The following is a 93,665-nucleotide window of genomic DNA, read 5'->3' on the forward strand; positions in this document are numbered from 1 at the left end:
GCCCACAAGAGAATAGTCATCATGATCAAAAGACTGACCCGCGGTTCCGCCCTGCTTGCCGTCCTGCTCGTGCTGGCCGGCTGCGCGGTGGGCCCGACCTATGAACGGCCCTCGGCCGCGGTGCCCGCGGCCTTCAAGGAAGCCGCCCTGCCCGCCTCCGAAGCCGGCACCTGGAAGACCGCCGAGCCGTCGGAAGACGCGCTGCGCGGCGCCTGGTGGAAGGTATTCGACGACGAAGGCCTGAACCAGTTGCAGGAAGAAGCCCAACAGGCCAACCAGAACCTGCAGGCCGCCGCCGCCCGCCTGACCCAGTCGCGCGCGCTGCAACGCGAAGCCCGCGCCGGCTTCTTCCCCAACCTGGACGCCGCCTTCGGCCCCAACCGCCAGCGCCCCTCGGCCGTGTCGCAAGGCTTGCCGGACGGCACCTCGACCAGCCCGGTCACCACTTGGCGCGCACAAGGCGCCGTGTCCTACGAAGCCGACCTGTTCGGCCGCGTCGCCTCCACCTACGACGCCGCCAGCGCCGACGCCCAGCAAAGCGAAGCGCTCTACCGCTCCGTGCTGCTGGCTCTGCAGGCCGACGTCGCCACCACCTACTTCCTGGTGCGCGAACAGGACGCCGAATCGCAGCTCTACCGCCAGACGGTCAAGCTGCGCACCGACACCCTGCAACTGATCCAGCGCCGCTACGACGCCGGCGACATCAGCGAACTCGACCTGGCCCGCGCCAAGGCCGAACTCGCCAGCGCACAATCCGAAGCCCTGGGCATCGACCGCCGCCGCGCCGCCTCCGAACACGCCCTGGCCGTGCTGCTGGGCCGCGCCCCCGCGGACTTCGCCATGCCCCCGCAGCCGATCCAGAAGGTCGCGCTATCGATCCCGGCCGGCCTGCCGTCCACCCTGCTGGAACGCCGCCCCGACATCGCCGCCGCCGAACGCGCCATGGCCGCCGCCAACGCCCGCGTGGGCGCGGCCAAGTCCGCCTTCTTCCCGCGCCTGGACATCACCGGCGCCTTCGGCTACGAGTCCTCGGACCTGGGCAACCTGTTCCAGTGGTCCAGCCGCACCTTCCTGCTGGGCCCGCTGGTCGGCGCCGCGCTGTCCATGCCCATCTTCGACGGCGGCCGCCGCCAGGCCGGCCTGGACCGCGCCCGCGCCGTCTACGAAGAGGACGTCGCCGTCTACCGCCAGACCGTACTGAACGCATTCCGCGAAGTGGAAGACAACCTGGCCAACCTGCGCATCCTGGCCGACCAGACCAAAGCGCAAGACGCCGCCGTCGACGCCGCCGCCCGCGCCGCGAAGCTCTCGCACACGCAGTACCGCGAAGGCTCCATCAGCTTCCTCGACGTGATCGAAGCCGACCGCAGCGTGTTGCTGCAGCAACGCGTCTCAGTACAACTGAACGGCGAGCAAGCCCGCTCCGCCGTAGGCCTGATCCGCGCCATCGGCGGCGGCTGGGAGAACCCGGTGCCGCCGGAGACGGTGGCATCGAAGTAGAAGGCAGGCACGCCGCGGGCAACACATGTTGGCCCGTGGCATCAAGCTCACAACTCCCGCGACTGCAACCGCGGTTGCAGTCGCAAGACCAAGCGCATGACCCACGCCCCGCTGGCCTCCGATGCGATTGACATCTTGGGAACCAACGGAAGCCGCGGAAGCCGCAGAAAACCTACGGCCGTCCTCGCAGCCACTCTTCAAGATCATCAGCCGGCAACGGCGGAGAAAACAGGAACCCCTGTCCCGCCGCACACCCCTGCTCGATCAGGAACCGCCGCTGCTCTTCGTTCTCGACGCCCTCGGCCACCACAGGCAGGCTCAGGCTCTCGCCGATGCGAATCACCGCGCTGGTCAACGCCCGCGCCGCGTCGTCGCTCTCCAGGCCCTGCACGAAACTGCGGTCCAGCTTCAGTTCGTCCACGATCAGACGGCGTAGATGCCCCAGGCTGGAGTAACCCGTGCCGAAATCGTCCATCGACAGGCGCACGCCCAGGCGATGCAGCTCCGCGATGGTCCGCAAGGTGCCGGCGGTTGCATCCAGCACCACGCCTTCGGTGATCTCCAACATCAGGTCCGCCGCCGCCAAGCCGAATTCAGTCAGCGTCGCCTCGATCATCCGCGGCAGGTTCAGGTTGTGGAAATTCGTCGCCGACAGGTTCACCGACACCGACGGCACCTGCAGGCCCTTGGTGCGCCAGACCGCCAGCTGCGAACACGCTTCGCGCACGGCCCAGTCGCCCAGGTCGCCGATCAGGCCGCACTCCTCGGCCAGCGGCACGAAGCGCGCCGGCGAAATATCGCCCAGGGTCGGATGGCGCCAGCGGGCCAACGCCTCGACGCCGTACAGGTGGCCGTTCTCCAGGCCCACCTGCGGCTGATAGTGCAGCCGCAGCGCCTTGGCCTCCAGTGCGTCGCGCAAGGCGGCTTCCAGCGCCAGGCGCTCTTGCGCCTGGCGGTTCATTTCGGCGCTGAAGAAGGAAATGCGATTACGCCCTGCCGTCTTGGCCTGGTACATCGCCATGTCGGCATGGCGCAGCAGCGTGTCCATGTCGCGCCCGTTTTCCGGGAACACGCTGATACCAATGCTGACTGAAGGGTTCAGGGTGATGCCGCCCACCGAAAAGGGCTGGGCCAGGGCCACCAGCACATGCTCGGCCGCGGCCGTCAGGCGGCCGTGTTCGAAGTCCGGCATCAGCATCACGAACTCGTCGCCGGACAAGCGGCCCACGATGTCAGCCGCGCGCGCCAGGCGGCGCAGGCGCTGCGCCACGTCGCGCAGCAGCGCGTCGCCGATGGGATGGCCCAGCGTGTCGTTGACCTGCTTGAAGCGGTCCAGGTCCAGGAACAGGACGGCGACACGCTTGCGCTCGGGTTCGGCGCGGGCGATGGCCTGTTCGGCCTGCGCCAGCAGCAGGTTGCGGTTGGGCAGGCCCGTCAGCTCGTCGTAGAACGCCAGTTGGCGAATGCGGGCGCGGGCCTCTTCGCGTTCCAGCGCCAGCGCGCACAGGTAGACGCACACGTCCACCAGTCGGTGATGGAAATCGTCGGGCAGGCGCCGTTCGCGGAAATAGAAGCCGAAGGTGCCTATCACCCGGCCATCGCTGGATTTGATGGGCGAGGACCAGCAGGCCTTTATGTCCTCGGGCAGCGGCAGGTGGCGGTAATCGTCCCACAGCGGATCGGTGGAGATGTCCGGCACGATCACGGGCCGGCCCAGGAAGGCCGAGGTGCCGCAGGCGCCTGCCTGTGGACCGATGGCCACGCCGTCCAGGGCGTCGGCAAAGGCCTGCGGCAGGCTGGGCGCCGCCAGCGGCCGCAGCAGGCCGGCGTCGTCCACGCGCAGCACGCTGGCCGCCACCTCGGGCGCCAGGTGCTCGACCTCGCGGCACACCATGTTCATGACCTCGACCACCGAGGCCTCGTTGACCATGGCCTGCAGCACCCGGCGCTGCAGCACTTCATGCACCTTGGTGGGCGTGATGTCCGTCAGCACGTCCACGATATTGACCAGCGCGCCGCGTTCATCGAACACGGAGTTCGCCATTACCGAGACCCACAGCGGCCGGCCGGCGCGGTCGTAGACCAGCACATCCTTGTGGTAGCCCTCGCGGCAGGCGATGCGGCGGTCCAGCTCTTCGCGCGTCCCGCCGTCCTGCCGGCCGCCGGCCAGCAGTTCGCCCAGCTCCTGGTTCACGGCGTCGCCGCGGGCGAAGCCGAGCATGCGGTGGAAACCGTCGTTCACATAGACGATGCGGCCGTCCTTGCCCGATACCGCGACGGCGTTGCCGGTTTCGTTGATGCCCAGCAGCAGCAGGCGGACCTCTTCCTGGCGGTCGGCGTCCGCGATGGACTTGCGGGATATGACGGAAATGCGGACCACTTCGCCGGCTTCGTCGGCGATGGGCATGTAGGTGGCTTCAATCCAGACGAAACCGCCGTCGCTCTTGCGATAGCGGCAGGTGCCGGTGAAGTGTTTGCCGCCCAGCAACCGGGCCCACACCTGTTCGCCGCCGACGATGCCCTTGCCCTCGTCCATGCTGTCGCACAGCATGTCGTGGCGCAGCGCCAGGGCCTCTTCGCGGACATGGCCCACCAAGGCGAGGAAGTTCGCGTTAGCGTTCAACAAGGAGCCCGCAGGGTTGAAATCGAACAGCAGCAGCGCCCGATCCATGGACGCCAGGTAAGTGCCCGGGTGCCACGCGCCGCCTTGAGGACGCTCGTCGGTGACGCCTGGATAGGAATCAAGCATATGGGGCTCCATGCCGGATAACAGCGGGTCCGGTTTCATTCAGCGCTTCGGAAACCCGAGTTCGACGCGATCGCGTCCGTCCTGCTTGGCCAGGTACAAGGCCTGGTCCGCGCGGCTGAGCGTTTCAGAGAAGGTTTCTCCCAATTGGTGGTATGCCATGCCTATGCTGACCGTCAATCCCAAGACGCCATCCCCCACCGTGATTGCCAGGGCTCGCACCGCGCCCACCAGCCTGTCCATGACGCGCTGGGCGGCTTCGGGCTGCGTGCTGGGCAGCAGCACCAGGAATTCCTCGCCGCCCCAGCGGCCGCACAGATCGTATTCGCGCAGGTTGTTGCACAGCGCGCCGGCCAGTTCGACCAGCGCGCGGTCGCCTGTTTCATGGCCATAGCGGTCGTTGACCGACTTGAAATGATCCACGTCCAACATCGCCACGACAAAGGTCGAGCCGCCGCGGGAGACGCGCAGGACCTCCTGCTTGATCATCTCCATCAAGGCGCGCCGGTTCAACAGTCCGGTCAAGGCATCGCGGTTGGAGGTTTCCAGCAGCGCTGAATTCAGATCCCGCATCATGCTTTGATAGTGGTCCGAGATGCGCGCGATACGGGTCAGGCGGCGCAGTTGCCGGTCGAAACGGTCGCACAGGCCCAGCTCGCGTTCGTGCGCCATGCTCTGGTAGGCGTCCGACAGCTGGGTCACGCGCTCGATGCGCGCCATCTGCTCCGCCGTGTGCCGCCAGAGCGCGTCCAGCGCTTCATGCAACGGATGGTCTTGATAGGCCGGGTCCGCCAGCAATTCGGCGATGCGCTTGTCCAGCTGGGCGGCGTCGGATTTCATTGGCGGCCGATGACTGAAAAGGGAAAGGTGCAGTCTTCCTTGAATTCCTCGGCCAGCTCGCCGACGCGCTCGTTGCGCATGTCGTAGAACCAGGTCACGCTGACCTCGCGGCCCTTGCCATGAGCAGCCTCCAGCAGATCGAAGATGTCCATGACGGACTTGATGCTGCTGGTATTCAGGTACAGCAGCTCGAGCTCCAGCTTCAGGGGCGCGGCGCTGCTCAGCAAGTAGGCTTCGACCCATTCGATGACGGGGCCGAACAGCTCGAAGGAATTCTCGGGATAGGAGTCGCCACGCATCGCCAGCACGCCGGCAGCAGTGTCGGCGGTGATGGCGGGCGTGGACTGGGTCCCGGGAATATTCAAATCATTCATCAATTGCTCCAAATATATTTCTTGGCCGGGCGGGCGTTCAGATCACCACGCTCAGGCTGAAGAAGGCCTGCCCGGGGGCCGTGGCGGGTGTCAGGCTGGCCTCCAGCGGCGCGCCGGCCCGGCGAGCGATATCGATCAGCCCCAGGCCCGCGCCCGAAGCGACGCCCTGGGCGCGCGGCTTGTGCAGCTGCGTCTTGTACTCGGCCTTCAGGGCCGCCTTGTCCAGCGCCGCCAGTTCCTGGATGCGGGCGACCAGCGACTGGCCGTCCTCGGACTTGACCAGGTTGCCGGCGGACACCACATAGCGGCTTTCATCGCGGCGGCCGATCACCACCGTGGCCGAGGCGTCCACGTCGCCATGCTGCGCCGCGTACTGGCGGATGTTCTGGATCATCTCGATGTAGACCGAGAAGACGTCCATGGCCTCGGCCGGACGCGCGTGCTCCGCATTCAGGTAGTTCTTGAGCGCGTTGCCGATTTCCTCGATCAGGCTACGGGAAATCGGTCCGTTGAAGCACAACAGGGTGCGATTCTGGTTGAACCGTTCGCCCAATGCGTAAAGATCGGAGGCATTCATGGGGGTAACCGCCCTGATAACGTTTATTCGAAACGGAACGACAGCAAGGTGATGTCATCACGCTGCGGCTGGCCGCCTTGGTACTCGGCCAGCGCCTGGGTGAAGGCGGTCGCCTGTTCGGTTAACGGCCGGCGCGCGTGTGTCTTGAGCATTTCCGCGAACCGGGTATTGCCAAAGCCAAAACCGTGCTCGCCTCCCGCCTGGTCCAGGAACCCGTCCGTGACCAGATAGAAGGTCCAGCCGGGCTCCATCTGCAGTTCGATGTTTTCGTAGATCTCGGTACGCTTGTCCCCCAGCGCCCGCTTGCCGCCGGGCACCTCGCGCAGCTCTTCGCCGTTGCTTGCGTACAGGCTGATCTTGGCGCCGGCATAGCGCAGCGTGCCGGCTTGGCGGTCAATATATACCAGGGCCGCATCCGTGTTGGTGGCCAGCGCGCGGGGCAATTGCGCGTCCGCAAGCATGGCGCGGATGGCGTTGTCGGTGCGGGTCAGGATGGCGGCCGGATCGGCCGGCCCCGCCTCGGTGATCGCCAGGTCTATGGCCGCGCGGGCCAGCATGGTCATCAGCGCGCCGGGCACGCCGTGGCCGGCGCAATCCATGATGCCCAGCAGGCAGTTGGCGCCGTCGGAGCGGAACACGTAAAAGTCGCCGCCCACCACGTCGCGCGGCTTCCACAGCACGAAATGGTGCGCGCCCAGGGATTGGGTCAACTGGCGGTCCGGGAGGATGGCGCGCTGGATCAGGCTGGCGTAGTCGATGGAGTCGTCGATCTTCTTGTGCGCGGCGGCCATGGCGCGGTTGGCGTCCTCGAGCTCGGAGGTGCGCTCGCGCACCTTGGTTTCGAGTTCGGCCGTGTGCTGGCGCACCTTGTCCGCCATCACGCCGAAGGCGCGGCTGAGGTCGCCGATCTCGTCCTGGCCGCCCGGCGGCAGGCGCACGTCGTAGCTGCCGTCGGCAATGGCCCGGGCCGACTGCTGCAGGCGGCGCAAGGGTCGCAGCATCAGGCGTTCGATGGCGTATCCGAAACACAGCAGCATGGCCGCGAACAGCACCACCAGGCCGATGGCGGCGGGCCAGAGCCAATCCGTGTCCAGCACCCGGGCCGCGCCCAGGTCCACCACGGTCAGCACGTGCCAGTGCAGTTCCGGCATGTAGGCCACCGAAACCAGCTGCCGGATGCCATCCATCTTGATCCAGGCGGATTGCACCGACTGCGGGTCGGTCCGCGCCGCCTTCATGGCAGCGGCCAGCTCGGCGCGGCCCTCGCCGCCGTCCAGCAGGTTGAACACCGTGCCGCGGCCGGCGCCCGCGCCGCCGGCGCCCGAGTTGTAGGCGATGAGCGAGGCGTCCATGTGCGCCTGGATCGCGCCTTCCTCGTCGACGATGATGGGCGTGACTCCCGGCTGCCCGCTATTGACGAATTCGCGCAGGAACCCGCCCACGTCCAGGCCAGAGCCGGTCAGGCCGATGACCCGGTCGCCGTCGCGCACCTGGACGTTGATCCAGACCTTGGTGGTCTGCAGCTTCAGGTCCGGATTGACGTTGATGTTGTACTTGGCCGCGGACGCCAGCGTCAGGTAGAACCAGGCGTCATCGGCGGCGCTCTTGCTCAAGGTGTAGCGCGGCGTCTCGGACAGCGGCTGGTCGTCGTTGAAGTAATAGTTGCCCGAGGCGGCGCTGGCGATGAAATAGGCGCGGCCTAGCAGATCGCGGCGGTAGCCGTCGGCTTCGCGGAAGAACAGCTCGCGCGCGGCCGGATCGCCTTCGTGGCGCAGCCAGCGGCGCGTGACCTCGCTATCCGCCAGCCGCAGCGACAGGGCCAGTTCGCGGGACACCGGCGCCAGGATGCGCTGGCGGTTCAATTGCGTGAAGTTGTCGGAGAAAGCGCGTCCGAAGTGCTCCCGGACGCCGTCCAGCACCTGCCAGCCGATCAAGGCGGCCGGCGCCAGCGCCACCACGCACGCCAGCAACAGCGCCATCAACGATTTTCTGCGCAAACCCCATTTCGCCATGCAAAGTCTTCCTGACAACTAGATAAGACGTAACGTGCGTGAAAAGGGGACGCGTGCATAGGCGTTGGCCGTGTAAGCCGCCCCTTGCCGCGCGATTGCCCCGCCTGTTCAGCCGTGAGCCCGATGCGGGCGTACCCACGCGGCACGTCCAGCGCGACAAGTTTAGAGAACAGTGGATCCAATTGAAACAGGAGCAAACGCTTGTAAGACGTTCCCGCGCCCTAAGTTGCATTGCTGCAATATAAATGTCGATTTATTGCTTTTTATGTCACGACTGACGGCATTTGCCTGTTTACATTGCAGCTTTCTTGCTACACGCCCAGGTAGCGTTCCCATAGGCCGCGGTCGGCGTCCAGGGCCTGGGAGTCGCCGGTCCACACCACTTTGCCGCGTTCCAGGATCACGTGGCGGTCGGCCAGGCTCAACAGCCGCTCGACGTATTTGTCGATGACCAGGATGGTCTGGCCGGCCTGGCGCAGGCGGGCCAGGCAATTCCAGATTTCCTCGCGGATCTTGGGCGCCAGGCCTTCGGTGGCCTCGTCCAGGATCAGCAGCCGGGGATTGGTGACCAGCGCCCGGCCGATGGCCAGCATCTGCTGTTCGCCGCCCGAGAGCTGGTTGCCCATGTTGCGGGCGCGCTCGTGCAGGCGCGGAAAGAGTTCGAAGACCCGTTCCGGCGTCCAGGGTTCGCCGATGTCCGGATTGCGGCCGGCGACGAAGGCCGTCAGGTGCTCACGCACCGTCAGGTTGGGGAAGCACTGCCGCCCTTCCGGCACGATGGCCACGCCGACCCGCGCGATGCGGTCCGGGCTCCAGCCGCTGATGTCCTGGCCGGCGAACTGGATCTTGCCGCCGCGCAGGGGCAATTGGCCGAACAGGGTGCGCAGCAGCGTGGTCTTGCCCATGCCGTTGCGGCCCAGCAGGGTCACGACCTGGCCCGCGCCGATCTGCAGGTCCACGCCGAACAGCACCTGGCTGGCGCCGTAGCCGCTCTTGGCGGATTCGATGGTCAGCATCACGCGGTCTCCTCGTCGCCCAGGTAGGCTTGCCGCACTTCCGGGTTGGCACGGATTTCATCAGGGGTGCCGGTCGCGATCACGCGGCCGTACACCAGCACCGACAGGCGGTCGGCCAGGCGGAACACCGCCTGCATATCGTGTTCGACCAGCAGCATGGCGGCGCGGCCGCGCATGGATTCGATCAATTCGGTCAGGCGCACGGTTTCGTCCGGCCCCATGCCCGCCATGGGCTCGTCCAGCAACAGCACGTCGGGCCGCGCGGCCAGGGCCAGCGCGAATTCGACCTTGCGCTGTTCGCCGTGCGGCAAGGTGCCGGCCGGGCGCTCCAGCAGGCTGGCGTCGATGGCGCATTCACGTGCCAATTCGCGCGCCTGTTCGTACAGGGCCGATTCGGCGGCGCGCGGCTTCCAGAAGCGGAAGCTGCTGCCTGCGTGCGCCTGCACCGCCAGCACCAGGTTGTCCAGCACCGTGGACTGCTTGAAGATATTGGTGATTTGGTAGGACCGCGACAGCCCGGCGGACACGCGCTGATGGGCGTTCATGCCAGTGACGTCGCGGCCGCCCACTTTCAGCGTGCCCGAATCCGCCGTCAGCGTACCGGACAGCAGGTGGATCAGCGTGGACTTGCCCGCGCCGTTGGGGCCGATCAGGGCGTGGATTTCACCCGGGTTCAGGGACAGCGACACATTGTCGGTGGCGACCAGCGCGCCAAAGCGGCGCACCAATCCCGTAGCCTGCAAGGCCGGCGTTACGGCAGCGTTCATGATCCCACCTTGCCGGATTGGGGAGCAGCGGCGCGGCCGCTGAACAGCGGGCCGAACAGCCCGACCAGGCCCCGCGGCGCGCCGAACACCACGCACAGCAGCAGCACGCCCAGGGGCAGGTGCCAGTATTCGGTCCACAGGCGCAGCACTTCTTCCAGGGTCAGCATGACCACGGCGCCGGCCACCCCGCCATAGCGCAAGCCGATGCCGCCCACCAGCACCATGATCAGCAGGTTGGCCGACTGGGTCCAGTGCATCAGGCTGGGCGAGATGAAGAGGTTGTGGTTGGCCAGCAGCGCGCCGGCCAGGCCGGCCACCGCGCCGCTCAGCGTGAAGGCCATCAGCTTGATGCGATAGACCGGATAGCCCATGGATTCCATGCGCGATTCGTTTTCGCGTATGCCTTGCAGGGCGGTGCCAAAGCGCGAGGCCACCACACGGCTGAATACCCACATGATCAGCGCGAACAGCGCCAGTACCAGGTAGTAGAAGCTGACGTCATGCGCCAGGTCGATGCCAGGCAGGGTGGAATAGCCCGGCAGATTCAGCCCGTCCTCGCCGCCATACTGGCGCAGCGAGATAAAGATATAGAACAGCATCTGCGCGAAGGCCAGCGTGATCATGATGAAGTACACGCCGCGGGTGCGCAGCGAAATCGCCCCGGTGATGCAGGCCAGCACCGCCGCCAGCAGCATGGCCGCCGGCCAGACGATCAACGCGGAAGTGACGCCCGACATGGCCAGGATGCCGACCGCGTAGGCGCCCGCGCCGAAGAAAGCCGCATGCCCCAGCGCCACCATGCCGCCATAGCCCAGGATCAGGTTCAAGCTGGTCGCAGCCAGCGCGTAGATCAGCACGCGCCGCACGAAGGAAATATAGAAGTCCAGGCCCAGCGCCGGCGCCACCAGGGGGAAGACGGCCAGCGCGGCCAGCAGGACCACGGTCCAGATGATGGATTTCATGCTCAACCCCGCGCCGGAAACAAGCCGGAGGGCCGGAACACCAGCACTGCCGCCATCAATACGTAAATGGCGATGGCGGCCAGCGTCGGTCCGACACTGGAAGCCACGGCCGGGGAAAAGACCTGGCGCAGCAGCATGGGCAGGAAGGCCCGCCCCGCCGTGTCCACCATGCCCACCAGCAGTGCGCCGACAAAGGCGCCGCGGATCGAGCCGATGCCGCCGATGACGATGCACACCAGCACCAGGATCAGGATTTCCTCGCCCATGCCCACCTGCACCGAGGTGATCGGACCGAGCAGGGCGCCGGCCACGGCGGCCAGCATGGCGCCCAGCACGAACACGCCCAGGAACAGCAGCGGCACGCGCACGCCCATCAGGGTCGCCATCTGGCGGTTGGACGCGCCCGCCCGCACCAGCACGCCGGCGCGGGTGCGCGTCACGAACCAATACAGGCCCGCGGCGGCGGCCACGCCGAACACGATGATCATGAGGCGATAGGCGGGATACAGCAGATCCGGCAGCAGCCGGACCGGGCCGGACAGCGCGGCCGGCATGTTCAGCATGACGGGCGCCGGACCCCAAATCATCTTGACCAGATCGTTGGCGATGAGAATGACGGCGTAGGTGCCCAGCACCTGGGCCAGGTGATCCCGCAGCGCAAGGCGGCGGATCAGCGTGAGTTCCAGCACCACGCCGACGATGCCGGTGGCGACGGCCGCCACCAGGACGGCGGCGGTGAATGAACCTGTGCGCTGCATGGTCTCGGCGGCGACATAGGCGCCGGCCATGTAGAGCGAGCCGTGAGCCAGATTCATGATGTCCATGATGCCGAACACCAGGGTCAGCCCGGCCGCGATCAAAAACAACATCAACCCAAACTGCAGACCGTTCAGCAATTGCTCGACGATCAGCGTAAACGTCATGAAAACTTCCCCCTGCCGCGAAGTGCCGATGGCCTGGTTCGCGGCCTAATCAATAGAGCCATCTGATTGCGCATCGCGTCCGCGCACCAGGCACGACGCATGCTGCGGTGCCACCCGATCCAGATGCCGCGGATCCGGCTCCGCCGGTCCGCAGGCATGCCCCCTTGAGGGGGAAGCGCGCAGCGCTTCGGGGGTGGGTCTTTCCCTCTACAGCTTGCACTCGCCGACGTAGACGTCCTGGTACTTGTCGAACACCTTGCCCACCAGCTTGTTGGTGATGCGGCCGCTGCCGTCCTTGTCGACGACGCGCAGGTAGTAGGACTGGATGGGATAGTGGTTCTTGCCGTAGGTGAAGCTGCCGCGCACCGAGGGGTAGTCGGCCTTTTCCAGTGCGCGCACGATGGCTTCGCGGTCGGAGACCTTGCCGCCGGCCTGCTTGACGGCGGCGTCCATGGCCATGATCACGTCATAAGCCTGGGCGGCGTACACCGAGGGATAGCGGCCGTTGTATTCCTTGCGGAAGGCTTCGACGAAGGTCTTGTTCTGCGGCACGTCCAGGTCATGCGCCCACTGCGCCGTGTTGTACATGCCCAGCATGGGTTCGCCCACGGCCTGGATCACGTCCTCGTCGGCCGAGAAGCCCGGGCCGATCAGCTTGACGCTCTGCGCCAGGCCGGTCGAGACGAACTGCTTGACGAAGTTGATGCCCATGCCGCCCGGCAGGAAGATATAGACGGCATCCGGCTTGGCGGCGCGGATCTGCGCCAGCTCGGCGGCGTAGTCGATCTGGCCGAGCTTGGTGTAGACCTCGTCGCCCGGGGCGGTCTTGTAGCCGCGCTTGAAGCCGTTCAAGGCGTCCTTGCCGGCCGGATAGTCCGGGGCCATGATGAACATCTTCTTGAAGCCGCGATCCGCCGCGACCTTGCCGGCCGCTTCGTGGAAGGCGTCGTTCTGGTAGGACGTGCCGAACCAGTACGCATTGCACTGCGCGCCGGCGAACTGGCTGGGGCCGGGGTTGTTCGACAGGTACGGCACCTTGGCCGCGAACAGCGCGGGGCCGACGGCCAGCGCCACGTTCGAGCCGATGGGGCCGGTGAAGAAATCGACCTTGTCGCGCTGGATGTAGCGCGTCACTAGTTGGCGGGCCTGGTCGGGGTTGCCGCCCATGTCGGTCTGCACGAATTCGGCGGGCTGTCCGCCCAGCTTGCTGCCCAGTTGCTTGATGGCCAGGTTGAAGCCGTCGCGGGCTTCGGCGCCCAGCGCCGAGAACGGGCCGGAGATGTCGTTGGCGATGCCGACCTTGATGGTGTCGGCGCTGGCCAGTGCCGGCACCAGGGCGGCGGCGGCCAGAAGGGAAGTGATCAAACGCATGGTGGTGTGCTCCGTGCGCGAGCCCGCGCAGAGGGTGTTCTTTTTTGGAATCGCGATTCGAAAGACTTCTTGCTGCACAGCCAAGGCTGGCGTGCTTCATAGTTTAGGTTTAAAGTATTCGGCAAAACAAGTCTAGGGTTTTTACCAAAGGGTTTTTACTAATAAGCTACCGCCATGGCTACCCTCCACCAAAACTATCAAAGCGCAGCGCCAGCTACCCGGCACGACGTTCGCGCGACAGTACCCGACATCCCGCCGATACTCAAGAAGCGCGCCGCCGGCAAGGCCACGGCCTGCCCGACGATCCTCGTTCAACAGCATCTGGCGCCCGCCCCTCATTCCCGGTAATTTCCATAGCCATGACCGATACCCCCGACCTGGAATCGCGCGCCGCGCCCGACGACCACCATGCGTTGCGCCTGTGGCTGCGCATGCTGACCTGCGCCAATCTCGTCGAAAGCGAGATCCGCAGCCGCCTGCGCACTGAATTCGACACCACGCTGCCGCGCTTCGACCTGATGGCGCAATTGCAGCGCGCGCCCAAGGGCATGAAGATGGGCGAACTGTCGCGTCACATGATGGTCACCAACGGCAATATCACCGGCATCACCGACCAACTCGAAAAGGAAGGCCTGGTGGTGCGCACCAAGGTCGAGTCCGACCGCCGCAGTTCGCTCATCAAGCTCACGCCGCTGGGCAAGAAAAGCTTCGCCCGCATGGCCCGCGCCCACGAATCCTGGGTCAAGTCCATGTTCGGCGACCTGCCCGAAGGCACGCGCAACGCGCTGTTCCAGGCCTTGGGCGAACTCAAGCTGCAAGTGGTGGCGACCCGCTCGGAATCGGCCAAGAACTGAAGGCCCGTGCGCGCCGATGTCCGCTTGCGGATTGGCGCATAATTGCCGCCATGATTCCGGTTTCTCTTCCTGGCGGTAATTTCTACGTGCTGATGGCAGCGTCGCTGGCCTGCCTCGCCACGCTGCTGACCTGGCTGGCCGTACTGGCCACCACTTCCAGCGCCCGGGCATGGCTGGGCGGCCACCGGCGCGGCGGCGCCATCGTGATGGCCTTACTCGCCATCATCGGCGCCATTTTTCCCTATCAGCAGTTCAGCCTGTGGTTCTCGGCCAGGCAAAGCGCCCAGTCCGACGCCGAACGCAAGACCGTGCTGGCGCAGCCGACCCAGTTGGCTGGACTGGAGATGCCGGCCGGCACCGTGCTCAGCTTGGCCAAGCCGGGCGATCTGACTTCGTTCGACCTCGCCGTCTTCCCGGAAGCCCACCCAGCCTCCATCCAGGGCGTCGCGGCTACGCGCCTGTTCCGCTATCCAGCCAGCAGCAAGCAGGCCGAGACCCTGTCGGTGGAGATCGCGCGCGACCAGGCGCAGGACGGCTGGCTGTGCGCGCACGGACACCGCCTCGAATTCGTGTTGCGCGAAGGCCGCCCGAGCTTCGCCAGCTGCCATCTGGCCATCGGCAACACCCTGAACCAGCAGCCCGTGCCGCCCGGCGCCTGGCTAAAGGTCGTCAACGGCGCCCCCGCCGCCGACGCGCCGCGCTGGCTGCTGCGCACCGAAGGCAGCGACGCGCTGGAGGTGGCCCGCATGCCCTTGCTGAAGGTGGACATGCAGCTGGACAGCCAGCGCCGCATGCTGGATTTCGAAGGCCTGTTGGCCCGCGAAACCGTGCTGGGCGACATGACCTACCAGCCCGGCACCCGAGTGCTCGCCGCCAACCTCCGCCTGCCGGGCGCCCAGCCGGGCGATCTGCTGTTTTCGCCGTCGCGCGGGCGTTCGGCGCGCCGCGCCGGCGGCGAGGACGTGCCGGCGGGCAAGTCGGTGCTGCAGGCCCCGGACGGCGCCGTGCGCAGCGTGCTGAGCAACCGCGAGGCCGGCGTGCTGGACGTAGCCGCCATGCGGATCGGCCCCTGACCGGACGCTGTCCCATTCCGGTGGGATAATACGAAGCTTTCCCCCGCGCGCCGCCTCGCCTGGCGGCGATTCCGTCCTGCTCATACATGAGACGAAGTCATGGCCGTTAATCTGCAGATCCCCTCCGAGTCCGAAATTTTTCCTGTTGCCGGCGTTGAAATCGGCGTTACCGAGGCCGGCATCCGCAAAGCCAACCGACGCGACCTGACCGTATTCCGCTTCGCGCCGGGCACCAGCGTGGCCGGCGTGTTCACGCGCAACCGTTTCTGCGCCGCGCCGGTACAAGTCTGCCAGGCGCATCTTGCCGCCGGCGGCCCGATCAGCGCCCTGGTCATCAACACCGGCAACGCCAACGCCGGCACCGGCGAGGAAGGCCTGCAGAAGGCCAAGGACACCTGCGCCGCGCTGGGCAAGCTGCTGGGCGTGCCCGCCGCCGAAATCCTGCCCTTCTCCACCGGCGTCATCCTCGAACCGCTGCCGCTGGACCGCCTGGTGGCAGGCCTGCCCGCCGCCATCGCCGACCTGGGCGCCGACCACTGGTTCAGCGCCGCCCACGGCATCATGACGACCGACACCCTGCCGAAGATCGCTTCGGCCAAGGTGCAGATCGGCGGCAAGACCGTCACCTTCACCGGCATCAGCAAGGGCGCCGGCATGATCCGGCCCAACATGGCCACCATGCTGAGCTTCCTGGCGACCGACGCCGGCATCGCCCAGCCGCTGCTGGCCAAGCTGGCCGGCGAAATCGCCGACGCCTCGTTCAACCGCATCACGGTCGACGGCGACACCTCCACCAACGACTCCTTCATCATTGCCGCCACCGGCAAGTCGGGCGTCGAAGTGAATGCCGAATCCGATCCGGCCTACGCCGCCGTGCGCGAAGCCCTGACGGCCGCGGCGCTGGAACTGGCCACCAAGATCGTGCGCGACGCCGAAGGCGCGACCAAGTTCATGACCATCCGCGTGGAAGAAGCCGGCAATACCGAGGAAGCGCTGAAGGTGGCGTACGCCGTGGCCCACTCGCCGCTGGTCAAGACCGCCTTCTTCGCTTCGGACCCCAACCTGGGCCGCATCCTGGCCGCGGTGGGCTACGCCGGCATCGACGACCTGGACGTCTCCAATATCCGCCTGTGGCTGGACGAGGTGCTGGTGGCCAAGGACGGCGGCCGCAACCCCGCCTACCAGGAAGCCGATGGCCAGCGCGTGATGAAGCAGGCCGAGATCCAGGTGCGCATCGCACTGGGCCGCGGCCAGGTCAGCGACACGGTCTACACCTGCGACTTCTCGCACGAGTACGTGTCCATCAACGCCGACTACCGCTCCTGATCCGCAACTTCCTGGACTGCAGACGTGACCGCAACCGAGTTCTCTACCCTTATCCAGCGCGCCGAGCGCGTGCTGGCGCAGCTGGAAGCCTGGCTTCCGCCCGCAACGCCCGAGATCGACTGGACCGCCCACGCCTACCGCTGGCGCAAGCGCGGCGCCCGCGGCTGGCTGGACGCCGTGCGCCACGTAGCGCGCATCGACATGGCGGACCTGCAGCATATCGAGCGCCAGAAGGGCATCATCGACCGCAACACGCTGCAGTTCCTCGAGAAGAAGCCCGCCAACAACGTGCTCATGACCGGCGCCCGCGGCACCGGCAAGAGCTCGCTGGTCAAGGCCATGCTGGCCGCCTACGGCGATCGCGGGCTGCGCCTGATCGAAGTGGACAAGTCGGATCTGGGCGATCTGGCCGACATCGTCGAACTGGTCGCCGCCCGCCCCGAACGCTTCATCGTGTTCTGCGACGACCTGTCGTTCGAGGAAGGCGAAGCCGGCTACAAGGCGCTGAAGTCGGTGCTGGACGGTTCGGTGTCGGCCTCGGGCGACAACGTGCTGATCTACGCCACCTCCAACCGGCGCCACCTGATGCCGGAATACATGAGCGAGAACCTGGCGGCCAAGCACCAGCCCGACGGCGAGATCCACCCCGGCGAAACGGTCGAGGAAAAGATCTCGCTGTCCGAGCGCTTCGGCCTGTGGCTGTCGTTCTACCCCTTCAAGCAGGACGACTACCTGGACATCGTCTACCACTGGCTGCGCGAGCTGGGCTGCCCGGAAGCGCAGATCGAACCCTCGCGCACCGAGGCGCTGCAATGGACCATCGAGCGCGGCTCGCGTTCGGGCCGTGTGGCGTATCAATTTGCGCGCGACTGGGCGGCCCGTCATGTCTGAAAAGATCGTCGACGTCGCTGCCGGCCTGATCCTGCGTCCGGACGGCATGTTGCTGCTGGGGCAGCGCCCCGAAGGCAAGCCCTGGGCCGGCTGGTGGGAGCTGCCCGGCGGCAAGCTGGAACCGGGCGAAACCGTGCTGGAAGCGCTGGCGCGCGAACTGCAGGAAGAGATCGGCATCCGCGTCACGCAGTCGCGGCCCTGGGTCACCTATGTGCACGCCTATCCCCACACCACGGTGCGCCTGGCGTTCTGCCACGTCACCGGCTGGGAAGGCGAACCGCGCAGCCTGGAAAACCAGCGCCTGGAATGGGTCAACCCTGCGCAAGCGGCATCGGTGGGCGATTTGTTGCCTGCCACCCTGCCCCCGCTGCGTTGGTTGCAGCTGCCCACTTCCTACGGCATCAGTTCCGTGGGTTCGCGGGCCGGCGTGGCCGCTTTCCTGGGCCGGCTGGAAGCAGCGCTGGCGCGCGGCGTGAAGCTGGTGCAGTTGCGCGAACCGCAATGGCCGGACGGCGTGGCCTCTCCTTCGCTGCATGAAGTGCTGCAACAGGTGCAAAAGCGCTGCCGCGCCGCAGGCGCCCGGGTGTTGGTCAACAGCGTCCATCCCGCGGCCTGGTGGCGCGAAGCCGACGGCGTGCATCTGCGCGCGGCCGATGCCGCCAAGCTCACGGCGCGCCCTGAACTCCCCGCAGGTGCGCTGGTCGGCGTATCCGCGCACGACAACGACCAGGTCGTCCACGCACGCGAACTTGGCGCCGACTTCGCGGTGCTGGGTCCGGTGCTGGACACGCCCAGCCACCCCGGCGCGCCGACGCTGGGATGGGAAGGTTTCGTGGCAGGCAACCGGGACGCCGGCATCCCGGTATTCGCGCTGGGCGGCCAGTCCACCCAGACCGTGTCGCAGGCGCTGCGCCATGGCGCGCACGGCATTGCCGGGATACGCGGACTGATCTGAGCCGCGCGGCGGCTTTGCCGAAAGCCGCCGCCTGCCTGCTCGACGGGCGCATCCAACGGCTCATGGCTGGGGCTGCCTCCAGCCCCGCCCTCACCGATTGACGCTAATCCACGATTCCTTGCGGTGCGCTGGCATGCGCCCTGCGCCGCGACAGGCTTTCCCAGGCCGCCACCAGAATCATGATCAAGGTGGTCAAACCGCCCACCATGAGGTTGTCGGTCACAAAGGCCACGGGCGCCAGCACCGCCAGCAACACCAACCCCACGACATGCGACAGCGGGAAACGGCCGTAGACCACCGTCTTGTAGATGCCGTTGCCCGCCAGGTATAGCGCCGGGCCGCCGATCAGCGCGGCAGCCGCCGGCATGGCAATGCGTCCGTCCGGATGCAATATGACCAACTCGTTGGCCACGGCGGACACGATCACGCCGGCGATCAGGATGACATGCACATAATGGAACCAGGCGCCGATGCGGCCTGGATCGTCGCTATGCACGATGGCCTCGCTGCCGTCGCGGCTGCTGGTGTCGAAATACACCCACCACATGGCGGCCGTACCCAGGAAGGCCGCCAGCAGCGCGATCAGCGCGGGCGCGTTCCAGCGCTCCAGGTCGGCCAGCGTGGCGCCGCTGATGAGCAGGGTTTCGCCCAGCGCGACGATGACGAACAGTTGGCAGCGCTCCGCCAGGTGGCCTCCCTCGATCGTCCATTCGCTGGTCGCGGAACGCCCCAGGCCGGGAAAGCGAAAGCCGATCATGGGCGACAGATACTCGCAGGCCACCGCCAGCGCCCACAACGCCAGCCGGGTGCCGTCCTGAGACAGTCCGCCGGCGATCCACAAGACCGCCGATACGCACAGCCAGGCCAGCATGCGGCGGAAGTTGGGCGCCAGCGGATGCGCGGGTCCCAGGTGCAGCACGATGAACAGCGTGCGGCCCACCTGGATCAGCACGTAGCTGACCGCGAACACCAGTCCGGTGGCCCCGAAAGCGCCCGGCAAGGCCGCGCCAGAGACCAGCCCGGCCAGCATCACGGCGAACAGCATGACGCGCATCGGCACCGCGTCGGGGTCGAACCAGTTGGTGACCCAGCAGGTGTACTGCCAGCCCAGCCAGACGGCGAACCACAGCACCAAGGCATGGAGCGCGCCCATCAAGGTCAGATCGTGCAGCAGGCTGTGGGATATTTGGGTGACCGCGAAAACGTACACCAGGTCGAAGAACAGCTCGACGTAGGTGACGCGAGCTTCGTGCCCGTCGCGGCGACGCAGCAGGTTGGCGCTTGCGAAGAAGGTCATGGCATAGGCTGGCTGGTGATGGTGGCGCAGCCAGATTAGCGCAAGGCAGGCCGTGCCGAACCGTCAAATAATGCAAAGCCGAGCGGGCGTGGCGGCGACGCCACGCGCCTGGTTCTGCCGGGCCTGGAGACCGACCTCACGGGCAGGGACCCAAGCGCATGCCGCGCACGGCGGGTTGCGCCCTGCGGTAAGCCGTCATAGGCAGACTTCACATGGCGCGCTATAAAAGATCCGCCACGCAAGTACCAAGGAGCGTTCCATGAAACCAGCATTTGCCTACAAAACACGCCATAGCCGCGCCGCCAGCCTAGGAAGCAGCACTGCCCGGCCAGCCAGCCGGGCTCCGGGGTATGGCCTCACCATCGACGAACGACAAGTCCCGACGCCAGCCGACAAATCGTGGGACGCCTGGTTCGCCGCCGAGCCAGCTACGGCCGACTTTCTCAACGACCGCGGACAGCCCGTGGAATCGGTCCGATACCGCACCGAACCTCGCCGTCAGTCAATCTTGTAATCCATCCACGACGCAACCATCTCCCGCAGGCCCCCGCCGTCATCGAAGGCTTCGCGTCCGCCCTCGGCCTTGTTGCGGCCCAGTTCCAGGATGTACATATAGTCGGACACCTCCGCGCAGCGGCGCACGTTCTGGTCCACCAGCACCACCGTCATGCCTTCATCGGCAAAGCCGCGGATCAGGGTGTAGATCTCCTTGGAGATCTTGGGCGCGAGCATGGCGGTGGGCTCGTCCAGCAGGATGACGGAGGGCTCGATCAGCAAGGCCCGGCCGAACTCCACGAAGCGCTGCTGTCCGCCGCTCATACTGGAGACAGGATCGTCGCGCTTCTGCGCCAGGATCGGAAAGCGGTCATAGACCGAGTCAATGCGCTGGCGCACGCGCGCCTTGTCCTTGCGGAACGGCCAGCAGCCCAGCAGCAGGTTGTCGTGCACCGACAGTTCACCGAACAGGCTGCGGTGCTGCGGCACGAAGGCCACGCCGTGGCCCGCGCGTTCGTGCGAGGGCTGCGCGCTGATGTCCGCGCCGCGCAGGGTGATGCGGCCGGTGCGCGGCGGCAGGAAACCGAACATGGTCTTCAGCACCGTGGACTTGCCGGCGCCGTTGGGACCGATGACGCCGGTCACCTTGCCCGCGCGCGCCTGGATGTTGACGTGGTTAAGGATGGTGATGTCGCCGTGGTAGGCCACGGTCACGTCTTCCAGCGCGAGTATCGACGTGCTCATGTCAGGCTCCCAGATAGGCTTCGACCACGCGGGGGTCGGCGCGCACTTGCTCGGCGTTGCCCTGGCTCAGGATGGCGCCTTCGTTCATGACGATGATGTGGTGGGACAGCTGGTAGATCGAGGTCAGGTCGTGCGACACCAGCACCACCGAGCAATCGTGCTCGCCAGGCAGTTCGCGGATGACCGAGATCAGCAGTTGCGCCAGCGCCGGATTGACGCCGGCGAAAGGTTCGTCCAGCAGCACCACCTTGGGGCGCGCCACCATGATGCGCGCCAGCTCCACCAGCTTCTGCTGTCCGCCGGACAGCTCTTCTGCATAGTTGTGGCGCAGCCGGTGCAACTCGACCTTGTGCAGCCAGTATTCGGATTGCGCATAGCGTTCGTCGGCGCTGCGGCCGGTCTGCTGCTGCGCCACTTCCAGGTTGTCCAGCAGGGTCAGCTGGCGGAAGATGCGCGGCACCTGGAAAGTACGTCCCACACCAAGGCGGGCGACCTCGTGGATCTGCTTGCCGGCGATGTTCTGGCCGTCGAGCTCGATACGACCTTCGTCCGGGGTGTAGATGCCGTTGATGCAATTGAGCATGGTGGTCTTGCCCGACCCGTTCATGCCGATGATGCCCAGGATGGAACCCCGCGGCACGTCCACGTCCACGCCCTGCAAGGCCACCAGCCCGCCGAAGCGCTTCTTGAGATTGCTGACTTTCAACATGTGTCAGGCTCCTGTTAGCGCAACGCCTGGCGGCCGAAGAGTCCGCTGGGCCGGATGAAGATGGTGGCGACCATGAGCGCAAATCCGCAGATCGTGGCAATGGAAGGATTGAAGAACACCACCGACACCTGTTCCGTGACGCCGAACAGCAGCGCCCCGACCAGCGCCCCCACCGGATGGCCCAGGCCGCCCAGTACGATGACGATGAAGCCGATCAAGGTGTAGTCGTTGCCCATGAACGGCGAGAAAGCGGGAAACACCATCGCCACCAGTACGCCGCTGGCGGCGGCCAGGCCTATGCCCAGCCCGAAGGCCACGGCCGACAGGCGTTCGGCGTTGATGCCAACGATGCGCACGGCGTCGCGGTTCATGATGATGGCGCGCAGCGCCTTGCCCAGCTGGCTGCGGTACAGGAACACCGTCAGCGCGCCGATGATGGCCAGGGCGATGACCAGCGCCAGCAAACGCACGGTGGGGATCAGCACCGGCCCGAACTTCAGGAACACGGGTTCGATCTCATAGGGCAGCGAGCGCGCATCCGCGTCGAACACCAGCAGCATGATGGCGCCCAGCATGATGGACACGCCGAACATCAGCAGCAGCGAGCTGATCTCGGGATCGTCCGCCTTGGACAGGCGCGGGATCAGCACGAAGTACAGCAGGTAGCCCGCCAGGAAGAACGCGGCGAAGGCCAACGGCAGCGCCACCAGCGGGTTGATGCCGGCGTACTCCATCAGATAGAAGGCGAAGTAGGCGCCCAGCACCAGAAATTCGCCGTGCGCGAAGTTGACCACGCGCAGCACGCCGAAGATCACGTTCAGCCCCACGCCGATCAGGCCGTAGATGGCGCCCAGGATCAGGCCGTTGATCAGCCCTTGGATAATCAGTCCGGTCATGGCGGTTCCTCAGGCGATGTAGCGGCGCAGTTGCGGCTTGCGTTTGATCAGGCTGCCGACGATGCCGCGCGGCAGGAACAGCATCAGCAGCACGATGATCAGGCCCAGCAGCAGCAGGTTCACCACCGGGAATTTCTGCCAGATCACGTGGTCGATGCCCAAGAGCGCCAGGGTGCCGACGACCGGCCCGAGGATGGTGCCGAAACCGCCCGCCATGGCGTAGATGATGCTCTTGGCGGTGATCAGCACATGGAAGGCGTATTCCGGATCCACCACGTTGGTGTACCAGGCCTCGATACCGCCAGCCAGCGCCGGGAACAGCGCGGCCAGCAGCCAGGCCTTGAGCCGGGTATTGGGCACGTGGATGCCGACGCAGGCGGCGGCGCCGTCGTCGTCGCGGATGGCCTTGAGCGCGCGGCCCAGGCTGGACACCGACAGCCAGGTGACGGTGGCCAGGGTGGCGCCCATCACCGCCAGCATGGCGTAGTAGCTGTGCGTGGGGTTGTTGGCGTTGGACAGGATGATGCCCATGCTGCCGCCGGTGAAGGACTGCGGCAGGTTGGAGATGATGAGCTTGACGATGGTGGCCAGCGCCAGGCTCACAATGCCGAAGTACACCCCGCGCAGGCGCAGCGTGGGTGCCAGCAGCAGCGCGATCGCCACGCCCACGCCGCCCGCCGCCAGCAGCGACGGCAGGATGGGCCAGCCCAGGATCTTGTAGCAGATGCCGGTGGCGTAGGAGCCCACGCCGTAGAACACCACGTAGCCGAACGGCAGATAGCCGGTGAAGCCGACGCAGATGTTCATGGCGCTGGCCATGGTGATCCACAGCATCAGATAGAACGCGAACGAGATGTTCGACGTCGCCATCGGGATCAGGGCCAGGCCCGCGGCCAGGCCGGCAAAGACGATGATGGCGATGCGGGTGCGCAACCGCACTGCGCGCTGATCCTGCGCGCGATGCGAGGCGGCGCCCGCCGCCAGGACGGGACTGCTGCTCATATGTCTTCCTCCGGGCCGTTTCCGGGTTGGACGGCCGCTTTATTTGGAGGCGATTATGACCAGTTCAAACCATAACTGCAAGTTAAGGACTAACCCTTATTTTCGGCTGGAAAGGCCTCGGCAAGCACGCCGCGCAGCTCTTTGATGAACTCCAGCGCTATGGCAGAGGGCTCGCGGTTGCTGGCATAGACAGCCGAGATATTCAGCGGAATACGCTCGGCCAGCGGCACGATGACCACATCCGGCATGGTGTTCTGCATGACCGTGAATTCGTCGACGATGGCAATGCCGACCCCGGCATTCACCAAGGCACAGGCCAGTTGGCTCCAGGGCACGTCGGCGCACATGCGGCACGGCAGGCCCGCCTGCTCGAAGGCGCCCAGCACCAGCATGCCAAATGGCATACGGGTGCCCACCACGATGTGCGGATGGGGCGACAGGTCGGCCAGGCTTACCTCGGCGCGGCCCGCCAGCGGATGCGCCTTGGGGATGGCGGCCACCATGCGTCCCACATGCAGAGGCTGGGACGTGAGGAAGGGATGATCGGCTTGCATCACCACCAGCCCCAGCTCGGCCTCGCCCTGCAGCACATCGGTGATCAGCGTGGGCAGCGCCGTCGTATTCAGCCGCAGCAGCAATTCGGGATGGCGCTGCTGGAAGCGTGCCACGGCGCGCGGCACCAGGAACTGGGCCAGGCTGGGGATGGACGCCAGCCGGAGCACCCCCGTGCCATGCTCCGCCAGCGCATCGGCCAAGTCGTTGACGCGCTGCATCATGCGCTGCGTTTTCTCGATTTCCTCAAACAGGCTCTGCACTTGCGAGGTCGGCCGGAGCTTGCCGCGGACCCGCTCAAAGAGCGTCACCCCCATGGCCTTCTCGGTATGCGCCAGCATCCGGCTGACCGCCGGCTGCGAAATATTCAGCAGCCGGGCGGCGCCGCTGATGGATCCGGCCATGACGATGGCCCACAACATTTCGGTCTGTCGGTAATTCAATTTATTCAAGGCGTGCGCTCCATGCCTATTTGTTATACGCTATCTCGCGTGTTGAGCAAACATTGCCCAGCACCAGGCCTCTGTCCGATGGTCCGCCACGGAATGCGGGGCCGTATACCAAAAACGATAGGAGACCTCCCATGCACGCTAAACCCTGGCTGTCCCGCTTACCGGCGCTGGCTCTCGCCGTCGCCGCCCTGACCCCTGCCCTGGGCGCCGCCCAGACCTCGGACAAGATCCGCGTCGGCATGACGGTGTCGTCCACCGGCAGTTTCGCGCTGGCCTCGCAATCGGGCGTGCGCGGCGTCGAACTGTGGGTCGACGACGTCAACCGCCGCGGCGGCATCGAAGTCAAAGGCAAGAAGTACCCGGTCGAACTGGTCAAACTGGACGACCGCAGCGACAAGCAGATGGTGACGCGCGTTTACGAACGCCTGATTGTCGATGAAAAAGTGGATCTGGTGTTCGCGCCCTTCGGCTCCACGCTGACCGCCGCGGCCGCCACCGTCACCGAGCGCCTGGGCAACTACATGATGGTCTGGTCCGCCGCCAGCGACGATCTGTACAAGCAGGGTTTCAAGAACATGGTGTCGGGCACGCAAATGCCGGTGTCGGCCATGCTGCGCGCCAACATGGAACTGGCCGCCAACCAGGGCGTGAAGAAGGTCGCCATCCTGTATTCGGACGAACCGTTCCCGGCCGGCCTGGCCGAAGGCGGCAAGGAGCAGGCCGCCAAGAACGGCATGCAGGTCGTGCTGTTCGAGAAGTACCCCAAGGGCCAGAAGGACTTCAGCACCATCCTGCAGAAAGCCCGCGCGGCCGGCGCCGAGGCGCTGGTGCCGACCTCGTACGAGGGCGACCTGATCAGCATGACGCGCCAGATGAAGCAGCTGGACATCAACTTCCCGTACGTCTTCATGGTGTATGCGTCGACCCCGCAATTCCAGGCCATCGGCGCGGATTCCAACTACATCTACAGCCACACCAACTACCACCCCGCGATCAACTGGAAGGTCAACGCCGGCATGACGCGCGAGCAGTTCGCCGCCGCCTATGACCAGCGCTTCCCCAAGGCCGAGTTCCCGCCCGATTTCCAGACCGCGCTGGCCTATGGCGCGGGCGCGCTGACCGAGGAAATCGTCAAGCAGGCCGGCAACACCGACGCGGCCGCGCTGAAGAAGGCCTCGCTGGACCTGTCGGGCAAGCTCACCGTCATGGCCGGCCCCTACGCCATCGACGAAACGGGCAAGCAGCTCTTGATGCCCTTCCCCGTGGTGCAGTTGCTGCCGGGCAAGGGCATGGTGCCTGTGTGGCCTGCCGACGTCGCCACGCAGAAGCCGGTTTACCCCGCCCCCGACTGGAACAAGCGCTGAGCGCGCAAGCAGGAAGACGGCGCGCGGCTGCCGCGCGCCGGTCTGACATCACCCGAGGAAAACATGTCTGACATTGCATTTGCCACGCTCAGCGAACTTGCGCAGGGCCTGGCCGAAGGCCGCTACAGCTCGGTGGAGCTGGCGCGGCACTACCTGGACCGCATCGACCGCGCCAATCCGGCGCTGGGCGCCTACGTCAGCGTCGACCGCGAGGGCGCGCTGCGCCTGGCCGAAGCCGCCGACGCGCGCCGCCGCGCCGGCTATGGCCTGCTCGGTCCGCTGGACGGCCTGCCCGTGGCCGTCAAGGACCTGTGCGACATCCAGGGCCAGGTCACCACGGCCGGTTCGCAAGCCTGGCGCGAGCGCCGCAGCACAGTCACCGCCACGCCCGTGACCCGCCTGGTCGACGCCGGCATGGTGGTGCTGGGCAAGACGCATATGGTGGAATTCGCCTTCGGCGGCTGGGGCACCAACCCCGTCATGGGCACCCCGCGCAATCCCTGGGACCTGGTGCGCGCCCGCATTCCCGGCGGCTCCTCCAGCGGCTCGGGCGTGGCGGTGGCCGCGGGCCTCGCGCCCGCCGCGCTAGGCTCGGACACCGGCGGCTCGGTGCGGATTCCCGCCGCGCTCAACGGCATCACCGGACTGAAAACAACGCGCGGACTCATCAGCCTGTACGGCTCGGTGGCCCTGTCCCACACCCTGGATTCGATCGGCCCGCTGACCCGCGACACACGCGATTCGCTGCTGCTGACCGCGGCCATGTCCGGCCCCGATCCGCGCGATCCGGTGACGCGAGGCGTGCCCGCTTACCGCTACCGTGATCCGCGCGCGGGCGCAAAGCCGCTAGCCGGCACGCGCATCGCCGTCATGCCGCAGGCACAGTACCCCATCGCCATCGATGCGGCGGTACAGAACGCGCTGGACGATACGCGGCGCGCGCTGGCGGACCTGGGCGCGGAATGCGTGGAAGCGCCCTTCCCCTTCGATTTCCACGACATGATGCTGCGCAACGGCCTCATCATCGCGGCCGAAGCCTACGCCCAGCATCGCGACTACATCGAGGACGACAGCCTGCCTCTGGGCCGCTACGTGCGCGCCCGCATCCTGGGCGGCAAGCAGACCAGCGCCGCCGACTACGTGTTGGCGCTGCAAGCCCATGCCCGCGCCTGCGAGGCCTGGCAGGACTGGATGCGCGACTATGACGCGGTCCTGGCGCCCTGCCTGCCGTTTGCCGCCTGCCCGCTGGAAGACGTGGACGAGGCCGCCACGCCGCTGGCGGCATTCACCCGCCCCGGCAATTACGTCAACGCCTCGGGCCTGGCCCTGCCCGCCGGATTCTCGGCGGACGGCATGCCCATCGGCGTGCAGTTGCTGGGCAAGCCCAACGGCGAAGACGCGCTGGGCCGCATCGGCATGGCATTCCAGGCGGCGACGGACTGGCACCTGAGGCGTCCGGACCTGTCTGCGATCCAGTTGTAGACCGACGGTTGTAGACCGACGGCTGTAACCCCCGCGCCCGCAGTGCTGGCGCCAGCAAGGCCGGCCCGTCAGCGCGACGGCCGGCTTTTTTTTCGTTCAACCCAGGCCGCAAGCCGGCCGCAGCAGCGCCTCCAGCCAGTCCGCGAACACCTGCACCCGCCGCGATGGAGACCGCCGCTGCGGATAGAGCAGCGTCATCGGCATGGGCGCGGGGCGGTGGTCCGGCATGACTTCGACCAGCTCGCCCGCGGCGATCTGCGGCTGCACGTCATAGGCCGGAATCTGGATCAGGCCCAGGCCCGCGACGCAGCTGGCAATGTACGCTTCGGCGCTGTTGACCGTGACCCGGCCGCGTAGCGGCACGGTCCGGGACACGCCGCCATCCAGCCATTCCCAGGGCGCCAGCCGGCCAGTGGACGGCGAAGCGTAGTTCACGCAGGCATGCCCCGCCGCCAGGTCGTCCGGCGTCGACGGCACGCCATGGCGCGCCAGGTAGGCCGGGCTGGCGACATTGATCAGGCCCAGCATGCCTATCGGCCGCGCCACCAGGCCAGAGTCCGGCAGCACGCCGACCCGCAATACGCAATCCACCCCTTCTTCGATCAGATTGACTGCGCGATCGGTCACGCCCAGCGTGACGTCGATCTGCGGATAGGCTTCCAGGAAAGCCGGCAGCGCCGGCGCCACGATCAGGCGGCCCACGCGTCCGGGCACATCGACGCGCAGCATGCCGCCGGGACCCACCGACGCGTGACGGAAGAGGTTCTCGGCCTCTTCCATGTCGGCCACCAGGCGCAGGCAGCGTTCATAAAAGGCCGCGCCCTCCTGCGTGGGCGCCACTTGCCGCGTGGTGCGGTTCAACAGCCGCGCGCCCAGCCGTCCCTCCAGTTCCTGCACGGCGGCGGACACGGTGGAACGCGGCAGGCCCAGCGTATCCGCCGCGCGGGAGAAGTTCGCGCACTCGACGACGCGGGCGTAAACCCGGAACAGGTCTATGCGGTCCATGGGGTGGATGGCTCCTGCGAGGCCTGGCCTCACTGTTCGTAATTTCTGGATAGAGATACCAGAAATATCAGTTTTGTGCGGATTTCTTGGAATATATCATCGTCTGCACAAGGGCTCGCATCCGGCAGCCCGAGAGCGGAGAGGACCATGGCAGACCACGGAATCAAAGGCAAAACCGTCATCATCGCGGGCGGCGCGAAAAACCTGGGCGGCTTGATCGCGCGGGACCTGGCGCAACAAGGCGCGCGGGCAGTAGCGGTGCACTACAACAGCGCGGGCACCAAGGCCGACGCGGACGCGACGGTCGCCGCCGTCCAGGCCGCCGGCGCGCAGGCCGTCGCTTTGCAGGCCGACCTGAGCTCGGCCAGCGCAATGGAAAAGCTGTTCGCCGACGCAGTGGCCGCGGTAGGCCGGCCGGACATTGCGATCAATACCGTCGGCAAGGTGCTCAAGAAGCCCTTCACCGAAATCACGGAGGCGGAATACGACGAGATGACCGCGGTGAACTCGAAGTCCGCCTTCTTCTTCCTGAAGGAAGCCGGCCGCCACGTCAACGACAACGGCAAGATCTGCACGCTGGTGACCTCGCTGCTGGGCGCCTACACGCCCTTCTACGCGGCCTATGCCGGCACCAAGGCGCCGGTGGAGCACTACACCCGCGCCGCCTCCAAGGAATTCGGCGCGCGCGGCATTTCGGTGACGGCGGTAGGCCCCGGCCCGATGGACACGCCGTTCTTCTATCCGGCCGAGGGCGCCGACGCCGTGGCGTACCATAAGACCGCGGCCGCCTTGTCGCCGTTCTCGAAAACCGGGCTGACCGATATCGAGGACGTGGTGCCCTTCATCCGCTTCCTGGTGTCGGACGGCTGGTGGATCACCGGACAGACGGTCCTGATCAACGGCGGCTACACCACCAAATAGGAGCGGCGCCATGCACGTACTGTTGACCATCGTCGGAGGCCTGCTGCTGCTGGCCGTGTTCGCGCTGTTCGGCAAGCAATGGGGCGGCGACGCGGCCGGCTCGATTGCCGCCGCCAAATGGTTCCTACCCGCGTGGCTGCTGATGTCGGTCGTCAACATGTGGGTCGGCGTCACGCGCGCCGGCTACACGGTGCGCGAGGAGCTGCCCATCCTGCTGCTGGTGTTCGCGGTGCCGGCGGCGGCGGCCTGGCTGGTCGTCGCCTTCATGCCGCGCGGCTGAGATGCCGCTGGCGTTGACCACGCCAGTGTGCCCTCACGCATCCGCGCGGCGGGACATCAGGGCTGCGCGGGCGTTGCTGCCGCAGGCGCGGCCTGATTGTCCGCGCGCGCCTGCGCCCCGGCGGGAGGCAAGCCCTCCCAACCGCCGCCCAGCGCCACGATCAGATTGACGCTGGCCGCGAAGCGGTTGCCCAGCAAGCTCAGTGCATTGCGTTCGCTGTTGAGCGCGGTGGCGTCCACCACCGCCACGCTCAGGTAGTCGACCAGACCGGCCTTGTACTGGTTCTGGGTCAGGCGCAGCGATTCGCGCGCCGATTCCAGCGCGCGGCGCTGCACCACCTGTTCGTTTTCCATGACGCGCAGCTGGATCAGGTAATCCTCGACCTCGCGCAGTCCGGTCAGCGCCGTCTGACGGTAAGCGGCCGCCTGCGCATCGTAGGAGGCGCGGGCCTGTTCCACTTGCGCTTCGCGCGCGCCGCCGTCGAATATGGTCAGCGCCAGCGCCGGTCCCAGCGACCAGAAGCGCGCCGGCGCCGTCAGCAGTTCCGCGAACTGGCCGTTGCGGAAACCGCCGTCGGCCGACAGCGTCAGGCTGGGGAACCACGCGGCCTGCGCCACCCCGATCTGCGCATTGGCGGCGGCGGCGCGGCGTTCGGCCGCCGCGACATCGGGTCGGCGCTCCAGCAGTTCGGAGGGCAGGCCCACCGGGATCTGCGGCAGTTGCAGCGCGAACACCGTGGGCGGCAAGCTGAACTGCGACGGCGCCTGGCCCATCAGCACGGCAATGGCGTGTTCGAGCTGGCCGCGTTGCCAATCCAGGTCGATGGACTGGGCGCGCGTGCTTTCCACCTGCGTGCGCGCCACGGCCACGTCGGCCTGCCCGGCCACGCCCACGGCGTAGCGGTTCTGCGTCAGCTGCAAGGATTTTTCGTAGGCCGCCACGGTGGCGTCCAGCAGGCGCTTCTGCTCGTCCAACACGCGCAATTGCAGGTAGGCCTGCACCAGCGCGGCCTGCGCGCTCAGGCGCGTGGCGCCCAGGTCGGCCAAGCTGGCTGCGGCGCTGGCTTCCGAGGATTCCACGCTACGCCGCACGCGGCCCCACAGGTCCACTTCCCAGCTGACGCTGCCGGTCAGCGAATACTGGTTCGAGACATTGCTGCCGGACGAGGACGTCGAGCCGTTCTGCCCGCCGCCGCTGCCCGAGCGCGTCATGCCCGCGCCCGCGCCCACTGTCGGGAAGAAGCCGGCGCGCGCGCCACGCACCAGGCCCAGCGCCTGCCGGTAGTTGGCCTCGGCCTGGGCCACGGTCTGGTTCGAGGCATTCAGGCGTTCGACCAGGCCGTTTAGGGTCGCGTCGTCATAGACCTGCCACCATGCGCCGCGCTCGGCCTGGTCCAGCGGCCGGGCCGGCTTCCAGCCTTCGACTTCGCCCTGGCCTTCCTTGTAGGCCGTGCCCACGTCCAGCGCCGGACGCTGGTAATCGGGGCCGACCGCGCAAGCGCCCAGCAGCGCGCACAGCGCGGCCACGGCGATGCTGCGGGGAAGGAACAGGTCAGGGACAGGCTTGGCGATGCGCATCATGTAGGTTCTATGGAAGCGGAGGACCCGCCCTTGGGCCCGCGCCTGCGCGCGGCCCAGAGGCGGAAGCGGTCCAGGTAAAGATAGACCACGGGCGTGGTGTACAGCGTGAGGATCTGGCTCAGGACCAGGCCGCCGACTATGGTAATGCCCAGCGGCTGGCGCATCTCGACCCCGGCGCCGGTGGCCAGCACCAGCGGCAGCGCACCGAAGATGGCGGCCATGGTCGTCATCATGATGGGGCGAAAACGCGTCAGGCATGCCTGGAAGATGGCGTCGCGCGGACTCATGCCCTGAGTGCGTTCGGCGTCCAGCGCAAAGTCCACCATCATGATGGCGTTCTTCTTGACGATGCCGATCAGCAGGAACACCCCGATCAGCGCGATCAGCGTGAAGTCGTAGCGCACCAGCAGCAGCGCCAGCAGCGCGCCCAGTCCGGCCGACGGCAGGGTCGACAGAATGGTCAGCGGATGCACGAAGCTTTCGTACAGGATGCCCAGCACGATGTACATGGTGACCAGCGCGGCCAGGATCAGCCAGGGTTGCTGCGCCAGCGTCTGCTGCAGGGCCGCGGCCGTGCCCTGGAAGCCGGCCTGGATCTGGTCGGAAGGCAGGCCGATGCGCGCCACTGCAGCATCGATGGCGCTGGTGGCCTGGCCCAGCGACACGCCCGGCGCCAGGCTGAACGAGATGGTATCGGCCACGAACAGCCCCTGGTGCTGCACGCTGAGGGGCGCGTTGGCATTTTCCAGGCGGGTGAAAGCCGACAGCGGCACGCGCGCGCCGGCCGCGGTGATGACCTCGACCTGCCGCAGCGATTCGATGTCCTGCGCGAATTTCGGGTCCACGCCCAGCACCACGTGGTACTGGTTCAGCGGCCCGTACATCACCGACACCTGGCGCTGGCTAAAGGAGTTGTTCAGCACCGTGGAGATCGTGGACATGCTCACGCCCAGGCGGGTCGCGGCCTCGCGATCGATGACCAGGTTGATCTGGCGGCCCTTGTCCTCGACGTCGGTATCCACATCGGTGATCTCGGGAATCTGCGCCATCGCCTGCTGCACCTTGGGCATCCAGGTACGCAGCAATTGCAGGTCGCCCGCCATCAGCGTGTAGTCGTAGGAGCCCTGACTCTGGCGGCCGCCGATGCGGATGTCCTGTTGCGACACCAGGAACATGCGCGCGCCCGGCATGTTCTGCAGCTTGCCGCGCAGCCGGTTGATGACCACGTCCGCCGAGACCTGGCGCTCTTCCAGGGGCTTCAACTGGATCTGCATGAAGCTGCTGTTGCTGCCGCCCCGTCCGCCGGCATAGCCCGTCATGCTCTGCACCGCCGGATCCGCCAACACCACCTTGCGCAGCGCTTCCAGCTTGGGCAGCGTGGCCTGGAACGAGGTGCCCTGGTCCACCCGGAAAAATCCCAGCAGCTGGCCCGTGTCCTGCTGCGGGAAGAAGCCCTTGGGCACCACGGTGTACAGGTAAACGTTCAGGCCCACCGCGACCGCCAGGATCAGCATCATCAGGCGGCTGTGCGTCAGCGCCCAGCGCAGGCTGCGGCGGTAGCCGTCCAGCATGGATTCAAAGCCACGCTCGGACCAGCGCGCCAGCCGTCCGGGCGGCTTCTCTTCCGGCGCTTCCTGGCGCAACAGGCGCGCGCACATCATCGGCGTCAAGGTCAGCGACACCACCAGCGACACCAGGATGGCGGCCGACAGCGTCACCGCGAACTCGCGGAACAGCCGCCCGACCACGCCGCCCATCAGCAGGATGGGGATGAACACCGCCACCAGCGACAGGCTCATCGACAGCACCGTGAAGCCCACTTCGCGCGAACCGCGCAGCGCCGCGCGCATCGGCGACATGCCCCGCTCCACGTGGCGCATGATGTTCTCGAGCACCACGATGGCGTCGTCCACCACAAAGCCGGTGGCCACGATCAGCGCCATCAGCGAAATGGTGTTCAGCGTGAAGCCGCTGAGGTACATGATGCAGAAGGTGCCGATCAGCGACACCGGCACCGCCACGCTAGGGATGATGGCCGCGCGCCAGCGCCGCAGGAACAGCAGCACCACCAGCACCACCAGGCCCACGGCGATGATCAGCGTCAGCTCGGCTTCGTGCAGCGACGCGCGGATGCTGGGCGTGCGGTCCTGCGCCACCGTCATGTGGGCGTCCGCCGGCATCAGGGCCTGCAGGATGGGCAGCTGCGCGCGCACCGCGTCCACCGCTTCGATGATGTTGGCGTCGGCCTGGCGCCGCACGATCATCAGGATGGCCTTGCGGTCGTTGTAGAAGCCGGTCTGGTACAGGTCCTCGACCGAATCCTCGACCCGGGCCACGTCGGACACGCGCACCGGCGCGCCGTCCTTCCAGGCGACGATCAGCGGCCGGTATTGCTCGGCGCGGCTGAGCTGGTCGCTGGCCATGATCTGCCAGTGGTAACGGTCATTCTCCAGCACGCCCTTGGGACGGTTGGCGTTGGCATTGGCCAGCGTGGCGCGCAGCTGGTCCAGCGACACGCCGCGGTTGGCCAGCGCGCCCGGCAGCACGGTGACGCGCACCGCCGGCAGCGAACTGCCGCCCACCGTCACCTCGCCCACGCCGTCCACCTGCGACAGCTTCTGCGCCACGATGGTCGAGGCGATGTCGTAGAGCTGGCCCTGGCTGAGCGTGTCGGACGTCAGCGCCAGCGTCATGATGGGCGCGTCGGAAGGATTGGACTTGTGGTACGTGGGATTGCTGCGCAGGCTGGTCGGCAAGAGCGAGCGCGCCGCGTTGATGGCGGCCTGCACGTCGCGGGCCGCGCCGTTGATATCGCGCGAAAGATCGAATTGCAGCGTGATGCGGGTAGAACCCTGCGAGCTGCTGGAAGTCATCTCGGTGACGCCAGCGATGCTGCCCAGCGAACGTTCCAGCGGCGTGGCCACGCTGGACGCCATGGTTTCGGGACTGGCGCCCGGCAGGCTGGCTGAGACCGAAATGGTGGGGATGTCCACCTGCGGCAGCGGCGCCACGGGCAAGAGGAAGAACGACAGCATGCCTGCCAGCACAACCGCCAGGCTCAGCAGCGTGGTCGCTACCGGCCGGACGATGAAAGGTGCCGACAGGATCATGACGCATCCCCCGCCGGGGCCTGCTCCACGCCACGCCAGCGACGCGACATGCGGTCGAACATCAGGTAGATGACGGGCGTGGTGAACAGCGTCAGCACCTGCGACAGCAGCAGCCCGCCCACCATTACCAGGCCCAGCGGCTGGCGCAGTTCCGCGCCCGTGCCGGTCGACAGCATCAGCGGCAGCGCGCCGAACAGCGCGGCCAGCGTGGTCATCAAGATGGGCCGGAAGCGCAGCAGCGCCGCCTCATGGATGGCCGCGCGCGGGCTCAGGCCGCGCTTGCGCTCCGCGTCCAGCGCGAAGTCGATCATCATGATGGCGTTCTTCTTGACGATGCCGATCAGCAGGATGATGCCGATGATGCCTATCATGTCCAGTTCAGTGCCGCTGATCAGCAAGGCCAGCAGCGCCCCCACACCGGCCGAGGGTAAGGTCGACAGGATGGTGATGGGATGGATATAGCTTTCGTACAGCACCCCCAGCACGATGTACATCGTCACCACCGCGGCCAGGATCAGCCACAGGGTGCTGGACAGCGAATTCTGGAACGCCAGCGCCGCGCCCTGGAAGCGCGTCTCGACGCCGGTGGGCAGGCCGATCTCGGCCTCGGCCGCGATGATGTCCTCCACCGCGCCGGACAGCGAGGCGCCCGGCGCCAGGTTGAAGGACACCGTCACCATGGGGAACTGGTCCAGCCGGTTCACGGCCAGCACGGTCTTTCCCTCGCTGATATGCGCCACCGACGACAGCGGCACCTGCGCGCCGGTCGAAGTGGGTACGTGAATCTGCCCCAGCGAGGCTGGCGTCACCTGGAACTGCGGCTCGACCTCCAGCACCACGCGGTACTGGTTGGATTGGGTGAAGATGGTGGAAATCAGCCGCTGGCCGAAGGCGTTATACAAAGCCTCGTCGATCACCGCCGCCGTGATGCCCAGCCGCGACGCGGCGTCGCGGTCGATCTCGACCCAGGTCTGCAGGCCGTCGTCCTGCAGGTCGTCGGTCACGTCCTTCAGGCCGGGCACCTGGCGCAAACGGTTCACCAGCTTGGGCGTCCATTCGCTCAGGACTTTCAGGTCGGGATTGGACAAGGTCATCTGGTACTGCGTGCGGCTCACGCGGTCTTCGATGGTCAGGTCCTGCACCGGCTGCATGTAGACCGTCAGGCCGTCCTGCTTGGCCAGGGCCTGCTCCAGCCGCGCCATCACCGTGCGCAGGTCGCCGTTGCGCTCGGATTGCGGCTTGAGCGCGATCTGCATGCGGCCGGCGCTCAAGGTGGCGTTGCTGCCGTCCACCCCGATGAAGGACGACACCGCCTGCACGTCGGGGTCCTCCAGCACCAGGCGCGCGGCCGTGCGCTGGCGCTCGGACATGGCCGGGAAGGAGATCGATTGCGGCGCCTGGGTGATGGCCTGGATCAGGCCGGTGTCCTGCTGCGGGAAGAAACCCTTGGGAATCACCAGGTAAAGCAGCACGGTCAGCGCGAAAGTCGCCAACGCCACGATCAGCGTCAGCGGCTGGTGGCGCAGCACCACCTGCAGCCAGCGGTCGTAGCCGGCGATGACGCGGTCGATGAAGGCGCCCGTGACCTGATGGAAACGGCCGTGCTTCTGCTCGGACTCGGCGCGCAGGAGGCGCGCGCACATCATGGGCGTCAGGGTCAGCGACACCACCAGCGATATCAGGATGGACACCGCCAGCGTAATGGCGAACTCGCGGAACAGCCGCCCCACCACTTCGGTCATGAAGAGCAGCGGGATCAGCACCGCGATCAGCGAAAAGGTCAGCGAGATCAGCGTGAAGCCGATCTGCGAAGCGCCCTTGAGCGCGGCCTGCAGCGGCGTTTCGCCCTCCTCGATGTGGCGGGCGATGTTCTCGATCATGACGATGGCGTCGTCCACCACGAAGCCGGTGGCGATCGTCAGCGCCATCAGGGTCAGGTTGTTGATGGAGAAGCCGGCCAGATACATGATGCCGAAGGTACCCACCAGCGACAGCGGCACCACCACGCTGGGAATCAGCGTGGCCGTCAGGCTGCGCAGGAACACGAAGGTCACCATGACCACCAGGGCCACGGCCAGCATCATCTCGAACTGCACGTCGGCCACCGAATCGCGGATGGTCTGGGTGCGGTCGGACACCACGCTCACGTCCAGGGTCGCGGGCAAGGCGGCGCGCAACTGCGGCAGCAGCGCCTGGATGCGGTTGACCACGTCGATCACGTTGGCGCCCGGCTGGCGCTGGATGTTGAGCAGGATGGCGGGCTTGTCGCCGGCCCAGGCCGCCTGGCGCGTGTCCTCGGCGCCTTCGACCGCGCGCGCCACGTCGGACAGGCGCAGCGGCGCGTTGTTCTTGTAGGCGATGATCAGGTCGTTGTAGTCGGTGGGCGTCTTGAGCTGATCGTTGGCGTTGATGGTGGTGGAGCGCTGCGGCCCGTCCAGGTTGCCCTTGGGCTGGTTGACGTTGGCGCCGACGATGGCCGTGCGCAGGTCCGACATCGACAAGCCGTTGGCCGCCAGCGCCTGCGGATTGACCTGCACCCGCACCGCCGGGCGCTGCCCGCCCGCCACGCTGACCAGACCCACGCCGGGAATCTGCGACAGCTTCTGCGCCACCCGCGTATCGACCAGATCGCGCACCTGCGGCAAGGGCATGGTGGGCGAGGTAATCGCCAACGTCAGCACCGCCGCGTCCGCCGGGTTCACCTTGTTGTAGGTCGGCGGCACCGGCAGGTCGCTGGGCAGCAGGTTGGAGGCCGCGTTGATCGCTGCCTGCACCTGCTGCTCGGCCACGTCCAGCGGCAGGGTCAGGTTGAACTGCAACGTGATGACCGAGGCGCCGCCCGAACTGGTGGACGACATCTGGTTCAGGCCCGGCATCTGCCCGAACTGCCGCTCCAAGGGCGAGGTGACCAGCGAGGTCATCACGTCGGGGCTGGCGCCGGGATACAGCGTCACCACCTGGATCGTCGGATAGTCCACTTCCGGCAGCGCCGAAACGGGCAGCAGCCGGTAGGCGATGAAACCGGCGATCAGGATGGCAACCATCGACAGCGTGGTGGCCACCGGACGCAGGATGAACAGGCGCGACGGGCTCACGATGTTTCCCGGCTTATTTCGACGGCGGCGTGGTGCCGGCCGGGGCGCCCGCGCCCAGGTTCTTGTCGCGGGCGGCCGGGATCACGTCCGAGCCGCCAGCCACTTCCACCTTGGCGCCCGCCCGCAGGCGGTCGGTACCTTCGACCACCACCCGGTCGCCGGGCTGCAGGCCTTCGTTGACGGCCACCATGCCATTGTTGACCGCGCCCAGCTTCAGCTGGCGCACCTGCACGGTGTTGTCCGGCTGCACCAGGAACACGAAGGCGCCGGCCGAACCTTGCTGGATGGCGGCGGTGGGAATCGCGGTCACGTCCTTGCGCGTGAGCACGTGCAGGCGCACGTTGACGAACTGGTTGGGGAAGAGCGCGTCGTCGGCGTTTTCGAAGCGCGCCTTCAGCTTCAAGGTACCGGTGGTCACGTCGATCTGGTTGTCCATGGTTTCCAGCTGGCCGGTGGCGATGCGCCGGGTGTCGGCGCGGTCGTAGGCGTCCACGGCCAGCGTCTTGCCGGCCGCGATCTCGGCGCGCACCTCGGGCAGTTGTGTCTCGGGCAGCGTGAAGACCACGGAAATCGGCTGGGTCTGGGTGATCACCACCAGGCCATTGGTGTCAGAGCTGGACACCAGATTGCCGCGGTCCACCTGGCGCAGGCCCAGGCGGCCGCTGATCGGCGCCGTGATCCGCGCGTAGTCCAGTTGCAGGCGGGCGTTGTCCACATTGGCCTGGTCGCTCTTGACCGTGCCTTCGTACTGGCGCACCAGTGCGGCCTGCGTATCGACCTGCTGCTTGGCGATCGAGTCCTGCTTGTACAGGGCCTGATAGCGCTGCAGGTCGCGCCGCGCGTTCTCCAGCTGCGCCAGATTCTGCATCTGCGTGCCGCGCGCCTGGTCCAGCGCCACCTGGAACGCCCGCGGGTCCACCTGCGCCAGCAGGTCGCCGGCCTTCACGCGCTGACCTTCCTGGAACGCCACTTCCACCAGTTCGCCGCTGACGCGGCTGCGCACGGTAACGGTGTTGTAGGCGGTGACCGTCCCCAGCGACTTCAGGTAGATGTCGATGTCCTGCTTGGTGGCCGTGGCAATGCGCACCGGCACCGCCGGCGTCATCATGGCGCCCGCCGGCGGCCTGCCGCCACGCGCTCCCGGTCCGCCTGCCCCGCCCGGCTTGGCCGCGGGCCGCAACACCAGCCAGGCGACGCCCGCCGCAACTAGCAATACCAACGCCAGCCCAAGCAGGCGGCGGCGGGTCCAACGGGTGGGCGGAGATACGGGACGGCTATCAGGCATGGAACAGTTCCGGCACGGGCGGAGAAAGCCGTATTGTGTACCAGACCGTCCCGGTTTCCAGCGCCGCGATCCTTAGTTGAAACTGGGAGCAACAGGAATCTGGGCGGAACGGAGGCGGAGCCGCCTTACCCCTGGCGCTTGGCGGACCCAGTTCCGCGCTGGCGCTGCCTGACGGGTTAGGGGCAGGGTTGCGCGCGTTGAGCGACGATGTGCTTGCGCGGGGATGCTCGCGCTACACCCTTCCTACGAACTGCAAAGGGTCATCTGGAAGGGCACGTCGCGGGCGACCTGCTGCGGCTTGAATTCCCCGTCCTGGGTCGAAAAACGTATCCAGATCATGTACTTATTGGCGCTGATCTCGGGGAATACGCCCTGGGACGGGTCCAACCAGACCCGCAGCAGCTGGAACTGCTTGCCGCCCAGCATCTGCTGGTAAGCGCCCTGCTCGCCCACGACGTCGGACTTGCGGCCGGATTCGCGCAGCAGGCGCAGGGCCAGGGTCAGGCCGTCATACAAGGGGATGAAGGGAGCCACCCAGGCCTGCAGGTCGGCGCAGCGGGCGGCCTCGGATTTGTTCTGCCAGGCGAAGTACGACGGCATGTCGACCTGCGTGGCGCTACCCGGCACGGACAAGCGTCCGCGCAGGCTGGTCAGCCATTCGTTTTCGCGCAGGGACTGGCCGGTCTTGCCGGGCGCGGCCAGCGCCGTGGTCACCTTTTCCATTTCGCGCAGCATGGCTTCGAGCGCGTCCTGCGCCACGCCGGGGTGATCGCGCAGCCCGACCAGCGCCATGCGCTGGCGCTCCAGGTCTTGCAGGACCGCGCCCTTCACGTCGGTGCGTTCGCAGGCGTCGAGCAGGTCGAACAGGGAGGTGACGGCAACCTGATGCAGGCGCGAGTCCCCCTCGCGGGCAAAGAAGAACAACCTGTCGAACAGGTATTCCAGCCGCAGATAAGCGCGGATGCGCTCGTTGAAGGGGTATTCGTAAACAATCACGCTTCTTTACAGGCCCATCTGTGTCTGGCCGGCTGGCCAATGTTATTCAGGGGTGCCAGCCTAGCCTGGGGCTTGCCGGCCCGTCGTGCTCGCCAGCGCAAGCCAGCGGTCATGCAGGGTCTTCGCCTGCGCGCGCAATTGATCCGGCGTCGTGCCGCCGTCATTGACGATGACGTCGTCGGCGACTTCCAGACGGCTTGCCCGCGCAGCCTGTGCCGCCATGATACGCCGGATGGCTGGCTCCGTCAGCCCGCTGCGCTGCCGCACCCGCGCCACCTGCGTGTCGGGGTCGCAGTCGACCACGCAGATGCGGTCCAGGCGCGCCCGCCAGCGCGGCAACGACTCCACCAGCAGCGGCACCACGAAGACCAGATAGACGCCGCGCGCGGCATCGGCCTGGCGCTCGGTCTCGTGGCCGATGACGGGATGCAGCACGGCCTCCAGCCGCAAGCGCACCTGCGGATCCGAGAACGCCTGGTCGCGCATCCAGGCGCGGTCCAGCGCGCCGTCCGGCGTCAGCGCGCGCGGGCCGAACTCGCGTTCGATCGCGGGCATGGCTGCGCCGCCCGCGGCGGTAAGCGTACGCGCGATCTCGTCGGTATCGACCAGCGTGGCGCCCCATTCCGCGAGCATGTCCGCGACCCGGGACTTGCCCGACCCGATGCCGCCCGTCAGACCTATTTTCAACATACCGCCCATCCCATGCAGGGCACGAACCGCCCTATTGCAAAAACTGCCCCAACCCAAGTTCGCCGCCCACCAGCAGCGTCACCACGCCCGCCAGCGCAAGATAGGGGCCGAACGGCAGAGGCTGTCCGCGGCCGGCGCGGCCGCTCAAGGTCAACGCGCCGCCGATCAGCACACCCAGCAGCGACGCGCTCAGCAGCAGCGTCGGCAAGGCCTCCACGCCGAACCATGCGCCCAGGGCCGCAAGCAGCTTGAAGTCGCCGTAGCCCATACCCTCTCGGCCCGTCAGCAGGCGGAATACATGAAAGATAACCCACAGAAAGACATAGCCCGCCACCGCCCCGACTACGGCCATCTGCAGGCTCGCAAAGGCGTCGAACAGATTGACCAGCAACCCGGCCCAGAGCAACGGTTGGGTCAGCGCGTCGGGCAGCAGCGTCGATTCAAAATCGATCCAGGCCAGCGCCACCAGCGCGGCCGACAAGCCCATCGCGGACAGGGCGAGCGGCGTAGCGCCGAAACGCCAGGCGCACGCGGCGAACAACGCACAGGTCAGCAATTCGATGGCCGGATAGCGCCAGCCTATGGCCGCGCAGCAGGCGCCGCAGCGGCCCCGCAGCAGCAGCCAGCCCAGCAGCGGGAGCCGCCGCCAACCAGCCACCGGGGTATCGCAAGCGCGGCAGTGCGAGGCCGGCGACCACAGGCCATAACGGCTCGCGGCAGGCGGCTTGCCCGCAGCCTCCTGACAGTGCGCCTGCCATTCCTGTTCCATCATGCGCGGCAGCCGGTGCGTCAGCACCGTCAGCCAGTTGCCGACGAACAGGCCGGCCAATGCCGCCAGGCCGATGAAGACGCCCAGAGGCAGATCGAAGACATGCCGCATCGCCGTCATCCGCCCGCGCGACGCACAGCCGCAGCGGCGCCGCACCAGAAGCGGGCGTCAGTGCGCGTGGCAGGCCGGCAGCGGCCGTGTCGTAAATAGTGCATAAAGTGTTGACGATGCCCAAGAGCGGCTAAGGGGAACGTATCGAATCTTCGCATAAGTGCGTAAAATCGGAGACAGACTCAACATACGGATAAGCTGCCATGACCGCGCGCGTAGAAATCGGTACCCGCTCCCGCAAACTCAGCGTCATGGGGCTGCTGCTCGCAGGCACCGCATTGGGCGCGGCCGGCTGCGCCCAACAGAAGACCGAAGGCTATTACGACCCCCCGGCTGAAAGCACCGTGACCGACGCGCAGTACCAGGGGTCGGGCGCGGGTTACCGCAGCGTCATCCGCGCGCCGTCGCAAGTGCAGATCGCGCTCAAGCCGGACGCCCCCCGCAAGAACCAGAATCAGGCCGCCCAGGCTGCCGCCGGCGGCCAGACCACCGAAGACGGCCAGGCTGTTCCGGCCGACACCGAGCACACCACCACGGCATCGGCCGCGAGCGCGCCCGTCGCAGCCAGCCCCGCCGCGCCCAACGCGGCCGTGCAAAGCCTGGTGCCGCAACCGCAAACCTATATGGGCACCTTGCCGTGCTTCTCGCCCGCCATGCAGTGCACGGCGCAACGCGTGACGCTGACGCTGGCGCCCAACGGCCGCTGGCGCGGTCGCGTGGCCTATCTGGAAAATGACCCCAAGAAAGGCCCGCCAGTCACCGAGCAAGGCTGCTGGGACGCCACCGAAGAGCGCCCGCCGCGCGTCATCCTGATGGACGGCAAGGGCAACGGCCGCGCGGAATTCGTGGTTGCAGCCAACAACGTGCTGCGCGTGCGTTCCATCGATGGCCAGACGCCCAACCTGAACTACAACCTGACCCGCCAGCCGGATCTGGATCCGATCGACGAATTGGCCAAGGCCGCAGCGCCCAAGTGCCCTTGAAACCCGGCGGCGGGCGTTGAACGCGCCGCCGTGCAAGCATCCCAAACCCCGGGCCCGACGAATATTGCGTTCGTCGGGCCCGGTGCTTTTGGGCTAGTCCGTATCGCGCCCCGGATCCGCGCCGGGATAGCTAAAGGATGAGGATGAGGATGACGCGGAGCTTGCCAGACATCGGCCGTATTCCGGCCCCGGCGCCTCATGCAGCACATAGCTTGGACTGGCGCTGCCCGCCAAAGGCATGGGAATCAGCGCATGTTCGCGGTCCGTGTCCGCCGCGCCCGGCACGGGCGACGCGCCGGAGCGTCCGTGCTCGCACAGCCGGCAGGCCAATTGCATGGCGTTGCGGACTTGCAGCTTGGTGAAAATGCGGGAGCGGTGGGCTTCCACCGTACGCAGCGAAATGCCCAGGTCTATGGCGATGACCTTGTTGGGACGGCCGGCGGCCACGTAGGTGACGATCTGCCGTTCACGGGGAGTGAGCGAGGAAAGGACGGCTTCCAGGTCGGGACGGGGAGCTTGCATGGGGCGGCTCGCTTGCAATGTAGGATTGCGTCGAGTCTGATCCGCCGCCCGCCACGACGTAAGCTGGCAGTTCTTTCAGGGGTGGACACGAACGCCACCCCCAAAACCTTGCCGTCTCAGGCCGTATAGGCCAGTTCCAGATTGTCGATCAGGCGGGTCGCGCCCAGCTTGGCGGCCGCCAGGGCCACCAGCGGTTCGCCGGCCTGCAGGTCGGCGGCTTCGGGGCGCTTGAGGTCGCGCTGGCGGCGCAAGGCCACGTAGTCCACCTGCCAGCCGCGCCGCGTCAGGGTCTCGGTGGCTTCACGCTCCAGGGCGGCGGCATCGCGTTCGCCCTGGGCCAGGCGCTGGCCGGCCCGCTGCAACGCGGCGTACAGCGCGGGCGCTTCGGCGCGGTCGGCTTCGCTCAGATAGCGGTTGCGCGAGGACAGCGCCAGGCCGTCCTCGGCACGCACGGTCTCGTGCGCCAGCACATCCACCGGCAGCTGGAACTGGCGACACATGTTGCGCACCACCATCAGTTGCTGATAGTCCTTCTTGCCGAACACCGCCACGCGCGGCTGCACGCAGGAAAACAGCTTCAGCACCACGGTGCTGACGCCTTCGAAGAAGCCGGGGCGGAACTCCCCTTCCAGGATGTCGCCCAGGTCGTCGGGCGGCTGCACGCGGAAGCTCTGCGGCTCGGGATACATCTCGCGCTCATTCGGCGCGAACAGCACATAGACGTCGCGCTCGCGCTCGAGCTTCTCGATGTCGGCGGCGAGCGTGCGGGGATATTGGTCGAAATCCTCGTTGGGGCCGAATTGCAGGCGGTTCACGAAGATGCTGGCCACCACCGGGTCGCCATGCTGGCGCGCCAGCTTCATCAGGGACAGGTGGCCTTCGTGCAGGTTGCCCATGGTGGGCACGAACGACACGCGGTTCTGGCCGCGCAGGTGATCACGCAGTTCCTGGATGGTATGTACGACTTTCAAGGGGTCTCTCCGGGGTTGGGGGCAGCCCGGTCAGGATCAGGCCGCGACCGCCGCCACGCTGGTGTAGGCCAGGCGCACGTAGATGGGAGCATAGGGCTCGGCCTGCGTAATTTCCAGCAGGGATTCGCGGGCCAGTTCCAGCATGGCGATGAAATGCACGACCACCACCGCCGCCGGCGCGCCTTCGCGCACGCGCTCCATGAACAGATCGCCGAATTCCATGAAGCGCACGTCGTTCAGGCGCCGCAGGATGTGCGTCATGTGATCGCGCACGGACAGCTGTTCGCGCGTGATGTGGTGATGCTGGTTCAGCTTGGCCCGCTTCATGATGTCGGCCCAGGCCGCGCGCAGATCGTCCACGCTGACCTCGGGCAACATGCGTTCCACGCTCAGGTCGGCCACCGCCTGGCTGCTGACGAAGTCGCGGCCCAGCTGCGGCATCGCGTCCAGCTTCTTGGCGGCGAGCTTCATCTGCTCGTATTCGAGCAGGCGGCGCACCAGTTCGGCGCGCGGATCTTCCGCCTCTTCGCCGGTGTCGCTCTTCTTGACCGGCAGCAGCATGCGCGACTTGATCTCGATGAGCATCGCCGCCATCAGCAGGTACTCGGCGGCCAGCTCCAGGTTGTGGATGCGGATCTGGTCCACATACGACAGGTACTGCCGCGTAACATCCGCCATGGGGATGTCCAGCACATTGAAGTTCTGCTTGCGGATCAGGTAGAGCAGCAGGTCCAGCGGCCCTTCAAACGCTTCCAGGAACACTTCCAGCGCATCCGGCGGGATGTACAGGTCCGTGGGCATCTGGAACAGCGGCTCGCCATACAGGCGCGCGAACGCCACGCTGTCGATGGTGTCAGGGGTGCTGTCGACGGGCGGTTCCACTAGCGCGGCCAGGGCGTCGCCCGGGACGGAAGCGTGTTGGGCCATGATTGCCGCAATGGGCTCAGTCGGCCTGGTAGACGTACGGCCTTTGCGGCACGCGGGCCGCGCGGAAGCCTTCCAGCAGTTCCGAATCCTGCGGTTTGTCCCAAAGACGGGCGCGGCCCTCGCGCTGGCGCTCTTCGGTGCCAGGGTGCGATTGCTTGAAGTCTTTCAGGAAAAGGGTGATCTCGGATTCGTAGTTGGTCGCCATGGCACCAATTTCAATGGGTTTCGGATGTAGGGAGTTTACTTCACGGCGGTCACCCCCCCGGCGTTACAATCTCGCGGCACCCATCGCCCCCTCCCGCCATGTCCGCAGAATCCGCAGCAGCAGCCCGTCCCGCTCCTCTTTCCAGTGAGCAAGCAGCGCGCGCGGCGCGCATGATTCCCTTCATTGTGGGCTGTGCGCTGTTCATGCAGATGCTGGACGCCACCGTGGTGGCCACCGCCCTGCCGGCCATGGCCCGCGCCCTGGGATCCACCCCCGTGCGGCTGAACGTGGCCATTACGTCCTATCTGCTTTCGGTGGCGGTTTTCGTACCCGTCAGCGGCTGGGCGGCCGACCGCTACGGGGCACGGCGGGTGTTCGTGGCGGCGATCGGCCTGTTCACGCTCAGCTCCGTGGCCTGTGCGCTGTCCCAGGATCTGCCGCAGCTGGTCCTGGCCCGCATCGTCCAGGGGATGGCGGGCGCGATGATGGTGCCGGTGGGACGGATCATCCTGCTGCGCACCGTGCCCAAGCAGGACTTGCTGAAGGCCATGTCCTTTCTTTCCATTCCGGCCCTGCTGGGCCCGGTGATCGGACCGCCACTGGGCGGCTTCATGGTCACCTATATGTCCTGGCACTGGATCTTCCTGATCAATATCCCCATCGGGATCCTGGGCATTTTCCTGGTGCTGCGCTATGTCGCGGAGATCCGCGAGGAATCCGCCCCGCGCCTGGACTGGCCGGGCTTCCTGCTCAGCGCGATCTGCCTGGCCACCCTGGTCAGCGGCTTCGAGGCCATCGGCCGCGACGTCATGCCGCTGTCCATGCTGCTGGGGCTGATCGCCGTGGGCACCGTCTGCGGCCTGCTCTACGGCTGGCATGCCAAGCGTACGGAGCATCCCATCATCGACCTGTCCTTGATGCGGATCCCCACCTTCGCCATTTCCACGCTGGGCGGCAACCTGTGCCGCTTCGCCGTGGGCGCAACGCCCTTCCTGCTGGCCATGCTGCTGCAGGTCGGCTTCGGCCTCACGCCGTTCGCGGCCGGCCTGATCACCTTCGCCAGCGCGGCGGGCGCGCTGCTGATGAAGTTCGTGGCCACCCCCATCGTGAAGCACTTCGGCTTTCGCCGGGTGCTGACCGTGAACGCCGTGCTGGCGGGCGCGTTCATCGTGATCTGCGGCGCCTTCACGCCCACCACGCCGGTGTGGCTGATGATCGTCATCCTGCTGGTCGGCGGCTTTTTCCGTTCGCTGCAATTCACCGGGGTAAATACGCTAACCTATGCCGACATCCCCCCGTCCAAGATGAGCCGCGCCAGCAGTTTCGCCGCCATGGCGCAACAGCTCGGCATCAGCCTGGGCGTGGGCGTGGCCGCGGTGACGCTGAACATCAGCATGTCCTTGCGCGGCGCGGAAACGCTGGCGATCCGCGACGTCGTCGCAGGCTTCATCGTCGTCGGCGTGCTGTGCATGGCCTCGACCTTCTCCTTTAGACGCCTCGAACCTCTGGCCGGGGCACACCTGAACGGCGCCAAACAAAGTGACGACGAATGAATTTGTCCTAGCCCTGGACCAGGGCACGACCAGCTCCCGCGCAATCGTGTTCGACCGCGAAGGCGTGGTGCGCGGCGTAGGCCAGCGTGAATTCCGCCAGCACTATCCGCGGCCGGGCTGGGTCGAACACGACGCCAGCGAGATCTGGCACAGCCAGCTGGACGTAGCCCGCGAGGCTCTGCGCAACGCCGGCGCGACCGCCGCCGACATCGCCGCCATCGGCATCACCAACCAGCGCGAGACCACCCTGATCTGGGAACGCGCCACGGGCCGCCCGCTGGCCCGCGCCATCGTCTGGCAGGACCGCCGCACAGCGCCGATGTGCGACCAGCTGCGCCAGGACGGCCACGCCGATTTCCTGCAATCGCGCACCGGCCTGGTGCTGGACGCCTATTTCTCCGGCACCAAGCTCGCCTGGCTGCTGGACCACGTACCCGGCGCGCGCCAGATGGCCGACCGCGGCGAACTGGCCTTCGGCACCGTGGACACCTGGCTGATCTGGCAACTGACCGGCGGAGCGGTGCATAGCACCGACCCCAGCAATGCGTCGCGCACCATGCTGTTCGACCTGCACACGCAGGACTGGAACGACGAGATCCTGGCGCTGCTCAAGATCCCGCGCAGCGTGCTGCCGGCAATCGCGCCCAGCAGCGCGGTGGTGGGCGAGGCCCTGCCCGAATGGCTGGGCGGCTCCATCCCCATCGCTGGCGACGCCGGCGACCAGCAGGCCGCCACCTTCGGCCAGGCCTGCTTCACGCCGGGCATGGCCAAGAACACCTACGGCACCGGCTGCTTCATGCTGATGAACGTGGGCGACAAGCCGGTGCAATCCCGCAACCACCTGCTGTCCACGGTAGGCTGGGGCCTGCCGCAGGCCGGCAATGGCGGCTGGCGCCCGACCTACATGCTGGAAGGCGGCGTGTTCGTGGCCGGCGCCGCGGTGCAATGGCTGCGCGACGGGCTGGGCATCATCCAGCGCTCTGAAGAAATCGAATCCCTGGCCGCCAGCGTGGCCGACACCGACGACGTCTTCATGGTGCCGGCCTTCGCCGGCCTGGGCGCGCCGCACTGGGACCCTTATGCGCGCGGCACCCTGGTGGGCCTGACCCGCGGCACCACCCGCGCCCACATCGCCCGCGCCACGCTGGAATCCATCGCGCTGCAAAGCGCGGAACTGCTGACCTGCATGAACGGCGACAGCGGCATCGCGCTGACCGAGCTGCGCGTGGACGGCGGCGCGGCCCGCAACGACTTGCTAATGCAGATGCAGGCGGACCTGCTGGGCGTCCCGGTGGTGCGTCCGCGCGTGTCCGAATCGACTGCGCTGGGGGCTGCGGGCTTGGCGGGACTGGCGGTGGGGTTCTGGTCGGGACTGGATGAGTTTGCCTCGAAGTGGCAGGCGGAACGGACGTTCGAGCCAACTTGGCCGGAGTCTGTACGGGCTGCGCGGATGAAGCGGTGGAGGCAGGCTGTGGAGTTGTCCAAGGGCTGGTCGGACAGTGCTGGGAAGTAGGCGGGATTTTTAGCTTCCTGGCTGTGTGGCTGCCTGGTGTTGAGTTCCGTGGGGCTTCGTTGGTGGGGCTTCGGACTTCGATGGTCCCAGCTCTTTCGTAGGCCGCCCGTCGGCGCGGGCGTCTGAGTGGCGGGCGCCCACGATTGCGGTCCGGAGCCTTCGCTCCGGACTGCCCCGTCGTCATCTTCGTCCAGGCCTTCGGCCTTCCCTTCAGATTCCCTCGGGCGCATCGAGGTTGCTCGCCCCCATGGCGCCCGCGCCGGCGAGCGGCCTACGAAGAAGCCAAGCCCGCCAAGCCAAACGAAAGAAGCTACTTCGCGTAGACCAGATCCCGCAATCCCAGCGACAACCCAGGCCAATAAGTAATGATCATCAGGCAAACAATCACCACCCCCACAAACGGAACCAACGGCTTGACCAACCTCTCCAACGGCAACTTAGCCACCGCGCAAGCCGCGAAAAGATTCACCCCGAACGGCGGCGTAATCATCCCCAGCGCCAGGTTCACCACCATGATGATGCCGAAGTGCACCGGCTCCACGCCGAACTTCAGCGCCACCGGCAGCAGCAAGGGGGCCAACACCACGATGGATGCCGAGGTTTCGATGAACATGCCGATCAGGAACAGCGCCGCGTTCACGCCCATCAGGAAGGTGAGCTTGGTGTCGAAGATTTGCGCCAGCCACACGCCCAGCGCGTCGGGGATGCCCGCGCGGTTGAGCAAGAAGCTGAAGATGCCGGCGTTGGCGATCACGAACATGATCACGGCCGTCGATACCACCGACTTGTGCAGCGTGTCCGACAACTGCTTGAAGCTCAGGCGGCGGTAGATGAACTTGCCCACCACCACCGCGTACATCACCGCCACCACCGAGGCCTCGGTCGGCGTGAACACGCCGCCGTAGATCCCGCCCAGGATGATGACCGGCATCAGCAGCGCCAGCCAGGCGTTCTTGAACGCCGGCCACAGCGGCAGGCGGCCTTCGCCGTCGCGCTTGCCCAGGTTGTTGCGCTTGGCGTAGAACCAGACGTAGAACATCAGTGCCGCGCCGATCAGGATGCCGGGCATGACGCCGGCGATGAAGAGTTCGCCGGTCGAGGTGTCGGTGGACACCGCGAACAGAATCATCGGAATGGACGGCGGGATGATCACGCCCAGTTCCGCCGCGCTGGCCTGCAATGAGGCGGCGAAGGGCGCGGGGTAGCCGTGCCGGATCATCGCGGGAATCAGGATCGCGCCTACCGCGAAGGTGGTGGCTACGCTGGAGCCGGCCACGGCGGCGAAGATCATGCAGGTCAGCACGCAGGTGCAGGCCAGGCCGCCCTGGATGCCGCCCACCACGCTCTTGGCGAACTCCACCATGCGTTCGGAGATCCCGCCGGCTTCCATCAGGTTGCCGGCCAGGATGAAGAAGGGGATGGCGACCAGCGGGTACTTGTCCAGCGCGGCGAACAGTTGCTGGGCCACCACCACCCAGGGCAGGCCGGCGGCGCCGACTCCCGCCAGGCTGGCCAGTCCGATCGACACGGCGACCGGCACGGACAGCCCGAAGAAAATCAGCATCGAGACAATCATTAATTGGGACATGGCGATATCTGCTGCTTATGTTCGATGGGGGCGGCTCAGCCTTGCGCGTCGTTGCGCACGGGCACGTCGTCTGCTTCGCCGGCGCACCAGCGGGCCAGCACGGCGATGGCGGCGAGGGTGGCGCCCACGGGGATGGCCAAGTAGATCCAGGAAATCGAAATGTCCAGGCTGGGCACGGTCTGGAAGCGCACGCGATAGGTCATGTTGCCGCCAATCCAGGCCAGGAAGCCCAGGAATCCGGCGCAGATCAGGCCGATGACGGCTTCAAGCACGCGGCGGCGCGTGCCGCCCAGCAGGTTGCGCAGCAACTCCACGCTGATCATGGCGCCGTGGCGGAAGGCCAGGGCCACGCCCAGCAGCACGGTCCAGATCAGGAGGGCGCGGGTCAGCACCTCGCTCCAGTCGGCGGGGGAGTGCAACACGAAACGCGCGATGACTTGGTAGAAGGCGGCGGCCGCGGCGGCCACCAGCAGCAATTGGGCAAAGACCGAGACCAACTTGAACAGGCCCCGGTCGAAGGCGCAGAGCAAACGCATGATGAATCCTATTGGCGTGGTACGCAAAGGATGGGAACAAAAGCGGCGGGACCGGAATCCCGCCGCCAGGGGGATGCGCCCCGGGTCGGGGCGGGCCCTGCTTACTTGGTGTCGCGGATCGCGTCGATCAGCTTCTTGTCGAACTTCTTGTAGTACTCGGGGTAGGCGGGCTCGACGGCGGCGGCGAAAGCGGCGCGGTCCACCTCGGTCACCTGCATGCCTTCCTTCTTCAGTTGCTCGACGCCTGTCTTCTCGATGTTGTCCACGTAGGCGCGCATGGCCTGGGCGGATTCCTTGCCGGCCTTATCGAAGTTGGCCTTGTCCGCGGCCGACAGGCCCTCGTACACGTTGGCCGACATCAGCACCAGGGCCGGGCCATAGACGTGGCCGGTCAGCGACAGGTACTTCTGCATTTGCGACAGCTTGGCCGAGGTGATCACCGACAGCGGGTTTTCCTGGCCGTCGATGGTGCCTTGCTGCAGGGCGGTGGCGACTTCAGGCCAGGCCATGGGGGTGGGCAGGATGCCGATCTGGCGGAAAGCCGTGATGTGGATCGGGTTTTCCGTGGTGCGGATCTTCAGGCCCTTGGCGTCGGCCGGGGTCTTGACCGGGCGGACGTTGTTGGTCAGGTGGCGGAAGCCCTGTTCGCCCCAGGCCAGGGCGATGATGCCGCGGCTGGGGAACTTTGCCAGCATATCTTGTCCGATCTTGCTGTCCAGCACGTTACGGGCGTGCGGCAGGTCGCGCAGCAGGAAGGGAATGTCGAAAACGCCGGTTTCGGGCACGAAGTTCAAGGTGGCGCCGGTCGAGACGATGGCCAGGTCGATGGTGCCGATCTGCAGGCCTTCGATCACTTCGCGTTCGCCGCCCAGCGCGCTGTTGGCGAATTGCTGTACCTTGTACTTGCCGCCGGTGGAGGCTTCGATGGACTTGGCCATCGCGTCGGCGCCGGCGCCGTAGTGCGAGGACGTGGACAGCGCATAGGCCATCTTCAAGGTGTTCTGCGCCGTGGCGGGCAGGGAGGTGGCGGCCGCGCAGGCGGCCAGAATCGTGGCGGCAAGCCAGGATTTACGCATTGTCTTCTCCAGGTTTGGGTATCTTTATGGGTGGCTTTGCCTCCCGCCCCGGGATGATATCGGGATTCGGCCCCGATCTAGGCCGTTGGTTAACATTGTGGAATGATGGATTTCCCTGATATGTCACGGGCCAGGCGCCCCGGTTTTTGGTCCACCCTGCGCCAGGGCGCCAGGATGATGATGCGCGACGCCCGCGCCGGAGAGCTGCGCCTGCTGGTGCTGGCGCTGGTCGTGGCGGTGGCCGCGGTGACCAGCGTCGGCTTCCTGGCAGACCGGGTCGGACGGGCGCTGGAGCGCGACGCCGGGCAGATGCTGGGCGCCGACCTGGTGCTGGATGCCGACGAGCCGGTGCCCGCGGCCTTCATGGATCAGGCCCGGGAACGCGGCCTGACCGTGTCCAGCACATGGCAGTTTCCCTCCATGGTGGGCGCTGGCAACGGCGCACAACTGGCCGCACTGAAGGCCGTCGAGCCCGGTTATCCGCTGCGCGGAGCCTTGCGCGTGGCGGGCGCGCCGTTCGAGCCCGACGCCGCGACGCGCGATATTCCGCCCGAGGGCGCGGTCTGGGTGGATGGGCAATTGCTGTCGCTGCTGAACCTGAAAGTAGGCGACATGCTGAACGTGGGCGACGCCCATCTTCGGGTGGACCGCGTCATTACTTACGAACCGGACCGCGGCATGCAGTTCGTCAACGTGGCGCCGCGGGTGCTGCTGCGCGCCAGCGACCTGCCGGCCACCGGCCTGATCGCGCCGGGCAGCCGCATCGGCTATGCCATGTTGGTCGCGGGCCAGCCGGACGCCGTGGCGGGGTACTCGTCCTGGCTCAAGCAGAATTTGAAGCGCGGCCAGAAGGTCGCCACCCTGGAGTCCGGCCGTCCGGAAGTGCGCCGCACGTTGGACCGGGCGCAGCGTTTCCTGTCGCTGGTGGCGCTGCTGGCGGTGCTGATATCGGCGGTGGCCGTGGCCCTGGCGGCCGGCCGCTACATGACGCGCCACCGCGACGGCATTGCGGTCATGCGCTGCCTGGGCGCGGTGCAGTCGCAGGTGTCGCGCATGCTGACGCTGGAATTCACCCTGGTCGGCCTGTTCTCGTCGGCCGCGGGCTGCCTGCTGGGCTACGCGGTGCATCAGGTGCTGGTGATGCTGCTGGGCTCGCTCATCGATACCACCTTGCCCGCGCCCTCGGCCATACCGGCCTTGCAGGGGGTGCTGACCGGGCTGCTGCTGTTGCTGGGCTTCGCCCTGCCGGCGCTGGCCCAGCTACGCCACGTGCCGCCCGCCCGGGTGCTGCGGCGCGATGCCGATACGCTCAGCGCGCGCAGCGCCCTGGGCTATGTCCTGGGCGCCACGGGCTTCGCCCTGCTGATCTGGTGGTTCGCGGGCGACGCCAAGCTGGGCGGGGTGGTGGCGGGCGGCTTCCTGGGCGCCTTCGCCGTGTTTGCGCTGGTGGCCTGGCTCTGCATCCTGGGCCTGGCGCGCGTGCGCCGGCTGGCCGCCGGCTTGCCGGCGCTGCGCTTCGCGCTGGCTGGGGTGGTGCGCCGGCGCGCCGCCACCATTACCCAGGTCTGCGCGCTGGCGGTGGGCCTGATGGCGCTGCTGTTGCTGACCATGACGCGCACCGACCTGATCCAGGGCTGGCAGCGGACCCTGCCGCCGGACGCGCCCAACCGCTTCCTCATCAATGTGCAGCCGGACCAGCGCCAGGCCGTGACCGACGCGCTGACGCGCGAAGGCCTGGGCCGCATCGCGCTGGCGCCGATGGTGCGGGGGCGGCTGATCGCCATCAACGGCAAGCCCGTGGGGCCGGACGACTACGAGGAGCCCCGCGCCAAGCGCCTGGTGGACCGCGAGTTCAATCTGTCCTATGGCGACGAGCTGCCCTCGTCCAACCGCATCGAGCAGGGCCGCTGGCTGGAACCCGGCGCAGCCGAGGTGTCGCTGGAGTCCGGCCTGGCCAAGACGCTGGGCCTGGCGCTGGGCGACAAGATGACCTTCGACGTGGCGGGCCAGCAGGTCGAGGTGGCCGTTTCCAGCACCCGCCGGGTCGATTGGGATACGATGCGCGTCAATTTTTTCGCCATCCTGACCCCCGCCGCGCTGGCCGACATGCCCCAAAGCTGGATCACTTCCTTCTACTTGCCGCCCGAAAAGGCCTCGGTCCTGCCCGCGCTGGTGCGCGAGTTCCCGAACCTGACCGTGTTCGACGTGGGCGCCATCCTGCAGCAGCTGCAGTCCGTGCTGAACGAGGTGGGCAAGGCGGTGCAGCTGCTGTTCCTGTTCACCTTGGCGGCCGGCGTGCTGGTGCTGTCCGCGGCGCTGACCGCTACGCGCGACGAGCGCATGCGCGAGGCCGCCGTGCTGCGGGCGTTGGGTGCGACCCGCAGCCAGCTGGCGCGCTCCCAGCGCATCGAGCTGTGGGCGGTGGGCGGCCTGGCCGGGCTGCTGGCGGCGGCCGGCGCCACGGCGATCGCTTGGGCTTTGTCAACGCAGGTCTTTGATTTCACTATTACTCTCAGCCTCTGGCCGTGGCTGGCGGGCATCGCGGCGGGCATGCTGGGCGCCTGGGCGGGCGGCGCCCTGGCCCTGCGCGGCGTGTTGCGCACGCCGCCCCTGGTCACCCTACGAGAAACCTGATGCCGACGCGCGTCCATACGATTACCGAACCCGTGGAAAATTCCAGCAGCATTTTTGACCTACTCGGCGGCGAGCCGGGCGTGCGCGCCCTGGTGGACCGCTTCTATGACCTGATGGACATGGAGCCCGACCTGAAAGAACTGCGGGCCGCCCATGGCCCCAGCCTGGACCAGGCGCGCGACAAGCTGTTCTGGTTTCTTTGCGGCTACTTCGGCGGTCCGGACCACTATATAGAACGCTTCGGCCATCCGCGGCTGCGCGCCCGGCACCTGCCGTTCTCGATCGGCGAGGTCGAGCGCGACCAGTGGGTCACCTGTATCGGCCGGGCCATGGAAGACCAGGGCATAGCGCCGGCCCTGGTGGATCGCCTGCTGCAGTCCTTCTACGGCGTGGCCGATTGGATGCGCAATCGTGAAGGCTGAAGACGATTCCCGGTCCGGCGAACGGCGCCAGGCCTGGTCCGGCCCGCTGGGCGGGGCCATGCTGAGCGATCCCTCGCGGCTGGCCGAGGCTGGCCCGGACCTGTTCAACCCTGCGCACTACGGCGAGCGGGCACGGCCGGTGGACGCCGGCGGGCGCCAGGCGGCCTGGTTCGTGCAGGGCGCAGGCTGGCAGGGCGTGCTGCGCCGCTACCGCCGCGGCGGGATGATCGCGCGCATCAGCCGCGACGCCTATCTCTGGAACGGCGAGGCCCGCACCCGCAGCTTCCGCGAATACCGCCTGCTGGCCGCCATGCGCGCGCAGGGCCTGGCGGTGCCGGCGCCGCTGGCCGCCGCGTACTGGCGGCAGGGCCCGATCTACCGTGCCGCCATCGTGGTCGAGCGTATCCCCGGCGTGCGGCCCCTGGCCCAGATGCTGGCCGAACCGGTCTGGCAGGCGGCGGCCGAGGCTATCGTGCGCATGCACCGGGCCGGCGTCTGGCATGCCGACCTCAACGCCTTCAATATCCTGGTGGGCAGCGACGGCCGCGTCTGGCTGATCGATTTCGACCGCGGCACGCAAGGCGCCCTGTCGGACCGGCAGCGCGAGGCCAACCTGGAACGCCTGCGCCGCTCGCTGCGCAAGGTGGCGGGGGAAGAGGGCGAGCGCTTCTGGCTGCGCCTGCGCGACAGCTACTGGACGGCCTGGGGCGTGGGAATCCAGCCCTGATCCGGGCGCGGGCGGCCAATTGCCGCCATTGGGTCCAAATCGCGCCAATCAGCCGGCAAAGTTGGGCAGGTCATCGCTAAAAAGCTTTATCATTTCGCCTTTTGGTACTCCTGTCACATACGGCATAACGCAAGGGGGCTGGTGATGAAATTACGGGCGGGCATGCGCTGGGCGCTGGGGGCGATGCTGGTTACGGCGGCCTCTTCGGCTGCGGTGGCGCAGAACAAGGTCGTCAACGTCTACAACTGGGCCGAATACACGGCTCCGGACACGATTCCCGGTTTTGAAAAGGAAACCGGCATCAAGGTCCGCTATGACGTCTACGACAGCAACGACACCCTGCAGGCCAAGCTGTTGGCCGGCAAGTCGGGCTATGACGTCGTTGTCCCGTCCACGCATTACGCCTCGCGCCAGATCGAAGCCGGCCTGTTCCAGAAGCTGGACAAGTCCAAGATCCCGAACTGGAAGTACCTGGATCCCGAAATCATGGCGCTGGTCGCCACCGTCGATCCCGGCAACGAGTACGCCATCCCCTGGGGCTACGGCACCAACGGCCTGGGCTACAACGTCACCAAGGTCAAGCAGATCATGGGCGATGGCGTGGACCTGGCCAACTGGGACATGATCTTCAAGCCCGAGAACGCCGCCAAGCTGAAAGAGTGCGGCATTTCGATGCTGGACGAGGCCGCCCAGGTGTTCCCGGCCGTGCTGAAGTACCTGGGCAAGGACCCCAACAGCACCAACGCGGACGACTACAAGGCCGCGCTGGAAGTGCTGATGAAGATCCGCCCGTACATCCGCCAGTTCAGTTCGTCCGGCTACATCGACGAGCTGGCCGTGGGCGACCTGTGCATGGTCTACGGTTTCTCCGGCGACGTGATGATCGCCCGCAAGCGCGCCCAGGACGCCAAGAAGGCGTATGAAGTGAACTACTTCATTCCCAAGGGCGGCGCGCCCGCCTGGTTCGACCTGATGGTCATCCCCAAGGATGCGCCGCATCCCGAAGAGGCGCTGGCCTTCATCAACTACATCGAAACGCCCAAGGTGCACGCGGCCATCACCAACACCATGTTCTACCCCAACGCCAACAAAGAGGCGCGGCAGTACGTGGTCAAGGACGTGGCCGACAACCCCATGATCTACCCGCCGGCGGAGGTCTCCAAGACCCTGTACGTGATCAAGGCGCTGCCCTTGAACATCCAACGCCTGCAAAACCGGATGTGGTCCGAGCTGAAGTCTGGAAGATAAGTCATCATGAGCGATAGCCGTTACTCGGCGCAGCATTCGGCCGATCCGGACGAGTTCGTTCGGATCTCCGATGTCGTAAAGATCTTCGGCGATGTGGTCGCCGTCCGTTCCGTCAATCTCTCGGTCAAGCGCAACGAGATCTTCGCCCTGCTCGGCAGCTCGGGCAGCGGCAAGTCGACCTTGCTGCGCATGCTGGCGGGCTTCGAGGAGTCCACCTCGGGCCAGATTTTCCTGGACGGCGAGGACATCACGCACGTGCCGCCATACCGCCGGCCCGTGAACATGATGTTCCAGTCCTACGCGCTGTTCCCGCACATGACGGTCGAGGCCAACGTGGCCTTCGGCCTGAAGCAGGAAGGCGTGGACCGGGCCGAGATCCATGATCGCGTGTTCGAAGCCCTGGACCTGGTCCAGATGGCCGGCTATTCGCGCCGCAAGCCCAACCAGTTGTCGGGCGGGCAGCAGCAGCGCGTGGCGCTGGCGCGCAGCCTGGTCAAGCGGCCCAAGCTGCTGCTGCTGGACGAACCCATGTCCGCGCTGGACAAGCAGATCCGCCAGAAGACCCAGATCGAACTGGTGAAGATCCTGGAGCAGGTCGGCGTGACCTGCATCATGGTCACGCACGACCAGGAAGAAGCCATGACCATGGCCCACCGCCTGGCAGTCATGACCGAAGGCCAGATCGTCCAATGCGGCACGCCGCAGGACGTCTACGCCTTTCCGAATTCCCGCTTCGTCGCCAGCTTTATCGGTTCGACCAATATGTTCACCGGGACCATCGTGGTCGACGAGCCCGATCACGTCGCCATCGAGTGCGGCGAACTGACCCGTCCGCTCTTCGTCAACCATGGCGTGAGCGAGCCGCTGGGCATGGAAGTGCACGTCTCCATCCGGCCTGAACGGCTGGTGGTGTCGCGCGAGCAGCCCGAGGCCGAATACAACTGGGCCCACGGCATGGTCAGCCACATGGCGTGGATGGGCAGCTACGCGCTCTATCAGATCCGCCTGGATTCCGGCAAGACGGTGGAGGCCAGCGTGCCCAGCCAGTTGCTGGTCCAGATGGATGCGCCCGGCATCGACGAAGAGATCTTCGTCAGCTGGGACGCCGACAGCGCCACGGTGCTGGCGTCATGATCCGCTTTTCGCCCCGCGACTGGTTGCCGTCGGGCCGGGCGCTGGCAGTGGTGCCGCCGTTCGCCTGGCTGGTGCTGTTCCTGCTGGTGCCGTTCCTGCTGGTCCTGAAGATCAGTTTCGCCGAGCTGAAGTTCGGCATTCCGCCGTATACCTCGCTGGCCGAATTCAAGGACGAGGCGGTGCAGTTCAGCCTGCACCTGCGCGGCTACATCCTGCTCTTCACAGACAGCCTGTACTTCGCCACGTATCTGAATTCGGTGAAGATAGCCGCCATCACCACGCTCTTCTGCGTGCTGATCGGCTATCCCATCGCCTACTACATCGCGCGTTCGTCGCCCGCCGTGCGCAACCTGCTGCTCTTGGGCGTGATCCTGCCGTTCTGGACTTCGCTGCTGCTGCGCGTCTACGCCTGGGTGGGCATCCTGCGCAACGACGGCCTGCTCAACAACCTGCTGCAGGGCCTGGGCATCATTTCCAGCCCGCTGGAAATCTATCGTACCGACGTCGCCGTCTATATCGGCATGGTCTACGCCTATCTGCCGTTCTTCATCCTGCCGCTGTATGCCACGCTGGTGAAGATGGACCTGCGCCTGCTGGAAGCCGCCTACGACCTGGGCGCCAAGCCTTGGCAGGCCTTCTGGCAGATCACCGTGCCGCTGTCGCGCCAGGGCGTGATCGCGGGCGCCATGCTGGTGTTCATCCCGGCAGTGGGCGAATACGTGATCCCGGAAATGCTGGGCGGCGCCAATACGCTCATGATGGGCCGCGTGATGTGGAATGAATTCTTCAACAACGCCGACTGGCCCATGGCCTCTGCCGTGACCTGCGTGATGGTGCTGTTGCTGCTGGTGCCGCTGGTGGTCTTCCAATACAACCAGGTCAAGCAGCAGGAGCAGGCGAGCGGAGGCCGCAAATGAACGGGCCCAACAAGACTTTGCGCGCCATCGTGCTGGGGCTGGGGTACTTCTTCCTGTACGTGCCCATCATCAGCCTGATGGTGTTCTCGTTCAACGAGTCGCCCACCGTCACGTCCTGGACCGGCTTCTCGTTCCGCTGGTATCACTCGCTGTTCAACGACGACGCGCTGCTGCGCGCGGCCTGGCTGTCGTTCCGCATCGCCGCCATGACCGCCACCGCCGCGGTCATCATCGGCACCTGGGCCGGTTACGTGCTGGGCCGCATGGGGCGCTTCCGCGGCTTCGCGCTGTACGTGGGCATGCTCAGCGCGCCGCTGGTCATCCCCGAAGTGGTGCTGGGCATTTCGCTCCTGCTGATGTTCGTGGAACTGCGCGGCAGCCTGGGCTGGCCCGCGGAGAACGGCATCTTCACGATCTGGGTGGGCCACGTGACCCTGTGCATGGCCTTCGTGGCGGTCGTCATCCAGACGCGTATCCGTGACCTGGACCGTTCGCTGGAAGAGGCTGCGCTGGATCTGGGCGCCACGCCCATGACCGTGTTCTTCAAGATCACGCTGCCGCTGATCGCCCCGGCGCTGGCCTCGGCCTGGCTGCTGTCCTTCACCCTGTCGCTGGACGACGTGGTGCTGGCCTCGTTCCTGTCCGGCCCCAGCTCCAGCACGCTGCCCATGGAAGTCTTTTCGCGGGTGCGCCTGGGATTGAAACCCGAGATCAACGCGCTGGCGACCCTATTCATCCTGGCGGTCGGCACCTGCGTGATCCTGGCCAACCGCATGCAATGGCGCAAGGAGTCCGAATCCAAATGAAGCAAACCACCCTGTACGGCCTGACCAAATGCAGCACCTGCGTCAAGGCGCGCGACTGGCTCACCGCGCATGGCGTCGCCCACGCGTTCGTGGACTACCGCGACAACCCGGTGCCCGCGGCCACGCTGAAGTCCTGGGCGGACCAGGTCGGCGGCTGGGAAAAGCTGGTCAATCGCACGTCCATGACCTGGCGCAACCTGCCCGAAGATCGCAAGACGGCGCACACCGATGCCCAGTGGAGCCAGTTGATCGCCGAGTATCCGGCGCTGGTGCGCCGCCCGGTTACGGTCACGCCCGATGGCGAGGTGAGCGTTGGCTTCAGCGAAAAACGCTACGGCGAACGGTTCGCCTGAGGCGCGGGCCCAGTCCGGCCAGGCGCCAGGCGCTGCCGGCCAGGTATTGCCCGACGCCTTTTTCGACCGCGACGCCTTGCAGCTGGCGCGTGAGCTGCCGGGCAAGGTCATCCGGCACCGCGTGGGCGACCTGTGGCTGTCGGCCCGCATCATCGAGACCGAAGCCTATTACCTGGAAGAGAAGGGCAGCCATGCGTCGCTGGGGTACACGCACAAGCGACGGGCCCTGTTCATGGACGGCGGCACGGTCTACATGTACTACGCCCGTGGCGGCGATTCGCTGAACTTCAGCGCCGGCGGGCCGGGCAATGCCGTGCTGATCAAATCCGCCTATCCCTGGACGGACACGCTGTCCGGACCGCAGGCGCTGGCCCGCATGCTGCAGTTGAATCCGGATGCGCAGGGGCGGCCGCGGCCGGTCTCCGGCCTGTGCGCCGGCCAGACCCTGCTGTGCCGGGCGCTGGGCCTGAAAGTGCCGGACTGGGACGCGCGCCGTTTCGATCCGCAGGCACTGTATGTGGAGGATGTGGGGGAATCGCCCGAGGCCCTGATCTGCACCACGCGCCTGGGCATTCCGCTGGGGCGGGACGAACACCTGCATTACCGTTACGTGGACCCGGCCTACGCGGCCTACTGCACGCGCAACCCCTTGCGCCGCGGACAGCGCGCCGGACACGACTATGTATGGGTGGACCGCCAGGGCGTGGTGCTGCCGGAGGCGCCGCAGCCGTAGCCATCTGGACGGCGCCGTGGCTGTACCTGCGGCGGGCGCATCAGAATGCGCCGGTGGCGATGCGCTCGGCCAGGGCTGCGCGCATGCGCGCGTACTTGCGGTGGATGCGCCGGCTGTTCAGGCGTTTGCTCCAGGCATAGATCGGAATCAGCGGCAGCCCGCCGAAGCCATCGATCAGGTATAGCCCCTGCTTGCCGTCGGCGTTCAGGCCGCAGGCGATGTTGCTGGCGGAAACGTCGTGCAGGACCACGTGGGCATCGGCCAGGTCTTCGAAGAATTCGTCGAGCTGCGCGCTGAGGGCGTCGTCCAGCTTGCCTTGCCTGGCCAGGTCCGTGACCGTGGGGGCGATGTTGCCGTGGGCATCGCAGATTTTCTCGACCACCAGGCCCAGGCCCAGGGTGGTTTGGGCGACGCCCAGAATGCGCGCCATGGGCACCTGCCATACGCCCGAGGGACGGGTGGTGGTGGTGACGTATTCCGAGAATTCGGTCAGGTAGACGCGGTACGCGCTTTCGCGTTGGTATTGTTTGTACCAGCGCTTGAACGGACGGGCTTCCAGGTAAATCGCGCGGGCGCGCATGTCCATGACCTTGACGAGCAAGGAAGGTATGTTGGGGTGCTGGAAGATGTGCCTGTCGTGGCCGGAGGCGACCGGCGTGGCGGCGTTCAGGTCCAGCGGTCCGAAGATGGACTGGAAGGAAGCCTGAGGCGCACAGGGCGAGGGATCTGCGGGGTTCAAGGGAGAAGCAAGCCTGTTTGGATGCACCAGAGTTTAATCCCTAGCTTCCGATTGTCAGTCCGGTCGCGTCGGATCTAGGTCGGATTTACCGCGGTGGATGTGGTCCGGGTCCTACAATCCCGGCTTTGGAGACGCATCTTTTGAACGACATTCATCTGCTTTGGATTGCCGCGGGCGGCGCTGTTCTGGCCTTTCTGGCGGCCTTGCTGGCCTGGCTGCGCCCGCCCGCAAGGGACGACCGGCTCGACGCGCTGCTGGAAAGCCTGGAGCGGACCGAGCGCGCGCTGCGCTCCGACATCGCGGAAGGGCAGCGCGGCCTGCGCAGCGAATTCGCGGACTCCACGCGCGCCCTGCGGGTGGAGCTGTCGCAGTCGCATGGCGATCTGCGCGCCGGGCTGTCGCGCGATGCGCAGGCCGCGCGCGCGGAGTCGGCGGAATCCCTGGCGCGCTTCGCCGCGGGCTTCTCCGAGCAGTTGCAGGGCCTCATCCAGATCAACGAGCGGCGCCTGATGGAAGTGCGCGCCACGGTGGATCAGCGCCTGCAATCGTTGCAAACCGACAACAGCGCCAAGCTCGATGAAATGCGCCGCACCGTGGACGAAAAGCTCCACGCCACGCTGGAGCAACGCCTGGGCGAGTCCTTCAAGCTGGTGTCGGACCGCCTGGAGGCCGTGCACAAGGGCCTGGGCGAAATGCAGGCGCTGGCTGCCGGCGTGGGTGACCTGAAACGGGTGCTGACCAACGTGAAGTCGCGCGGCACCTGGGGCGAAGTGCAACTGGCCAGGTTGATCGAGGACAACATGACGCCGGACCAGTACGCCAGCAATATCAAGCCCGTGCCGGGCAGCGATGCGGTGGTGGAGTTCGCCATCCGCCTGCCGGGACGCGGCGACGGCGGCGAACCTGTCTGGCTGCCGATCGACGCCAAGTTCCCCAAGGAAGAGTACGAGCGCCTCATGGACGCGCAGGAAGCCGCGGATACCGAAGGCGTGAAGAACGCCGGGGCCGCGCTGGGCCGTGCGGTCGAATTGCAGGCGCGCCTGATCGCCGGGAAGTACGTGGCGCCGCCGCACACCACCGACTTCGCCATCATGTTCCTGCCCACCGAAAGCCTGTATGCCGAGGTGTTGCGCCGCCCGGGCCTGCTGGACAAGCTGCACGACCTGCGCGTCAACGTGGCCGGCCCCAGCAACCTGGCGGCGTTGCTGAACAGCCTGCAGATGGGTTTCCGCACCTTGGCCATCGAGCAGCGCTCGTCCGAGGTCTGGCAGGTGCTGCGCGCGGTCAAGACGGAATTCGGCAAGTTCGGCGAATCCCTGGCCAGCGTCAAGAAGACGCTGGACACCGCCAGCAACAAGATCGGCCAGACGGAAGTCCGTACCCGCGCCATGCTCAAGAACTTGAAGGCCGTCGAGGCGCTGCCCGAAGCCGATGCCCGGCTCCTGCTGGGCGCGGTGGACGAGGGCGCTGCCGCGGACGACGAGGAAGACCAGGAGGGACTGCAGGCCGCGGGCCCGAACTGATCCGGCCGCAACGGCATCGCAGGGGCGCGCGCTTGTTGCCCGCCGCGACTGCCGATATCCTGGCGCTAGCGGCGATCCGCCGTCGACACCTGGAGCATTGCAAGCATGAGCACCGCTGAACGCCATGATTCCTCCACCCTGGACGCGACGGCGCTGGGCGCCGATATCGCGCAAGGGGCCACCACTGCGCTTGCTGCGATGCAGCAGGCGGTGGACCGGGTGGCGGCCCGCAATCCCTCGATCAACGCCGCCTGCGGCCTGCAGGCGGAAATCGGCTTGCGGCTGGCGCAGTCGCTGGACGAGGATCTCGCCGGCCTGTCGCAGGCGCAGCGCTTGGCGCAGCTGCAGGACCGTCCGTTCCTGGGCGTGCCCACCTTGCTCAAGGACCTGGGCACCGCCGCGCTGGGCCTGCCCAGCGCCATGGGCTCGGTGCTTTATGGCCAGGTGGTATGGAATGTCGACGCCGAGATCGTCAAGCGCTACCGCCGCGCCGGCCTGATTCCGTTCGGCCGTACGACCAGCGCAGAGCTGGGCCTGAGTCCCACCACCGAATCCCCGGTCTACGGCCCGGCTACGCAGAATCCCTGGAAGACCGGCCACAGCGCGGGCGGATCCAGCGGCGGCGCGGGCGCGGCGCTGGCCAGCGGCATGGTGCGCATCGCCCATGGCAGCGATGGCGGCGGGTCGATCCGCATTCCTGCGTCCTGCTGCGGCGTGCTGGGCCTGAAGCCCTCGCGGGGCCTGATGCCGCTGGGCCCGCTGAAGGGAGAGGGCTGGGGCGGCCTGGCCACCGAACACATGATGACCCTGTCGGTGCGCGACTGCGCCGCGTCGCTGGACATCAGCGCCGGCGCCGACGTGGGCGCGCCTTATGCCGCGCCGGCGCTGCCCGCGGACTCCTACCGCGCCGTGGTGGCGCGGGTCGCCGCCGATCCGCAGTCGGCCCCGCGGCGCCGCATCGCCTTCGTCAACACGACCTACGAGGGCGAGGCCATCCATCCCGAAGTGGCGGCCACCGTGGACGAGGCCGTCCGCCTCTTCGCTTCGCTGGGCCATGAACTGGCGCCCGCCGCGCCGCCGGTGGGTTCCGAGGAGGTCTTGTCGCCCATGCTGCCGCTGATCGCGAGCGCGGCGGCCAACGCCATCGATGCCTTCGTGGCCGCGCGCGGCCGCCGCCTGGCTGCCGATGAACTGCAGCCGACCACGCTGGGCGCGCGCGAATACGCCCGCGCGATCTCCGGCGCGCAATACGTGGCCTGCGTCGATACCTGCCACGAGATCACGCGCCGGGTCGGCCGCTTCCTGGAACGCGACGGCGCGCAGGGCTATGACCTGTTCCTGAGCCCGGTGCTGGCGCAGCCGCCGGCGCCCATCGGCCGCTACGCCATGGACAATGCCGACTACCTGGCCTACCGTTTGGGCAAGAAGGGCGTCATCGGCTATTCACCGTTTGCGCCTTTGGCCAACCTGACCGGCATGCCCGCCATCTCCATCCCCTTCGGCATGTCGTCCGACGGCCTGCCCATCGGCATCCAAGTCATGGGGCCGCTGGGCAGCGAGGCGCTGCTGCTGGAACTGGCGGCGCAGGTCGAGGCGCTGCGGCCCTGGGCCCTGGTGGCGCCGATGGCCAGGTAGGGCGCAAGGGGCAGACCGCGCCGCGGGCCAGCGGCGCATCAATGGACCGATCCAGGGAGCCGCCATGTCATCGTTCGCGACGCACGCCGTATCCAACCAGGTGCCGCCCCTGGAGGACTACTCCCTGTACGAGACCGATCCGGCCTTGCGCGAGGCGGTGCGGCGCGAAGGCGCGCAAGCCTGGGTGTCAGACTTGGCGGCACATGGCGCCTGGCTGGGCCGGGCGCAGACGCTGGAGGCCGGCGCCCAGGCCAACCGCTGCCCGCCGCGCCTGATCAGCTACGATCGCGGCGGCCACCGCATCGACCGCGTCGAATTCCACCCGTCATGGAATCTGCTGATGGGCGGCATCATGGCGCGCGGCCTGCACAGCCGCGCCTGGGCGCAGCCCGAGCCGGGCGCGCAGGTGGCGCGGGCCGCCGCCTATGTGATGCAGGGCCAGGTCGAGGCGGGCACCTTGTGTCCCACCACCATGACTTTTGCGGCGCTGCCGCTGCTGCAGCGCGAACCCCCAGGCGTGGTTGATTTCGGCGGGCAGTGGCTGAACGCCTTGTATTCCCGCGAGTTCGACGGCGCCGACGCGCCGCTGGCCGCCAAGCGCTCGGCCCTGATAGGCATGGGCCTGACCGAAAAGCAGGGCGGCTCCGACCTGCGCGCCGTCACCACGCGCGCCACGCCGGTGGGCGCGGCCGGCCGTGGACGCGCCTATCTGCTGGTGGGGCACAAATGGTTTTTCTCGGTGCCGCAAGCCGACGCGCACCTGGTGCTGGCGCAGACCGATGAAGGGCTCAGCTGCTTTTTCGTGCCGCGCTGGATACCGGACGGGCCGCGCAATGCGGTGCGCGTGCGCCGGCTGAAGGACAAGCTTGGCAATCGCAGCAATGCCAGCGCCGAGGTCGAATTCGAGGACGCGTGGGGCGTCATGGTGGGCGAACCGGGCCGCGGCCTGACGGTGCTGCTGGAGATGGCGGCCACCACGCGCCTGGATTGCGTGTTGGGCAGCGCGGCGCTGCTGCGGCAGGCGCTGGTGCAGTCGGTCCATCATGCGCGGCATCGGCGCGCCTTCGGCAAGCCCCTGATCGAGCAGCCCCTCATGCGCAACGTGCTGGCCGACCTGGCGCTCGAAAGCGAAGCGGCCATGGCGCTGGGCCTGCGGCTGGCGCGCGCGGTGGACGAGCGCGCCGACGCCTCAGCGCGGGCCCTGGTCCGCGTGGGTACGCCCGCCGCCAAACTGTGGGTCTGCAAGCGCGCCATCGCCGCGGTGGCCGAATGCATGGAGGTCTGCGGCGGCAACGGCTACGTGGACGACGGTCCCATGCCCAGGCTTTACCGCGAAACGCCGGTCAACTCCATCTGGGAAGGTTCCGGCAACGTGATGGCGCTGGACGTGCTGCGGGCCTTGCAGCGCGAGGCCGCAGCGCTGCCTGCACTGGAGCGCGAGTTCGGGCAGGCGACGGGGCAGTACCAGGACTTCGACGACGCGCTGGCGCGCTGGCGGGCCTTGCTGGCCGATGACGCCCAGGCCGAGTTCCAGGCTCGCCGCATCGCTGCAGGCCTGGCGCGGCTGTGGCAGGCCGCCTTGCTGATCCAGCATGCGCCCGCGCCGGTGGCGCAAGCCTTCGCCGCCAGCCGCCTGAACACGCGCGGCGGCGTGTTCGGCGAACTCGCCGCCGGCACGGATGCCCAGGCGATCCTGGCGCGGGCGTGGCCCGCCGCCGCATGCTAAATTTCCTGGCTCGAGCAACCTTCCCGCATTTTTCGCCATGCTTTCCCAGCAAGAACTCAAGCAGCAAGCCGCCGACGCGGCCCTGGAATTCGTTGAACAGGTCGCCGGCCCGGACGCCATCATCGGCGTGGGCACGGGGTCCACGGCCGATCTCTTCATCGATGGCCTGGCCCGTTTCAAGGGCCGGATCGGCGGCACGGTGGCCAGCTCCGAGCGCAGCGCCGCCCGGCTGGCCGGGCATGGACTGAAGGTGCTGGACCTGAACGACATCACGACGATGCCGATCTATGTCGACGGCGCCGACGAGATCGACGCCAACCTGCACATGATCAAGGGCGGCGGCGGCGCGCTGACGCGCGAGAAGATCGTGGCCTCGGTGGCCGGGCGCTTCATCTGCATCGCCGACGAATCCAAGCTGGTGCAGACCATGGGCAAGTTCCCGCTTCCGGTCGAAGTCATTCCCATGGCCCGCGAGTCCGTGGCGCGCGCCCTGGCGACGCTGGGCGGCCAGCCCAAGCTGCGCGAGGGATTCGTCACCGATAACGGCAACATCATCCTGGACGTGTCCGGCCTGGCCATCACCGACGCGCAGGGCCTCGAAGCCCGCGTCAACAACCTGGCGGGCGTGGTGACTTGCGGCCTGTTCGCCATCGCCGGCGCCGACGTGGCGCTGCTGGCCACGCAGAACGGCATCCGCCGCCTGGATCGCCGCGCCTGAGACCTGCCGCGGCTCCTGAACCGGCACCCCGGCCGCCTTGCCTTGCAGGCGCCCGGGGGCGCATTCATAATCCTGTCACACTTGGGTCATAACCTTGCGGGTTGTGCAGGCCCACCTTGTAATTTCCTTTTTTCAGGGCAGTGCAATGAGACCAACCACGCAGGGAGCCCGGATGTCGGAGCATACAAACAAGCAGTTCGATGCGGACCTCGAAAGCGTCCGTTCGCAGTTCCTGCAAATGGGCGGCTTGGTGGAAGCCATGATCCAGGAGGCCATCGACGCGCTCGCCAGCGGCGACATGTCCTTGGTCGACAAGGTTCGTGAGCGGGAAAAGGAAGTCAACCGCCACGAAGTCGAAATCGACGAAAGCATCAGCCGCATCCTGGCACGCCACCAGCCCACCGCCATCGACCTGCGCATGCTGATGGCCGTGTCCAAGATGCTGACCGACATGGAGCGTTCCGGCGATGAAGCCGAGAAGGTCGCCACCGTCGCGCGCCGCATCCACGAGGCCGAGCTGCGCCATATTCCGGTGATCGAACTGCGCCACATGGCCGCCGCCGTCCGCACCATGCTGCATCAGGCATTGGACGCGTTCGCCCGCCTGGATCCCATCCAGGCCGCGGCCGTCGTGCGCAGCGACAAGGAAGTGGACAAGGAATGGAAGGGCGCGCTGCGTCACCTGATCACCTACATGATCGAAGATCCGCGCACCATTTCGCGCGCCATCGACATGATCTTCATCGCGCGCGCGCTGGAACGCATCGGCGACCATGCCAAGAACATGTCCGAGCGCGTCATTTACATGGTCAAGGGTGCCGACGTGCGCCACACCGGCGTGAAGAACACCGAGCGCTTGGCGCGCGGCGAAGAAGAAGAGGGCACGGAAGAGTAATCATCGCTGTCGGACGCCCGGCGGGTTCTCGCCGGGCGTTTGGCGTCGAAGCCTGCGTTGCGGCGTCCCTCAGACGCCTCGCGTCAGTCCAGCGGCAGCGTCGCCCCAGCTTGCAGGCGCGGGTCCGGCAGGCCGGGTTTGCCGGCGTCGACGCGGCCGGCCAGCCTGCGGCAGAAGGCCGGCATGGCGGGCGCGCTGATCTCCAGGGCGTACCACCCCTGGCAACCGCCATAGGCGAGTTCCAGCGCGCCGTCCGCCTGCACGTGCGCCATGGCGCACCAGCCGTCGCCGATGCGCGACTCCACTTTCACCGGCTGCGGCGCCTCGCCGCGATTGACGAGACGCAGGCTCAGGCCAGTCGCCGTCGGCGTGACTTGCGCCTCCAGTGCGCCGGCATCGCGCGCATCGCCGCGGAACTGCCGGTGCAGGCCGTCGGGACCCAACAGCCACAAGTCATATGCGCCGCCATCGTGCAGGCGCCAGCCGTCGTCCAGCCGCGCGCCTGCGCCCACGGTATAGCGGCGCGGGGCAAGTTCCAGCGCGCGGCGGTCGTAGACATGCAGCACCGCGCCCGCGGCGCCGGGGTTGCGCAGGGTCAACCGGTAGTGTCCGCCGTCGGCGGCCATCCTGCCCTGGATCTCCAGCGCATAGGGCAGGGCGCAGGCCCGCCGCGGGCCTGAAGGGGCCGCGATATGGTCCCCGGCGAAATCGAAGGCCGAGGTCAGGTCGCCGGCGATCTCGCGCCGCCAAGCGCTGATATTGGGTTCGAGCACGCCGAAGCGCGCCTCCAGGAAGCGGATCACCGAGGTGTGGTCGAACACCTGGGAATTGACCCAGCCGCCGCGGCTCCAGGGCGAGACCGCCAGCATCGGCACGCGCGGCCCCAGGCCGAATCCGCGGCCGTGCAGGCCGGCGGGGTCGTCCGGCGTGGCGGCGCTGGGCCCGTGGCGCGCGTCATGGTATTCGCCATCCAGTTCGACCGTGGACAGGCCGCCCGACAGGCCGTCGGCTGCGCGGGCCGGCGGCGCGGGCGGCGGCATGTGGTCGAAGAAGCAGTCGTTCTCGTCGTAGGTGACGAAGAACACGCAGCGGCTCCAGACCTCCGGATTGCGGGTCAGGATGTCCAGCACGCGCTCCGTGTAGGCGCCGCCCCGGGCCGGCGACGAGACCTCGGGGTGTTCGGAATCGGCCGTGGGCGCAATGATCCACGACACCTGCGGCAGCGTGCCGTCGGCGATATCGCGGGCCAGTTGGTCCAGCGTGCAAGTGGACAGGCCGCGGTCGCGCAAGGGGGCGTCGGCGGCTGCGCCCGCATGCTGGCGCCGGTATTGCCGGAAGCCGGCCAGCGGGTTGTCGTGGTAGTTGTCCGCCATGTCCTGGTAGATGCGCCAATCCACGCCGGCGTCCTGCAGGCGCTCGGGATAGGTGGTCCAGGCGTAGCCTTCGCTGGCGGGGCCCGGGCGGTCAAACGTGTTGACCAGCGCCGGTCCTCCGGCCAGGCCTTGCGGATCATTGGTGCCGGTCCAGAGGAACAGGCGGTTGGGATTGGTGCCGGCGTGGATCGAGCAGTGATAGGCGTCGCACAGGGTGAAGGCGTTTGCCAGGGCGGTCTGGAACGGCACCTCAGCCCCGCGATAGGCGCCCATGCCCAGCCGGCTCTTGGCGGGCAGCCATTGATCCATGCGGCCGTCGTTCCAGGCGCGCTGCGCGTCGTCCCAGGTATGCGGCGTGATGTAGCCCACCTGCGCATCGCTGGCATATTCCGCCTGCAGGGCATAGGGACGAACCCGTGTTGCGCCGTCCGCCTGCGTCAGCACATTGCCGGCCAGCGTGGGCGCGGGATGCGGATCCGCGAATCCGCGCACCCCGGGCAAGGTGCCGAAATAGTGGTCGAAGGACCGGTTTTCCTGCATCAGGATCACCACGTGCCGCACGTCCTGCAGCGTACCCGTGCGGCGGTCGGGCGCGATGCCGAGCGCGCGTTCGATGGGCGTAGAGGGGGCGGCGGACGGGGACAGGCGCGATTCTTCTTTCATGACAGCGATGATACGGCCAGCGATGCTTGAATCTTAAGGCCGGCTTGGCGACGGGAGCCGGGGCCGGAAACGAACAGCCCCTCGCGGGCGAGGGGCTGGATCGGGTCGGTCGCCGCTAGCGGCGACCGGCGGAAAAGCACGGCCGGGTCAGGCCGAGGGCGGAACGTAGCCCTGCGCTTCGACGGTGCCGTCTTCGAACAGGAAGCGCTCCATCTGTTCTTTCAGATACTTGCGGGCGCGGGCGTCCGCCAGGTTCAGGCGGTTTTCATTGACCAGGCGCGTCTGGATGCCCTTCCATTCTTCCCAAGCTTCCTTGGAAATGCTCTGCCAGATCTTGGTGCCGAGTTCGCCGGGATAGGGCGGAAAATCCAGCCCTTCGGCTTCACGCTTCAATTTCACACAGTTGACGATACGGGCCATGGTTCGCTGCCGGAAGAAATGAGTAATCCTGCATTTTAACGGGCTTGGCGACCTGATGGCGCCAAGCCCCTGCGGACCCTGCGGGTAGCGTAGGTGTTACAGCTTCTTGATGAAGACCAGGCTGTTGCGCGAGCGGTTGTAGTTGTTCTGCTTTTCGCGCGGCAGGTCGGCGATGCCGCCTTGCACGAAACCGCGCTTCATGAACCAGTGCGAGGTCCGCGTGGTCAGCACGAACAGGCGCTTGGCGCCGGTGGCGCGCGCGCGCGACTCCATGTGGCGCAGCAGGATTTCGCCTTCGCCCGAGCCCTGCCATTCCGGATGCACGATCAGGCAGGCCATTTCGGCCATCTGTTCTTCGGCAAAGGTATGCAGGGCCGCGCAGCCGTAGATGACGCCGTCGTGCTCCAGCACGGTGAAGTTTTCCACGTCGCGTTCGACCACGCTGCGCGGGCGCGGCACCAGGGTGCCGTCCGCTTCCAGCGGTTCGATCAGGCTGAGGATGGCGCCCACGTCGTCGATGGTGGCGGCGCGCAGGTCGTCCAGCGTGTCTTCCACCACCATGGTGCCCACGCCGTCGTGAGTGAAGATTTCCAGCAGCACGCTGCCGTCCAGCGCGAACGGCAGCAGGTGGGCGCGGGCCACGCCGCGCTTGACCGCCAGCGAGGCGTATTGCAGGAAGGAATGGGTTTCCTCGTCGAGTTCGCCGCCGGCCAGCAGGGCGTCGGCATCGACCCGGGCCAGTTCGGTGTCCAGCGTGCCGTCGTCGTTCAGCACGCCCTGCGAGCTGGACAGGAAGATCAGTTTTTCAGCGCGCAGCGCCACGGCGACGCTGGTGGCCAGGTCTTCCATGGCCAGGTTGAAGGCGTCGCCGGTAGGGGAGAAGCCCAGCGGCGACAGCAGCACCACGGACGAGCCCTTTTCGATGGCGAACTTGAGCGCGTCGATGTCGATCTTGCGCACTTGGCCGGTGTGCTTGTAGTCCACGCCGTCCAGCACGCCGGTGGGGCGGGCGGTGACGAAGTTGCCGGAGATCACGCGGATGTGGGCGTGCGACATGGGCGTGTTCGGCAACCCCTGGCTGAAGGCGGCCTCGATGTCCAGGCGGATTTCGCCGGCGGCCTCCTTGGCGCATTCCAGCGCCGCGGCGTCGGTGGGCGACAGGCCGCGGTCGAATTGCTGGGTGTAGCCCTTCAGGCGCAGCTGCTCGTTGACCTGCGGACGGGAGCCATGCACCAGCACCAGGCGGATGCCCAGCGAGGACAGCAGCGACAGATCCTGCACCAGCGCGTTCAGCGCGCCGGCCTGCACCAGTTCACCGCCGAATGCCACCACGAATGTCTTGCCTCGGAACGCATGCACATAAGGCGCCACTTCTCGGAACCATCGGACGAACTGGGCGGGTGCGAATTCTGGGGCTTCGAGGGCGGAGACGGTGTCTGGTTCCAGGTCGGGCATGATGGGCGGAAGGATTCCTGAGAGTCGGTCAAAACGCGGCGCAGTGCCGCGCCATGGCGCCGTCAGGCGACGGCGTGGCGAAATTATATGACCGTCGCGCCCCGGCGCAGGAGGAAAAGAGTGCCAATTTGGTGCCGGATTTTCCGGTTTGGCCCCGGCGCGCCGCCAGGGCGTCCGCGGAAATTTATAATGCCGGGCTAACCGGACAAATCGTACATGCCTGAATCCTCCAGCCCGCGTGCGCCCAAGAGCGCGGACGCGGCGGCCGCGGAAGCGCGGAATGCGCGCCGAGCGCCGCGTCCCGAGCGGCCCATCCCCGTGGTGACCTACCCCGAAGACCTGCCCGTCAGCGCGCGGCGCCAGGAGATCGCGCGCGCCATCGCCCGCCATCAGGTGGTGATCGTCAGCGGCGAGACCGGCTCGGGCAAGACCACCCAGCTGCCCAAGATCTGCCTGGAACTGGGCCGCGGCCGCCAGAAGATGATCGGCCATACCCAGCCGCGCCGACTGGCCGCGACCTCGGTGGCCAAGCGCATCGCCGAAGAACTGAACACGCCCATGGGCGAGGTAGTGGGCTACCAGGTGCGCTTCAACGACCGCACCGGCCCCAACGCGTCCATCAAGCTGATGACGGACGGCATCTTGCTGGCCGAGTCGCAACGCGATCCGCTCCTGCGCCGCTACGACACCATCATCATCGACGAGGCGCACGAGCGCAGCCTGAACATCGATTTCCTGCTGGGCTACCTGAAGCAGCTGCTGCCGCGGCGCCCGGACCTGAAGATCATCATCACCTCGGCCACCATCGACGCCGAGCGCTTCGCGCGCCACTTCGCCGCGTCCGAGGACAAGCTGGCGCCCGTCATCGAGGTGTCCGGCCGCTTGTACCCGGTCGAGGTCCGCTACCGCCCTGTGCGCGAGGAACTGGCGGAAGACGAGGCCGCTCCGGCCAAGCCTGGCCGCGACCGCGAGCGCATGTCGGGCGACGAGGAGCGCGACCTGATCGACGCCATCGTCGACGCGGTGGACGAATGCGCGCGCCACGGCCCGGGCGATGTGCTGGTGTTCCTGCCGGGCGAACGCGAGATTCGCGAATCGGCCGAGGCGCTGCGCAAGCGCCATCCGGCCGGCACCGAAGTGCTGCCGCTGTACGCGCGCCTGTCGCAGGCCGAGCAGGAGCAGATCTTCCATCCGCGCACCAATGCGCGGCGCATCGTGCTGGCCACCAACGTGGCGGAAACCTCGCTGACGGTGCCGGGTATCCGCTTCGTGGTCGACAGCGGGCTGGCGCGCATCAAGCGCTATTCCTGGCGCAACAAGGTCGAGCAGCTGCGCATCGAGCCGATCAGCCGCGCCTCGGCCAACCAGCGCGCCGGCCGCTGCGGCCGGGTCGGCCCGGGCGTCTGCATCCGGCTCTACGACGAACTGGACTTCAACAACCGCGCGCCGTTCACGGATCCGGAAGTGCTGCGCTCGTCGCTGGCCTCGGTCATCCTGCGGATGAAGTCGCTGAAGCTGGACGATATCGAGCAGTTCCCCTTCGTCGAGGCGCCTCCGGGCCGCGCGGTGGCCGACGGCTACCACCTGCTGCAGGAACTGGGTGCGATCGAGCTGGCGTCGGCTGCGGACGACGACGCCGACGCCTCCCGCACCGGCGCGTCCTTCGTGTTGACCCAGACGGGCCACGAACTGGCCAAGCTGCCGGTCGATCCGCGCATCGGCCGCATGATCCTGGCGGCGCGCGAGCACCAGTGCCTGTCCGAAATGTTGATCATCGCCTCGGCTCTGTCGGTGCAGGACGCGCGCGACCGCCCCATGCAGGAACGCGAGGCGGCCGAGGCGGCGCATGCCAAGTTCGCCGACGACAAGTCCGAATTCATTTCCTTCCTGAAGCTGTGGCGCTGGTATGGCGAGCAGGTGCAGCACAAGGCCTCGCAGCGCAAGCTGGTGGCCTTGCTGCGGCAGAACTTCCTGTCGCCGATCCGGCTGCGCGAATGGCATGACGTGCATACCCAGCTGGCCGCCCTGGTGGGCGAGCAGGGCTGGCGCCTGAACCAGACCGAGGCCACCTACGAGCAGTTGCACATGGCGCTGTTGTCGGGCCTCTTGGGCAATATCGGTTTCAAGAGCGACGAAGGCGGCCACTACCAGGGCGCGCGCGAGATCCGCTTCCATATCCACCCCGGCTCACGGCTGGTGAAGAAGGCGGGGCGCTGGATCGTCGCGGCCGAACTGGTCGAGACCACGCGCCTGTACGCGCGCTGCGTGGCGCGGATCGATCCGGTGTGGCTGGAAAAGGTCGGCGCGCACCTGATCCGCAAGAACTGGTCCGACCCGCGCTGGGAAAAGAAGGCGGGGCAGGTGGTGGCCAACGAGCGGGCCACGCTCTACGGGCTAACCATCTACACGGGCAGGCGCATCCACTACGGCCGGGTCAATCCGACCCACGCCCGCGAGCTGTTCATCCGCCAGGCCCTGGTGCCTGGCGAGATCGACACGCGGCTGGCGTTCGTGGCGCACAACCGCAAGCTGATCGCGGGCATCGAGAAGCTGGAACACCAAACCCGCCGCCCCGACATCCTGGTCGACGACGAGCTGATCCACGCCTTCTACGATCGTCAGTTGCCGGCCGACATCTCGCAGACGGCCTCGCTGGAAAAGTGGGTGTCGGGGCTGGACAAGGCCTCCGCCGCCAAGCTGATGCTGACGCGCGACGAGCTGATGCGACACGAGGCCGCGGGCGTCACGACCGATGTCTTCCCCAAGAAGGTGGAATGGCAGGGCGTGTCGATGGCGCTGGACTACCACTTCGAACCGGGTTCGCCGCGCGATGGCGTGACCCTGTCGGTGCCGCTGTTCGCGCTCAACCAGATCGATCCGGCGCGCTGCGAATGGCTGGTGCCCGGCATGCTCAAGGAGAAGGTGCATCTGCTCCTGAAGTCGCTGCCGCAGAAGCTGCGCCGCCATTGCGTGCCGCTGCCGGACTATGCGGCGGGCTTCTACGAGCGCTGGTTCGAGCGCCAGGCCGATCCGCAGCAGGGGCTGGTGGACGCGATCATCGCCGATATGTGGGACCAGGTGCAGGTCCGCCCGGCGGCGGGCGATTTCAAGCTGGAGACTTTGCCGGCCCACCTGTTCATGAATTTCCGGGTGGTGGACGAGCATGGCCGCATGCTGGCGGCCGGGCGCAACCTGGCGCAGCTGCGCGCCGAATTCGGCAAGCAGGCGCAGGCTACATTCCAGCAATTGGCGGCCAGCGACACCCAGGTCGCCCAGGCGCTGGCGCATGAGAACCTGACCTCCTGGTCCTTCGGTCCCTTGCCGGAGATCATGGAGATCAAGCGGCGCGGGCAATCGGTGATCGGCTATCCGGCGCTGGTGGATCGTGGCGCGCATTGCGACCTGGACGTGTTCGACGATCCCGACGAAGCGCGCAAGCATCATCGGGCGGGCCTGCTCAAGCTGTTCCGGCTGGGCTTGCGCGAGCAGGTGAAGTTCCTGGAAAAGAACCTCACCGACCTGACCAAGATCAGCATGCTCTACATGACGCTGGGGACGCAGGAAGAGCTGCGCGACCAGATCATCGATTGCGCGCTGGGGCAGGCTTGCCTGGCCGAACCCTGGCCGGTGAACGAGCAGCAGTTCGAGGCCCGACGGGCCGAGGGCAAGGGCCGGCTGGGCCTTTTGGCGCAGGAAGTGGCGCGGCTGGCGGGGGCGGTGCTGACGGAGTGGGCGGCGGTGCAGCGCAAGCTGCCGCAGGCCAAGCCGCATGCGTCGGCCTATGCGGACTTGCAGGCGCAACTGGGGGCGCTGATGCCCAAGTGGTTCATCCGCGATACGCCTTATGCGCAGCTTGCGCATTTTCCGCGGTATCTGAAGGCGGTTCTGGCGCGTATCGACAAGCTGCGGGCGGATCCGGGCAGGGATGCCAAGCTGGTGGCGGAGATGGCGCCGTTGCTGACCCAGTATCAGCGGGCGCGGTCGGCGTTGAAGGGGGCGCCGGATCCGCGGCTGGATGAATTCCGGTGGCTGCTGGAGGAGCTGCGGGTGGCGTTGTTTGCGCAGGAGTTGCGGACGCCTATGCCGGTTTCTGTCAAACGGTTGATGAAGAGTTGGGAGTCACTGAAGCGTTGATCGCTTTTGTGATTCTCTATATTTCTATTGTGGTTTATTGTCGGGCGGGTTCTTCGTAGGTCGCCCTTCGGCGCGGGCGGCGTGGCGGCTCGCGCCCACGATTGCGGTCCGGAGCGTTCGCTCCGGACTCCCCCTGCCTCATCCTCGTCCTCGCCTTCGGCGACTCCTTCGGATTCCGTTGGGCGCATCGAGGTTGCGAGCCGCCACGCCGCCCGCGCCGAAGGGCTACGTGCGTCTTGGGTCGTCGCGATGTTGAAGCTGGTTGGTGGGGCGGGTCTTGCGGGGCCCGCCATTTTCGGCCGCCCGGGCGGCCGGAAATGGCATACGCGATGTCTTGCGTTGTGGCGGTGGACGCTCGCGCGATCTGGCTGAGGGGGCGCCCGGATTTTCCGGGCGCCTTTTCTTACAGGGCCAGGAAGCCCACGATGACCAGGGCGATCAGGCCGTACTTGGTGGCCTTGTAGACCGTGCGGTTCCAGGCCTTGAAGGCCTTGCGCTTCTGGTCGATGACCCAGTGGGCGTGGGTCAGCTTGTTGATGGCGCCTGTCTGGTCGCCGCCGTCGTTGGGCGAGCTGGCGGCGGACATGACGACGCGGCCGAACCAGCGGTTGAAGGCTTCGGCCCAGCGCCATTTCAGCGGACGCTCCACGTCGCAGAACAGGATGATGCGGTTCTCGTCGCTGTGGTTGTAGGCTTCGTGCACGTAGGTTTCGTCGAACACCACGCTTTCGCCGTCGCGCCAGCTGTAACGCTCGCCGTCGACGATGATGTGGCAGCGGTCATCGTTGGGAGTGACCAGGCCCAGGTGGTAGCGCAGGGATCCGGCAAACGGGTCGCGGTGCGGGTTCAACTGGCCGCCGGGCGGCAGTTCGGCGAACATCGCGGCCTTGACCTTGGGCAGGGTCTTCAGGATGGCGACGGTCTTGGGGCAGAGTTCCTCGGCGGACGGGTGGCGGGCGTCGTACCACTTCAGGTAGAAGCGCTTCCAGCCGTACTTGAAGAAGGAGTTGAAGCCGATGTCGTTATGGGTGTCGGCGGCCTTGATGCGGCGCAGCTCGGCCATCTGCATGGCTTCCTCGCGGATCGTCTCCCAGTTGTCGTCCAGCACCTTGAGTTCGGCGATTTCGCTCGTGGTCAGGTAGGGCGTGGGCGGCACGCGCGATGCCAGCACCATGAAGGCGTTGATGGGGGCGAGCAGCACGGAGTGGTCGAGCAGTTGCCGGCCCAGCGGCAGCTTGACGCGGCCGCGGAAGTGCGCAAACAGGATGGCGCTTAGCCAGATCCCGGGAATTAGCCATTTCATAGGTGAATCTCGTGCGTAAATCTCATGTCAACAATGAAGGATGACGTGCAACGCGTATTGTTACACAGCCGCCTGCGGTGTCTCTTGCGCAAGCGCAGAGGCCTCGGCTTGGACCGCGTTGACTAGGTACAATTCCCTTTATGTCCGAAGAAGCCGTAACAACCCCGTCCCCATTTGTTCACCTGCGCGTACACTCCGAATTCTCGGTCGTGGACGGCCTCGTGCGCATCCCCGACCTCATCAAGCGCGTGGCCAAGCTGGGCCAGCCCGCAGTCGCCCTGACGGATCTGTCGAACCTGTTCGGCCTGATCAAGTTCTACAAGGGCGCGCGCGGTGCCGGCATCAAGCCGATCGCCGGCTGCGATGTCTGGTTGTCCAACGATGACGACCCTGCCAAGCCTTTTCGCCTGTTGCTGCTGGTGCGCAACCATCAGGGCTATCTCAATCTCTGCGAATTGCTGTCCAAGGCCTTCCTGACAAACCAGGGCAAGGGCCGCGCGGAGATCCGCCGCGAATGGCTGCAGGGACAGGAGGGGCTGATCGCCCTGTCGGGCGGGCGCGGCGGCGACGTGGGCCAGGCGCTGGACGCCGGCAATGCCGTGTCGGCGCTGGCGCTGGCGCGCCAGTGGGCGCACCTGTTCCCGGGCAGCTACTACATCGAGTTGCAGCGCGCCGGCATGGACGGCGACGAAGCCTATACCCAGGCCGCCATGCGCCTGGCGAGCGAGGCCGGCCTGCCGGTGGTGGCGACGCATCCGGTGCAGTTCCTGGACGAATTCGAATTCCAGGCGCACGAGGCCCGGGTCTGCATCGCCGAAGGCGAAATCCTGGCCAACCCGCGCCGCGTGCGCCGGTTCAGCAAGGAGCAGTACCTGCTCAGCTCCGAGGAAATGGCGCGGCGCTTCGCCGACGTGCCCTCGGCGCTGGCCAACACGGTGGAAATCGCCAAGCGCTGCAATCTCAGCCTGGTGCTGGGCAAGCCGCGCCTGCCCAACTTCCCCACGCCGGAAGGCGTGGGTCTGGACGACTACCTGGTCCAGCTGTCGGAAGAGGGCCTGGAAAAGCGCATGGAGTTCCTGTTCCCGGACGCCGCCGAACGCGAGTCCAAGCGCGAGCAGTACTACGAACGCCTGCGCTGGGAATGCAAGACCATCATCCAGATGGGCTTCCCCGGCTACTTCCTGATCGTGCAGGACTTCATCAACTGGGGCAAGAACAACGGCGTGCCGGTGGGGCCGGGGCGGGGCTCCGGCGCGGGCTCGCTGGTAGCGTACGCCCTGGGCATTACCGACCTGGATCCGATCCGCTATGACTTGCTGTTCGAGCGCTTCCTGAATCCCGAGCGGGTCTCCATGCCCGACTTCGATATCGACTTCTGCCAGGACAACCGCGAACGGGTCATCGACTACGTCAAGGAAAAGTACGGCCGCGCCGCCGTGAGCCAGATCGCCACTTTCGGCACGCTGGGCGCCAAGGCCGTGGTGCGCGACGCCGGACGGGTGCTGGACATGCCCTACATGTTCTGCGACGGCCTGTCCAAGCTGATCCCGTTCAACCCGATGGATCCCTGGACCCTCGAACGGACCCTGAAGGACGAGCCCGCCTTCAAGGACCGCTACGAGCAGGAAGAGGAAGTGCGCGCGCTGGTGGATCTGGCCAAGCCGCTGGAAGGCCTGACCCGCAACATCGGCATGCACGCCGGCGGCGTGCTGATCGCGCCCGGCAAGCTGACCGACTTCTGCCCGCTGTATTGCCAGCCCGGCCAGGAAAACAGCGCGGTTTCGCAGTTCGACAAGGATGACGTCGAGGCCGCCGGCCTGGTCAAGTTCGACTTCCTGGGCCTGCGCAACCTGACCATCCTGGACTGGGCCGTGCGCTATGTGCGCCAGTTCAACGAGGACAAGCGCGACTTCGACGTCATGGCCCTGGCGCTGGACGATCCGGCCGCCTACAAGATCCTGTGCGACGCCAACACAACCGCGGTGTTCCAGCTGGAATCGCGCGGCATGAAGGAACTGCTGAAGAAGCTGCGGCCCAACACCTTCGAAGACATCATCGCCATGCTGGCCCTGTATCGACCGGGGCCGCTGGAATCGGGCATGGTGGACGACTTCGTCAACCGCAAGCACGGCCGCGCCGCGGTGGACTACTTCCACAACGACCTGGAAAGCACGCTCAAGAGCACCTACGGGGTCATCGTCTACCAAGAACAGGTGATGCTGATCTCGCAGATCATTGGCGGCTACTCGCTGGGCGGCGCCGACCTTCTGCGCCGCGCCATGGGCAAGAAAAAGCCCGAAGAAATGGCCAAGCACCGCGAGCTGTTCGAGCAGGGCGCCAAGGAAAAGGGCCATGACCCGGACCTGGCGGTCAAACTGTTCGATCTGATGGAAAAGTTCGCGGGCTACGGCTTCAACAAGTCGCACTCGGCCGCGTACGCGCTGATCTCGTACCAGACGGCCTGGCTCAAGGCCTACCATCCGACCGAGTTCCTGGCCGCCACCATGTCCTCGGACATGGACGACACCGACAAGGTCCAGATCTTCTGCCGCGACGCCCAGGACAATGGCGTCGAGGTGCTGCCGCCGGACGTCAACTTTTCCGGCTATCGCTTTGAACCGGTCGTCGACAAGCACACTAAGAACGGCAAGCCGCCGCGCACCATGCGCTACGGCCTGGGCGCGGTCAAGGGCACGGGGCAGGGCGCGGTCGAGGACATCCTGCGCGCGCGCAAGGAAGGCGGTCCCTTCCTGAACCTGTTCGACTTCTGCCGCCGCGTCAGCAAGCAGGCGGTCAACCGCCGCACCATCGAAGCCCTGATCAAGGCCGGCGCCTTCGACACCATCGAGCCCAACCGGGCGGCGATGCTGGCCTCGGTGCCCACCGCCATGGAAGCCGCCGAGCAGGCGGCGCGCAGCGCCAACCAGGCCTCGCTCTTCGGCGACGACAGCGGCGACGTGGTGGCAGGCGAACTGGCCAAGGTCGCACCCTGGGATCTGCACAAGAAGCTGACCGAGGAAAAGTCCGCGCTGGGCTATTACTACAGCGGCCACCTGTTCGATGCCTGGCGCGATGAAGTGCGCCGCATCGTCCCCATGCAACTGGTGCGGGTCGAGCCGCAGCGCGACCTGCAATGGATGTGCGGCGTGCTGGCCAGCGTGCGCGTCATGATGACCCGCCGCGGCAAGATGGTTTTCGCGGTGCTGGACGACGGCACCGCGCAGGTGGAAATCTCGGTCTTCAACGAGCTTTACGAAAAGCACCGCAACCGCCTGCGCGAGGACCAGCTCGTGATCGTCCAGGGCAAGGTCAGCAATGACGACTACTCCGGCGGCATGCGCATCGTGGCCGAACAGCTCTACGACCTGCAACTGGCGCGCGAAGCCCGCGCCAAGTCCCTGCGCGTCAAGCTCAACGGCAGCGCCGACGCCGCCCGCCTGCGGCAGATGCTGAACCCGTTCCGGGCCGAGCCGGAGAACGGCATTCCTGGCGTGCCGGTCGATATCGTCTATACCAAGAATAATTTCCTGTGCACGGTCCGTCTGGGCGAGGAGTGGCGCGTCCGCATGGCCGACACGCTGCTCGCCAACCTGAATGAATGGACCAAGCCGGATGGCGTGGAGGTCACCTATTGATGCCTATGCGTATCGTTCACTCGGAAGCCGCCACCAGCTTTGGCGGTCAGGAAGGCCGGATCTTCAAGGAAATGACGGCCATGCGCGCGCGCGGTCATCATATGGAAGCGATCTGCCAGCCCAAGGCGCTGTTGGCCGAACGCCTGTCGGACGCCGGCTTTCCGGTGCACACCCTGGAAATGGATGGCGCGGTCAATTACCTGAAGGGCATCGCCACCATCCGCGGCATCCTGCGCGAAGGGCGCTTCGACGTGCTCAATACCCACAGCCGGCGCGACACGGTCATCGCGGCGGCCGCCGGCCGGCTGGCGGGGACGCCGCTCATCGTGCGGACCCGGCATCTGTCCAACAAGGTGGGATCGCTCTGGTCCTACACCTGTCTGCCGCACAGGGTCACGACGGTCAGTGATCATGTGCGGCAACACCTCATCGACCGCGGCGTGCCAGCCGGCAAGGTGGCCACCGTCTATTCGCCCATCGTGCTGCCGCCGCCCGTGGAGCGTTCCACACTGCGCGAAGAGCTAGGCTTGGCCGATGACGACATCGTGGTCGGCTGTGTGGCCGTCATGCGCGCCACCAAGGGCCACAAGGACCTGATCGACGCGATCGCGCCGCTGATGGTCAGCCGGCCCAAGCTGCACCTGGTGTTCGTCGGCGGCGGTTCGCCGGTGTTCGAGCAGACCCAGGACTATGTGGCCGAGCTGGGTTTGCAGGACCGCATCCACCTGATGGGCATGCGGCGCGACGTGCCCAACCTGCTGGCGGGTTTCGACCTCTTCGCCCTGGCGACACAGCAGGAAGCGTCCGGCACCGTCTATGTCGAGGCGCAGGCCAGCGGCCTGCCCGTGGTAGGTACGGACGTGGGCGGCGTGTCGGAAATGTTCCGCGACGGCGAAACCGGCATCCTGGTACCGCCCAAGGATCCCGAAGCGCTGACTGCCGCGCTGGTGCGCCTGATCGACGATGCCGATCTGCGGCGGCGCATGGGCGAAGCCGGCCGCAAGATGGTCTGGGAAGAGGGCGTATTCTCGCCCGCCCGCCTGGCGGAAACCACCGAGGCCGTCTACACCAAATGGCTGGCGGAGCGCGCGGGATGAATGCGCCCAACGTCCCGGTGCTGATGTATCACCACGTCACGCCGGCCGGCGGCATGATAGCGGCGACGCCCGAGGTGTTCGAGGCGCAGATCGCGCGCCTGGCCCGCGCCGGCTACCAGTCCTTGTCCGCCGATCAGTTCGCGGCCTACCTGGCAGGCGGCGCCGCGCCCGAGCGCTCGGTGCTGATCACCTTCGACGATGGCTACCTGAACAACTGGGTGCACGCGCATCCGGTGCTGGCGCGCCACGGCATGCGCGCCGTGCTGTTCACCATCACCGGCTGGATCGGCGACGGGCCGGTCCGTCCGCATGCCGGCCAGGGCGGCCCCTTGCCCGCCACGCCCGACCACGACGCCTGCAAGCAATTGGTGGCGGCGGGCCGCGCCGACGAGGCCATGCTGCGCTGGAGCGAGATCGAGGCCATGCAGGCGGCGGGCACCTTCGAATTCCATTCCCACACCCATACCCATACGCGCTGGGACAAGGTCTGCGGCGCCGACCAGGACGCCAAGCGCGGCCATATCGCCCAGGAACTGCAGGATTCCCGCGACACCTTGACGCGTCGCCTCGGATCCGTCAGCGACCACCTCTGCTGGCCGCAAGGCTACTTCGACGGGGACTACGTGGCCGCGGCGCGGGCCGCCGGGTTCCGGCACTTGTACACTACCGACCCTTTCGGCCAGAACACCCCCGGCGCGGATCCCGAACATATTTATCGTTTCGCGGTGCGCAACCAGGGCGGCTCCTGGCTGAACCGGCGCATCTGGCTGTCGCGCGATCCCTTCTGGGGCCCGCGCTTTCATGCCTGGAAGGCCTGGAAAAAGCGTCTCAGGAATCGCGGATGAAGCTATCTGTCATCATCATCACCAAGAACGAGGTGGCGAACATCGCCGCCTGCCTCAAATCCGTGGCCTTCGCCGATGAGTTCATCGTGGTGGACTCGGGCAGCACCGACGGCACCGTCGAAGTCGCGCGCGCCCTGGGCGCCAGGGTGGAAGTCACCCCGGACTGGCCTGGCTTCGGTCCGCAGAAGAACCGCGCGCTGGACCTGGCCACGGGCGACTGGGTGTTGTCGATCGATGCCGACGAACGCGTCACGCCGGAACTGGCCCAGGAAATCCAGGACGTGTTGCGCGCGCCGCGCGCCGACGCCTACGAGATTGCGCGCCTGTCGAATTTCTGCGGCCGCGACATCCGCCACAGCGGCTGGTGGCCCGACTACGTGCTGCGCCTGTTCAAGCGCGGCACGGCGCGGTTCAACGACGTGGCCGTGCACGAGCGGGTAGTGCCGGCCAACGGCAAGCCGCTGCAGATGCGCGGCTATTTCCACCACTATCCCTACGACAACCTGGATGCGCTGATCACCAAGGTCAACCGCTATTCATCCGACGCCGCCGCCATGATGTACGCCAAGGGGCGGCGCACCTCGGTCTTCGGCGCACTGGGCCATGGCTTCTGGACCTTTGTGCGGATCTATCTGATCCGGCGCGGCTTTCTGGACGGCAAGCACGGCCTGGTGCTGGCTGTCGTCGCCTCGGCCGGCAGCTTCTTCCGCTACTCGAAGCTGATGTTCCTGGCCGAGAAGAAGAAGTGAAGATCCTCTATACCAACTTCCACGCCGGCAATGGCGGGGGCCACGTCACCTACATCATCAATCTGGCCAAGGCCCTGTCCAAGGACCACCAGATCACGATCGCGGCGCCGGCCACCAGCCGCCTGTACCGCTACGCCAAGGCGATTCCGGGGGTGACGGTCGAGGACATGCAGTACACCACGCGGCCTTCGTCCTGGTTCAAGGACCGCTCGCGGCTGCGCCGCCTGATCAAGGCCGGCGGCTTCGACATCATCCACGCCAACGGTTCGGCCGACCACAAGCAGGTCATGCTGGCCACGCTGGGCATGCGCCGCCGCCCGCGCATCGTCTTCACCAAGCACAACGACCATCCGTTGACGAGCTTTGGCCACAAATTGCGGGTGGCGCTGGCCACTGACCACGCCATCGCGGTCAGCGACTACGTCCACGGCCTGATGCAGCATTCGCCCTACGGCAAGCGTCCCATCACCACCATCCGCCACGGCATCGACACGAATTTCTTCGCGCCGCCGCCGCCGGAAAGCCTGGACAAGCTGCGCGCCATCTTCTTCGGGCCCGACTGGCAGGGCAAGCTGCTCCTGGGCAGCGCCGGCGGCACCGACTACGACAAGGGCTGGCTGGACCTGGTGGCCGCGGCGGCGGCCTTGCCGCCGGAAGACCGCGCGCGGGTATTGCTGATGGTGGCGGGCGATCCGCCCAACGAAGCCAAGCTCGCGCGGGTGCGCGAACTGGGCATGATCGACCAGGTCCGCTTCCCGGGGCTGCTCGATGACGTGCGGGCCGCGCTGGCGTCCTGCCACGCCGGCTTTGTGCTGTCCTACCGCGAAGCCCTGTCGTTCGCCTGCCGCGAGATCATGGGGCTGGGGCTGCCCGCCCTGGTCAGCGACGCGGGCGGCCTGCCCGAGAACGTCACCGACGGCGTGGACGGCTGGATCGTGCCCGCGCGCGACGTGCCCGCCATCACCGCCAGGCTGCGCCTCATGCTGGACCATCCCGAGGCCGTGCGCGCCATGGGCGTCCGGGCGCGGGAAACCAGCTTGCGGGATTTCAATCTGGAACGTTTCGCCGCCGCCACACTGGACGTATACCGACGCACGCTGGGATAAGACCGGGCTTTATAATCTGTCCCTATGTCTATCCCCATACTCATGTACCACCAGATCGGCGAGCCCAATCCCAAGGGCACGCCGTTCCGCGGCCTGACGGTGCACCCCGACAGCTTTGCCCGGCAGATGCGCTGGATGCGCAGGCTGGGCTATCGCGGCCTGTCCATGCGCGACGTCATGCCTTATGTGCGCGGCGAACGCCAAGGCAAGGTATTCGGCATCACGTTCGACGACGGCTACCGCAACGTGCACCACAACGCCATGCCGGTGCTGAGCGAACTGGGTTTCACCGCCACCAACTACTTCGTGGCGCGCCAGTTCGATGGCGGCAACGTGTGGGATCTGGAAAAAGGCATTCCGTTTTCGGCGCTGATGACCGTGAACGAAATGCGGGAATGGGCCCAGGCCGGCAACGAAGTCGGTTCGCACACGCTGGACCACGTGCACTTGCCCCAGATGTCGCCCGACGAGGCCCGCCGCCAGATCGTCCAGTCCAAGGACGAGCTGGAGCAGGCGCTGGGCGCGCCGGTCACCGCCTTCTGCTATCCCTACGGCGACCACGGCCCCGAACACCGCGCGATGGCGCGCGAGGCCGGCTACGACAACGCCACGTTGACCCAGCGCGGCCTGGCGGCTGCCTCGGACGATCCCTACGGGTTGCCGCGAGTCACAGTCTCGCGTTCCACCAACATCATCCGTTTCCTGCAGAAGTGCCTGACCCGGTATGAAGACTCCCGCCGGCGCGGCTGAGCGGCGGCTGCGCATCGCGCTGCTGGTCGACCGCTTCGGCAATCGCTTTGGCGGCGCCGAAGCCTATGGCGTGGAACTGATGCGGGTGCTGGGCCAGCGCCATGACGTATCCATCGTGGCGCGCGACTTCGACAGCGACTTGCCGTTTCCCTTCCTGCCCGTACGCTTTCCGAGCTGGCTGCCCAGCTGGATGCGGGTGCTGTATTTCGCCTGGCGTGCCGACCGCCTGACCCGTGGCCGCTATGACATCGTGCATTCGCACATGAACGGCTGGGCCGGCGAAATCCAGGTCATGCACGTGACGCCGGTGCGCTACAACCGGCTGACCCGCGTCAAGCCCTTGCAGCGCCTGACCGCCTGGCTCAGCCCGCGCCTGGCCACCTATCTGGTGCTGGAAAAGCTGCGCGTGCGCCGGGCGCCCGCAAGGCGCGTGGTGGCGGTATCGGGCCTCATCATGGACCAGCTGCACCGCAGCTATGGCCCGCAATTGCCGGTCGACATCATCGCGCCCGGGGTCAAGCTGCCGACCGCGGCGCAAATGGAAGGGCGCGAGACTACTCGCGCCAGCCTGGGCTGGGACGCAGGCACCATAGGCTGTCTGCTGGTGGCCCGCAATCCCTTGCGCAAGGGATTGCCGGCGCTATTGGACGCCCTGGCGCAACTGCCGCCGCAGTACCGGCTGCTGGTGGTGGGGGCGGACGAGCCTACCCGCGAACGCGTGCGCGCGGCCGGCGCCATCGCCAGCCGCGTCACCCTGATCGAACCTACCCCCGATGTCGCCCGCTACTTCAGCGCCGCCGACATCTACGCGCATCCGACCCTGAACGACAGTTACGGCATGGCGCCATTGGAAGCCATGTCGCACGGACTGCCGGTGGTGGTGAGTTCGCCCGCCTATTGCGGCTTTGCGCAGTATCTGTCGGCGGGGAAGGACGCGCTCATCCTGCAGGATCCCCGCGACGGCGCCCAACTGGCGCAGGCGCTGGAGCGGCTCGGCTCCGAACCGGAATTGCGGGCGGCCCTGACCGAGCGCGGTCTTGAAATCGCCCGCGAGCAAAGTTGGGAAACGGTGGCGGCGCGCTACGAGGCGCTGTACCACAAGGTGCTGCAAGAGCGCGGTTGAGGCGGGCGCGGGTCCGGGCTTGCCGGCTGCGTTTCAATGGCTGGGTGCCGTGGCCTGTTCGAGTTCGCCCAGCCAGTGGATCGCATGTTCGCGGCCGGTGCCGCACATCTCGGACTGGGGCTGCAACCCGCCGCAGAAACCTGGCCGGGACGGCTGGCCGAAAATCGCGCAGCGCATGTCCGGCAGCAGCTGGATACAGGGCACGCCGGCGGGCTTGCCTTGCGGCATGCCGGGAATCGGCCGGGTGATCGACGGCGCGATGCAACAGGCGCCGCAGCCGGGCCGGCATTCCAGCGCGGCGGACGCCTGTGGGTTCAGACCCATCCGCGCAACCAATAGACGAACAGGCCGGCGTATTCCTTGATGATGGAGCGGCTGGCGTCGAACGTGCGCTGGTCTGGCAGCCACAGCGGCAGCGATCCGTCCGCGGGCGCCACGATCTGCGGCGGTGCCGGGGCGGCGACGGCTTCCACGCCTTGCTTGGAAAAGGCCGCCATCGCCCGGGGCATATGCAGCGCTGAGGTCACCAGCAGGACTTTGCCGATTCCGCGGGATTTGAGCTGGTCCTCGGTCAGGGCCGCGTTTTCATAGGTGGTGCGGCTGGAGTTCTCCAGGATCAGGGCCGTTTCCGGCACGCCCTGCTGGCGGATGGCGTGCGCCATGCCGCGGGCTTCGCTGACGTCGCCTTCCAGCGCGCCGCCCGACAGCAGCACCTTGGGCGCGCGCCCGGCCAGATAGAGCTGGGCAGCCGTGTCCACGCGCACTACCGCCGTGTCCTTGTCATAGGGCAGGAACCAGTTGGCGCGGCCATTGGCGGTATTGCCTCCCAGCACCACGATGGCGTCGGCCGTCGGGGACTCGGAAGGGGCCAGATGCGGATAGCGGGATTCCAGCGCGCCGCCCAGCCAAAGCGAGGTGGCCGGCAGCGACCAGGCCAGCGCCCAAAGCAAGCCTGCGACGATGAGGGTGCCGCCGGTCTTGCGCAGCCGGAACAGGCCCAGCACCAGTCCGATGACGACCAGGGTCACACACAAGTTGTAAGGAATGATCAGATTCGTGAGATAGCTGGACAAGGTCATTTTGAAACAATCCTGATTACTGCGTCTCGCCCAGCAGGAGGTCGGCCTGCTGCTCAACTTCCTCGACGGACGGCCATGCATGCTCCGTGCCTACGCACACGGCCCGCGGCGACCACGGGCCGGTGCGCCCCGGGCGCGTTACGCCAAACAGGGTCAGTTCCCTGGCATCGGCTGCCGCAGCCACGTGCGAGACGCCGGAATCGTTGCAAATTACCAGCGCCGCCCGCGCCGTCAGGGCCGCGAACGCGCCCAGGGACAGGGGAGGCAGCAGCAGTGCCGTGGGCGCATTGCGCCGCGCCTCCTCGGTTTCGGCCGGAGGGGGGCACATTACCACGGTATGGCCGCGAGCCTGCAGGGCGCGGGTAAGTGTATCGAATCCCGGCCAGACCTTGATCTTGCCCTTGTGCAGCCCCGTGGCAGTGGGGGCGATCAGCACGAAACGCTGGCCCGCCAGCCCGGCCGCCTCCAGCGCCAGATCGGCCGCGCCCTGGTGGGCGGAGGTCAGGGGCAAGTCCAGGGTGGGGCCGGGTTCGGCCGGGCCGCTGGGCAGGCCCCAGCGGGTCAGGGCCTCGCGGGTCAGGTGATGCCAGGACTGCACCGCGTGCAGCGAATCGCCGGGCTTGGCAACGGGCCAACGCAACAGGAAGCTGCGGCCGTCGTCGCGATAGCCGGCCGAGGGCAGTCCCGCCAGCCGGAACACCAGCGCGCTGGATAGCGAATCCGGCAGCAGCAGCCCGCGGGCGCGGCGCCCCAGGGGCCCCAGGCCGCGGCGATGGGCGCTGACCGCCGCCCGGTCGGGACCGACCTTGCCGCGCATGGGGATGAAATCCTGCTTGGCCACGCCGTCGAGCAGGTCGCGGGCCCAGGGACGGGCGCAGATCACCAGGGGCAGGCCGCTGGCGTGCAAGGCGCGCAGGCTGGGCAGGCTCATGCAAACATCGCCCACCCAATTGGGTAACCGGACGTACAGGCAGCTGATATCGGACATGGAAGGGCGCTGGGCGCGTTAAGGCTGAAGGGGACATGGCCCGGACGGCGACTTGTCGCGCAGCCGGTACAATTCTCGCCACAATTGTATAAAAGCGAGTGATCCCTTTGAATTCTGCCGCACGCAACGCGCCCGCGAGCTCCCAACCCGTCAAAGCTGAACTCTGGAGTCGGATCTACAGCCGCGTGGGCTCCTACTGGAAGGGATTGTTGCTGGCCGTCCTGCTGATGGCCGGCGCGGCAGCCACGCAGCCGGTCCTGGCCGTGATCATGAAGCCTCTGCTGGATGGCGGCTTTTCGGGCGCCAAACCGTACTACGTCTGGGCCTTGCCGCTGGCGGTGGTGGGCCTGATCCTGCTGCGCGGCATCTGCAACTTCTTCAGCGACTACCTGCTGGCCTGGGTGGCCAACAACGTGCTGCTGGGCATGCGCCGGGACATGTTCGAGCGGCTGCTGGGCCTGCCCGACGCCGACTTCAAGCAGGGCGACACCGGCCGCCTGCTCAACCGCTTCACGATCGACGCCGGCAACGTCACGGGCTACGCCACCGATGTCATCACGGTGCTGGTGCGAGAAACCCTGGTCGTCATCGCCCTGATCTGCGTCCTGTTGTACATGTCCTGGGTGCTGACGCTGATCATCCTGATCATGCTGCCGGTGTCGGTGCTGATCTCGCGCTTCTTCATCAAGCGCCTGCGCCGCATCAACCGCGAAACCGTCAACATGAACGCCGAGTTGACCCGCGTCGTGGGCGAGGGCATCGACGGCCAGCGCGTCATCAAGCTGTTCGACGGCTATGAAGTCGAGCGCGGCCGCTTCGATTTCGTCAGCCGCCGCCTGCGTCGCTTTGCCATGCGCACCGCCACGGCGGACGCCGCCCTGACGCCGCTGACCCAGGTCTGCATTTCCATCTCGGTCGGCGCCGTCATCGCCGTGGCGCTCAGCCAGGCCAACCACGGCGCGCTTACCGTGGGCAGCTTCGCCTCCTTCATGGCGGCGCTGGCCCAGATCTTCGATCCCATCAAGCGCCTGACCAACGTCGCCGCCCGCATGCAAAAGATGCTGGTGTCCGCCGAGAGCGTGTTCACGCTGATCGACCAGACGCCCGAAAAGGACACTGGCACCAGGGAACTGGCCGAGCCGGTGCGCGGCAAGGTGGAATTCCGCCACGTCCAGCATCGCTTCCCCGATGCTGACCGCGATACGGTCAAAGACATTTCCTTCACCGTGGAGCCCGGCCAGACCGTGGCCCTGGTAGGGCGCTCGGGCAGCGGCAAGACTACCCTGGTCAATATGCTGCCGCGCTTCGTGCTGGCCGACAGCGGTTCCATCCTGGTGGACGATACGCCGATCGACGAGCTGACTTTGCGCAGCCTGCGCTCGCACCTGTCGCTGGTGAGCCAGGACGTGGTGCTGTTCGACGACACCATCGCGGCCAACGTCGGCTACGGCGCATTGGGCAAGTCCAGCGAACAGAAGGTGCGCGATGCGCTGGCGGCGGCCAATCTGCTGGAGTTCGTCGAAGGACTGCCGCAGGGCCTCAATACGCCGGTGGGTGAAAACGCCGCCCGCCTGTCCGGCGGCCAGCGCCAGCGCCTGGCGATCGCCCGCGCGCTGATCAAGAACGCGCCCATCCTGATCCTGGACGAAGCCACCTCCGCGCTCGACAACGAATCCGAACGCCAGGTCCAGGCCTCGCTGGAGCGTCTGATGAAGGGCCGCACCACGCTGGTCATCGCGCACCGCCTGTCCACGGTGCAGAACGCCGACCGCATCATCGTGCTGGACGCCGGCAAGATCGTCGAACAGGGCCCCCACGCCGAGCTGCTGGCCGCCAACGGCCTGTACGCCTCGCTCTACAAGATGCAATTCCGCGACGATTGATCCGGTCCGCGCAGGCGGCTGTTTTTTCCTGTCGCATTTCCGGATTGCCAAGCGCCCGGATTGCCGGAAAATGGAGCCGGGCCTGCCGGCAGGCCCGGCCCCGGCCCGATGCGGGCGGGGCGGCGCCGCCAGGCGCTTTGGTCCGCCGAGCATCAGGAGCGCCCCATGTCCCTGCCTGCCGAAGGCAATCAGCTAGTCAATGTTGTCGTCCTGCTGGGGGCTGCGGTCGTCGCGGTTCCCTTGTTCAAACGCCTGGGGCTCGGATCCGTCCTGGGATACCTGGCCGCGGGCCTGGTGATCGGCCCGTTCGGCCTGGGCTTGTTCTCCGATCCCAAATCCATCTTGCACGTGGCCGAACTGGGCGTGGTGATGTTCCTGTTCATCATCGGCCTGGAAATGCAGCCCTCCCGCTTGTGGAAACTGCGCGGCGAGATCTTCGGCCTGGGCGTGGCGCAGGTACTGGCCTGTGGCGGACTGCTGACGGTGGTCGGCCTGCTGGCGGGGCTGTCGGGTCCCGCGGCTTTCATGGCCGCAATGGGCTTCGTGCTGTCGTCCACCGCCATCGTCATGCAGATACTGGCCGAGCGCGGCGAAACCGCCAGCGCGCAGGGCCAGCGCATTGTCTCGATCCTGCTGCTGGAAGACTTGGCCATCGTGCCCCTGCTGGCCCTGGCGGCCCTGCTGGCGCCGGCGGACAACGCCAGCCATGGCGATCCCTGGATGCAGTCGGCGATCGCGGTGGCCTGCATCCTGGCGCTGCTGGCCGCCGGCCGCTGGCTGCTCAATCCCTTGTTCCGTCTGCTGGCCGCCGCGCATGCGCGCGAGGTCATGACGGCCGCCGCCTTGCTGGTGGTGCTGGGCGCGGCGCTGCTGATGGAACTGGGCGGCCTGTCCATGGCGATGGGCGCCTTCCTGGCAGGCGTGCTGCTGTCCGAGTCCACCTTCCGCCACCAGCTGGAGGCCGAAGTCGAACCCTTCCGCGGCATTCTGCTGGGCCTGTTCTTCCTGGGCGTGGGCATGTCGCTGGACCTGTCGGCGGTGGCCCGCGAGTGGCCGCTGATCCTGGCAGCGGTGGTGGTGTTTATGCTGGTGAAGTCGGTGGGCGTGTATGTGGTGGCGCGGGTGCTGCGCGCCACCCACGCCGAGGCGATGACCCGCGCCGCCTTGCTGGCGCAGGGCGGCGAATTCGCCTTCGTGCTGTACGGGGCGGCGGCGGCTGCCGGCATCTTCGATCCGCATACCGGCGCCGTGCTGACCGCGGTCGTCATCATTTCCATGGCGCTCACGCCGCTGTGCGTGCTGGCGCTGCGCTGGCTGCTGCCCAAGCCGCAGCCTTCGATGGAGGGCGTGGACGTGGCCAAGGATCTGGAAGGCTGCGCGCTGATCGTGGGATTCGGCCGCTTTGGCCAGATCGTGACCCAGGCGATGCTGGCGCGCGACCTGACGGTGTCGATCCTGGACACCGATACCGACGCGATCCGGGCGGCGGCCAAATGGGGCGTCAAGGTCTATTACGGCGACGGCACCCGCGTCGACATGCTGCGCACCGCCGGCGCGGAGAATGCCTGCGCCATCCTGATCTGCATCGACGACCCGAAGGCGGTCAACCACATGGTCAAGCTGATCAAGGCGGAGTTCCCGCTCGTGCGGGTGGTGGTGCGCGCTTATGACCGCATCCATTCGCTGGCGCTGGCCAAGGAAGGGGTGGATTACCAGGTGCGCGAAACCCTGGAATCGGCGTTGGCCTTCGGCGAGGCCGCGCTGCGCGTGATCGGCGTGCCGCCCGACGAAGCTGCCGAGGTGGTGCAGGACGTGCGCAGGCGCGACACCGAGCGTTTCGACCTGGAGGTGGCGGGCGGGCTGTTCGCCGGCCGCTCGCTTCTTTACGGCAATATGACCAGCGCTCCGGACGGCCGCAACGACCAACCCGACCGGGAAACCGAGAAGGCCGCGGCCAGCCCGACCGCGTAACCGACTATTTCCTTATCGTTGCATTACTTTTCGCATCATTTCACGCGCAGGCGCTGGTGGCTGAGGTAGATTTGTCCGCACTGACTCTTCATCCATGACGAGCATTTGCCAGGGGGCTGCCATGCTGCAATCGGATCGGATTTCCACGACGCCGCACGCTGTTGGAGTAGAACTGGCCCGGCGGCAGGCCTTGGCCTTGCGCTGCGGGTTTTCGGCGGGTTCCATGCGCCAGCTCATGTCGCACACGGGCGGTGCGGGCCCGGCATGGTCCATCGGCGCGCATCGCGAAACCGACAGGGCCAGGGGCGCCAAGGCCTTTCCCTTCCGCATCGCGGCGGTCGCGGCGGGCTGAGGGAAGATCCAGGCGGGCAGGGCGGGAATTTTTTTAGGGCCGGATCTTGCGTGGCATGTCCGGGGGCGGCATCATCAGCGGCGTAAATGTCTGCTGGAAATGAACCGCTTTCCCCCGACATCCCCTGCGTAGGAGCGCCGTATTGAAGTCTCGCGGGCTTATGCATCGCGCCTTGTATGCATTGGCGGTGCTCGTCGCGATTGGTATCTGCGCGGCTGCGGTCGCGCTGCTCTGGATCGACCGGCGCGCCACTTGGGAATCCGCCCACGCCTCCGCGCGCAACATCACCGGCGTGCTGTCCGCGGATATCAGCCGCACCCTGCATGTCTACGACTTGTCGCTGCAAGGCATGGCGGAACGCCTGCGCGAACCCGGTCTCGACCGGCTCGCGCCCGAAACCCAGCACCGTTTCCTGTTCGACCGGCCATCCACCGCCGAATACCTGGGCGCCGTGGTGGTGCTGGATAAGAACGGCAACATCCGCTACCACTCCGGGGGGCTTGATGTGCCGGACGTGAGTTTCGCCGACCGGGATTTCTTCCAGGTGCATCGGGATGCGGACGACGTCGGCATGTACGTCAGCAAACCGTATCGCAGCCGCCTGCGCGACGGCGACGAGAGCATCGCCATCAGCCGGCGCCTGTCCAATCCGGACGGCAGTTTCGCCGGCGTGGTGGGCGGCTCGCTGCGCCTGGCCTACTTCCGCGACCGTTTCGCCGCGCTGTCGATCGGCGAGCGCGACGAGATCAGCGTCTTCCGCAACGATGGCCTGCTGCTGCTGCGCGCCCCGTACTCGCTGAACGACCTGGGCAGCGACATCGGCATGACGCTGGATTTCCAGCAGTTCCTGATCCGCCGCGAGGGCTCGTTCGAGGGCGCGCTGTCGCCGGATGGCGTGAACCGCTACTACACCTTCGCCAGCATCGAGGACACGCCGCTCATCATCGACGTTGCGATGGACGTGGACGAACTGCTCGAACCCTGGGACCGCCGCGCGCTCTTCATCATCCCGGTGACCACGGCGTTGCTGCTGTCGGTGGTGGCGCTGATCGTGCTGTTCAGGCGCGAGATGGCACTGCGCAAGGCCGTCGAGACGCAACTGGCGATACAGGCGCGCACGGACGGACTGACGGGCCTGGCCAACCGGCGCGCGTTTGACGAGACGCTGGCGCGCGAATGGCAGAATGCGCGCCGCGAACGCGTGCCGCTGTCGCTGCTGTTCTTGGATGCGGACCATTTCAAGCGCTACAACGACCGCTATGGCCACCAGCAGGGAGACCAGTTGCTGATAGCGTTGGCGCGCGTGCTGAAGAAAAAGGCCCGGCGTCCCCGCGATCTGGCGGCGCGCTACGGGGGCGAGGAATTTGTCGTGCTGTTGCCCAACACCAGCCGCCAGCGCGCGGTGGAGATTGCGGAGAGCATACGGCGGACAGTTGCCGGCCTGAAGGTGCCGCACGAGGACGCCGCCGCCGGGATCGTCACGATCAGCGTCGGGGTCGCGACCTCGGTGCCGCAGGCCGACGATACGCTGGCCAGTCTGGTGGAGGCGGCCGACGCTGCGGTCTATCGGGCCAAGGAATCCGGCCGCAACCGCGTGGCGGTCGCAGGGACGTGATCCGGCGCAGCATGAAAA

The 93,665-nt window shown here is 66.9% G+C and carries 78 protein-coding genes; 39 read left to right on the forward strand and 39 right to left on the reverse strand.

Annotated elements, in window-relative coordinates:
* Positions 1-21 precede the first annotated feature (21 nt).
* Positions 22-1,500 (forward strand): efflux transporter outer membrane subunit, encoded by a 1,479-nt coding sequence (locus AC6LKD_RS09935; RefSeq protein ID WP_498116069.1) that lies wholly within the window; start codon positions 22-24, stop codon positions 1,498-1,500.
* Between the two features lie 172 nt (positions 1,501-1,672).
* On the opposite strand, the gene AC6LKD_RS09940 is transcribed toward AC6LKD_RS09935, so the two are convergent.
* The 10 genes from AC6LKD_RS09940 to AC6LKD_RS09985 all read right to left on the reverse strand — a co-directional run bounded on the left by AC6LKD_RS09940 (position 1,673) and on the right by AC6LKD_RS09985 (position 13,088).
* Entirely contained in the window at positions 1,673-4,249 is a 2,577-nt protein-coding gene (locus AC6LKD_RS09940) for a sensor domain-containing protein (protein WP_498116070.1), read from the reverse strand.
* A 39-nt stretch (positions 4,250-4,288) separates the two neighbouring features.
* Positions 4,289-5,086 carry a biofilm regulation diguanylate cyclase SiaD gene (siaD, locus tag AC6LKD_RS09945; protein ID WP_013391336.1) on the reverse strand — a complete coding sequence of 266 codons (798 nt, stop codon included), beginning with the start codon at positions 5,084-5,086 and terminating at the stop codon, positions 4,289-4,291.
* The gene (siaC, locus tag AC6LKD_RS09950) at positions 5,083-5,460 is read right to left on the reverse strand and encodes a biofilm regulation phosphoprotein SiaC (protein WP_013391335.1); all 378 of its coding nucleotides are present in this window, start codon (positions 5,458-5,460) and stop codon (positions 5,083-5,085) included. The genes siaD and siaC overlap by 4 nt, the downstream gene beginning before the upstream one ends.
* Before the next feature lie 37 nt (positions 5,461-5,497).
* Positions 5,498-6,037 carry a biofilm regulation protein kinase SiaB gene (gene siaB / locus AC6LKD_RS09955; RefSeq protein WP_013391334.1) on the reverse strand — a complete coding sequence of 180 codons (540 nt, stop codon included), beginning with the start codon at positions 6,035-6,037 and terminating at the stop codon, positions 5,498-5,500.
* 23 nt (positions 6,038-6,060) lie between these two features.
* Positions 6,061-8,049, reverse strand: coding sequence for a biofilm regulation protein phosphatase SiaA (gene siaA, locus AC6LKD_RS09960; RefSeq protein WP_202798615.1), 1,989 nt, complete (start codon positions 8,047-8,049; stop codon positions 6,061-6,063).
* Positions 8,050-8,360: 311 nt separating this feature from the next.
* Positions 8,361-9,065, reverse strand: coding sequence for an ABC transporter ATP-binding protein (locus AC6LKD_RS09965; protein ID WP_013391332.1), 705 nt, complete (start codon positions 9,063-9,065; stop codon positions 8,361-8,363).
* Positions 9,065-9,832, reverse strand: a complete 768-nt coding sequence (locus AC6LKD_RS09970) for an ABC transporter ATP-binding protein (RefSeq protein ID WP_332013765.1) — start codon at positions 9,830-9,832, stop codon at positions 9,065-9,067. Before AC6LKD_RS09970 ends, AC6LKD_RS09965 begins: the two co-directional genes overlap by 1 nt.
* Positions 9,829-10,794 (reverse strand): branched-chain amino acid ABC transporter permease, encoded by a 966-nt coding sequence (locus AC6LKD_RS09975; RefSeq protein WP_013391330.1) that lies wholly within the window; start codon positions 10,792-10,794, stop codon positions 9,829-9,831. The genes AC6LKD_RS09970 and AC6LKD_RS09975 overlap by 4 nt, the downstream gene beginning before the upstream one ends.
* A 2-nt stretch (positions 10,795-10,796) precedes the next feature.
* Entirely contained in the window at positions 10,797-11,717 is a 921-nt protein-coding gene (locus tag AC6LKD_RS09980; RefSeq protein WP_013391329.1) for a branched-chain amino acid ABC transporter permease, read from the reverse strand.
* Positions 11,718-11,924: 207 nt separating this feature from the next.
* On the reverse strand, positions 11,925-13,088 hold the full coding sequence (locus AC6LKD_RS09985) for an ABC transporter substrate-binding protein (protein WP_013391328.1): 1,164 nt from the start codon (positions 13,086-13,088) through the stop codon (positions 11,925-11,927).
* Positions 13,089-13,447: 359 nt separating this feature from the next.
* Here AC6LKD_RS09985 and AC6LKD_RS09990 point away from each other — a divergent pair, with 359 nt between their 5' ends.
* The 5 genes from AC6LKD_RS09990 to AC6LKD_RS10010 all read left to right on the forward strand — a co-directional run bounded on the left by AC6LKD_RS09990 (position 13,448) and on the right by AC6LKD_RS10010 (position 18,187).
* A complete protein-coding gene (locus tag AC6LKD_RS09990; RefSeq protein ID WP_013391327.1) occupies positions 13,448-13,942 on the forward strand; it encodes a MarR family winged helix-turn-helix transcriptional regulator in 495 nt (164 codons plus the stop codon).
* Positions 13,943-13,992: 50 nt separating this feature from the next.
* Positions 13,993-15,015 carry a hypothetical protein gene (locus AC6LKD_RS09995; protein ID WP_013391326.1) on the forward strand — a complete coding sequence of 341 codons (1,023 nt, stop codon included), beginning with the start codon at positions 13,993-13,995 and terminating at the stop codon, positions 15,013-15,015.
* 99 nt (positions 15,016-15,114) lie between these two features.
* A complete protein-coding gene (gene argJ, locus AC6LKD_RS10000; RefSeq protein ID WP_492277199.1) occupies positions 15,115-16,341 on the forward strand; it encodes a bifunctional glutamate N-acetyltransferase/amino-acid acetyltransferase ArgJ in 1,227 nt (408 codons plus the stop codon).
* Positions 16,342-16,365: 24 nt separating this feature from the next.
* On the forward strand, positions 16,366-17,232 hold the full coding sequence (locus tag AC6LKD_RS10005; RefSeq protein ID WP_207471101.1) for an ATP-binding protein: 867 nt from the start codon (positions 16,366-16,368) through the stop codon (positions 17,230-17,232).
* Entirely contained in the window at positions 17,225-18,187 is a 963-nt protein-coding gene (locus AC6LKD_RS10010) for a Nudix family hydrolase (protein ID WP_492277198.1), read from the forward strand. The genes AC6LKD_RS10005 and AC6LKD_RS10010 overlap by 8 nt, the downstream gene beginning before the upstream one ends.
* Before the next feature lie 103 nt (positions 18,188-18,290).
* Here the strand turns inward: AC6LKD_RS10010 and AC6LKD_RS10015 are convergent, their stop codons facing one another.
* The 6 genes from AC6LKD_RS10015 to AC6LKD_RS10040 all read right to left on the reverse strand — a co-directional run bounded on the left by AC6LKD_RS10015 (position 18,291) and on the right by AC6LKD_RS10040 (position 24,304).
* The gene (locus AC6LKD_RS10015; protein WP_498116071.1) at positions 18,291-19,484 is read right to left on the reverse strand and encodes a low temperature requirement protein A; all 1,194 of its coding nucleotides are present in this window, start codon (positions 19,482-19,484) and stop codon (positions 18,291-18,293) included.
* 498 nt (positions 19,485-19,982) lie between these two features.
* Positions 19,983-20,723 carry a branched-chain amino acid ABC transporter ATP-binding protein gene (locus AC6LKD_RS10020; RefSeq protein WP_492277196.1) on the reverse strand — a complete coding sequence of 247 codons (741 nt, stop codon included), beginning with the start codon at positions 20,721-20,723 and terminating at the stop codon, positions 19,983-19,985.
* A gap of 1 nt (position 20,724) precedes the next feature.
* Complete coding sequence (locus AC6LKD_RS10025; RefSeq protein WP_013391320.1) at positions 20,725-21,432, reverse strand: ABC transporter ATP-binding protein; 708 nt, start codon at positions 21,430-21,432, stop codon at positions 20,725-20,727.
* A gap of 14 nt (positions 21,433-21,446) precedes the next feature.
* Positions 21,447-22,328: a branched-chain amino acid ABC transporter permease gene (locus tag AC6LKD_RS10030; protein ID WP_054459258.1), complete on the reverse strand. Its 882-nt coding sequence runs from the start codon at positions 22,326-22,328 to the stop codon at positions 21,447-21,449.
* 9 nt (positions 22,329-22,337) lie between these two features.
* The gene (locus tag AC6LKD_RS10035) at positions 22,338-23,330 is read right to left on the reverse strand and encodes a branched-chain amino acid ABC transporter permease (protein WP_013391318.1); all 993 of its coding nucleotides are present in this window, start codon (positions 23,328-23,330) and stop codon (positions 22,338-22,340) included.
* Between the two features lie 89 nt (positions 23,331-23,419).
* Positions 23,420-24,304, reverse strand: a complete 885-nt coding sequence (locus AC6LKD_RS10040) for a LysR family transcriptional regulator (RefSeq protein WP_049797747.1) — start codon at positions 24,302-24,304, stop codon at positions 23,420-23,422.
* 161 nt (positions 24,305-24,465) lie between these two features.
* Between AC6LKD_RS10040 and AC6LKD_RS10045 the strand changes: the two genes are divergently transcribed.
* Both AC6LKD_RS10045 and AC6LKD_RS10050 read left to right on the forward strand, forming a co-directional pair.
* On the forward strand, positions 24,466-25,698 hold the full coding sequence (locus tag AC6LKD_RS10045; RefSeq protein ID WP_498116072.1) for an amino acid ABC transporter substrate-binding protein: 1,233 nt from the start codon (positions 24,466-24,468) through the stop codon (positions 25,696-25,698).
* Between the two features lie 63 nt (positions 25,699-25,761).
* Complete coding sequence (locus tag AC6LKD_RS10050) at positions 25,762-27,180, forward strand: amidase (RefSeq protein WP_498116073.1); 1,419 nt, start codon at positions 25,762-25,764, stop codon at positions 27,178-27,180.
* A gap of 96 nt (positions 27,181-27,276) precedes the next feature.
* Here AC6LKD_RS10050 and AC6LKD_RS10055 read toward each other — a convergent pair whose 3' ends face one another.
* A complete protein-coding gene (locus AC6LKD_RS10055) occupies positions 27,277-28,185 on the reverse strand; it encodes a LysR family transcriptional regulator (protein ID WP_498116074.1) in 909 nt (302 codons plus the stop codon).
* Positions 28,186-28,332: 147 nt separating this feature from the next.
* Between AC6LKD_RS10055 and AC6LKD_RS10060 the strand changes: the two genes are divergently transcribed.
* Together AC6LKD_RS10060 and AC6LKD_RS10065 are read left to right on the forward strand one after the other, a co-directional pair.
* Positions 28,333-29,106 carry an SDR family oxidoreductase gene (locus tag AC6LKD_RS10060; protein WP_492277192.1) on the forward strand — a complete coding sequence of 258 codons (774 nt, stop codon included), beginning with the start codon at positions 28,333-28,335 and terminating at the stop codon, positions 29,104-29,106.
* Between the two features lie 10 nt (positions 29,107-29,116).
* Complete coding sequence (locus AC6LKD_RS10065) at positions 29,117-29,386, forward strand: hypothetical protein (protein WP_013391312.1); 270 nt, start codon at positions 29,117-29,119, stop codon at positions 29,384-29,386.
* A gap of 56 nt (positions 29,387-29,442) precedes the next feature.
* Here the strand turns inward: AC6LKD_RS10065 and AC6LKD_RS10070 are convergent, their stop codons facing one another.
* The 7 genes from AC6LKD_RS10070 to AC6LKD_RS10100 form a co-directional block, all read right to left on the reverse strand.
* Entirely contained in the window at positions 29,443-30,966 is a 1,524-nt protein-coding gene (locus tag AC6LKD_RS10070) for an efflux transporter outer membrane subunit (protein WP_498116075.1), read from the reverse strand.
* Entirely contained in the window at positions 30,963-34,076 is a 3,114-nt protein-coding gene (locus AC6LKD_RS10075) for a multidrug efflux RND transporter permease subunit (protein ID WP_498116076.1), read from the reverse strand. The genes AC6LKD_RS10070 and AC6LKD_RS10075 overlap by 4 nt, the downstream gene beginning before the upstream one ends.
* The gene (locus tag AC6LKD_RS10080; RefSeq protein WP_498116077.1) at positions 34,073-37,171 is read right to left on the reverse strand and encodes an MdtB/MuxB family multidrug efflux RND transporter permease subunit; all 3,099 of its coding nucleotides are present in this window, start codon (positions 37,169-37,171) and stop codon (positions 34,073-34,075) included. The genes AC6LKD_RS10075 and AC6LKD_RS10080 overlap by 4 nt, the downstream gene beginning before the upstream one ends.
* 13 nt (positions 37,172-37,184) lie before the next feature.
* Positions 37,185-38,456, reverse strand: a complete 1,272-nt coding sequence (locus tag AC6LKD_RS10085; protein ID WP_013391308.1) for an MdtA/MuxA family multidrug efflux RND transporter periplasmic adaptor subunit — start codon at positions 38,454-38,456, stop codon at positions 37,185-37,187.
* Positions 38,457-38,699: 243 nt separating this feature from the next.
* Positions 38,700-39,452 (reverse strand): cell division protein ZapD, encoded by a 753-nt coding sequence (zapD, locus tag AC6LKD_RS10090; protein WP_013391307.1) that lies wholly within the window; start codon positions 39,450-39,452, stop codon positions 38,700-38,702.
* 60 nt (positions 39,453-39,512) lie between these two features.
* Positions 39,513-40,142 (reverse strand): dephospho-CoA kinase, encoded by a 630-nt coding sequence (coaE, locus tag AC6LKD_RS10095; RefSeq protein ID WP_498116078.1) that lies wholly within the window; start codon positions 40,140-40,142, stop codon positions 39,513-39,515.
* Positions 40,143-40,173: 31 nt separating this feature from the next.
* Positions 40,174-41,022, reverse strand: a complete 849-nt coding sequence (locus AC6LKD_RS10100) for a prepilin peptidase (RefSeq protein ID WP_498116079.1) — start codon at positions 41,020-41,022, stop codon at positions 40,174-40,176.
* Between the two features lie 203 nt (positions 41,023-41,225).
* Between AC6LKD_RS10100 and AC6LKD_RS10105 the strand changes: the two genes are divergently transcribed.
* Positions 41,226-42,005: a copper resistance protein NlpE N-terminal domain-containing protein gene (locus AC6LKD_RS10105; protein ID WP_498116080.1), complete on the forward strand. Its 780-nt coding sequence runs from the start codon at positions 41,226-41,228 to the stop codon at positions 42,003-42,005.
* A 93-nt stretch (positions 42,006-42,098) separates the two neighbouring features.
* On the opposite strand, the gene AC6LKD_RS10110 is transcribed toward AC6LKD_RS10105, so the two are convergent.
* From AC6LKD_RS10110 to AC6LKD_RS10125, 4 genes are all read right to left on the reverse strand, one after another.
* Complete coding sequence (locus AC6LKD_RS10110) at positions 42,099-42,527, reverse strand: response regulator transcription factor (protein WP_013391303.1); 429 nt, start codon at positions 42,525-42,527, stop codon at positions 42,099-42,101.
* Between the two features lie 116 nt (positions 42,528-42,643).
* Positions 42,644-43,498, reverse strand: a complete 855-nt coding sequence (panC, locus tag AC6LKD_RS10115; protein WP_013391302.1) for a pantoate--beta-alanine ligase — start codon at positions 43,496-43,498, stop codon at positions 42,644-42,646.
* A gap of 36 nt (positions 43,499-43,534) precedes the next feature.
* Positions 43,535-44,425: a segregation and condensation protein A gene (locus AC6LKD_RS10120; protein WP_013391301.1), complete on the reverse strand. Its 891-nt coding sequence runs from the start codon at positions 44,423-44,425 to the stop codon at positions 43,535-43,537.
* Positions 44,426-44,441: 16 nt separating this feature from the next.
* A complete protein-coding gene (locus tag AC6LKD_RS10125) occupies positions 44,442-44,630 on the reverse strand; it encodes a DUF3460 family protein (protein ID WP_013391300.1) in 189 nt (62 codons plus the stop codon).
* A gap of 98 nt (positions 44,631-44,728) precedes the next feature.
* On the opposite strand from AC6LKD_RS10125, the gene AC6LKD_RS10130 reads away from it, so the two are divergent.
* Positions 44,729-46,183, forward strand: a complete 1,455-nt coding sequence (locus AC6LKD_RS10130; RefSeq protein WP_498116081.1) for a DHA2 family efflux MFS transporter permease subunit — start codon at positions 44,729-44,731, stop codon at positions 46,181-46,183.
* Complete coding sequence (gene glpK / locus AC6LKD_RS10135; protein ID WP_498116082.1) at positions 46,170-47,696, forward strand: glycerol kinase GlpK; 1,527 nt, start codon at positions 46,170-46,172, stop codon at positions 47,694-47,696. Before AC6LKD_RS10130 ends, glpK begins: the two co-directional genes overlap by 14 nt.
* A gap of 310 nt (positions 47,697-48,006) precedes the next feature.
* On the opposite strand, the gene AC6LKD_RS10140 is transcribed toward glpK, so the two are convergent.
* From AC6LKD_RS10140 to AC6LKD_RS10150, 3 genes are all read right to left on the reverse strand, one after another.
* Positions 48,007-49,284 (reverse strand): TRAP transporter large permease, encoded by a 1,278-nt coding sequence (locus AC6LKD_RS10140; protein ID WP_498116083.1) that lies wholly within the window; start codon positions 49,282-49,284, stop codon positions 48,007-48,009.
* A gap of 35 nt (positions 49,285-49,319) precedes the next feature.
* Complete coding sequence (locus AC6LKD_RS10145) at positions 49,320-49,820, reverse strand: TRAP transporter small permease (protein WP_498116084.1); 501 nt, start codon at positions 49,818-49,820, stop codon at positions 49,320-49,322.
* Positions 49,821-49,921: 101 nt separating this feature from the next.
* Positions 49,922-50,896, reverse strand: a complete 975-nt coding sequence (locus AC6LKD_RS10150) for a TRAP transporter substrate-binding protein (RefSeq protein WP_498116085.1) — start codon at positions 50,894-50,896, stop codon at positions 49,922-49,924.
* Positions 50,897-50,998: 102 nt separating this feature from the next.
* Between AC6LKD_RS10150 and AC6LKD_RS10155 the strand changes: the two genes are divergently transcribed.
* The 9 genes from AC6LKD_RS10155 (at position 50,999) to AC6LKD_RS10195 (ending at position 59,870) form a co-directional block, all read left to right on the forward strand.
* The gene (locus tag AC6LKD_RS10155; RefSeq protein WP_498116086.1) at positions 50,999-53,530 is read left to right on the forward strand and encodes an ABC transporter permease; all 2,532 of its coding nucleotides are present in this window, start codon (positions 50,999-51,001) and stop codon (positions 53,528-53,530) included.
* A complete protein-coding gene (locus AC6LKD_RS10160) occupies positions 53,530-53,952 on the forward strand; it encodes a group II truncated hemoglobin (RefSeq protein ID WP_207466443.1) in 423 nt (140 codons plus the stop codon). The genes AC6LKD_RS10155 and AC6LKD_RS10160 overlap by 1 nt, the downstream gene beginning before the upstream one ends.
* A gap of 58 nt (positions 53,953-54,010) precedes the next feature.
* Positions 54,011-54,679 carry a 3-deoxy-D-manno-octulosonic acid kinase gene (locus tag AC6LKD_RS10165; protein WP_242702394.1) on the forward strand — a complete coding sequence of 223 codons (669 nt, stop codon included), beginning with the start codon at positions 54,011-54,013 and terminating at the stop codon, positions 54,677-54,679.
* A 144-nt stretch (positions 54,680-54,823) separates the two neighbouring features.
* On the forward strand, positions 54,824-55,927 hold the full coding sequence (locus AC6LKD_RS10170) for a polyamine ABC transporter substrate-binding protein (RefSeq protein ID WP_492274633.1): 1,104 nt from the start codon (positions 54,824-54,826) through the stop codon (positions 55,925-55,927).
* 6 nt (positions 55,928-55,933) lie between these two features.
* Entirely contained in the window at positions 55,934-57,061 is a 1,128-nt protein-coding gene (locus tag AC6LKD_RS10175; RefSeq protein WP_492274632.1) for an ABC transporter ATP-binding protein, read from the forward strand.
* Entirely contained in the window at positions 57,058-57,978 is a 921-nt protein-coding gene (locus tag AC6LKD_RS10180; RefSeq protein ID WP_013392653.1) for an ABC transporter permease subunit, read from the forward strand. The genes AC6LKD_RS10175 and AC6LKD_RS10180 overlap by 4 nt, the downstream gene beginning before the upstream one ends.
* A complete protein-coding gene (locus AC6LKD_RS10185; protein WP_498116087.1) occupies positions 57,975-58,784 on the forward strand; it encodes an ABC transporter permease subunit in 810 nt (269 codons plus the stop codon). Before AC6LKD_RS10180 ends, AC6LKD_RS10185 begins: the two co-directional genes overlap by 4 nt.
* Positions 58,781-59,137, forward strand: a complete 357-nt coding sequence (locus AC6LKD_RS10190) for an arsenate reductase (RefSeq protein ID WP_498116088.1) — start codon at positions 58,781-58,783, stop codon at positions 59,135-59,137. The genes AC6LKD_RS10185 and AC6LKD_RS10190 overlap by 4 nt, the downstream gene beginning before the upstream one ends.
* A 46-nt stretch (positions 59,138-59,183) precedes the next feature.
* Positions 59,184-59,870, forward strand: a complete 687-nt coding sequence (locus AC6LKD_RS10195; RefSeq protein WP_498116089.1) for a DNA-3-methyladenine glycosylase — start codon at positions 59,184-59,186, stop codon at positions 59,868-59,870.
* A 40-nt stretch (positions 59,871-59,910) separates the two neighbouring features.
* Here AC6LKD_RS10195 and AC6LKD_RS10200 read toward each other — a convergent pair whose 3' ends face one another.
* Complete coding sequence (locus AC6LKD_RS10200; protein ID WP_498116090.1) at positions 59,911-60,609, reverse strand: PhoP regulatory network YrbL family protein; 699 nt, start codon at positions 60,607-60,609, stop codon at positions 59,911-59,913.
* A 140-nt stretch (positions 60,610-60,749) separates the two neighbouring features.
* Between AC6LKD_RS10200 and AC6LKD_RS10205 the strand changes: the two genes are divergently transcribed.
* The 5 genes from AC6LKD_RS10205 (at position 60,750) to phoU (ending at position 67,106) form a co-directional block, all read left to right on the forward strand.
* Positions 60,750-62,132 (forward strand): DNA recombination protein RmuC, encoded by a 1,383-nt coding sequence (locus AC6LKD_RS10205; RefSeq protein WP_013392658.1) that lies wholly within the window; start codon positions 60,750-60,752, stop codon positions 62,130-62,132.
* Positions 62,133-62,237: 105 nt separating this feature from the next.
* Entirely contained in the window at positions 62,238-63,767 is a 1,530-nt protein-coding gene (locus tag AC6LKD_RS10210; RefSeq protein ID WP_498116091.1) for an amidase, read from the forward strand.
* A gap of 64 nt (positions 63,768-63,831) precedes the next feature.
* On the forward strand, positions 63,832-65,493 hold the full coding sequence (locus AC6LKD_RS10215; RefSeq protein ID WP_498116092.1) for an isovaleryl-CoA dehydrogenase: 1,662 nt from the start codon (positions 63,832-63,834) through the stop codon (positions 65,491-65,493).
* Between the two features lie 37 nt (positions 65,494-65,530).
* The gene (rpiA, locus tag AC6LKD_RS10220) at positions 65,531-66,211 is read left to right on the forward strand and encodes a ribose-5-phosphate isomerase RpiA (protein WP_498116093.1); all 681 of its coding nucleotides are present in this window, start codon (positions 65,531-65,533) and stop codon (positions 66,209-66,211) included.
* Positions 66,212-66,383: 172 nt separating this feature from the next.
* Complete coding sequence (phoU, locus tag AC6LKD_RS10225; RefSeq protein ID WP_013392662.1) at positions 66,384-67,106, forward strand: phosphate signaling complex protein PhoU; 723 nt, start codon at positions 66,384-66,386, stop codon at positions 67,104-67,106.
* Positions 67,107-67,189: 83 nt separating this feature from the next.
* On the opposite strand, the gene AC6LKD_RS10230 is transcribed toward phoU, so the two are convergent.
* The 3 genes from AC6LKD_RS10230 to argA form a co-directional block, all read right to left on the reverse strand.
* A complete protein-coding gene (locus tag AC6LKD_RS10230; protein WP_498116094.1) occupies positions 67,190-69,142 on the reverse strand; it encodes a phosphocholine-specific phospholipase C in 1,953 nt (650 codons plus the stop codon).
* A 147-nt stretch (positions 69,143-69,289) separates the two neighbouring features.
* Positions 69,290-69,562, reverse strand: coding sequence for an oxidative damage protection protein (locus tag AC6LKD_RS10235; protein ID WP_013392664.1), 273 nt, complete (start codon positions 69,560-69,562; stop codon positions 69,290-69,292).
* Positions 69,563-69,658: 96 nt separating this feature from the next.
* Positions 69,659-71,017, reverse strand: a complete 1,359-nt coding sequence (gene argA / locus AC6LKD_RS10240; protein ID WP_492274628.1) for an amino-acid N-acetyltransferase — start codon at positions 71,015-71,017, stop codon at positions 69,659-69,661.
* Between the two features lie 216 nt (positions 71,018-71,233).
* Between argA and hrpA the strand changes: the two genes are divergently transcribed.
* Positions 71,234-75,151, forward strand: a complete 3,918-nt coding sequence (gene hrpA, locus AC6LKD_RS10245; RefSeq protein WP_498116095.1) for an ATP-dependent RNA helicase HrpA — start codon at positions 71,234-71,236, stop codon at positions 75,149-75,151.
* Positions 75,152-75,554: 403 nt separating this feature from the next.
* Here the strand turns inward: hrpA and lpxO are convergent, their stop codons facing one another.
* Positions 75,555-76,454 carry a lipid A hydroxylase LpxO gene (gene lpxO, locus AC6LKD_RS10250; RefSeq protein WP_492274626.1) on the reverse strand — a complete coding sequence of 300 codons (900 nt, stop codon included), beginning with the start codon at positions 76,452-76,454 and terminating at the stop codon, positions 75,555-75,557.
* A 140-nt stretch (positions 76,455-76,594) separates the two neighbouring features.
* Here lpxO and dnaE point away from each other — a divergent pair, with 140 nt between their 5' ends.
* The 7 genes from dnaE to AC6LKD_RS10285 are packed head-to-tail and all read left to right on the forward strand — an operon-like array spanning position 76,595 to position 85,759.
* Positions 76,595-80,089, forward strand: coding sequence for a DNA polymerase III subunit alpha (gene dnaE / locus AC6LKD_RS10255; RefSeq protein WP_492274625.1), 3,495 nt, complete (start codon positions 76,595-76,597; stop codon positions 80,087-80,089).
* A complete protein-coding gene (locus AC6LKD_RS10260; protein WP_498116096.1) occupies positions 80,086-81,186 on the forward strand; it encodes a glycosyltransferase family 4 protein in 1,101 nt (366 codons plus the stop codon). Before dnaE ends, AC6LKD_RS10260 begins: the two co-directional genes overlap by 4 nt.
* Positions 81,183-82,031, forward strand: coding sequence for a polysaccharide deacetylase family protein (locus AC6LKD_RS10265; RefSeq protein ID WP_498116097.1), 849 nt, complete (start codon positions 81,183-81,185; stop codon positions 82,029-82,031). The genes AC6LKD_RS10260 and AC6LKD_RS10265 overlap by 4 nt, the downstream gene beginning before the upstream one ends.
* Positions 82,028-82,780: a glycosyltransferase family 2 protein gene (locus AC6LKD_RS10270; protein WP_207466476.1), complete on the forward strand. Its 753-nt coding sequence runs from the start codon at positions 82,028-82,030 to the stop codon at positions 82,778-82,780. Before AC6LKD_RS10265 ends, AC6LKD_RS10270 begins: the two co-directional genes overlap by 4 nt.
* Positions 82,777-83,886 carry a glycosyltransferase family 4 protein gene (locus AC6LKD_RS10275; RefSeq protein ID WP_498116098.1) on the forward strand — a complete coding sequence of 370 codons (1,110 nt, stop codon included), beginning with the start codon at positions 82,777-82,779 and terminating at the stop codon, positions 83,884-83,886. The genes AC6LKD_RS10270 and AC6LKD_RS10275 overlap by 4 nt, the downstream gene beginning before the upstream one ends.
* 24 nt (positions 83,887-83,910) lie before the next feature.
* Positions 83,911-84,636: a polysaccharide deacetylase family protein gene (locus AC6LKD_RS10280; RefSeq protein ID WP_013392673.1), complete on the forward strand. Its 726-nt coding sequence runs from the start codon at positions 83,911-83,913 to the stop codon at positions 84,634-84,636.
* Positions 84,611-85,759 carry a glycosyltransferase family 4 protein gene (locus AC6LKD_RS10285; protein WP_498116099.1) on the forward strand — a complete coding sequence of 383 codons (1,149 nt, stop codon included), beginning with the start codon at positions 84,611-84,613 and terminating at the stop codon, positions 85,757-85,759. The genes AC6LKD_RS10280 and AC6LKD_RS10285 overlap by 26 nt, the downstream gene beginning before the upstream one ends.
* A gap of 33 nt (positions 85,760-85,792) precedes the next feature.
* Here AC6LKD_RS10285 and AC6LKD_RS10290 read toward each other — a convergent pair whose 3' ends face one another.
* Genes AC6LKD_RS10290 through AC6LKD_RS10300 form a run of 3 tightly spaced genes read right to left on the reverse strand, consistent with a single transcriptional unit; the run spans position 85,793 to position 87,826 of the window.
* On the reverse strand, positions 85,793-86,083 hold the full coding sequence (locus AC6LKD_RS10290) for a YkgJ family cysteine cluster protein (RefSeq protein ID WP_498116100.1): 291 nt from the start codon (positions 86,081-86,083) through the stop codon (positions 85,793-85,795).
* On the reverse strand, positions 86,074-86,838 hold the full coding sequence (locus tag AC6LKD_RS10295) for a YdcF family protein (RefSeq protein ID WP_492274621.1): 765 nt from the start codon (positions 86,836-86,838) through the stop codon (positions 86,074-86,076). Before AC6LKD_RS10295 ends, AC6LKD_RS10290 begins: the two co-directional genes overlap by 10 nt.
* A 16-nt stretch (positions 86,839-86,854) precedes the next feature.
* On the reverse strand, positions 86,855-87,826 hold the full coding sequence (locus tag AC6LKD_RS10300) for a glycosyltransferase family 9 protein (RefSeq protein WP_492274620.1): 972 nt from the start codon (positions 87,824-87,826) through the stop codon (positions 86,855-86,857).
* Between the two features lie 107 nt (positions 87,827-87,933).
* Here AC6LKD_RS10300 and msbA point away from each other — a divergent pair, with 107 nt between their 5' ends.
* The 4 genes from msbA (at position 87,934) to AC6LKD_RS10320 (ending at position 93,647) form a co-directional block, all read left to right on the forward strand.
* Entirely contained in the window at positions 87,934-89,709 is a 1,776-nt protein-coding gene (gene msbA / locus AC6LKD_RS10305; RefSeq protein WP_013392678.1) for a lipid A export permease/ATP-binding protein MsbA, read from the forward strand.
* A 165-nt stretch (positions 89,710-89,874) separates the two neighbouring features.
* Positions 89,875-91,680 (forward strand): monovalent cation:proton antiporter-2 (CPA2) family protein, encoded by a 1,806-nt coding sequence (locus tag AC6LKD_RS10310; protein WP_013392679.1) that lies wholly within the window; start codon positions 89,875-89,877, stop codon positions 91,678-91,680.
* Positions 91,681-91,801: 121 nt separating this feature from the next.
* Positions 91,802-92,032: a hypothetical protein gene (locus AC6LKD_RS10315; protein WP_013392680.1), complete on the forward strand. Its 231-nt coding sequence runs from the start codon at positions 91,802-91,804 to the stop codon at positions 92,030-92,032.
* Between the two features lie 160 nt (positions 92,033-92,192).
* Complete coding sequence (locus AC6LKD_RS10320; RefSeq protein WP_013392681.1) at positions 92,193-93,647, forward strand: GGDEF domain-containing protein; 1,455 nt, start codon at positions 92,193-92,195, stop codon at positions 93,645-93,647.
* Positions 93,648-93,665: the final 18 nt, after the last annotated feature.

The sequence above is a fragment of the Achromobacter sp. D7-1 genome, from assembly GCF_059760445.1.

What these genes read in the sequence shown, in the direction of transcription:
- AC6LKD_RS10025 (WP_013391320.1), bottom strand. Translation starts at nt 21,432, where the DNA reads ATGTTGAAAGTCAGCAATCTCAAGAAGCGCTTCGGCGGGCTGGTGGCC.
- AC6LKD_RS10190 (WP_498116088.1), top strand. Translation starts at nt 58,781, where the DNA reads ATGAAGCAAACCACCCTGTACGGCCTGACCAAATGCAGCACCTGCGTC.
- AC6LKD_RS10150 (WP_498116085.1), bottom strand. Translation starts at nt 50,896, where the DNA reads ATGCGTAAATCCTGGCTTGCCGCCACGATTCTGGCCGCCTGCGCGGCC.
- coaE (WP_498116078.1), bottom strand. Translation starts at nt 40,142, where the DNA reads ATGTTGAAAATAGGTCTGACGGGCGGCATCGGGTCGGGCAAGTCCCGG.
- AC6LKD_RS10125 (WP_013391300.1), bottom strand. Translation starts at nt 44,630, where the DNA reads ATGGCGACCAACTACGAATCCGAGATCACCCTTTTCCTGAAAGACTTC.
- AC6LKD_RS09965 (WP_013391332.1), bottom strand. Translation starts at nt 9,065, where the DNA reads ATGCTGACCATCGAATCCGCCAAGAGCGGCTACGGCGCCAGCCAGGTG.
- AC6LKD_RS10020 (WP_492277196.1), bottom strand. Translation starts at nt 20,723, where the DNA reads ATGAGCACGTCGATACTCGCGCTGGAAGACGTGACCGTGGCCTACCAC.
- AC6LKD_RS10210 (WP_498116091.1), top strand. Translation starts at nt 62,238, where the DNA reads ATGAGCACCGCTGAACGCCATGATTCCTCCACCCTGGACGCGACGGCG.
- AC6LKD_RS09940 (WP_498116070.1), bottom strand. Translation starts at nt 4,249, where the DNA reads ATGCTTGATTCCTATCCAGGCGTCACCGACGAGCGTCCTCAAGGCGGC.
- siaD (WP_013391336.1), bottom strand. Translation starts at nt 5,086, where the DNA reads ATGAAATCCGACGCCGCCCAGCTGGACAAGCGCATCGCCGAATTGCTG.
- AC6LKD_RS10185 (WP_498116087.1), top strand. Translation starts at nt 57,975, where the DNA reads ATGAACGGGCCCAACAAGACTTTGCGCGCCATCGTGCTGGGGCTGGGG.
- AC6LKD_RS10270 (WP_207466476.1), top strand. Translation starts at nt 82,028, where the DNA reads ATGAAGCTATCTGTCATCATCATCACCAAGAACGAGGTGGCGAACATC.
- AC6LKD_RS10055 (WP_498116074.1), bottom strand. Translation starts at nt 28,185, where the DNA reads ATGGACCGCATAGACCTGTTCCGGGTTTACGCCCGCGTCGTCGAGTGC.
- AC6LKD_RS10035 (WP_013391318.1), bottom strand. Translation starts at nt 23,330, where the DNA reads ATGAGCAGCAGTCCCGTCCTGGCGGCGGGCGCCGCCTCGCATCGCGCG.
- siaB (WP_013391334.1), bottom strand. Translation starts at nt 6,037, where the DNA reads ATGAATGCCTCCGATCTTTACGCATTGGGCGAACGGTTCAACCAGAAT.
- AC6LKD_RS10040 (WP_049797747.1), bottom strand. Translation starts at nt 24,304, where the DNA reads ATGTTGTGGGCCATCGTCATGGCCGGATCCATCAGCGGCGCCGCCCGG.
- AC6LKD_RS10100 (WP_498116079.1), bottom strand. Translation starts at nt 41,022, where the DNA reads ATGCGGCATGTCTTCGATCTGCCTCTGGGCGTCTTCATCGGCCTGGCG.
- dnaE (WP_492274625.1), top strand. Translation starts at nt 76,595, where the DNA reads ATGTCCGAAGAAGCCGTAACAACCCCGTCCCCATTTGTTCACCTGCGC.
- AC6LKD_RS10120 (WP_013391301.1), bottom strand. Translation starts at nt 44,425, where the DNA reads ATGGCCCAACACGCTTCCGTCCCGGGCGACGCCCTGGCCGCGCTAGTG.
- hrpA (WP_498116095.1), top strand. Translation starts at nt 71,234, where the DNA reads ATGCCTGAATCCTCCAGCCCGCGTGCGCCCAAGAGCGCGGACGCGGCG.
- AC6LKD_RS09990 (WP_013391327.1), top strand. Translation starts at nt 13,448, where the DNA reads ATGACCGATACCCCCGACCTGGAATCGCGCGCCGCGCCCGACGACCAC.
- phoU (WP_013392662.1), top strand. Translation starts at nt 66,384, where the DNA reads ATGTCGGAGCATACAAACAAGCAGTTCGATGCGGACCTCGAAAGCGTC.
- AC6LKD_RS09985 (WP_013391328.1), bottom strand. Translation starts at nt 13,088, where the DNA reads ATGCGTTTGATCACTTCCCTTCTGGCCGCCGCCGCCCTGGTGCCGGCA.
- AC6LKD_RS10285 (WP_498116099.1), top strand. Translation starts at nt 84,611, where the DNA reads ATGAAGACTCCCGCCGGCGCGGCTGAGCGGCGGCTGCGCATCGCGCTG.
- argA (WP_492274628.1), bottom strand. Translation starts at nt 71,017, where the DNA reads ATGCCCGACCTGGAACCAGACACCGTCTCCGCCCTCGAAGCCCCAGAA.
- AC6LKD_RS10010 (WP_492277198.1), top strand. Translation starts at nt 17,225, where the DNA reads ATGTCTGAAAAGATCGTCGACGTCGCTGCCGGCCTGATCCTGCGTCCG.
- AC6LKD_RS10315 (WP_013392680.1), top strand. Translation starts at nt 91,802, where the DNA reads ATGCTGCAATCGGATCGGATTTCCACGACGCCGCACGCTGTTGGAGTA.
- AC6LKD_RS10110 (WP_013391303.1), bottom strand. Translation starts at nt 42,527, where the DNA reads ATGCAAGCTCCCCGTCCCGACCTGGAAGCCGTCCTTTCCTCGCTCACT.
- lpxO (WP_492274626.1), bottom strand. Translation starts at nt 76,454, where the DNA reads ATGAAATGGCTAATTCCCGGGATCTGGCTAAGCGCCATCCTGTTTGCG.
- AC6LKD_RS10170 (WP_492274633.1), top strand. Translation starts at nt 54,824, where the DNA reads ATGAAATTACGGGCGGGCATGCGCTGGGCGCTGGGGGCGATGCTGGTT.
- AC6LKD_RS10265 (WP_498116097.1), top strand. Translation starts at nt 81,183, where the DNA reads ATGAATGCGCCCAACGTCCCGGTGCTGATGTATCACCACGTCACGCCG.
- AC6LKD_RS10295 (WP_492274621.1), bottom strand. Translation starts at nt 86,838, where the DNA reads ATGACCTTGTCCAGCTATCTCACGAATCTGATCATTCCTTACAACTTG.
- AC6LKD_RS10145 (WP_498116084.1), bottom strand. Translation starts at nt 49,820, where the DNA reads ATGCGTTTGCTCTGCGCCTTCGACCGGGGCCTGTTCAAGTTGGTCTCG.
- AC6LKD_RS10310 (WP_013392679.1), top strand. Translation starts at nt 89,875, where the DNA reads ATGTCCCTGCCTGCCGAAGGCAATCAGCTAGTCAATGTTGTCGTCCTG.
- AC6LKD_RS09995 (WP_013391326.1), top strand. Translation starts at nt 13,993, where the DNA reads ATGATTCCGGTTTCTCTTCCTGGCGGTAATTTCTACGTGCTGATGGCA.
- AC6LKD_RS10230 (WP_498116094.1), bottom strand. Translation starts at nt 69,142, where the DNA reads ATGAAAGAAGAATCGCGCCTGTCCCCGTCCGCCGCCCCCTCTACGCCC.
- siaA (WP_202798615.1), bottom strand. Translation starts at nt 8,049, where the DNA reads ATGGCGAAATGGGGTTTGCGCAGAAAATCGTTGATGGCGCTGTTGCTG.
- AC6LKD_RS09975 (WP_013391330.1), bottom strand. Translation starts at nt 10,794, where the DNA reads ATGAAATCCATCATCTGGACCGTGGTCCTGCTGGCCGCGCTGGCCGTC.
- AC6LKD_RS10130 (WP_498116081.1), top strand. Translation starts at nt 44,729, where the DNA reads ATGTCCGCAGAATCCGCAGCAGCAGCCCGTCCCGCTCCTCTTTCCAGT.
- AC6LKD_RS10050 (WP_498116073.1), top strand. Translation starts at nt 25,762, where the DNA reads ATGTCTGACATTGCATTTGCCACGCTCAGCGAACTTGCGCAGGGCCTG.
- AC6LKD_RS10085 (WP_013391308.1), bottom strand. Translation starts at nt 38,456, where the DNA reads ATGCCTGATAGCCGTCCCGTATCTCCGCCCACCCGTTGGACCCGCCGC.
- AC6LKD_RS10015 (WP_498116071.1), bottom strand. Translation starts at nt 19,484, where the DNA reads ATGACCTTCTTCGCAAGCGCCAACCTGCTGCGTCGCCGCGACGGGCAC.
- AC6LKD_RS09980 (WP_013391329.1), bottom strand. Translation starts at nt 11,717, where the DNA reads ATGACGTTTACGCTGATCGTCGAGCAATTGCTGAACGGTCTGCAGTTT.
- AC6LKD_RS10280 (WP_013392673.1), top strand. Translation starts at nt 83,911, where the DNA reads ATGTCTATCCCCATACTCATGTACCACCAGATCGGCGAGCCCAATCCC.
- AC6LKD_RS10175 (WP_492274632.1), top strand. Translation starts at nt 55,934, where the DNA reads ATGAGCGATAGCCGTTACTCGGCGCAGCATTCGGCCGATCCGGACGAG.
- AC6LKD_RS10290 (WP_498116100.1), bottom strand. Translation starts at nt 86,083, where the DNA reads ATGGGTCTGAACCCACAGGCGTCCGCCGCGCTGGAATGCCGGCCCGGC.
- AC6LKD_RS10215 (WP_498116092.1), top strand. Translation starts at nt 63,832, where the DNA reads ATGTCATCGTTCGCGACGCACGCCGTATCCAACCAGGTGCCGCCCCTG.
- AC6LKD_RS10030 (WP_054459258.1), bottom strand. Translation starts at nt 22,328, where the DNA reads ATGACCGGACTGATTATCCAAGGGCTGATCAACGGCCTGATCCTGGGC.
- AC6LKD_RS10065 (WP_013391312.1), top strand. Translation starts at nt 29,117, where the DNA reads ATGCACGTACTGTTGACCATCGTCGGAGGCCTGCTGCTGCTGGCCGTG.
- AC6LKD_RS10300 (WP_492274620.1), bottom strand. Translation starts at nt 87,826, where the DNA reads ATGTCCGATATCAGCTGCCTGTACGTCCGGTTACCCAATTGGGTGGGC.
- AC6LKD_RS10140 (WP_498116083.1), bottom strand. Translation starts at nt 49,284, where the DNA reads ATGTCCCAATTAATGATTGTCTCGATGCTGATTTTCTTCGGGCTGTCC.
- AC6LKD_RS10235 (WP_013392664.1), bottom strand. Translation starts at nt 69,562, where the DNA reads ATGGCCCGTATCGTCAACTGTGTGAAATTGAAGCGTGAAGCCGAAGGG.
- AC6LKD_RS10180 (WP_013392653.1), top strand. Translation starts at nt 57,058, where the DNA reads ATGATCCGCTTTTCGCCCCGCGACTGGTTGCCGTCGGGCCGGGCGCTG.
- AC6LKD_RS10155 (WP_498116086.1), top strand. Translation starts at nt 50,999, where the DNA reads ATGATGGATTTCCCTGATATGTCACGGGCCAGGCGCCCCGGTTTTTGG.
- AC6LKD_RS10045 (WP_498116072.1), top strand. Translation starts at nt 24,466, where the DNA reads ATGCACGCTAAACCCTGGCTGTCCCGCTTACCGGCGCTGGCTCTCGCC.
- AC6LKD_RS10165 (WP_242702394.1), top strand. Translation starts at nt 54,011, where the DNA reads ATGCTGAGCGATCCCTCGCGGCTGGCCGAGGCTGGCCCGGACCTGTTC.
- AC6LKD_RS09970 (WP_332013765.1), bottom strand. Translation starts at nt 9,832, where the DNA reads ATGAACGCTGCCGTAACGCCGGCCTTGCAGGCTACGGGATTGGTGCGC.
- AC6LKD_RS10160 (WP_207466443.1), top strand. Translation starts at nt 53,530, where the DNA reads ATGCCGACGCGCGTCCATACGATTACCGAACCCGTGGAAAATTCCAGC.
- AC6LKD_RS09935 (WP_498116069.1), top strand. Translation starts at nt 22, where the DNA reads ATGATCAAAAGACTGACCCGCGGTTCCGCCCTGCTTGCCGTCCTGCTC.
- AC6LKD_RS10105 (WP_498116080.1), top strand. Translation starts at nt 41,226, where the DNA reads ATGACCGCGCGCGTAGAAATCGGTACCCGCTCCCGCAAACTCAGCGTC.
- AC6LKD_RS10070 (WP_498116075.1), bottom strand. Translation starts at nt 30,966, where the DNA reads ATGATGCGCATCGCCAAGCCTGTCCCTGACCTGTTCCTTCCCCGCAGC.
- rpiA (WP_498116093.1), top strand. Translation starts at nt 65,531, where the DNA reads ATGCTTTCCCAGCAAGAACTCAAGCAGCAAGCCGCCGACGCGGCCCTG.
- AC6LKD_RS10075 (WP_498116076.1), bottom strand. Translation starts at nt 34,076, where the DNA reads ATGATCCTGTCGGCACCTTTCATCGTCCGGCCGGTAGCGACCACGCTG.
- AC6LKD_RS10320 (WP_013392681.1), top strand. Translation starts at nt 92,193, where the DNA reads ATGCATCGCGCCTTGTATGCATTGGCGGTGCTCGTCGCGATTGGTATC.
- siaC (WP_013391335.1), bottom strand. Translation starts at nt 5,460, where the DNA reads ATGAATGATTTGAATATTCCCGGGACCCAGTCCACGCCCGCCATCACC.
- AC6LKD_RS10060 (WP_492277192.1), top strand. Translation starts at nt 28,333, where the DNA reads ATGGCAGACCACGGAATCAAAGGCAAAACCGTCATCATCGCGGGCGGC.
- argJ (WP_492277199.1), top strand. Translation starts at nt 15,115, where the DNA reads ATGGCCGTTAATCTGCAGATCCCCTCCGAGTCCGAAATTTTTCCTGTT.